Origin of the sequence: Terrabacter sp. NPDC000476, assembly GCF_040300125.1 — a bacterium.
Lineage (GTDB): Bacteria > Actinomycetota > Actinomycetes > Actinomycetales > Dermatophilaceae > Terrabacter.
This window is the reverse complement of record NZ_JBEPDF010000002.1, coordinates 278,202-390,411: the sequence shown is the minus strand read 5'-3', so window position 1 is coordinate 390,411 and position 112,210 is coordinate 278,202. Positions and strand designations below refer to the sequence as shown.

The 112,210-nt window shown below is 74.7% G+C and carries 106 protein-coding genes and 3 riboswitches (2 of these 109 only partly in view); of the genes, 51 read left to right on the top strand and 55 right to left on the bottom strand.

The window, feature by feature from the left end; all coding sequences use genetic code 11:
• Both ABT295_RS14265 and ABT295_RS14260 read right to left on the bottom strand, forming a co-directional pair.
• Positions 1 to 5,256: the 5' portion of an ATP-binding protein gene (locus ABT295_RS14265; protein WP_352395066.1), read on the bottom strand. It extends 285 nt beyond the left edge of the window; only the first 5,256 of its 5,541 coding nucleotides appear in the window; the start codon lies at positions 5,254 to 5,256; its stop codon lies beyond the left edge, outside the window.
• 88 nt (positions 5,257 to 5,344) lie between these two features.
• The gene (locus tag ABT295_RS14260) at positions 5,345 to 6,241 is read right to left on the bottom strand and encodes an aminoglycoside phosphotransferase family protein (protein WP_352395402.1); all 897 of its coding nucleotides are present in this window, start codon (positions 6,239 to 6,241) and stop codon (positions 5,345 to 5,347) included.
• 129 nt (positions 6,242 to 6,370) lie between these two features.
• Between ABT295_RS14260 and ABT295_RS14255 the strand changes: the two genes are divergently transcribed.
• The 3 genes from ABT295_RS14255 (at position 6,371) to ABT295_RS14245 (ending at position 8,365) form a co-directional block, all read left to right on the top strand.
• Complete coding sequence (locus ABT295_RS14255; protein ID WP_352395065.1) at positions 6,371 to 6,784, top strand: hypothetical protein; 414 nt, start codon at positions 6,371 to 6,373, stop codon at positions 6,782 to 6,784.
• Positions 6,785 to 6,962: 178 nt separating this feature from the next.
• A complete protein-coding gene (locus ABT295_RS14250) occupies positions 6,963 to 7,583 on the top strand; it encodes a thymidine kinase (RefSeq protein WP_352395064.1) in 621 nt (206 codons plus the stop codon).
• An 80-nt stretch (positions 7,584 to 7,663) separates the two neighbouring features.
• The gene (locus ABT295_RS14245; protein ID WP_352395063.1) at positions 7,664 to 8,365 is read left to right on the top strand and encodes an SDR family NAD(P)-dependent oxidoreductase; all 702 of its coding nucleotides are present in this window, start codon (positions 7,664 to 7,666) and stop codon (positions 8,363 to 8,365) included.
• Here the strand turns inward: ABT295_RS14245 and ABT295_RS14240 are convergent.
• Together ABT295_RS14240 and ABT295_RS14235 are read right to left on the bottom strand one after the other, a co-directional pair.
• Entirely contained in the window at positions 8,355 to 9,563 is a 1,209-nt protein-coding gene (locus tag ABT295_RS14240) for an MFS transporter (RefSeq protein WP_352395062.1), read from the bottom strand. The genes ABT295_RS14245 and ABT295_RS14240 overlap by 11 nt on opposite strands.
• 5 nt (positions 9,564 to 9,568) lie before the next feature.
• Positions 9,569 to 10,273, bottom strand: coding sequence for a cobalamin B12-binding domain-containing protein (locus ABT295_RS14235; protein WP_352395061.1), 705 nt, complete (start codon positions 10,271 to 10,273; stop codon positions 9,569 to 9,571).
• 137 nt (positions 10,274 to 10,410) lie between these two features.
• On the opposite strand from ABT295_RS14235, the gene ABT295_RS14230 reads away from it, so the two are divergent.
• Positions 10,411 to 11,370 (top strand): hypothetical protein, encoded by a 960-nt coding sequence (locus ABT295_RS14230; protein ID WP_352395060.1) that lies wholly within the window; start codon positions 10,411 to 10,413, stop codon positions 11,368 to 11,370.
• Here ABT295_RS14230 and ABT295_RS14225 read toward each other — a convergent pair.
• From ABT295_RS14225 to ABT295_RS14210, 4 genes are all read right to left on the bottom strand, one after another.
• Positions 11,367 to 11,642: a hypothetical protein gene (locus tag ABT295_RS14225; RefSeq protein WP_352395059.1), complete on the bottom strand. Its 276-nt coding sequence runs from the start codon at positions 11,640 to 11,642 to the stop codon at positions 11,367 to 11,369. The genes ABT295_RS14230 and ABT295_RS14225 overlap by 4 nt on opposite strands.
• Before the next feature lie 80 nt (positions 11,643 to 11,722).
• A complete protein-coding gene (locus ABT295_RS14220) occupies positions 11,723 to 12,736 on the bottom strand; it encodes an SMP-30/gluconolactonase/LRE family protein (RefSeq protein ID WP_352395058.1) in 1,014 nt (337 codons plus the stop codon).
• Between the two features lie 113 nt (positions 12,737 to 12,849).
• Complete coding sequence (locus ABT295_RS14215) at positions 12,850 to 13,467, bottom strand: hypothetical protein (RefSeq protein ID WP_352395057.1); 618 nt, start codon at positions 13,465 to 13,467, stop codon at positions 12,850 to 12,852.
• The gene (locus ABT295_RS14210; RefSeq protein WP_352395056.1) at positions 13,458 to 14,009 is read right to left on the bottom strand and encodes an RNA polymerase sigma factor; all 552 of its coding nucleotides are present in this window, start codon (positions 14,007 to 14,009) and stop codon (positions 13,458 to 13,460) included. The genes ABT295_RS14215 and ABT295_RS14210 overlap by 10 nt, the downstream gene beginning before the upstream one ends.
• Before the next feature lie 144 nt (positions 14,010 to 14,153).
• Between ABT295_RS14210 and ABT295_RS14205 the strand changes: the two genes are divergently transcribed.
• From ABT295_RS14205 to ABT295_RS14175, 7 genes are all read left to right on the top strand, one after another.
• On the top strand, positions 14,154 to 14,597 hold the full coding sequence (locus ABT295_RS14205) for an Asp23/Gls24 family envelope stress response protein (RefSeq protein ID WP_352395055.1): 444 nt from the start codon (positions 14,154 to 14,156) through the stop codon (positions 14,595 to 14,597).
• 5 nt (positions 14,598 to 14,602) lie between these two features.
• Entirely contained in the window at positions 14,603 to 14,953 is a 351-nt protein-coding gene (locus ABT295_RS14200) for a cation diffusion facilitator family transporter (protein WP_352395054.1), read from the top strand.
• Between the two features lie 67 nt (positions 14,954 to 15,020).
• Complete coding sequence (locus ABT295_RS14195) at positions 15,021 to 15,200, top strand: DUF2273 domain-containing protein (protein WP_345509143.1); 180 nt, start codon at positions 15,021 to 15,023, stop codon at positions 15,198 to 15,200.
• Positions 15,193 to 15,594, top strand: coding sequence for an Asp23/Gls24 family envelope stress response protein (locus ABT295_RS14190; protein ID WP_352395053.1), 402 nt, complete (start codon positions 15,193 to 15,195; stop codon positions 15,592 to 15,594). The genes ABT295_RS14195 and ABT295_RS14190 overlap by 8 nt, the downstream gene beginning before the upstream one ends.
• Positions 15,591 to 16,190, top strand: a complete 600-nt coding sequence (locus tag ABT295_RS14185; protein WP_352395052.1) for a DUF6286 domain-containing protein — start codon at positions 15,591 to 15,593, stop codon at positions 16,188 to 16,190. Before ABT295_RS14190 ends, ABT295_RS14185 begins: the two co-directional genes overlap by 4 nt.
• Positions 16,187 to 16,756: a hypothetical protein gene (locus tag ABT295_RS14180; RefSeq protein ID WP_352395051.1), complete on the top strand. Its 570-nt coding sequence runs from the start codon at positions 16,187 to 16,189 to the stop codon at positions 16,754 to 16,756. Before ABT295_RS14185 ends, ABT295_RS14180 begins: the two co-directional genes overlap by 4 nt.
• A gap of 86 nt (positions 16,757 to 16,842) precedes the next feature.
• Positions 16,843 to 17,016 (top strand): CsbD family protein, encoded by a 174-nt coding sequence (locus ABT295_RS14175; protein ID WP_352395050.1) that lies wholly within the window; start codon positions 16,843 to 16,845, stop codon positions 17,014 to 17,016.
• A 173-nt stretch (positions 17,017 to 17,189) separates the two neighbouring features.
• Here ABT295_RS14175 and ABT295_RS14170 read toward each other — a convergent pair whose 3' ends face one another.
• Positions 17,190 to 18,188: a peptidoglycan-binding protein gene (locus ABT295_RS14170; RefSeq protein WP_352395049.1), complete on the bottom strand. Its 999-nt coding sequence runs from the start codon at positions 18,186 to 18,188 to the stop codon at positions 17,190 to 17,192.
• A gap of 90 nt (positions 18,189 to 18,278) precedes the next feature.
• On the bottom strand, positions 18,279 to 19,253 hold the full coding sequence (locus tag ABT295_RS14165; protein ID WP_352395048.1) for an ArsR/SmtB family transcription factor: 975 nt from the start codon (positions 19,251 to 19,253) through the stop codon (positions 18,279 to 18,281).
• A 58-nt stretch (positions 19,254 to 19,311) separates the two neighbouring features.
• Between ABT295_RS14165 and ABT295_RS14160 the strand changes: the two genes are divergently transcribed.
• On the top strand, positions 19,312 to 20,520 hold the full coding sequence (locus tag ABT295_RS14160; RefSeq protein WP_352395047.1) for an MFS transporter: 1,209 nt from the start codon (positions 19,312 to 19,314) through the stop codon (positions 20,518 to 20,520).
• 7 nt (positions 20,521 to 20,527) lie between these two features.
• Here the strand turns inward: ABT295_RS14160 and ABT295_RS14155 are convergent, their stop codons facing one another.
• The 3 genes from ABT295_RS14155 to ABT295_RS14145 all read right to left on the bottom strand — a co-directional run bounded on the left by ABT295_RS14155 (position 20,528) and on the right by ABT295_RS14145 (position 24,556).
• Positions 20,528 to 23,593: a helix-turn-helix transcriptional regulator gene (locus tag ABT295_RS14155; RefSeq protein WP_352395046.1), complete on the bottom strand. Its 3,066-nt coding sequence runs from the start codon at positions 23,591 to 23,593 to the stop codon at positions 20,528 to 20,530.
• Positions 23,594 to 23,652: 59 nt separating this feature from the next.
• Positions 23,653 to 23,811 carry a hypothetical protein gene (locus ABT295_RS14150; RefSeq protein ID WP_352395045.1) on the bottom strand — a complete coding sequence of 53 codons (159 nt, stop codon included), beginning with the start codon at positions 23,809 to 23,811 and terminating at the stop codon, positions 23,653 to 23,655.
• A gap of 100 nt (positions 23,812 to 23,911) precedes the next feature.
• A complete protein-coding gene (locus ABT295_RS14145; protein ID WP_352395044.1) occupies positions 23,912 to 24,556 on the bottom strand; it encodes a LysE/ArgO family amino acid transporter in 645 nt (214 codons plus the stop codon).
• A gap of 69 nt (positions 24,557 to 24,625) precedes the next feature.
• Between ABT295_RS14145 and ABT295_RS14140 the strand changes: the two genes are divergently transcribed.
• On the top strand, positions 24,626 to 25,588 hold the full coding sequence (locus ABT295_RS14140) for a LysR family transcriptional regulator ArgP (protein ID WP_352395043.1): 963 nt from the start codon (positions 24,626 to 24,628) through the stop codon (positions 25,586 to 25,588).
• Here ABT295_RS14140 and ABT295_RS14135 read toward each other — a convergent pair.
• Together ABT295_RS14135 and ABT295_RS14130 are read right to left on the bottom strand one after the other, a co-directional pair.
• A complete protein-coding gene (locus ABT295_RS14135) occupies positions 25,470 to 25,931 on the bottom strand; it encodes a rhodanese-like domain-containing protein (RefSeq protein WP_352395042.1) in 462 nt (153 codons plus the stop codon). The two genes, ABT295_RS14140 and ABT295_RS14135, sit on opposite strands and share 119 nt — an antisense overlap.
• Entirely contained in the window at positions 25,928 to 26,425 is a 498-nt protein-coding gene (locus tag ABT295_RS14130) for a cysteine dioxygenase (RefSeq protein ID WP_352395041.1), read from the bottom strand. Before ABT295_RS14130 ends, ABT295_RS14135 begins: the two co-directional genes overlap by 4 nt.
• Before the next feature lie 216 nt (positions 26,426 to 26,641).
• Between ABT295_RS14130 and ABT295_RS14125 the strand changes: the two genes are divergently transcribed.
• Complete coding sequence (locus ABT295_RS14125) at positions 26,642 to 27,595, top strand: DMT family transporter (protein WP_352395040.1); 954 nt, start codon at positions 26,642 to 26,644, stop codon at positions 27,593 to 27,595.
• Positions 27,596 to 27,651: 56 nt separating this feature from the next.
• On the opposite strand, the gene ABT295_RS14120 is transcribed toward ABT295_RS14125, so the two are convergent.
• Positions 27,652 to 27,813: a hypothetical protein gene (locus ABT295_RS14120; protein WP_352395039.1), complete on the bottom strand. Its 162-nt coding sequence runs from the start codon at positions 27,811 to 27,813 to the stop codon at positions 27,652 to 27,654.
• A gap of 91 nt (positions 27,814 to 27,904) precedes the next feature.
• On the opposite strand from ABT295_RS14120, the gene ABT295_RS14115 reads away from it, so the two are divergent.
• A complete protein-coding gene (locus ABT295_RS14115; protein WP_352395038.1) occupies positions 27,905 to 28,867 on the top strand; it encodes a GlxA family transcriptional regulator in 963 nt (320 codons plus the stop codon).
• A gap of 65 nt (positions 28,868 to 28,932) precedes the next feature.
• On the opposite strand, the gene ABT295_RS14110 is transcribed toward ABT295_RS14115, so the two are convergent.
• The 6 genes from ABT295_RS14110 to ABT295_RS14085 are packed head-to-tail and all read right to left on the bottom strand — an operon-like array spanning position 28,933 to position 35,788.
• The gene (locus ABT295_RS14110; RefSeq protein WP_352395037.1) at positions 28,933 to 30,336 is read right to left on the bottom strand and encodes a tryptophan-rich sensory protein; all 1,404 of its coding nucleotides are present in this window, start codon (positions 30,334 to 30,336) and stop codon (positions 28,933 to 28,935) included.
• Positions 30,337 to 30,340: 4 nt separating this feature from the next.
• A complete protein-coding gene (locus ABT295_RS14105) occupies positions 30,341 to 31,060 on the bottom strand; it encodes a CPBP family intramembrane glutamic endopeptidase (protein WP_352395036.1) in 720 nt (239 codons plus the stop codon).
• A gap of 19 nt (positions 31,061 to 31,079) precedes the next feature.
• Positions 31,080 to 32,447 (bottom strand): cryptochrome/photolyase family protein, encoded by a 1,368-nt coding sequence (locus ABT295_RS14100; protein ID WP_352395035.1) that lies wholly within the window; start codon positions 32,445 to 32,447, stop codon positions 31,080 to 31,082.
• A 10-nt stretch (positions 32,448 to 32,457) separates the two neighbouring features.
• Positions 32,458 to 33,747: a class I SAM-dependent methyltransferase gene (locus tag ABT295_RS14095; RefSeq protein WP_352395034.1), complete on the bottom strand. Its 1,290-nt coding sequence runs from the start codon at positions 33,745 to 33,747 to the stop codon at positions 32,458 to 32,460.
• On the bottom strand, positions 33,744 to 34,499 hold the full coding sequence (locus ABT295_RS14090; RefSeq protein WP_352395033.1) for a DUF1365 domain-containing protein: 756 nt from the start codon (positions 34,497 to 34,499) through the stop codon (positions 33,744 to 33,746). Before ABT295_RS14090 ends, ABT295_RS14095 begins: the two co-directional genes overlap by 4 nt.
• Positions 34,496 to 35,788, bottom strand: a complete 1,293-nt coding sequence (locus ABT295_RS14085) for an NAD(P)/FAD-dependent oxidoreductase (protein WP_352395032.1) — start codon at positions 35,786 to 35,788, stop codon at positions 34,496 to 34,498. Before ABT295_RS14085 ends, ABT295_RS14090 begins: the two co-directional genes overlap by 4 nt.
• A 147-nt stretch (positions 35,789 to 35,935) precedes the next feature.
• Between ABT295_RS14085 and ABT295_RS14080 the strand changes: the two genes are divergently transcribed.
• From ABT295_RS14080 to ABT295_RS14055, 6 genes are read left to right on the top strand one after another with little or no spacing between them, the layout of a single operon-like run.
• Positions 35,936 to 36,379, top strand: coding sequence for an SRPBCC family protein (locus ABT295_RS14080; RefSeq protein ID WP_352395031.1), 444 nt, complete (start codon positions 35,936 to 35,938; stop codon positions 36,377 to 36,379).
• A 10-nt stretch (positions 36,380 to 36,389) separates the two neighbouring features.
• The gene (locus ABT295_RS14075; protein WP_352395030.1) at positions 36,390 to 37,346 is read left to right on the top strand and encodes a MerR family transcriptional regulator; all 957 of its coding nucleotides are present in this window, start codon (positions 36,390 to 36,392) and stop codon (positions 37,344 to 37,346) included.
• 2 nt (positions 37,347 to 37,348) lie between these two features.
• Positions 37,349 to 38,152, top strand: a complete 804-nt coding sequence (locus tag ABT295_RS14070; protein WP_352395029.1) for a cobalt-precorrin-6A reductase — start codon at positions 37,349 to 37,351, stop codon at positions 38,150 to 38,152.
• A 29-nt stretch (positions 38,153 to 38,181) separates the two neighbouring features.
• Entirely contained in the window at positions 38,182 to 39,966 is a 1,785-nt protein-coding gene (locus ABT295_RS14065) for a SulP family inorganic anion transporter (RefSeq protein WP_352395028.1), read from the top strand.
• 10 nt (positions 39,967 to 39,976) lie between these two features.
• Positions 39,977 to 40,363 (top strand): VOC family protein, encoded by a 387-nt coding sequence (locus ABT295_RS14060; protein WP_352395027.1) that lies wholly within the window; start codon positions 39,977 to 39,979, stop codon positions 40,361 to 40,363.
• Entirely contained in the window at positions 40,360 to 40,845 is a 486-nt protein-coding gene (locus tag ABT295_RS14055; RefSeq protein ID WP_352395026.1) for an MOSC domain-containing protein, read from the top strand. The genes ABT295_RS14060 and ABT295_RS14055 overlap by 4 nt, the downstream gene beginning before the upstream one ends.
• A gap of 31 nt (positions 40,846 to 40,876) precedes the next feature.
• Here ABT295_RS14055 and ABT295_RS14050 read toward each other — a convergent pair whose 3' ends face one another.
• The 7 genes from ABT295_RS14050 to ABT295_RS14020 form a co-directional block, all read right to left on the bottom strand.
• Positions 40,877 to 41,881, bottom strand: coding sequence for a cobalamin biosynthesis protein (locus ABT295_RS14050; RefSeq protein ID WP_352395025.1), 1,005 nt, complete (start codon positions 41,879 to 41,881; stop codon positions 40,877 to 40,879).
• Positions 41,878 to 42,882 (bottom strand): uroporphyrinogen-III C-methyltransferase, encoded by a 1,005-nt coding sequence (gene cobA, locus ABT295_RS14045; RefSeq protein ID WP_352395024.1) that lies wholly within the window; start codon positions 42,880 to 42,882, stop codon positions 41,878 to 41,880. Before cobA ends, ABT295_RS14050 begins: the two co-directional genes overlap by 4 nt.
• Positions 42,872 to 43,954 (bottom strand): Rv2231c family histidinol phosphate aminotransferase CobC, encoded by a 1,083-nt coding sequence (cobC, locus tag ABT295_RS14040; protein WP_352395023.1) that lies wholly within the window; start codon positions 43,952 to 43,954, stop codon positions 42,872 to 42,874. Before cobC ends, cobA begins: the two co-directional genes overlap by 11 nt.
• Complete coding sequence (locus ABT295_RS14035) at positions 43,951 to 45,420, bottom strand: cobyrinic acid a,c-diamide synthase CobB (protein ID WP_352395022.1); 1,470 nt, start codon at positions 45,418 to 45,420, stop codon at positions 43,951 to 43,953. Before ABT295_RS14035 ends, cobC begins: the two co-directional genes overlap by 4 nt.
• The gene (gene cobO / locus ABT295_RS14030) at positions 45,417 to 46,028 is read right to left on the bottom strand and encodes a cob(I)yrinic acid a,c-diamide adenosyltransferase (RefSeq protein WP_502991155.1); all 612 of its coding nucleotides are present in this window, start codon (positions 46,026 to 46,028) and stop codon (positions 45,417 to 45,419) included. Before cobO ends, ABT295_RS14035 begins: the two co-directional genes overlap by 4 nt.
• On the bottom strand, positions 46,028 to 48,202 hold the full coding sequence (locus ABT295_RS14025; RefSeq protein WP_352395021.1) for a VWA domain-containing protein: 2,175 nt from the start codon (positions 48,200 to 48,202) through the stop codon (positions 46,028 to 46,030). Before ABT295_RS14025 ends, cobO begins: the two co-directional genes overlap by 1 nt.
• Before the next feature lie 52 nt (positions 48,203 to 48,254).
• Positions 48,255 to 48,404, bottom strand: a riboswitch (cobalamin riboswitch).
• 5 nt (positions 48,405 to 48,409) lie between these two features.
• Entirely contained in the window at positions 48,410 to 49,159 is a 750-nt protein-coding gene (locus tag ABT295_RS14020; RefSeq protein ID WP_352395020.1) for a hypothetical protein, read from the bottom strand.
• Positions 49,160 to 49,320: 161 nt separating this feature from the next.
• On the opposite strand from ABT295_RS14020, the gene cbiE reads away from it, so the two are divergent.
• The 6 genes from cbiE (at position 49,321) to ABT295_RS13990 (ending at position 54,054) form a co-directional block, all read left to right on the top strand.
• Positions 49,321 to 50,535, top strand: coding sequence for a precorrin-6y C5,15-methyltransferase (decarboxylating) subunit CbiE (gene cbiE, locus ABT295_RS14015; RefSeq protein WP_352395019.1), 1,215 nt, complete (start codon positions 49,321 to 49,323; stop codon positions 50,533 to 50,535).
• Positions 50,532 to 51,296: a cobalt-precorrin-4/precorrin-4 C(11)-methyltransferase gene (locus ABT295_RS14010; RefSeq protein ID WP_352395018.1), complete on the top strand. Its 765-nt coding sequence runs from the start codon at positions 50,532 to 50,534 to the stop codon at positions 51,294 to 51,296. The genes cbiE and ABT295_RS14010 overlap by 4 nt, the downstream gene beginning before the upstream one ends.
• A gap of 58 nt (positions 51,297 to 51,354) precedes the next feature.
• A riboswitch (cobalamin riboswitch) is annotated at positions 51,355 to 51,550 on the top strand.
• A 30-nt stretch (positions 51,551 to 51,580) separates the two neighbouring features.
• Positions 51,581 to 51,790, top strand: coding sequence for a CbtB domain-containing protein (locus tag ABT295_RS14005; RefSeq protein ID WP_352395017.1), 210 nt, complete (start codon positions 51,581 to 51,583; stop codon positions 51,788 to 51,790).
• A gap of 1 nt (position 51,791) precedes the next feature.
• Positions 51,792 to 52,571: a CbtA family protein gene (locus tag ABT295_RS14000; RefSeq protein ID WP_352395016.1), complete on the top strand. Its 780-nt coding sequence runs from the start codon at positions 51,792 to 51,794 to the stop codon at positions 52,569 to 52,571.
• On the top strand, positions 52,568 to 52,963 hold the full coding sequence (locus tag ABT295_RS13995; protein WP_352395015.1) for a hypothetical protein: 396 nt from the start codon (positions 52,568 to 52,570) through the stop codon (positions 52,961 to 52,963). Before ABT295_RS14000 ends, ABT295_RS13995 begins: the two co-directional genes overlap by 4 nt.
• A 197-nt stretch (positions 52,964 to 53,160) precedes the next feature.
• Positions 53,161 to 54,054, top strand: coding sequence for a hypothetical protein (locus ABT295_RS13990; protein WP_352395014.1), 894 nt, complete (start codon positions 53,161 to 53,163; stop codon positions 54,052 to 54,054).
• Between the two features lie 40 nt (positions 54,055 to 54,094).
• Here ABT295_RS13990 and ABT295_RS13985 read toward each other — a convergent pair whose 3' ends face one another.
• From ABT295_RS13985 to ABT295_RS13970, 4 genes are read right to left on the bottom strand one after another with little or no spacing between them, the layout of a single operon-like run.
• A complete protein-coding gene (locus ABT295_RS13985; protein WP_352395013.1) occupies positions 54,095 to 54,562 on the bottom strand; it encodes a GNAT family N-acetyltransferase in 468 nt (155 codons plus the stop codon).
• Between the two features lie 55 nt (positions 54,563 to 54,617).
• Complete coding sequence (locus ABT295_RS13980; protein ID WP_352395012.1) at positions 54,618 to 56,147, bottom strand: precorrin-2 C(20)-methyltransferase; 1,530 nt, start codon at positions 56,145 to 56,147, stop codon at positions 54,618 to 54,620.
• Positions 56,144 to 56,818, bottom strand: a complete 675-nt coding sequence (locus ABT295_RS13975; RefSeq protein ID WP_352395011.1) for a precorrin-8X methylmutase — start codon at positions 56,816 to 56,818, stop codon at positions 56,144 to 56,146. Before ABT295_RS13975 ends, ABT295_RS13980 begins: the two co-directional genes overlap by 4 nt.
• A complete protein-coding gene (locus tag ABT295_RS13970) occupies positions 56,809 to 57,798 on the bottom strand; it encodes a 4Fe-4S domain-containing protein (protein WP_352395010.1) in 990 nt (329 codons plus the stop codon). The genes ABT295_RS13975 and ABT295_RS13970 overlap by 10 nt, the downstream gene beginning before the upstream one ends.
• A 247-nt stretch (positions 57,799 to 58,045) precedes the next feature.
• Positions 58,046 to 58,123: riboswitch (cobalamin riboswitch) on the top strand.
• 59 nt (positions 58,124 to 58,182) lie between these two features.
• On the opposite strand from ABT295_RS13970, the gene cobN reads away from it, so the two are divergent.
• Positions 58,183 to 61,836 (top strand): cobaltochelatase subunit CobN, encoded by a 3,654-nt coding sequence (gene cobN / locus ABT295_RS13965; RefSeq protein ID WP_352395009.1) that lies wholly within the window; start codon positions 58,183 to 58,185, stop codon positions 61,834 to 61,836.
• Here the strand turns inward: cobN and ABT295_RS13960 are convergent, their stop codons facing one another.
• Positions 61,837 to 62,448, bottom strand: a complete 612-nt coding sequence (locus ABT295_RS13960; protein WP_352395008.1) for a helix-turn-helix domain-containing protein — start codon at positions 62,446 to 62,448, stop codon at positions 61,837 to 61,839. It lies immediately after the preceding gene.
• 61 nt (positions 62,449 to 62,509) lie between these two features.
• Here ABT295_RS13960 and ABT295_RS13955 point away from each other — a divergent pair, with 61 nt between their 5' ends.
• Positions 62,510 to 63,088, top strand: a complete 579-nt coding sequence (locus ABT295_RS13955) for a dienelactone hydrolase family protein (protein ID WP_352395007.1) — start codon at positions 62,510 to 62,512, stop codon at positions 63,086 to 63,088.
• 45 nt (positions 63,089 to 63,133) lie between these two features.
• Here the strand turns inward: ABT295_RS13955 and cobF are convergent, their stop codons facing one another.
• The 3 genes from cobF to ABT295_RS13940 form a co-directional block, all read right to left on the bottom strand.
• The gene (gene cobF, locus ABT295_RS13950) at positions 63,134 to 64,510 is read right to left on the bottom strand and encodes a precorrin-6A synthase (deacetylating) (protein ID WP_352395006.1); all 1,377 of its coding nucleotides are present in this window, start codon (positions 64,508 to 64,510) and stop codon (positions 63,134 to 63,136) included.
• Positions 64,507 to 66,018 (bottom strand): cobyric acid synthase, encoded by a 1,512-nt coding sequence (locus ABT295_RS13945; protein WP_352395005.1) that lies wholly within the window; start codon positions 66,016 to 66,018, stop codon positions 64,507 to 64,509. Before ABT295_RS13945 ends, cobF begins: the two co-directional genes overlap by 4 nt.
• Positions 66,019 to 66,130: 112 nt before the next feature.
• Positions 66,131 to 66,862 carry a PadR family transcriptional regulator gene (locus tag ABT295_RS13940; RefSeq protein ID WP_352395004.1) on the bottom strand — a complete coding sequence of 244 codons (732 nt, stop codon included), beginning with the start codon at positions 66,860 to 66,862 and terminating at the stop codon, positions 66,131 to 66,133.
• Between the two features lie 291 nt (positions 66,863 to 67,153).
• Between ABT295_RS13940 and ABT295_RS13935 the strand changes: the two genes are divergently transcribed.
• Genes ABT295_RS13935 through ABT295_RS13920 form a run of 4 tightly spaced genes read left to right on the top strand, consistent with a single transcriptional unit; the run spans position 67,154 to position 70,898 of the window.
• Positions 67,154 to 67,687 (top strand): ATP-binding protein, encoded by a 534-nt coding sequence (locus ABT295_RS13935; RefSeq protein ID WP_352395003.1) that lies wholly within the window; start codon positions 67,154 to 67,156, stop codon positions 67,685 to 67,687.
• Between the two features lie 11 nt (positions 67,688 to 67,698).
• Positions 67,699 to 69,237 (top strand): LLM class flavin-dependent oxidoreductase, encoded by a 1,539-nt coding sequence (locus ABT295_RS13930; protein WP_352395002.1) that lies wholly within the window; start codon positions 67,699 to 67,701, stop codon positions 69,235 to 69,237.
• Between the two features lie 28 nt (positions 69,238 to 69,265).
• Positions 69,266 to 70,153, top strand: a complete 888-nt coding sequence (locus ABT295_RS13925; RefSeq protein ID WP_352395001.1) for a DUF5926 family protein — start codon at positions 69,266 to 69,268, stop codon at positions 70,151 to 70,153.
• A 13-nt stretch (positions 70,154 to 70,166) separates the two neighbouring features.
• Positions 70,167 to 70,898, top strand: a complete 732-nt coding sequence (locus ABT295_RS13920) for a glycosyltransferase family 2 protein (RefSeq protein ID WP_352395000.1) — start codon at positions 70,167 to 70,169, stop codon at positions 70,896 to 70,898.
• Between the two features lie 108 nt (positions 70,899 to 71,006).
• On the opposite strand, the gene ABT295_RS13915 is transcribed toward ABT295_RS13920, so the two are convergent.
• Positions 71,007 to 73,199 carry a hypothetical protein gene (locus ABT295_RS13915; RefSeq protein WP_352394999.1) on the bottom strand — a complete coding sequence of 731 codons (2,193 nt, stop codon included), beginning with the start codon at positions 73,197 to 73,199 and terminating at the stop codon, positions 71,007 to 71,009.
• A 96-nt stretch (positions 73,200 to 73,295) separates the two neighbouring features.
• On the opposite strand from ABT295_RS13915, the gene ABT295_RS13910 reads away from it, so the two are divergent.
• Together ABT295_RS13910 and pheA are read left to right on the top strand one after the other, a co-directional pair.
• Complete coding sequence (locus ABT295_RS13910; RefSeq protein WP_352394998.1) at positions 73,296 to 73,835, top strand: DUF4446 family protein; 540 nt, start codon at positions 73,296 to 73,298, stop codon at positions 73,833 to 73,835.
• Positions 73,832 to 74,779 carry a prephenate dehydratase gene (pheA, locus tag ABT295_RS13905; RefSeq protein ID WP_352394997.1) on the top strand — a complete coding sequence of 316 codons (948 nt, stop codon included), beginning with the start codon at positions 73,832 to 73,834 and terminating at the stop codon, positions 74,777 to 74,779. The genes ABT295_RS13910 and pheA overlap by 4 nt, the downstream gene beginning before the upstream one ends.
• A gap of 42 nt (positions 74,780 to 74,821) precedes the next feature.
• On the opposite strand, the gene ABT295_RS13900 is transcribed toward pheA, so the two are convergent.
• Positions 74,822 to 75,673, bottom strand: coding sequence for a peptidoglycan-binding domain-containing protein (locus ABT295_RS13900; RefSeq protein WP_352394996.1), 852 nt, complete (start codon positions 75,671 to 75,673; stop codon positions 74,822 to 74,824).
• Positions 75,674 to 76,112: 439 nt separating this feature from the next.
• Here ABT295_RS13900 and ABT295_RS13895 point away from each other — a divergent pair, with 439 nt between their 5' ends.
• From ABT295_RS13895 to ABT295_RS13880, 4 genes are all read left to right on the top strand, one after another.
• A complete protein-coding gene (locus tag ABT295_RS13895) occupies positions 76,113 to 77,639 on the top strand; it encodes a S8 family serine peptidase (RefSeq protein ID WP_352394995.1) in 1,527 nt (508 codons plus the stop codon).
• On the top strand, positions 77,636 to 78,217 hold the full coding sequence (locus ABT295_RS13890) for an RNA polymerase sigma factor (protein ID WP_352394994.1): 582 nt from the start codon (positions 77,636 to 77,638) through the stop codon (positions 78,215 to 78,217). Before ABT295_RS13895 ends, ABT295_RS13890 begins: the two co-directional genes overlap by 4 nt.
• Before the next feature lies 1 nt (position 78,218).
• Entirely contained in the window at positions 78,219 to 78,731 is a 513-nt protein-coding gene (locus ABT295_RS13885) for a hypothetical protein (RefSeq protein ID WP_352394993.1), read from the top strand.
• 116 nt (positions 78,732 to 78,847) lie between these two features.
• Positions 78,848 to 81,439: a CHAT domain-containing protein gene (locus ABT295_RS13880; RefSeq protein ID WP_352394992.1), complete on the top strand. Its 2,592-nt coding sequence runs from the start codon at positions 78,848 to 78,850 to the stop codon at positions 81,437 to 81,439.
• Positions 81,440 to 81,517: 78 nt separating this feature from the next.
• Here the strand turns inward: ABT295_RS13880 and ABT295_RS13875 are convergent, their stop codons facing one another.
• The 3 genes from ABT295_RS13875 to ABT295_RS13865 all read right to left on the bottom strand — a co-directional run bounded on the left by ABT295_RS13875 (position 81,518) and on the right by ABT295_RS13865 (position 84,650).
• The gene (locus ABT295_RS13875) at positions 81,518 to 82,702 is read right to left on the bottom strand and encodes a flavin-containing monooxygenase (RefSeq protein ID WP_352394991.1); all 1,185 of its coding nucleotides are present in this window, start codon (positions 82,700 to 82,702) and stop codon (positions 81,518 to 81,520) included.
• 9 nt (positions 82,703 to 82,711) lie between these two features.
• Positions 82,712 to 83,914: an amidohydrolase family protein gene (locus ABT295_RS13870; protein ID WP_352394990.1), complete on the bottom strand. Its 1,203-nt coding sequence runs from the start codon at positions 83,912 to 83,914 to the stop codon at positions 82,712 to 82,714.
• Between the two features lie 88 nt (positions 83,915 to 84,002).
• A complete protein-coding gene (locus ABT295_RS13865) occupies positions 84,003 to 84,650 on the bottom strand; it encodes a DUF2461 domain-containing protein (RefSeq protein WP_352394989.1) in 648 nt (215 codons plus the stop codon).
• Positions 84,651 to 84,766: 116 nt separating this feature from the next.
• Here ABT295_RS13865 and efeU point away from each other — a divergent pair, with 116 nt between their 5' ends.
• From efeU to efeB, 3 genes are read left to right on the top strand one after another with little or no spacing between them, the layout of a single operon-like run.
• On the top strand, positions 84,767 to 85,630 hold the full coding sequence (efeU, locus tag ABT295_RS13860; protein WP_352394988.1) for an iron uptake transporter permease EfeU: 864 nt from the start codon (positions 84,767 to 84,769) through the stop codon (positions 85,628 to 85,630).
• 46 nt (positions 85,631 to 85,676) lie between these two features.
• On the top strand, positions 85,677 to 86,840 hold the full coding sequence (gene efeO, locus ABT295_RS13855) for an iron uptake system protein EfeO (RefSeq protein ID WP_352394987.1): 1,164 nt from the start codon (positions 85,677 to 85,679) through the stop codon (positions 86,838 to 86,840).
• Positions 86,837 to 88,132, top strand: coding sequence for an iron uptake transporter deferrochelatase/peroxidase subunit (gene efeB / locus ABT295_RS13850; protein WP_352394986.1), 1,296 nt, complete (start codon positions 86,837 to 86,839; stop codon positions 88,130 to 88,132). Before efeO ends, efeB begins: the two co-directional genes overlap by 4 nt.
• Positions 88,133 to 88,135: 3 nt before the next feature.
• On the opposite strand, the gene ABT295_RS13845 is transcribed toward efeB, so the two are convergent.
• Both ABT295_RS13845 and ABT295_RS13840 read right to left on the bottom strand, forming a co-directional pair.
• Complete coding sequence (locus ABT295_RS13845; protein WP_352394985.1) at positions 88,136 to 89,347, bottom strand: hypothetical protein; 1,212 nt, start codon at positions 89,345 to 89,347, stop codon at positions 88,136 to 88,138.
• Between the two features lie 67 nt (positions 89,348 to 89,414).
• Positions 89,415 to 90,533 (bottom strand): diacylglycerol/lipid kinase family protein, encoded by a 1,119-nt coding sequence (locus ABT295_RS13840; RefSeq protein ID WP_352394984.1) that lies wholly within the window; start codon positions 90,531 to 90,533, stop codon positions 89,415 to 89,417.
• Between the two features lie 293 nt (positions 90,534 to 90,826).
• Between ABT295_RS13840 and ABT295_RS21170 the strand changes: the two genes are divergently transcribed.
• The 3 genes from ABT295_RS21170 to ABT295_RS13825 all read left to right on the top strand — a co-directional run bounded on the left by ABT295_RS21170 (position 90,827) and on the right by ABT295_RS13825 (position 92,726).
• Positions 90,827 to 91,171 carry a hypothetical protein gene (locus tag ABT295_RS21170; protein ID WP_502991154.1) on the top strand — a complete coding sequence of 115 codons (345 nt, stop codon included), beginning with the start codon at positions 90,827 to 90,829 and terminating at the stop codon, positions 91,169 to 91,171.
• Entirely contained in the window at positions 91,168 to 92,223 is a 1,056-nt protein-coding gene (locus tag ABT295_RS13830) for a Gfo/Idh/MocA family protein (protein WP_352394982.1), read from the top strand. Before ABT295_RS21170 ends, ABT295_RS13830 begins: the two co-directional genes overlap by 4 nt.
• 92 nt (positions 92,224 to 92,315) lie before the next feature.
• The gene (locus ABT295_RS13825; protein ID WP_352394981.1) at positions 92,316 to 92,726 is read left to right on the top strand and encodes a DUF2500 domain-containing protein; all 411 of its coding nucleotides are present in this window, start codon (positions 92,316 to 92,318) and stop codon (positions 92,724 to 92,726) included.
• Between the two features lie 63 nt (positions 92,727 to 92,789).
• Here the strand turns inward: ABT295_RS13825 and zwf are convergent, their stop codons facing one another.
• On the bottom strand, positions 92,790 to 94,223 hold the full coding sequence (zwf, locus tag ABT295_RS13820; RefSeq protein WP_352394980.1) for a glucose-6-phosphate dehydrogenase: 1,434 nt from the start codon (positions 94,221 to 94,223) through the stop codon (positions 92,790 to 92,792).
• Positions 94,224 to 94,321: 98 nt separating this feature from the next.
• Here zwf and ABT295_RS13815 point away from each other — a divergent pair, with 98 nt between their 5' ends.
• On the top strand, positions 94,322 to 94,585 hold the full coding sequence (locus ABT295_RS13815) for a GlsB/YeaQ/YmgE family stress response membrane protein (RefSeq protein WP_352394979.1): 264 nt from the start codon (positions 94,322 to 94,324) through the stop codon (positions 94,583 to 94,585).
• A gap of 76 nt (positions 94,586 to 94,661) precedes the next feature.
• Here the strand turns inward: ABT295_RS13815 and ABT295_RS13810 are convergent, their stop codons facing one another.
• The 3 genes from ABT295_RS13810 to ABT295_RS13800 all read right to left on the bottom strand — a co-directional run bounded on the left by ABT295_RS13810 (position 94,662) and on the right by ABT295_RS13800 (position 99,015).
• Positions 94,662 to 96,320, bottom strand: coding sequence for an ABC-F family ATP-binding cassette domain-containing protein (locus ABT295_RS13810; protein ID WP_352394978.1), 1,659 nt, complete (start codon positions 96,318 to 96,320; stop codon positions 94,662 to 94,664).
• Positions 96,321 to 97,024: 704 nt separating this feature from the next.
• Positions 97,025 to 97,744: a response regulator gene (locus ABT295_RS13805; protein WP_352394977.1), complete on the bottom strand. Its 720-nt coding sequence runs from the start codon at positions 97,742 to 97,744 to the stop codon at positions 97,025 to 97,027.
• Positions 97,741 to 99,015 carry a sensor histidine kinase gene (locus ABT295_RS13800; protein WP_352394976.1) on the bottom strand — a complete coding sequence of 425 codons (1,275 nt, stop codon included), beginning with the start codon at positions 99,013 to 99,015 and terminating at the stop codon, positions 97,741 to 97,743. The genes ABT295_RS13805 and ABT295_RS13800 overlap by 4 nt, the downstream gene beginning before the upstream one ends.
• Before the next feature lie 186 nt (positions 99,016 to 99,201).
• Between ABT295_RS13800 and ABT295_RS13795 the strand changes: the two genes are divergently transcribed.
• The 3 genes from ABT295_RS13795 (at position 99,202) to ABT295_RS13785 (ending at position 102,309) form a co-directional block, all read left to right on the top strand.
• Entirely contained in the window at positions 99,202 to 100,101 is a 900-nt protein-coding gene (locus ABT295_RS13795) for an ABC transporter ATP-binding protein (RefSeq protein ID WP_352394975.1), read from the top strand.
• Complete coding sequence (locus ABT295_RS13790; protein ID WP_352394974.1) at positions 100,098 to 100,958, top strand: ABC-2 transporter permease; 861 nt, start codon at positions 100,098 to 100,100, stop codon at positions 100,956 to 100,958. Before ABT295_RS13795 ends, ABT295_RS13790 begins: the two co-directional genes overlap by 4 nt.
• 262 nt (positions 100,959 to 101,220) lie before the next feature.
• Entirely contained in the window at positions 101,221 to 102,309 is a 1,089-nt protein-coding gene (locus ABT295_RS13785) for a ScyD/ScyE family protein (protein WP_352394973.1), read from the top strand.
• 98 nt (positions 102,310 to 102,407) lie between these two features.
• Here the strand turns inward: ABT295_RS13785 and ABT295_RS13780 are convergent, their stop codons facing one another.
• Positions 102,408 to 103,994, bottom strand: a complete 1,587-nt coding sequence (locus ABT295_RS13780) for a catalase (RefSeq protein ID WP_352394972.1) — start codon at positions 103,992 to 103,994, stop codon at positions 102,408 to 102,410.
• Between the two features lie 298 nt (positions 103,995 to 104,292).
• On the opposite strand from ABT295_RS13780, the gene serS reads away from it, so the two are divergent.
• A complete protein-coding gene (gene serS / locus ABT295_RS13775; protein ID WP_352394971.1) occupies positions 104,293 to 105,618 on the top strand; it encodes a serine--tRNA ligase in 1,326 nt (441 codons plus the stop codon).
• A 17-nt stretch (positions 105,619 to 105,635) separates the two neighbouring features.
• Here serS and ABT295_RS13770 read toward each other — a convergent pair whose 3' ends face one another.
• The 6 genes from ABT295_RS13770 to ABT295_RS13745 form a co-directional block, all read right to left on the bottom strand.
• Positions 105,636 to 106,661 (bottom strand): Gfo/Idh/MocA family protein, encoded by a 1,026-nt coding sequence (locus ABT295_RS13770; protein ID WP_352394970.1) that lies wholly within the window; start codon positions 106,659 to 106,661, stop codon positions 105,636 to 105,638.
• Positions 106,662 to 106,704: 43 nt separating this feature from the next.
• Positions 106,705 to 107,445 (bottom strand): GntR family transcriptional regulator, encoded by a 741-nt coding sequence (locus ABT295_RS13765; RefSeq protein ID WP_352394969.1) that lies wholly within the window; start codon positions 107,443 to 107,445, stop codon positions 106,705 to 106,707.
• A gap of 66 nt (positions 107,446 to 107,511) precedes the next feature.
• Positions 107,512 to 107,925 (bottom strand): universal stress protein, encoded by a 414-nt coding sequence (locus ABT295_RS13760; RefSeq protein WP_352394968.1) that lies wholly within the window; start codon positions 107,923 to 107,925, stop codon positions 107,512 to 107,514.
• A gap of 13 nt (positions 107,926 to 107,938) precedes the next feature.
• Positions 107,939 to 108,754 (bottom strand): ATP-binding cassette domain-containing protein, encoded by an 816-nt coding sequence (locus tag ABT295_RS13755; RefSeq protein ID WP_352394967.1) that lies wholly within the window; start codon positions 108,752 to 108,754, stop codon positions 107,939 to 107,941.
• 1 nt (position 108,755) lies between these two features.
• Positions 108,756 to 109,820: an ABC transporter permease gene (locus tag ABT295_RS13750; protein ID WP_352394966.1), complete on the bottom strand. Its 1,065-nt coding sequence runs from the start codon at positions 109,818 to 109,820 to the stop codon at positions 108,756 to 108,758.
• A gap of 72 nt (positions 109,821 to 109,892) precedes the next feature.
• Entirely contained in the window at positions 109,893 to 110,894 is a 1,002-nt protein-coding gene (locus tag ABT295_RS13745) for a substrate-binding domain-containing protein (protein ID WP_352394965.1), read from the bottom strand.
• A gap of 353 nt (positions 110,895 to 111,247) precedes the next feature.
• Between ABT295_RS13745 and ABT295_RS13740 the strand changes: the two genes are divergently transcribed.
• Positions 111,248 to 112,210 carry the 5' portion of a Gfo/Idh/MocA family protein gene (locus ABT295_RS13740; RefSeq protein ID WP_352394964.1) on the top strand. It continues 42 nt past the right edge of the window, so only the first 963 of its 1,005 coding nucleotides appear in the window; it begins with the start codon at positions 111,248 to 111,250; its stop codon lies off the right edge, out of view.

The following is a 112,210-nucleotide window of genomic DNA, read 5'->3' as shown; positions in this document are numbered from 1 at the left end:
GAAGACGACGGCCGCCGCCGGGGCGCCACCGAGCACCGACGCGAACGAGCCCTCGACGGCGAGCACCGTCATGCGCGGGTTGAGCGTCTTGCTGAAGACGACGAACGCGCCGCCGTGGTAGCGCGAGACGACGGTGAAGACGATCGGGCCCTCGAAGTTGACGATGGCCCGGCCGATCTCGGCGCCGTACTCCAGCTGCAGGTTGCGCATCGACTCCGGCGACCCGTCGAAGCCCGACAGGTTCGCGAGCACGACGAGGGGACGGTTGCCGCTCGCGGCGTTGATGGCGCGCGCGACCTTCTTGCTCGACCGCGGGAAGAGCGTGCCCGCCGTGTAGGTGTCGGGGCCGTCGGTGGGCGGGAAGCCGCGCCGCTGCACCGAGCGCGACTCGATGCCGACGAGGCTGACCGGGATGCCGCCGAGGTGCGCGTCGTGGACGACGGCCGTCTCTGCGTCGGCCATGCCCGCCCACCGCTCGAGGGGCGTGTGGTCCTGGTCGCTGACGGCCCGCATCACGGTGCGGATGTCGAAGGGCTTCTTGCGGTCGGGGTTCGTCAGCGAGCTGAAGATGTCGCCGACCGTCGTGAAGCCCGAGTCGGGCAGGTCGTGCGGGAAGAGCGTCACGTCGCGGTGCGACGGGTCGCTCGTCGGCACGCGGCGCGGGCCGGGCTCGCCGGGTGCGACGTAGGCGTGGTCGTAGTGCGCCATGAGGATGCCGCGGGCACCCGCGAGGTCCTGGGCCCAGTACTGCGCCTGGCCGTTCGGACCCATGACGCGGTCGTAGCCGCCGATGCCGAAGTTGTCCTCGGCCGAGACGCCGCCCGAGAAGTCGAGCGACTGCTTGCCGGTCAGCACCATGGCGCTGTCGGGCGTCATGACGAGGATGCCCTTGGTGTGCATGAGCATCGTCGCCTCGGCGTTCCAGTAGGGCTGGGCGCCGACGTTGATGCCGGCGACGACGACGTTGATCTCGCCGCCCGCCTGGGTGAACTCGATGATCCGCTTGAGGGCGCGGGCCACCCAGTCCATGTTCTCGGTGCCGGAGTCCATCGAGATGCGGGCGCCGGCCGAGAGGGAGTACCACTCGAGCGGCACCTGCATCCGCTCGGCGAGGTCGATGGCCGCGATGACGCGCGCGCACTCGGCCTCGGCGACCGAGCCGAGCGAGCGCAGCGGGTCGCCCGACAGCACGACGCGCGTGACGCCCTGGGGGTGACGGTCGGTCGGCGAGCTGACGACGGCCACGATGATGCCGGCCTTGTTGAGGCCCTGCGGACGGTCGACCGGCACGAGGGCGCCCGTGTCGTCGAGGTCGTGCTCGACGACGGTGCCGCCGGGGCCGGCGATCATCGACTGCAGCTCGTAGGGGTAGACGAGCCCGCGACGACGGGCCCGCACCACCTTGGAGGCGTAGTCGTCGAGCGGCTTGAGCGGCTCGGTGGGCGGGGCGCCGAGCGAGCCCGTGACGCCCGAGCCGGGCTGGTAGAAGAAGCGGCCCGCGATCGGGGCGGGGGCCTCACCGGGGGCGCCGGCCACCTGCGCCTGCACGAGCACCTCCTCGATGCCGGCGCCGGCCGTCACGGGGGCGATCTTGCCCTGCAGGGCCGTCAGCTGGCCGAGGTCGGCCTCGATGGTCGGCCAGATCTGCACCCAGACGTGGTTCATGTCGAGCTTCGAGCCCCGGGCGCCGCGGCTCGTGCGGACCCGGCGGATCGCCTCGAGGCAGTTCGCGATGGCGCGCTCGACGTGCGGCAGGCCGGTCACCTGGCCGGACTCGTCGCGCACGACGACGACCTGGCGCACCTGGGCGAGCGCGACGAGGCGCCGGTCCTCGGGGTTGTCGCGGGCCACGCACTCGTAGAGCAGCACGTCCTCAGGCGCCTCGAGGCGGGTGACCTCGAACGCGCTGAGGCGCCACAGGTTGAGCCGGCGCCCGACCATCGGGTGCACGCCGCGCACGAGCCGGTCCTCGACGAGCCTGCCGTCGACGGGGCGGAAGGTGAAGTAGCCGACGGGGCGACCGCCCCCGGCGCTGACCGCGACCGCGACGCGGCGCACGTCCTGCGCGAAGGGCAGCTGCTGCAGCAGGGCCGCGAGCCGGTCGCTCGCCTCGTCGGGCGCCTCCGGCTCCTCGGGCCAGCGCAGGTAGAGGTCGACGACCGACTGGTGGCCGTCCGGGCGGGCCCACACGTCGTTCGAGACGGCCGCGTCGAGCGGGCTGCCGGGGGCGAGCTCCGCGACGGCGCCGATCGTCGACGTCAGGTGGGTCGGCCGGTCGGCGAGCGTGTAGTCGGCCGTGGCGAAGGGGCGCCCACCCTCGGTGAAGGTGTGCAGGCCGTGCAGCTCGTGCTCGCGGTAGTGCCGCTTGATGAGCACCTCGAGCATCGGCTCGTGCTCCGGCAGCCGCTCCGGCGCGGCCTCGTGGAGGCGCTCGGCGAGGAACCGGACGATCTGCTCGGGGATCGCCGCGAGCTCGTCGATGCGGGCGGCGTGGTCGGCGGCGTCCGGCTCGGCCGCGAGGGAGGCGAGCTTGTCGCGCACGCCGGCGAGCACGCTCTCGCGCTCCTCGTCGACGAGGGGCTGGTCGAACCAGCGGAAGCGCACGCTGCGGGCGAGGTCGCCGATGACGGGAAAGCGCAGCTGGGTCGCCACGACGAGGCGGTCGAGCGTGTCGCGGGCCGCGGCGTCGAGGGGCGCGGCCGGGATGGGCTCGGCGAGCCAGCGCTGCAGCAGCGACGTGGCGAGCTGCACCTCGGGCGCCGAGCGCTGCTGGCCGAGGAAGATGCGGAAGACCGCCTCCTCGAGGTCGGGGGTGCGCTCGAAGTCGGGAACGCCGTAGTGGGCGAGCACCCGGGCAAGCTTGTCGCGGAAGTCCGCGGACAGCCCGGCGCGGTCGACGTCGAGGCTCTGCAGGTAGGAGTGGAAGTGCTCGCGCGGGCTGTGCACGAGCAGCTCCGTGTGCCGCTCCTCGGCGGCCGGCCGGTTGCGGCTCAGCTCGGCGACGTCGGTGAGCAGGGCGAGCACGCCGATCTCCTCGGCGAGCGGGATGGTGCCCTCGGCCGCGAGCTCGTCACGGGCCGCGAGGTAGGTCTCGAGCATCCGCCGGTCGCCGGCGGGGTCGCCGTCGAATCCGAGCACGCTCGCCGACAGGTCGGCGATGCCGCGCTCGACGCGCTCGCGGGTGCTCGCGCTGCGCGCGTCGGAGTCGGGCAGGTCGAGGTCGACGCTGCCGGCCTCGGCCGTGTCGGACGCCTCCTCCTCGTCGCCCGTCGGCTCGAGCCGCACGAGCGGGGCGCCGGTCTCGACCTGGCTGCCGACGGCGACGAGCAGCTCGCGCACCCGCGCCGCGAACGGGGCGGGCAGCACCGTCTCCATCTTCATCGACTCGAGCACGAGCACCGGGGAGCCCGCCGCGACCTCGTCGCCGACGGCGGCCGGGGTCGCGACGACGAGCGCCGGCGCGGGGGAGCGCACGACGCCGCCCTCGTCGCGCGAGACGCGGTGCGTGACGCCGTCGACCTCGACGAGGTGGACGGGCCCGTGCGTGGCCGTGACGAGGCGGTGCGCGCGGCCCTCGACGACGATGCGACCGGCATACGCGTCGATGCGGTCGAGCGCGGCGTCGACGACGTGCGGGTCACCGCCGTTGGCGATGGAGACCCGGTAGCGGTGCGAGGCCGTGCGGAGCACGACGACCTTGTACGCCGTGCCGCGCAGCTTGAGGTCGATCGCGCGGCCCACGCTGTGCTGCACCTGCGGCCGGCCGCCGCGGGCGGACTCGAGCAGCCGGGCGCGCTCGATGGCCTCGGCGTCCTCGTAGGCCTCGATGCCGGCGGCGACGAGCGCGACGCCGGAGTGGCGGTGGGAGACGAGGCGGCCCTCGCCGCGCACGCGGTCGATCCAGCCGGTGTCGGCGGAGCCGTCGATGACCTCGGGCTGGTCGAGCAGGTCGAGGATGAAGCTCTTGTTCGTCGCGCCGCCGTCGATGACGACGGTCGTCTCGGCCATCGCGCGGCGCAGGCGGGCGAGCGCCTCGTCGCGGTCGCGGCCGTGGGCGATGATCTTCGCGATCATCGAGTCGAAGTCCGCGGGAATCGAGTCCCCTTCTCCCACACCGGTGTCCACGCGGATGCCGGGGCCGGCGGGGAAGATGAGCAGGCTGATCCGACCGGGGCTCGGGGCGAAGTCGCGGTCCGGGTCCTCGGCGTTGAGGCGGGCCTCGACCGCGTGACCGCGCGGCGTGGGGCGGCCGTGCGGCAGGTCGTCGAGGCGGCCGCCGTTCGCGACGTGGATCTGCAGCTTGACGAGGTCGGTGTCGGTGACGACCTCGGTGATCGGGTGCTCGACCTGCAGGCGGGTGTTGACCTCGAGGAAGGCGAAGAAGCGGTCGCCCGGGTGGTAGAGGAACTCGACGGTGCCGGCGCCGGCGTAGCCGACCGCGACGGCGAGGCGTTCGGCGCTCGTGCGCACCTCGTCCTCCTGCTCGCGGGTCAGCACGGGCGAGGCGGACTCCTCGATCACCTTCTGGTTGCGGCGCTGCACGGAGCAGTCGCGCACGCCCACGGCCCAGGCGGTGCCCTGGCCGTCGGCGATGACCTGGACCTCGATGTGGCGCGCGCCCGTCACGAGCTTCTCGAGGAAGACGACGCCCGAGCCGAAGGCCCGCTCGGCCTCGTCGCGGGTGCGCTCGTAGGCGTCGGCGAGGTCGGCGTCGGAGTCGACGCGCCGGATGCCGCGCCCGCCGCCGCCGGCGGTCGCCTTGAGCATGAGGGGGTAGCCGATGCGCGCGGCGGCGGCCGTCGCGTCCTCGAGGGTGTCGACGCCGCCGCGGCTCCACGGCGCCACGGGCACGCCGACCTCCTCGGCGATGAGCTTGCTGCCGATCTTGTCGCCGAGCTTCGTCATCGCCTCGGCGCTCGGGCCGATGAAGGTGACGCCGATGCGGTCGCACAGCTCGGCGAAGGCGGGGTGCTCGGCGACGAAGCCCCACCCGACCCACGCCGCGTCGGCGCCGCTCTCCAGCAGGGCCCGCTCGAGGACGGCGTAGTCGAGGTAGGGCCGGGCGGATGCCGGCCCGAGGTCGTAGGCGTGGTCGCTCTCGCGCACGAACATCGCCCGGCGCTCGCCCTCGGTGTGCAGCGCGATCGTCTCGATGCGGTGCCCGTCCGGACCCGCTGCCGCATTGAGGTCGCGCACGGCGTGGATCAGACGCATCGCGGCCTCCCCGCGGTTCACGATGGCGATGCGCGAGATCATCGGAGCTCCTTCAGACGGGGGTGGTGTCGCACCCCGCAGCCTTCCACGCCAGCCCGGTGACCGGCGAGTAGACAGGCCTGAAGTCGCGTCAGGTCAGCGCGGCGACCACCGCACGCACCATCTGCCGGCCGTGCTCGGCCATCCGCGGGAAGGTGTGCCGGTAGTAGACGATGCCGGTGAGGGAGGGCGCGAGCGCCCAGCCGCAGGCGCGCAGCCAGGTCGCCTCGTCGGGCGCGAGGGCGTCGAGGTAGGCGCGCCGGGCCTCGCCGGTGAAGGTCCACAGCGCGGCGGTCACGTCGGGCGCCGGGTCGCCGACCCCGAGCGCGCCCCAGTCGATGACGGCCGCGAGGTGCCCGCCCTCGACGACGAGGTTTCCGGGCTGCAGGTCGCCGTGCAGCCAGACTGGTGGGCGGTGCCAGTCGGGGGCGGCCACGCAGAGGCCCCAGGCGCGCGCGGCGGCGTCGAGGTCGAGGCCGTCGTCGTGGTCGCGCAGCCGCTCGAGCGCCCGGCGCGCCCCCTCGTCGACGTGGCGCAGCGGCGTCCCCCGGTGGCCGGGCGGCTTCACCGGCCCGTCCGTGGGGTCGACCGCCTGCAGCGCCTTCACGAACGCGGCGAGCTCGCCCGCGAGGTTGACGTCGTCGGTGCCCAGCCGGGGCGGCGTGGTGCCCTCGACCCACGGGACGACCGACCACGCATACGGGAAGTCGGCGGTGGGCCGGCCGACGTGGGCAGGCATGGGCACCGTCACCGGCAGGTGCGGGGCGAGGCGCGGCAGCCAGCGCGCGTCGGAGGTGGCCTGGTGCTGCGCCCAGCCGATCTTCGGCATCCGCACCACGTGGGTCTCGCCGAGCCGGAAGAGGACGTTGTCGGTGCCCTCGACGTCGTCGGGCAGCGGGGTGACGGGCAGGTGCGCCCACCGCGGGCACTGCTCGGCGACGAGCCGCCCGACGAGCTCGGGCGTCGCGCGGACCTCGTCGTCATGCATCGGCACGGCGGCCACGCTAGGGCGGGGCCGCGCACGGGTCCAGCCGATTACGGCCGGGCGGGCGCCGCCGAGCCAGTACCCTCGCACCTGCATCGCGCCAGGACGGCGCGCCCATCACAGAGGGATCTCATGGACGAGAGCGACCCGACGCAGACCCAGGACCGGCAGCAGCCGTCCGCCACCCCGGACTCCCGGCCACCCACGGGGGCGGGTGTCGACTCACCGCTCTCGGGCCTCGAGGCCTCCCTCCGGCGACCGGTGAGCGTGGGGCTCGCCCTGGTGCTCCTGCTCGCCAACGTCATCGGCTGGGCCTGGTTCGTCAATCGCCAGGACGACCAGTTCGCCATGCTCGGCTCCCAGGTGGCGACGGTCGACGTCGGCGGCGCGACGGTGACGACCGACACCGACGCGTGCTGGCTCGTCGGCGCCTCCGCGAGGGCGGCCGGTCACGGCGACGCCTTCGTCGAGACGGTCAACGGCTCGGGCATCACGAGCGAGTGCGGTGCCGCCGCGATCCGCGGGGCCCAGGGCAACGGCCCCTGAGCCGGCACCGGTGCGGCGTTCCGCCAGAGATGCGGCTCTCCGCGCGGGGTGCATGGTGCATCGTGCATCCCTCGAGGAACGGCGCACCCCTGACGTCGCCGTGCACTCCCGCCGAGCACGGCGCACGGTGTTTCCCCGGTTTCGCCGGTGTCACCGCCGGCCGATAGCGTTCTGGCCCGTGACCACGATCGACGACGTCAGGCCGGCCGTCCGCACCGCCTCGGAGGTGTCGCTCGACGTCGTGCTCGGGCCGATGAAGTCGGGCAAGAGCCTCGCCCTCATCTCGCTCCTGTCGCCGCTGCAGTTCACGCGCGTCCGGCACCGCGTCTACCAGTCCGAGCGGCACGTGCGCGACACCGGCGTCACCTCGCGCAGCGGCGGTGAGCTCGCGACGACGAAGGTCGGGTCGCTGCACGGGGCCCTCGACGAGCAGCTCGACGTCGTGGCCGTCGACGAGGTGCACATGTTCGACCTCGACGACGTCGAGGTCGTCGAGCAGCTGCTCCGGCGCGGCACGCGCGTCGTCGTGGCCGGCATCGACCTCGACCACCGCGGCGAGCTCTTCGCGCCGGTGCGGGCCCTGCTCGAGCTCGGCCCCGACTCCGTCAGCTACCGCCGTGCGGTGTGCGACCAGTGCCGCGACTTCAGCGCCACGCACACCCAGGTGCTCCGGTCGGGCGAGCCGTTCCTCGAGAACCTCGGCGGCTCCGAGGCCCTGCCCGACGACGGCTCCTTCAGCTACGAGGCCCGCTGTCGCTCGTGCTTCGTCCGACCCACCAGCCGCCCCGGTCGCCCCTGACCACGAGGTCGGCGCGCTCCCACGGCCCGTCGGGCGGAGCGCCTCTTCCGGAGCCGCCGCGCGCGGGTGAGGATGGCGGCATGACCGACCTAGCCCAGGCCCACGTGCTCGTCGTCGGAGCGACCGGGGGGCTCGGCAGCGCCATCGCCCGGCGACTCGTCGGGGCCGGTGCCCGGCTGAGCCTCGCCGGGCGCGACGAGGCGCGGCTGCGCGCCCTCGCCGACGAGCTCGGCGACGCGGTGGTCGCCACGGTGGCCCGCGACCTGACGGTGCCCGACGGGCCGGCGGCCGTCGTGGAGGCCGCCACCGCGGCGGCGCCCCTGACCGGCGTCGTCAACGCGGCGGGAGTCGTGGCCTTCGGCGGGGTCGAGGACCTCGACGACGACACGCTCGACGAGGTGCTGCTGCTCGACCTCGTCGCCCCGATCCGGCTCGCCCGCGCGGCGCTCGGGGTCATCCCGCAGGGCGGCTTCCTCGCCCAGGTGAGCGCGGTCGTGGCCGAACGGGCCCTGCCGGGGATGGCGGCCTACAGCGCTGCGAAGGCCGGCCTCACCGCCTTCGACACCGCCCTGGCCGGTGAGCTGCGCCGGCGCGGCATCCGGGTGCTCGACGTGCGCCCGCCGCACACCGAGACCGGGCTCGCGTCGCGGCCCGTCGCGGGGCAGGCGCCCCGGCTGACCCGGGGCCTCGAGCCCGACGCCGTGGCGGCGCGGGTCGTGCAGGCGCTGGCCGCCGACGAGCGCGACCTCCCGTCGAGCGGCTTCGGCGACGTCAGCGGCTGACGACGCGCGTCCGGTCTCCGGGCAGCACGCTCAGCGCGACCACGAGGGCGGCGGCCGCGAGCGTCACGACCCCGGCCACGACCGCGCCCCACCCCCGGCCCGACCACGCGTAGCCGAGGAGCCAGCCGACGAGGGCCGAGCCGCTGTAGTAGAGCACGTTGTAGAGCGCCGTCGCCTGGGCCCGCCCGGTCGAGGCGCGCGCCCCGACCCACGCCGAGGCGGTGGCGTGCGCCGCGAAGAACCCGGCCGTCAGCACGAGCAGGCCGGCGACGACGAGCGCGAGGTGGCCCGAGAGGGTGAGCAGCGCGCCGGCCACCATCGTCAGCGTGCCGAGCGTGAGCACCCGGCGGCGACCGAGGCGCGGCACCCACCGACCGGTCAGGCGCGAGCTGACGGTGCCGGCGGCATACGCGGCGAAGATGAGCGAACCGACCGTGGCGGGCAGGCCGAACTCCGGGCCCTCGAGCCGGAAGGCGAGGTAGTTGTAGACGGCGACGAAGCCGCCCATGAGCAGGGCGCCCTGGGCGTAGAGCGCGAGGAGGGCGGGGTCGCGCAGGCTCGCCCGGATGCCGTCGGCGACGGTGCGCGCGGTGGCCGCGGCGCTCGGTCGGTAGCCCCGGGGGCGCGGCATGAGCCGGAGGAAGACGACCGAGGCGACGGCGCAGACCCCCGCCACGGTGAGCAGCGCCGGCCGCCAGCCGACGAGGCCCGCGAGCGGGCCGGCGATGAGCCGCCCGGCCGCCCCGCCGACGGTGGTGCCGGAGATGTAGGCCGCGGCCGCGGCGGCCGTGTGCTCGTCGTGCACCTCGTCGTGCAGGTAGGTGACGGCGAGCGCGGGCAGGCCCCCGAGCGCCATGCCCTCGACGAGCCGGAGGGCGAGGAGCACCTCGATGGTCGGTGCCAGGGCGACGAGCACGCCGAGCACGGTGGAGGCGACGATGGCGACCTGCATGGCGCGCAGCCGGCCCACCCGGTCGGCGACCCACGACCACGGCAGCACCGCGATCGCGACCCCGAGGGTGGCGAGCGAGACGGAGAGGGCCGCGTCGGCCGGGCTCACGCCGAGGCCGCGGGCCAGCGTCGGCAGCAGCCCCTGCGGCGAGTAGAGCTGGGCGAAGGTCGCGACGCCGGCGGCGCCGAGCCCGACGAGGATGCGGCGGTACTCCCGGCTCGCAGGGAGGTGACCGGTCCACGCCACGGCGCTCAGACCGCGGTCGACTCGTCGAGGTCCGGGTGGTCCGGGTGGTCCGGGTGCCCCAGGAGCCCCGGCGCGTCCACGCCGGCGTCCGCGTGCAGGCGGCGCGCGGCGGTCACCGGGTCGCCGACGAGGCGCTCGGCGTGGCACAGCGCGGCGACCTCGTCGGTGGCGCCCGGGGCCGCGAGGTGCACGGAGGTCGTCTCGGCCATCCGCCGCACCACGGGGGCATGGGCGGCGAAGGCCGTCGCACGGCGGGCCGAGAGCACGACGGCGTGGGGCCGGAGGGTGCGGCACGTGCGGGCGAGCTCGGCGGGCGGGGTGCTCGCGCCGAGGTAGCAGGTGCGCCAACCGAGGCGCGAGAGCACGATGCCGGTGGCCATGAGGCCGAACTCGTGCTGCTCCCCGGGCATGCAGGCGAGCACGACGAGCGGGCCTTCGGTGCGCTCGAGCGTCCCGAGCAGCACGCTGAGCCGCGACCGCAGCACGTTGCTCGCGAAGTGCTCCTGCGCGACCCCGATCGAGCCCGCCGACCAGCGCTCGCCGATCTCGCGCAGGTAGGGCAGCACGACCTGCGCGAGGGTCTCCTCGACGCCGAGCGTCTCGAACGCGTGGCCGAGCACGCGGTGCCCGCCGGTCTCGTCGAAGCTCTCCAGCGTCTGCTCGAGGCGGTCGATCGCGGCGCGGGGGCCGGCGGGAGCCGACGGCGTCATGAGCGGGCTCCTCGCGTCGCGCCCGGGATCGGGCGGGTCCCGCGTCCGAGCGCGCGCGCCATACCCGTTCTGCCCCGATCCCCACCGCACTCGGAGAATCCGGTTGGCGTCGCGTCCCCGGCGACGCAGGATGAGGTATGCCGCCCGCCGCGCCCGAGTGCCCGACCGCCGTCCTGGAGGTGGCGTGCGACGAGTCGGGCTCGGAGGGCGAGAAGCTCGTCCGCGGGAGTACCGACACCTTCGCGCACGCCAGCGTCGACGTGACGACGGCGACGGCGCTCGAGACGATCGACCGGGTGCGGGTGGAGGCCCGCTCGCCGGCCACGGAGGTCAAGGCCGGCGTCGTGCTGCGCCCGCAGAACCGCCGGCTGCTCGACTGGCTGCTCGGTCCCGAGGGCCCGCTGCTCGGGCGGGCGCACGTGCACCTCACCGACAAGGCCCTGCACCTCACGGGCCGCATGCTCGACCTGCTCGAGCCCTCGACCGACTCGCGCACGCGGCTGGCTCGGCAGGCCCTGCTGCTGCACCGGGGTGCCGCACGACGGCTCGGGCCGGCCGGGTGGGAGGCGGTGCTCGCCGACTTCAACGAGCTCGTGCGCGCCCGGTCGCTCGAGGAGGCGACGGCGAGCGCCCTCGCGTTGCGGAGCGGCCTGCACGAGGTGCGGGACCTGGCGCCCGGGCTCGCCGGGTCGGTGCCCACCGACGCCGACGGGCTGCTGGCGCTCGTGGCGCGGGGTCGCGGGGTGCTCGACCCCATCGTGCCGGCGCTCACCGAGGTGCTGCGCCACTGGGGCGCGAGCGGTCGGCCGCTCTGGGTGGTGCACGACGTGCAGGCGACGCTGACCGACGCGGCCATCCGCGCCGCCGTCGGGGCGAGCGCCGACGGCGGCGCCGACCGGCTCGAGGGCATCGCGTTCGTCGACTCCCAGGACGACCCGCGCGTGCAGCTGGCCGACTTCCTCGCCGGCGCGGCGCGGCGGATCGCCTCCCACGTGCTGGCGGGGGAGGCGGACCCGGGGCTCGTCGCGCTGATCGGCCCCTACGTCAGCCCGCGGTCGACGTGGCGCGGGAGCTGGCCGGTGGGCGACGCGGCCTAGAGGTCGTCCATCATCGCGACGCTGCAGGAGCCGGCGCGGGTCGGGACGGTGTGGGGCGCGGCGGTGTGGGGCGCGACGGCACGTGGCGTGGTGGCCCCCGGCAGGCGGGGTTCGGTGAGCGACGTCCGGACGGCCGGGACGACGGTCGAGGAGGCCCGGGGTGCGGCCGCCGCCGCGGAGCCGGCGGCGAGCGTGGAGAGCGCGACGAGGGTGGCCCCGACCCCGGCGACGAGCAGCCGCCGCGTGGTGGTCGGGCGGTGGTGGTCGGTCATCCACCCAGTGTGCGCGCACCGTGCCGCCGGGTCCATGCTCCCGTGCACCCGAGGTGCGGGGCCCGGCGGCACGAGCAGCCTCAGACCCGGCCGAGACGGGTGATGGCGAAGGGCGCCGTCGTCGGGTCGGGGATGCCGAAGCGGGCGTTGACGACCCAGAGCGCGCCCAGCGAGGCGGTCGCCGTGGAGGGCACGTCGAGCGTCGGGTCGGTGAGCGTCGCGACGTGGCGACCCCGCACGCGGCCGTCGTCGCAGCGCAGGGCCACGACGCTGACGTCCCGGGGGCCGCTGCCGCGCACGTTGTACGAGGTGTGGCCGACGAGCTCGAGCCCGTCGCCGCTCGTGATGGGTGGGCCGCCGGCGACGGGGATCCGGCGGGCCGCGCCGGTGCGGGCGTCGACCTGCCACAGGCCACCGACGCGGCTGTGGTTCAGGATGACGGGTCCGTGCGGCAGCACGCGGATCCCGTTGGCGTTGAACGTGTTCGGCGGGCTCGAGGGCCAGTCGCCGCCCAGGGGCACGAAGCGAGGCGCGGTGTGGGCCGGGCGGCCGTGCCGGTCGAGCCGCACGACCGTGAGGCGGTCGACCGAGGAGTCGGTGACCCACACGGCGTCGCGGGTGACGACGAGGTCGTTGAGGAAGCCGGCGCCCGGCACGACGACGTCACCGACGACCGCCCCGGTGCGGGCGTGGAGGGCCCAGACGTGCCCGACGGCCCCGACCGAGCCGACGGCCCACACGAGTCCGGTGCGGCGCACGTGGAAGAGACCCCGGAGCGAGCGGCCGGTCGCCGGTGCCAGCAGGGTGCGCACGCGGCCGCCGCGCAGGCTCCCCGTGACGACGCGGCCGTCGGCCACGGAGCCGACGTAGAAGGTGCCGTCGGGGCTCGAGGTGATCCCCTCGGGCTGCGTCCCCGTCGGGAGGTCGATGCGCTGGGGCAGACGGCCGTGGTGACGGTCGTGACCGGAGTCGCGGGTGGTGTCGTGGGCGGATGCGGTGGGTGCGCTGAGGGCGGTGACGGCGACGGCGGCGGCCGAGCCGAGGACGAGGCGACGCGAGGGGGTGCCGGTCGGCACACCGAGGTGAGTGTCCATGCCCCCATGCTGGTCCGGCCCCTGGGCAGAAAGACAGGGGTCGACGGTGAACCTTGGGCGCGCGCGCGACGTTGCGCCGTGGCCGCCGCCGGGCCCGCGCGCGGTCTGCGGCGTCAGATCCGGGGGTCCTCGCGGGTGACGTCGACGATCTCGACGTCGACCACCGCGTCGCGGGAGAGGCCGTCCGGTGGGGGGCCCAGCAGGTCGGTGAGGGTCTCGAGGGTGATCGCCCGGGCCTGCCCGGCCACGGCGTGGAGGTCGACGTCGAAGGCCGCCACGAGACCCACGTGCGCGCCACTGCACCGCACGACCCGATTGCCGTCGGGCGTGGTGTCCTCGTCGAGCAGGAGGTCGACGGCGCTCGGCTGGCACCGCGGCACGGCGGCCAGCGCGCGACGCAGCGCGTCGACGACGACGAGGTCGCTGATCCGCAGCCGGTCGCCGGCCACCTCACCGGCGGCCCCACCGGGCCCGACGGTGGGTGTGGCGGTGGGTGCGAGCGGGTCGGTGACCACCCAGGCCGCGTCGATCTCGACCCCGCGGCGTGTGGCGGAGCGGACGGCCTGGGTCACCCGCGCCGCGACGTCGAACCAGCCCGGGGCGGGGGTGGCTCGCATCTGCTCGGCGCCCCGGCGCACGAGGTCGGCGGCGCGCTGCTGCTCCTCCGCCGTGGCCGGTCGGCTCGCGGGCTCGGGCGTCGACGTGTCCTGCGGCCTGCCGTTCACCGCCATCTCACCATCCTCTCCGTCAGGTTGCGCCGCGCTCGGAAGATCGTGCCCCGGACGGCGTCGGGAGTCATCCCGAGCACCGTGGCCACCTCGGCCTGGCCGAGCCCTTCGACCTCGATGAGCACCCAGCAGGCCCGTTGCCGGTAGGGCAGCTCGTCGAGGGCTCGCTCCAAGGCCTCGACCAGCTCACGTTCGTGCGCCCGCTCGTCGGGCCCCGCGTCCGGGGACGCCATGGGCTCGAGCAGCTCGTCGTCGATGGGGACGGCACGGCGCCGTCGCCCCGAGTCGGCCACCTTACGGGCCGCGATGGCAAAGAGCCACGTCTTGACGCTCGCGCGACCGTCCCACCGGGCGAGACCGCGCCAGGCGGCGACGAACGTCTCCTGCACGACATCCTCCGCGTCGGCGGCGGTGGAGCACGAGCGGAGGGCGTAGCGGTGCAGGGCCGGGCCGTGGCGCTGGAGCAGCGTCTCGAAGGCGGCGCGGTCACCGAGGGCGGCGTCGCGGGCGAGGCTCGCGTCGCTGCGGTCGGCGAGGTCGGTCACGGAGAGCACGTACCCGCTCGGTCGCCGCGTCCGTTCGCTGCACCAGGACGGGTATGACGCAGGTCACAGTGACCGGAGCGTGCGGTTCTGCCGGGTCGGCGCGACTACACCTGTGACAGCACGAACACACGAAAGGCAGTGACCATGGCTGACACCAACGCCTCCCAGACCCGCACGGCTCCCTCGGACGCCTCCGGCTCGACGAGCCAGGGCCGCACGATCATCAGCGACACCGTCGTGTCGAAGATCGCCGGCATCGCGACCCGCGAGGTCTCGGGCGTGCACGACCTCGGTGGTGGCGCCGCCCGCGCCGTCGGCGCCCTGCGCGAGCGCATCCCCGGTGGCCGGGTCAACCAGAGCCAGGGCGTCGGCGTCGAGGTCGGCGAGACGCAGGCCGCCATCGACATCGACATCGTCGCGGAGTACGGCATCGCCATCGCCGACCTCGCGACCGACATCCGGCGCAACGTCATCTCCTCGGTCGAGCGGATGACCGGTCTCGACGTCGTCGAGGTCAACGTGACCGTCCACGACGTCTACCTCGACGAGGGCGACGACGCTCCCACCGAGGCCCCCCGGGTGCAGTGACACCCATGGGCGCAGTGCCGGCGGACGGCGGGGTCGGCTCGGACGACCAGGTCGGTCGTCCCGACCCCGCCGGGCTCGTCGACCGCATCGGCGAGGTGGTCCTCGCCGTTCAGGGCGTGACCGGCCTGCACGGCGGCCCGCTCGGTGCGGCCGCCACCTACCTGCCGGGACGCCGCGTCGTCGGCATCCGGCAGCGCGACGACCGCACCGAGGTCCACGTGACCGTCGGCAGCGGACGCCCGGTGCGGCAGGTGGCCGACGACGTGCGGCGCGCCGTGCGCTCCGTCGTCGACCTGCCCGTCCACGTCACCGTCGAGGACGTCACGCCGGATGCCCCCACGGACACCTCCCCGTGACGCGAACCGCCACGACGCGACCCGCCACCACGGCCCCTGACCACTCGAACTCCTGGAGATGAGACACATGACCACTTCGACCGTCGGCCTCCTCGCCGGCCTCCTGCTCGGAGTCGCCGGCGCCGCAGGCGGATTCACCGGTTTCCTGCTCGCCCTCGTGCTCGGCGGCGTCGGCTTCCTGCTCGGCGGCCAGCGCGACGGCGAGTTCGACCTCGGCCGCCTCCTGGGTGGGCGCGGCCGTGAATGACGCCGAACCCACCGAGCCCACCGAGCCCACAGCGCCGGCCGAGGCCGTCGACGCCGGTGCGCGCGGGACGCTCGTCCTGCGCGACCGGGCCGTCGAGCGCATCGTCGAGGCGGCCGTGCTCGAGGTCGACGGCGTGCTGCGGCACGCCGACACCCTGGAGAAGGTGACCGGGCGTTCGCTGCCGCGGGTCGAGGTCGTGGTCGCGGGCAACCGGGCCCGGGCCTCCGTCGAGATCGCCACCCGCTGGCCCGCATCGCTCGCCGACGTCGCCACCCGCACCAAGGACGGCGTCGCCCGGGCCCTGACCGAGCTCGCCGGCCTCACCGTCGACGCCGTCGACGTCCACGTCGCCCACCTGCCCACCGACATCCCCGAGAGGAGACGGGTCCAGTGACCGCAACACCACAGCAGTCCCCGGCCCGCACGCCCGGGCCGGACGGGACGCGCACCAGCGCTCCCACCGGGGCACCGGCTCCGACCGGAGCGCCCCCGGCCACCGGCTGGGCCGTGCTGCTCGGCCTGCTCGTCACGGCCGTCGGCGTGCTCCTGCTCCGCGACGCCGCCGTGCTGGCGGGCCTGCTCGACGGCAGCGCCGTCACGAGCACGCTCGTGGAGAAGCTGCGCAGCGTGCGACCGCAGGCGTGGTACGTGCCCGGCGGCGTCGTGCTCGCGCTCCTCGGTCTCTGGGTCGTCGTCGTGGCGGTGCGCCCGCGCCCGCGCCGCGACCTCGCCGTGGGCGACCGTTCCCTCGTGTGGCTCACCCCGTCGGCCGTCGCCGGCATCGCGCGCAGCGCGGCGTCGGGTGTCGACGGCGTCGTCGAGGCACGTGCCACCGCGACGCGCCGCACGGTGCGGGTGCTCGCCCGCACGACGAGCACCGATCCCGGCGTGGCCGCGGGCATCACCGAGGCCGTCGAGCACTCCCTGAGCGGGCTCTCCTCGACGCCGGCGGTCCGCGTCACGACCCGAGCGATCGGAGACCACTCATGACCCGCCGCACCGTCGCCGTCGACCGCACCCTCGTGCTTCTCGCCGGGCTGCTCCTGCTCGCCGCCGGCGTGCTCGGGCTGCTCTGGCGGCTGGGCACGCTCTCCGGGGCGCCCGACCGCTTCGTGCTCGCCGCCGGCGTGGCCGACGCGCCCAGCCAGGGCTGGTGGGCCTGGGCGCTCGCCGCCGCCGGCCTGCTCCTCGTCGGGCTCGGCCTCTGGTGGCTGCTCGCGCACCTCGCGCGGTCGCGCCCGAGCCGGCTGGGCCTGCCCGGCAGCTCACCGCAGGGGCGGCTCAGCTACGACGTCGGGGCGGTCGCCGACGCCGCCGCGCGCGCGCTCCGCACCCGGCCGGACGTCACGAGCGTGCGCTCGACGACGGCCTACGCCCAGGGCCGGCCCCTCGTCGACCTCAAGGCCACGACGTCGGCGCGCGCCGACGTGCGAAGCATCGAGCGAGCCGTGGCCGAGGTCGCGGAGCAGCTCGCCCGCGCCACCGACGACCGCGTCGGCCTGCGGGTCCGGGTCGTCGTCGGTCGCCGCGCCCCGGCGCCGAGCCGGGTCGCCTGACCCGCGTGGGGTCGCCCGACCCCGCGCACACCCCCACCAGACCCCGGCCGCCATCGCGGTCGGCACCACGAGAGAAGGAATGCACCATGGGTATCGCTGACAAGGCCAAGAACGCCGCCCAGGACCTCGCCGGCAAGGCCAAGGAGGCCATCGGCGACGCGACCGACAACGAGCGCCTCGAGGCCGAGGGCAAGAAGGACCAGACCGAGGCTTCCGCGCGCAAGGCCGGCGAGAACGTCAAGGACGCCTTCAAGAACTGAGCCGTTCACCGGACGCCGGGTGGCACCTGCCACCCGGACCGCGAACGACGTGTGCCGCCGAGCCTCGGCTCGGCGGCACACGTGCGTCTGCGCCAGGCGCCGGTCCAGAGGGGAGCGCCGGTCCGGAGGGGAGCGCCGGTCCGGAGGGGAGCGCCGGTCCGGAAGGGCCCGTCTCAGGCGGTCAGCTTCGCCCAGGTGCGCGGGCCGACGACGCCGTCGGCCGTCAGGCCCCGCGAGCGCTGGAAGGCCTGGGTCTTCGACGTCGTGACCGCGCCGAAGGCGCCGTCGGCGGTCAGCGTGTAGCCGCGGTGCGTCAGCAGCTTCTGGGCCGCCACGACGGCCTGGCCCGTGGAGCCGCGCCGGACGGTGACGACGAGCGCCGACCACGTCTTCGGGCCGACGACGCCGTCGGCGGCGAGGCCCCGGGACCGCTGGAAGGCGACGACCTTGCCCTGGGTCGTCGGGCCGAACGAGCCGTCGACGGTGAGGCTCTGGCCCCGCGCGCGGAGCAGGTGCTGGATCGCCGTGACCCGGAAGCCGCTCGCCCCGCGCTTGACGGTCGTCCAGGCGATCGGCGTGGGCGTCGGGGTGCCCCCGCCGCCCCCGATGCGCTTGGCGAGGGCTGCCAGGCGGGCGTCGCCCGGGCGCACGTTGATCTCGAAGTGCATCTCGTCCTTGCGGCCCGAGTAGTCGCCGCCCCACCGGACGACTCCGTTGCAGGAGGTGAGGATCGCGCGGATGTGCGAGCGCTGCGTCGCCGTGAACGTGCCCGACCTCCCGAGCGGGTGGCGCGGGGCGTTGAGGTCGATCGCCGTGCCGCTCGAGTGGTTCGACAGCGTCGTGCTGCCCGAGATCGGCCGGTAGCTGTGACCCCAGCACCAGCCCTTGACGAGGGCCTCGACCTCGTCGTCGAAGCGCCGGGCGACGTAGCCGAGGACGACGTGGACGTCGCCGCGCCGCACGCCTGCCGGGAAGGTCGCGGCACCGACCGAGAGGGTCGCGAGCGGCACCGTGGACGACGAGCCGGCCGGCCAGCCGTTCTGGGACGTCGCGGCCTGGGCGGCGCTGGAGGTGGCGGCGACGAGGCCACCGCCGAGGAGCAGGCCACCGGCGCCGCGGAGGAGAGTGCGGCGCCCGACGGCGGGAGTGGCGGTTTCGTGGAGCTCACACATGACGGACCCCTGGGTGTCGGTGGTGCGGTCGCGGTCGCGGTCCGCAGCACGGAGGCTAGGGGCGGTCGTCCGGTTCGTACATGGGGAGGACTACCCGGGCCCGTGCCCCGACCCCGAGGCGACGAGGGCGTCGCCGACGGCGGTGCGCCAGTAGAGCACCTCGCGCCCCGAGCGCCGGCGCAGCACGAGACCGGCCGCGAGCAGCACCTGCAGGTGGTCGCCGACCGACCCGACCGCGAGCCCCGTCGTCGCCGCGAGCCCGCTCGTGCTCGACGGCGACCCGATGGCGGTGAGGAGCCGCGCGCGGTTGCGGCCGACGAGTCGCGCGAGCCCGTCGGGGGCCCCGGCGTCGACGCGGGCCAGCGCTCCGGCGACGGGGTAGTAGACGGCATACCGCCTCGGCAGGAGCCAGCCCACCCAGCGGGCGCGGTGGTTGACGGGGACGAAGAAGAGGTCGGCGTCGTCGGGCAGCACCCGCGACGGCAGGTCGTAGTGGTTGATCCGCAGGTGACCGTCGCCGACCCACTCGCGGTCGCGGCCGAGGTCGTGCAGCACCGCGGCCCAGCCCTGGGTCGCGAGGCGCGAGGTACGGGCGACGACGTCCGCGTGCAGGATCCGCTCGCGCCGCGCCCAGTCGGTGGCGAGGACGTGCGTCCACACCCACTCGAGCAGGTCGGCGCCGTGCTCGGTCAGCCCGTCGGCGAGCAGCGCGTCGGGCAGTTCGCGCGTGGGGGAGCTCTCGGCGAGGCACTCGCGCATGACGTCGTCACCGAGGTCGCGCACGTCGTCCAGCTCCTCGGCGAAGGTGCGCCCGCCCGTGGCCGGCGGCAGGCACAGCCAGTCGGAGATCCACTGCGGCCGCCAGCTGTGGTCGAGCACGGCCCGCCGCACGGGGTGCTCGTCGAGCATCGTCCGGAACGCCTCGCCGTGCGCGGCGGCGAGCGCCCGCCCCTCGGGGTCGGACGGGCGCACGAGGTCGTTGAGCGCGCCGACCGTCTCGATGCGCGGGGAGATGACGAAACGGCTGCGCGCGAGCAGGTCCGCCGAGATCTGCCAGGTCCCCATGTTTCGCCTCCTGCCGAAACGTTAGCGCCCCTGGGTCCGGGTGGGTCAGGGTGACGCGGTGCAGACGTACCGCCAGCTGTTCGCCGTCCGGGAGTTCCGGGTCCTCTTCGTCGTCCAGTGCCTCAACATCGGGGCGTATGCCGTGGCGTCCCTCGCGCTCGGCACCATCACCTTCGCGGCCACCGGGTCGCCGGCCCTGACGGCGCTCGCCATGTTCGGCGCGCCGCTCATGCGCATCCTCGGCCAGTCGTTCCTCGGCTCGGGCTCGGACCTCGTCCGTCCCCGCACCGCGCTGCTGCTCGTCTTCACGACGACGATGGCCAGCGACCTCCTCCAGGCGATCCCCGGCCTCGCGTGGGGGTGGCGCTTCGCGCTGCTCGCGGTCGGCCCGCTCATCACCTCGGCCCTCGGCGGCAGCATGATGGCGCTCGTCTCCGACATCCTCCCGCCCGACGGCTTCATCCTCGGGCGCGCGACGATGAACGTCGCGGTCGGCGGCATGCAGATCGTCGGCTACGGCGTCGGCGGGCTGCTGCTCGTCGCCTTCACGACGACGCAGCTCTTCCTCGGCGCCGCCGCGGCCCTCCTCCTCGCCGTCGTGCTGCTCCGCCTCGGCCTGTCGGACCACCCACCACGCCACACCGGGGCCTCGGTGGTGCGCCGCACGCGTGAGGTGAACCGTGCCCTGCTCGGCTCGCGGGTCGTCCGGCCGCTCTACCTGACGATGTGGGTCCCCAACGGCCTGGTCGTCGGGTGCGAGGCACTGTTCGTGCCCTTCGCGGGCGAGCGCGCCGGCTACCTCTTCGCCGTCACGGCCGCCGGCATGCTGCTCGGCGACGTCGTCGTCGGCCGCTTCCTCCCCGTGGCGGTGCGCGACCGGCTCATCGGCCCGCTGCGCCTCCTCCTCGCCGTGCCCTACCTCGCCTTCTTCGCCGTCCCGTCGCTGCCGTGGGCCGCCGCGCTCGCCTTCGTCGCGTCCGTGGGCTACTCGGCGAGCCTGCCCCTGCAGGAACGGCTCGTGACGCACACCGACGCGCAGGCCCGGGGGCAGGCCTTCGGGCTGCAGGGCACGGGGCTCATGGTCGGGCAGGCGCTCGGGGCGCTCGTCGGCGGCACGGTGGCGAGCGCCCTCGGGGTCGGGCCGGTCGCGGCGGCGCAGGCGATGGGGGTCATGGCCGTCGCCTCGGTCGTCGCCTCGCTGGCGCTCACCCCCGGCCTGCGCCGGTCGCGCCCCCGGGCAGCGGTGCTCGGTGGCGCGACGGCCTGACGGGCCGTCACTCCGGCACGAGGCCCCGGCGCCGGGCGATGGCCGCGGCCTCCGTGCGGCCCGCGGCGCCGAGCTTGGCGAGCAGGTTGGAGACGTGGACGCTCACGGTCTTCGTGCTGATGAAGAGCTGCTTGCCGATCTGCCCGTTGGTGAGGCCACGCGCGAGCAGCCCGAGCACCTCCAGCTCGCGGGCGGTCAGCTCTCGGGTGGTCGGCTCGGTGGCGTCGCGCGTCGCGGAGCGTGCCGCCACCCGGCTCGCGGACCGACGCGGCACGGCGGCGTCGAGCTCGGCGAGGAGGGGCCGGGCGCCGAGCCGCTCCGCGACGGCGCGCGCGGCATCGGCCTCCTCGCGCGCCGCGTCGTCGTCGCCCAACGCGTGCAGCGCCGCTGCGAGCCGGGCCCGGGACCGGGCCGCCTCGAAGGCGTGGCCGTAGCCGTCGAAGGCGGCGACGCTGGCCCGCCACGCGTCGACGGCGGACGGCCCGTCGGGCGGGTCGTCGAGCTCGGTGGCCCGGCGCAGCCGCAGCGACTCGGCCTCGGCACGCAGCAGCCAGGCCCACGTCTCACGGCTCGAGTGCTCGAGATCGGCGGTGTCGGCGCGGTCGTCGGTCGGCCGGCTCGCCACCCCGGCGGCGGGGCGGAGCGCCGTGACGTGCCGGGCCCGCGACAGCAGCGTCGTGGTCAGCGCGGTCAGGCGCTCACGCGTGGCGGGTTCGGCGGCCAGGGCGGCCGAGGCCGCCTGCCCGCCGACGAGCGCGGCCAGGCGCACGACCGCGCGGTACTCGCCCCAGGCGGCGTCGAGCCGCGCGACGGCGTCGTCGACGAGGTCGACGAGCTCGTCGTGTCGACCGGCGTCGCCGAGCAGGTCGACGGCGGGCATGACGGTGACGACGACGGCGAGCCCGTCGTAGGGCCACCACCGCCGCAGCCGGCCGAGCAGGCCGGGCTCGAGCCTGTCGCCGCGTCCGGCCCGCACCTGCAGGAGGGCGCCGGTGAAGATCGTGCCGCCGGGCTCGGGAGCCCGGCCACGGTGCGCGCCGCCGGGCCCGCCGCCGAGTCCGCCGTCGAGGCCGACGTCGAGGCGACGCTCGGCCCCGTCCCAGTCGCCGAGCTCGTAGGCGGTGAGGCCGCCGAGCAGCCGGCACTCCTGACCCCACGGCGCCCACTCGCGGTTCAGCCGCCGCGCGTCCGCCGCTCCGGCGTCGAAGCGGGCGAGCGCCTCCGGGAGGTCGCCCCGCCGGTGCGCGAGGGAGGCGAGCTGGTGGCGGGCGCGCAGGCGCAGCGGGTCGTCCGGGTCGAGGCCGGTCAGGACGGTGCGCAGGTGGGACTCCACGGCGTCGAGGTCCTCCTGCACCTCGAGCACGCGGGCCTGGATCGTGCGGATGACCGCGAGCTGCCCCGAGAGGCCGAGGCGCTCGGCGAGGAGCGAGACCTCGTCGCCGACCGTCGACGCCTCGATCCACAGCCCGAGGTCGACGAGGGCCTGGAGGCGGGCCGAGAGCACGCGCACGCGCCGCTCGTCGGGCGTGTCCGGCGCGAGCAGCGCGAGGGCCTCGTCGGTGAGGGCGAGGGGGTCCATCGGCACGTCGAGACCGCGGCCGACATGGACGAGCGCGGCGAGCAGGTCGGCCCGCAGCCCCGGCGGCTGGGCCCGTCCCGGGTGGGCGAGGCGGTCGCGGAGCAGCTCCAGCGCGCGCACGGGGTCGCCCGCGACGGTGGCGGCCTCGGAGGCGCGCAACGTCACCTCGTCGCGCTGGTGGTCGTCGTCCTCCAGCCAGGTGAGCACCCGCTCGAGGTGCAGCAGGGCCTCCTGCGGGCCGCCGACCGCGAGGGCCGCCTCGGCGGCCGCCCGGCTCGCGCGCACCGCGGTCGCGAGGTCGCCGACGGCGGCCGCGTGCCGGGAGAGCTCCGACGCGGGCCCGAGCCCGGGGTGGTCGGCGAGGACGGCGGCATACGCCCGGTGCAGGCGCAGGCGCTCACCGGGCAGGAGGCCGTCGGCCACGGTCTCGCCGAGCAGGGCGTGGCGGAAGGTGTAGGCGGGCGGCCAGCGGGTCTCGAGCACGTGGTGCTCGACCGCCTCCGCGAGGCACGACTCGAGCACGTCGTCGGGCAGGTCGAGCACGCGGGAGAGCAGCTCGTGGCCGATGAACTGCCCGCCCTTGAGGGCGACCGCGCGGAGCACCCGCTGCGTGGTGTCGTCGAGCTGCTCGACGCGTGAGCGCAGCACGCGGCCCAGGCCGCCCGTCAGCGACTGCCCGGCGGCGGCGCTCGCGACGAGCTCCTCGGCGAAGAACGGGTTGCCCTCGGCGCGGCGGGCGATCTCGGCCGTGGTGACGGCGTCGGTGGGAGCGCCCTCGGTGACCGCGACCAGCTCGCGCACCGCGTCGTCGGGCAGCGGCCCGAGGTCGACGTGCTCGAGCCCGGCGATGCGCGCCCAGACGGCGAGGGTCTCGTGGAGGGGATGGCGACGGTGCAGGTCGTCGGACCGGTAGGTGACGACGAGGCCGACGGCCGTGGGGAACCCGCGCGTGAGCAGCAGCGTGATGAGGTCGCGCGAGGAGCGGTCGGCCCAGTGCACGTCCTCGACGACGACGAGCGTGGGCCGGACCGCGCCGACCGCCGCGAGCAGGGCGTGCACGGCCTCGGCGACCTGGCCGGGATCGGTGGAGCGACCGACGGGCTCGCCACCCCGCCGGGGCGCGTCGCGCAGGTCGGTGGGAGGCTGCGCCGGCCGGCCGGGCAGCAGGTGCGCGAGGCTGGGGTGGGTGTCGAGCACCCGCTCGACGACCTCGGGGTGGCTGGTGTCGACGGTGCCGACGAGCTCGACGAACGGCAGGTAGGCGAGCGCGCTGCCGGCCTGGCCGACGCAGTGCCCGACCGCCGTGAACCAGCCGGCCGCCGCGGCGTCCGCGAGCAGCTGCCCGGCGAGTCGCGACTTGCCGATGCCGGCGTCGCCGGAGAGCACGACGACGCCACCGGGTCGGCTCCCCTCGGTGGGGTGCAGCCCGATGACGTCGGCGAGGCGGCCGAGGTCGGTCTCGCGACCGACGAGCGGGCCGGTTCGGAGCGGCATACGCGGCATCATCGCGCACCCCGACGACAGCGGCCGGCCCGGCGGGGTGTCGGACCGCGTCACCGCGTGTGGGCGGGGTCGTTCTCCTGGCGGGAGACGCGCGCCAGGGTGCGGCGCATGATCTCGAGCGACGAGTCGCGGCGGGCCCGGTGGCGCAACGGGTAGCGGTGCTCGAGCTCGGCCCGGACGAGACGGTGGTCGAGGTGCAGGGCGGTCATGGTGGTTCCTTCGCTGGTGCCGGTCTGGACCTCTCCAGAGTCGGTCGCTGAGGTAGGCCGCCACATCGGGCGACCTCCCTATCCACCGCGGCCGGCTACCTCAGATCCCGGGCACCCGCGCGGGGGCTCCCGCCTGAGGCAGGCCACCCGGGCCCAGCACGAGGCCCGCGGCGATGGCGAACATCACGAGCGCGATCGCCACGTCGAGCACGCGCCAGGTGGCGGGTCGGGCGAAGAGCGGGGCGAGCAGCCGGGCGCCGTGGCCGAGCGCCGTGAACCAGACGAGGCTCGCCGCGGCCGCCCCGCCGGCGAACCACCACCGGCCGTCGCTGCCGTGCTGGTTCGCGAGGGAGCCGACGAGCAGCACCGTGTCGAGGTAGACGTGCGGGTTGAGCCAGGTCAGCGCGACGACCGTCGCGAGCACGCCGCCCCGCGACGGGAGGGCGCCGTCGGTGCCGAGGGCCACGGGGTGCCGGGCGCGGCGCAGGCACAGCAGCCCGTAGCCGACGAGGTATGCCGCGCCGACCCACCGCACGACGGTGAGCAGGGCGGGGTGCGCGGTGACGAGCCCGCCGACCCCGAGCACGCCGGCCGCGACGAGCAGGGCGTCGCTGAGCGCGCACACCGCGACGACGAGCCCGACGTGGTGGCGGGCGAGCCCGCTGCGCAGGACGTAGGCGTTCTGCGCCCCGATGGCGACGATGAGCGAGGCCATCGTGAGGAAGCCGGGCAGGAGGGAGGTCACGCCCCGACGGTAGGCCGCGGCGGCGATGCAGTGAAGCGAAGGATTCTTGGTCATCATTAGCATGGCTTCATGCGGCTGCAGACCGAGCACCTCGCCACCCTGCTGGCGATCGTCGACCTCGGCACGTTCGAGGCCGCCGCCCGGCACCTCCACGTCACGCCGTCGGCGGTGAGCCAGCGGGTCAAGGCCCTCGAGGCCGCCGTGGGCCAGGTGCTGGTCGTCCGGGCCGTGCCGTGCCGTGCGACGACCGCGGGTGAGGCGCTCGTGCGGCTGGGCCGCCAGCAGCTGCTGCTCGAGTCGGAGACCCTCGCCGTGCTGGCCCCGGCGCGGGGCGCGCGGGTCGACCTCCCCGTCGCCGTCAACGCCGACTCCGTGGAGGCCTGGTTCGCCGACGTGCTGCCGGTCGTGGCCGGGTGGGACGACGTGGTGCTGAGGGTGCACGTGGAGGACCAGGACCACTCGGCCCGGCTGCTGCGCTCGGGGGAGGTGCTCGGGGCCGTCACCTCGGACCCGACTCCCGTGCAGGGCTGCTCGACCGAGCCGCTCGTGACCCTGCGCTACCTGCCGACGGTGGTGCCCGCCCTGCTCGAGCGGCACCGGCGGGGACGCCGCGTCGACTGGGCGGCCCTGCCGGTCGTCCGGTTCAACGCCAAGGACGACATCCAGCAGCGCGTCCTCGACCGGCACGGGGTCGCCGAGCCGCCGCCGACGCACGAGGTGCCCGACGGCCACGGCTTCGCCACGGCCGTCCGCGCGGGCCTCGGCTGGGGCGCGCTGCTCGAGGCGCAGGCGGCCCCTGCCCTGGCGTCCGGCGAGCTCGTGCGCCTCGGCGCGCGCGACCACGTCGACGTCCCCCTCTACTGGCAGCGCTGGCGGCTCGCCTCCGAGCCCCTCGACCGGCTGAGCGCCGCGATCAGGACGGCGGCGGCGACGGTGGCGACGCCTGGCCGCCCGCCTGGCTCCGGTCGGTCGGCGCGCGCCGGTCGTCCTGCTCGCGCTGCCACGTCGACCACGCGGCATACCCCCCGATGACGTCGGTCGCGCGGTGGATGCCGAGCTCCTGCAGCGCCGCGGCCGCGAGGCTCGAGGTGTAGCCCTCCTGGCACAGCACGACGACCTCGAGGTCGTGGCTCGCGAAGGGCAGGGCAGCGCTGCTCGAGGGGTCGAGCCGCCACTCGAGGACGTTGCGCTCGATGACCGTCGCGAGGGGCAGCTCGCCCTCGGCCGCCCGCTGCGCGGCGGGGCGGATGTCGACGACGACGGCCCCCGCCGCGTGGGCGTCCGCCGCCTCCTGCGGGGTCAGCCGCCGGAGCCGGTCGCGCGCCTCGGCGAGCACGTCGTCGATGGTGCGGCGGGGGCGGACCGGCTCGCTCACCAGTCGACCCCGACCTCGGCCTGCTCCTCGACCTCGAGCACGCCACCGACGTCCCGGTAGTTCGTCATCGAGGTCAGCTTGGGGGCGTAGACGTGCAGGCTGACGGCGGGGTCGGAGCCGGCGTTCGTGACGCGGTGCAGGTGCCGGGTGCCGAAGCTGCGCTGGTCGCCGGGGGTCAGGAGCACTCCGGGACCCGTCGCGCGCCGCACGTCGTCGAGGTCGCGCGCCCTGCGGTAGCCCGCGACCTCCTCGGTCAGCACGCCCTGGAGCACGACGAACGAGCCGGCGCTGCCGCCGTGGTCGTGCCACGGCGTGCCCTGACCCGGCAGCCAGGTGAGCAGCCAGGCCTCGTGGTCGGCGTCGGCGTGCAGCCGCGCGTAGTAGCGGGTGATCGGGTCGAAGTCGACGAGGCCCTGCCAGAGGGAGCGCTGGCGGGCGAGGCGCCGGGCGGTCTGGGCGAGGTCGACGGTGGTGCGCTGCGTGCCGCGGGACATGGTGGGCCTTTCGGGAGGTGGCGGTGTGGTCGGGTCGGTGGCGCTCGGGAGGCGTCAGCGCCTGCCGGCGCCCCCGAGCGGGCGACAGTCCTCACCGGCCTCCGTGGCATAACCAGGTCTTTGCATGGTCCCAACGCTAACTTATGTTCGTGCCGAACGGCAAGGGTGATGGGGAAGGTGGGCGGTCGTGTCGGTGCCGGCCCCTAGGGTTCTCGCGTGAGCGTGCGTCCCGACAGTGCCGATTCCGGAGCGGCCGCTGCCTCCGGCTCCGAGGATGCCCCGAGCCCGGCGGTCCGGGGTTCGCGGCGCGGCGCGGGGCTCGTCCTCGGCGCGGTCGCCGTCACGCTGCTGCTCTGGGCGTCGGCGTTCGTGGCGATCCGCCACCTCGGTCGCGACGTGCCGCCCGGCGCGCTCTCGCTCGGGCGGCTCCTCGTCGCGTCGGTGGCGCTGGGCGTGCTCGTCTTCCGCCGCCCGCGCACCTGGCCCGCGCGCCGCGACTGGCCGCTCCTGCTGCTCTGCGGCGTGGGCTGGTTCGGCGTGTACAACCTGGCCCTCAACGAGGCCGAACGCCGCATCGACGCCGGCACGTCGGCGCTGCTCGTGCAGATCGGACCGATCCTCGTGGCCCTGCTCGCCACCGTGTTCCTCGGCGAGCGGATGAGTCGCTGGCTGCTGCTCGGCATGGCCGTCGGCTTCGGCGGGGTGGTCGTCATCGCCCAGGGCTTCGCGTCGGGCGAGGAGGGCGACCCGGTGGGCGTGTGGCTGGCCGTGCTCGCCGCCGTCACGTATGCCGTCGGCGTCCTCGCGCAGAAGCCGCTCCTCGGCCGGCTGCCGGGCCCCGAGGTCACCTGGCTCGCGTGCGTCATCGGTGCCGTCGTGTGCCTGCCGTGGTCGGGCGAGCTCGTCGACGTCGTGCGCACCGCCGACGCCGCGACGCTCGGCTGGATCGCCTACCTCGGCGTGTTCCCGACGGCCATCGCGTTCTCGACGTGGGCCTACGTGCTCGCCCGCAGCGATGCCGGCCGACTGACCCTGACGACGTTCCTCGTGCCGTTCCTCGCGACGCTCATCGCATGGGCGCTGCTCGGCGAGGTGCCGCCGCCGCTGACCTTCGTCGGTGGGGCGCTCTGCATCGCCGGGGTGCTGCTGACACGGCGCCGGGCGAGGTAGCCGGGGTCGGGCGGGGTCGGGCGGGGTCAGGTGGGGTCGCGCGGGATCAGGTGGGGTCAGTGGGCGATCGGGGCGTCGTGCAGCACGCGCTCGAGGTCGCGGTCGACCTCGGCGTCCGCGCCGAACGGGGCCCGGGGGAGGCGGAAGGTCTTGCGGTGGTGCGGTTCCAGGGCCGCGACGACGAGTCCGACGAGGATGAGGAAGACGATGATGTCCATGGCAGAAAGTCTGCGCTCATCGTGATGCTGCCACGAGTGGCAGAACTGTCGATGCTCGACAAGATCCTGCCAAGAGTGCGACCCTGACCCCATGCTGCGCACCGTTGCCGTCGTCGCCGAGGAGCCCGTCGCCACCTTCGAGCTCGGCGTGCTCTGCGAGGTCTTCGGCGTCGACCGCACCGACGACGGGGTGCCGCCCTTCGACTTCCGGGTGTGCTCGACGCGGCCGGGCGAGGTGCTGCGCACGACCACCGGCATGGGCGTGGTGGCGCCGCTGCCGCTCGAGGCCGCGCGCGGCGTCGACCTCGTCGCGATCCCCGGCGGCGCGGCCGACGGGCCGTACCACCCGGCCGTGCTCGAGCTGCTGCGCGACACCGTCGCGGCCGGCGGTCGGGTGCTCTCGGTCTGCTCGGGCGCCTTCCAGCTCGCCGCGGCCGGCCTGCTCGACGGGCGCGAGTGCACGACGCACTGGCGGCACGCCGCGCAGCTCGCCGCCGAGAACCCGGGGGCGCGCGTCGACCTCGACGTGCTCTACGTCGAGGACGGCCCGGTGCTGACGAGCGCGGGCACGGCCGCCGGCATCGACGCCTGCCTGCACCTCGTGCGCTCCGAGCTCGGCTCGGACGTGGCCACGCGGATCGCCCGCCGCATGGTCGTGCCGCCGCACCGGTCCGGCGGCCAGCGCCAGTTCGTCGAGACGCCGCTGCCCACCGAGCCGTGCGAGGGGCTGCAGGACCTCCTCGAGTGGGTCTCCGAGCGCCTGGACGAGGAGCACTCGATCCCGTCGCTCGCCCGGCGGGCCGCCCTCTCGGAACGCACCTTCGCGCGCCGGTTCGCCGCCGAGGTCGGCACGACGCCCCACCGGTGGCTGACGAGCCAACGGGTGCTGCGCGCCCGCCACCTGCTCGAGTCGACCGACCTCGACGTCGAACGCATCGCGCACGCGAGCGGGTTCGCGACCGCCGCCGTGCTCCGGCACCACTTCTCGCGCGAGATCGGCGTGCCGCCGGTCACCTACCGGCGCGCCTTCGCGCACGAGCCCGGCGCCGGGTGAGCGGCTCGGGTCGATGGCGCGCTCTACCCCTGTCTCGGTTCGGCGCTAGAGAGTCGTAGAGGAGGTCAGCGACGGGGGTTGCGCCGGGCGATGGCGGCCGAGAGCACGGTCGCGAACCCGCACCACGCCGCGTACGGCGAGAGGGCGACGCCCGACCCGCGACTCACCCGGCCCGCGCGGCGGGCGAGGTCGGCCGAGCTCGCCGTGAGCAGGGCGGCCTCGGCCGCGGCCACCCACGGGCGGCGCGAGCGCCAGAACAGCCAGCTCCACGCGGCGTTGAGGGCGAGGTTGGTGCCGAAGGCCTTGAGGTAGGCCTGGCGCCCGGCGGCGTCACCGTCCTTGTCGAGCGCGTTCAGCACGGTGGCCGAGCTCGCCGCGATGTCGGTGTAGAGCACGCTCCACACGAGCGGGAACGCGATCGCCGGCGGCTGCCAGTCGGGCAGGTCGAGGGAGCGGTACCAGTTCGAGTCGGGCTTGGTCGCGAGCGAGCCGACGACCACGGTCGCCGCGGTCGCCGCGCCGGCGAGCGCGAGGTTGCGCATCACGGTGTCGGGCCGGGCCGTGCGCATGGCCGAGCGGACCGCGGTGTCGAAGTCGGTGTAGCCGCCCGGCACGTCGACGTAGCGCTCGATGTCGCGCTCCTTGGCGACGACCTCGTGCACGAGGCTGCCGACGAGCGGCTTCGCGAGTCCGGCCGAGATCGGCGTGACGAGCCCCACCCAGTGGCTGGCGAGGCGTGGCGTCAGCACGGGCACCGTGACGACGACCGGGCGGCGGCGGCCCGTGGCGTCGGAGAACCGCGCGATCATCTCGCGGTACGTGAGCACCTCCGGACCGCCGATGTCGAAGGTGCGGTTGACCTCGGCCGGCAGGCTGCCGGCGCCGACGAGCAGCGTCACGACGTCGTCGATCGCGATCGGCTGGATCTGGTTGTCGAGCCACTTCGGCGCGACCATCGCCGGCAGGCGCGTCGTGAGGTAGCGCAGCATGTCGAACGACGCGGAGCCGTCGCCGAGCACGACGGCGGCCTGCAGCACGGCGGTCGGCACGCCGGAGTCGAGCAGGATGCGGCCGACCTCGACGCGCGAGGCGAGGTGCGGCGAGAGCACCTCGTCGTCGGGGTGGAGGCCGCCGAGGTAGACGATGCGCGAGACGCCGCCGGCGCGGGCCGCCTCGGAGAAGATCGTCGCCGCCTCGCGGTCGCGCTCGGCGAAGTCGGGCTTGTCGTCCATCGAGTGCACGAGGTACCACGCGGCGTCGACGCCGTCGAGCGCCCGCCGCATGTCGTCGGCGGACGAGACGTCGCCCTCGACCACCTCGACGCGGTCGTGCCACGGCCGGTCGTCCATCGAGCTGCGGTGCCGGGTCAGCACGCGCACGGTCCAGCCCTCGTCGAGCAGGCGCGGCACGACCTGCCCCCCGATGTAGCCGGAGGCGCCGGTCACGAGGGCGGTGCGGGAGGAGGTCATGAGGTCACCTGGTCAGTTGGAGGACGGGGGGCAGGAGCACGAGCATCCCGGTCGACCACACGACGTGCGTGATGATCGGGCCGAGGAAACCGCCGGTGACCCGGCGCTGGAGCGCCGTGACGAGGCCGATGACGGCCGCCGCGAGGACGAGCAGCGGGATGCCGCTGCCCACCGTGGTGAGGGCGTAGAGCACCGTCGTCAGGGTGACCTGGTGGCGGGGGAGCGCGGCGTACAGGGCGCCGCGGAAGTAGATCTCCTCGACGACGCCGTTGACGAAGGTGATGACGAGCACGGCGGCGAAGGCGCCGAACCGCGCGTGGTCGAGCAGCTGGTCGACGGGCTCGCGCAGCACCGGGATGCGCGCCACGACGAGCGCGCCGACGAGGAAGAGCAGCAGGAGCAGGCCGCCGAGCACGAGCGACTGCACGATCGGCCGGGCCTGCTCACCGCGTCGCGTGTGGCCCATCCCCGCGTGGAGGGGCCCCGAGACGAGGGCCCCGACGAGCCAGACCGCGGCGAGCGCGATCGTCGCGACGTAGAAGAGCGGGTCGCCCGGGGTGATCCGCAGCGCCCAGCCGAGCACCGCCGTGCCGACGACGAAGGTGACGGCCACGACGACCTGACGCCGGCGGAAGACCGCCGGGCTGTCGCGGTGGTCGCGCTGGACCTTCTCGATGAGCGCCGCGTTGACGAACGCGCGCAGCTCGGCGACGGGGCCCCGCATCTGTGCTCTCCTCCGGTCGCTAGCGTCGGGCCCGCTCGTAGCGCGCCAGGGTCTCCTTGCGCTCGTCGTCGTGGTCGACGATGGGCTGGGGATAGTCCTTGTCGTACCCGTTGTCGTGCTTCCACGGCTCGTGCGCGGCCGCGCCGCCCAGGTGGCGCAGCTCCGGCACCCAGCGCCGCACGTACTCCCCGTCGGGGTCGAACTTGCGGCCCTGGGTGACCGGGTTGAAGACGCGGAAGTAGGGCGACGCGTCGGTGCCGGTGCCGGCCACCCACTGCCAGCCGTGGTTGTTGCTGGCGATGTCGCCGTCGACGAGGTGGTCGAGGAAGTGCTGGGCACCGACGGGCCACCACACGTGGAGGTCCTTGGTGAGGAAGCTGGCCGTGATCATCCGCACCCGGTTGTGCATCCAGCCCTCCTCGAGCAGCTGGCGCATGCCGGCGTCGACGATCGGGTAGCCGGTGCGGCCCTCGCGCCACGCATCGACGAGCCGGTCGGTCTCGGCGCCGGAGTCGTAGGGCAGCCTCGCGAGCTCCGGGCGCAGGTCGTGCCACGCGGACCGGGGGTTGTGGTGCAGCACGTCGGCGTAGAAGTCCCGCCACGCGAGCTCGGTGGAGTAGGTGCCGGCGCCCTTCGAGCGGGCACCGCGAGCCGCGATGTCGGCGAGCATCGTGCGCGGGTGGATCTCGCCGTACTTGAGCGGCGCCGACATGCGGCTCGTCGTGTCGAGGTCGGGCCGGTCGCGCTCGTCGCCGTAGGTGTCGAGCCCGTCGTCGAGGAACGCCTCCCACCGCGTGCGCGCGGCGGCCTCGCCGGCCTCGAGCCGGACGCCGTCGGGCAGCACGGGCAGGTCGTCGGACGCCACGCGCGGGCGGGCCCAGGCGATGCGCGCGGGCCGCTCGGCGGGGGCGGGCCAGCCGTGCTGGCGCCAGGCCCGGGAGAACGGGGTGAAGACCTTGTAGGGCGCACCCGAGCCGTTGAGGACGATGCCCGGCCCGACGGCATACGGCGTGCCGGTCGCGACGAGCTCGCGGTCGTCGTCGGCGAGCACCCGCTCCACGGCCCTGTCGCGCGCGGCGCCGAACGGCGTCGTCTCGCGGGTCACGTGCACCTGCCGGGCGCCGACCTGCCGGGCGAGGCGGGGGATCACGTCGACGGGGTCGCCGCGGCGCACGACGAGCGCGTCACGCGTGTCGGCCGCGAGCGAGCGCAGCGACGCCACGAGCCGCTGCGAGCGCGGCACGGCGGTGTCGAGCAGCCGCGGGTCGACGACGAACACGGGGAGCACCTCGTCGGCGGACCCCAGTGCGGCGAGCAGGGCCGGGTGGTCGTGCAGGCGCAGGTCGCGCCGGAACCACAGGATCGCCGTCGTCCGCTCGCTCGCCATGTGTCGCCTCCTAGGCAGGGACCGTCGTGCCCGCCCGCTCGAACCGGATCTGTGCCACATCGAGGTACCCGGTCGCGAAGCCCGCCTCGCAGTAGGCGAGGTAGAACTCCCACTTGCGCCGGAACGTCTCGTCGAAGCCGAGGGCGTGCACCTCGGGCCAGCGGTCGAGGAACGTCTCGCGCCAGCGGCGCAGGGTCTCGGCGTAGTCGGCCCCGAAGGCGTCGACGCCGGTCATCCGCAGCGAGGTCGCGCCGTCGGTCGTGCCGCTGATCGCCTCGAGGCTGGGGATGAGGCCGCCGGGGAAGATGTGCTTCTGGATCCACCCGTACGAGTGCTTCGTCGCGAGCAGCCGCTCGTGCGACATGAGGATGGCCTGCACGGCGGCCACGCCGCCCGGTGCCAGCCGCTCGTCGATGGTGCGGAAGTAGGTCTCCCAGTACTCCTCGCCCACGGCCTCGATCATCTCGACGCTGACGACGGCGTCGTACTCGCCGTCGACCTCCCGGTAGTCCTGGATGCGGATGTCGACGGTGTCGGCGAAGCCCGCGTCGGCGACGCGCTGCCGGGCGAGCGCGGCCTGCTCCTTGGAGAGCGTGACGCTCGTGACCGTCGCGCCACGGCGGGCCGCCTCGAGGGCGAGCGTGCCCCAGCCGGTGCCGATCTCGAGGACGCGGGTGTCCTGGCCGACCTTGGCCATGTCGAGGATGGCGTGCACCTTGCGCAGCTGGGCGTCCTCGAACGACTGGGTGCGGAGCGGCTGGTCCGGGTCGAACAGGGCCGAGCTGTAGCTCATCGTCTCGTCGAGGAAGGTGGCGAAGAGGTCGTTGCTGAGGTCGTAGTGCGCCTCGATGTTGCGGCGTGACCCGAGGAGCGAGTTGTTCTGGATGGCGGGGATGCGCCGGTCGACGAAGCCGCGCAGGCGCAGCCAGCCGGCCGGCACCGCGGTCGTCATCCGCTCGGCGAAGGGCACGAGCAGGTCGGCGAGGTCGGTGCCGTCGGCGGCCTTCCAGTCGCCGGCCATGTAGGCCTCCCCGATGCCGATCTTCGGGTGGTGCGCGAGCCGCTCGAAGAGGGCCGTGGGGCGCACGATCGTGAGGGCCGGGCGGTCGGGGCGACGGGTGCCGCCGTCGAGGAGCGAGCCGTCGGGCAGCACGACGTCGACCGGCACCCGCTTGGCGACCTGGGCCAGGATGCTGCGGGCGAGGCGGGCGCGCACGCAGAGCACGCGCAGGCTCGGGCGGCGCAGGCAGATCGGCTGCGCCATCGACAGCGTGGGTGACACGGGGGACTGGGCGGTCATCGGACGGCCTCCTCAGGGTGGCGGGGGCGGGGCATCACGGGCAGGCGGCGCAGCCACAGACGGATGCCGTGGGCCCGGATGAGGGTCGTCACGCGCTGCGTCATGAGGCCGTGCCGCCGCACGAGTCGGAACAGGGTACGGCTCGTCGCGGGCACGGGCGTGCCGCGGGTGGCGGCGGAGAGGATGCGCTCGCCGTCGCGGTCGAGGGCGACGGACACCGCGACGGTGTCCTCGTCGAGGACGAGGCGGACGGCATACTCCCCCCGGGTGTCGTTGAACGGGGAGACGTAGAACGCCTTGCCGACCGTCGCGGTGCCGTCGTCGTGCACGTCGAGCAGGTAGGCGTGGCGCTCGCCGTACGTGTTGTGCACCTCGAAGACGACGGCGACGAGCGTGTCGTCGGGGCGCAGGCACCAGAACACGCTGAGCGGGTCGAAGGTGTGGCCGAGCACGCGCGCGTTAGCGAGCATGAGCACGCGGTCCTCGGGCGAGAGCGTGACGTCGCGCGCGGCGAGGAACCGCTCGACGTCGCCGCGCAGCCCACCACCGCGGCGGGCGCCGTCGAGGTGGTCGCGGGCGTCGAAGCGGGCGAGGGCCCGGGCGGGCCACGGCAGCCGGGGCAGGTCGTCGACGTCGACGAGCCACTGGTAGTGCCCGTACGTGAAGCTGTGGTGGAGCGGGGTGCGGCGCGCGTGCGCCACCGTGCCGTCGACGAGGGCCGGCACGGGCGGCGGCGTGAGCCGGACGGTCACCAGCGCACCCCGAGCGACTGCGCCGCCTCGACGCCCGAGCGGCAGCCGTCCTCGTGGAAGCCCCAGCCGAGGTGGGCCCCCGCGAAGGCGAGGCGCTCGCCGCCGGCCTCGCGCAGCCGGCCGGCGGCCTCGACGGCCTCCCGGGTGAAGATCGGGTGGTCGTAGGTCATGCGCGCCGTGACGAGCGACTCGTCGACGATCCCCTCGGGGTTGAGCGTGACGACGTGGTCGTCGGCGTCGGTGATGCCGTGCAGCCGGTTCATCCAGTAGCTGACCGTGACGTCGGGGGCCGGGGCGTCGCAGGCCGTCATCCGGTAGTTCCACGAGGCCTTGGCCTGCTGCGGCCGGGGCAGCACGGAGGAGTCGCGGTGCAGCCACGTCGTGTTGCGCGAGTAGCCGATGGCGCCGAGGTCGCGCTTCTCGTCGGGCGTCGCGTCGGCGAGCAGGGCGAGGGCGGAGTCGGCGTGCGTCGCGACGACGGCGCGGTCGAAGGTGGCCGTCTGGCCGTCGCGGACGAGCACGTCCACGCCGTCGTCGTGCCGCGTCACGGCGGTGACGGGGCTGTCGCGGCGGACGTCGGGCAGGCGCTCGACGAGGCGGTCGACGTAGGTGGCCGAGCCGCCGGTCACGGTGCGCCACGTGGGTGAGCCGGTGACGGTGAGCATGCCGTGGTGGTCGAGGAAGCGGAAGAGGTGTCGCGCGGGGTAGACGGACGCGTCGAGGTCGCCGCACGACCACACGCAGGCGACGAGCGGGATGGCGAAGTGCCGCACGAAGTAGTCGGAGAAGCCCTGCGCGGCGAGGAACTCGCCCCACGTCGGGTCCTGCGACTCGTCGAGCAGCAGCGCCTGGGCGGCCTTGTGGAAGCGCGGCACCTCGGTGAGCATCCGGACGAAACGGGGGTCGGCGAGGCGGCGCTTCTGGGCGAACATGCCCTTGGGGCCGCGCCCGCCGGCATACGAGAGCCCGCAGCCGCCGCACGTGATGCTCATGCTCATCTCGGTGGCCTGCGTGGGCACGTCGAGCTCGCGGAAGAGGCGCAGCAGGTGCGGGTAGGTGCGCTCGTTGTGGACGATGAACCCGCTGTCGATGCGCAGCGACCCGTCCCGGCCGGCGACGTCGTGGGTGTGCGCGTGGCCACCGAGGCGCGTGTCGGCCTCGTAGAGGGTGACGTCGTGCGTCGCGCTCAGCACGTGCGCGGCGGTGAGGCCGGAGATGCCGGCGCCGATGACGGCGGCCGTGGGACGGCTACCTGCCGGGGTGGGTACGGGTCGGTCGGATCGAGTCACCGAGGCCTCCTGCTGTTGGGTCCCGAGTGGTTCGGCGTGGCGCCCCGACCGGATTGGAACGGGACCGCAACCGGCGCCGCTGCGTTGTCCATCCCTCGGCCACACCGTAAGGTGGCTGTCAAAGGTCTGTCAAAGGTTGGAGAAGGCATGGACGTCGAGCGCAGCGTGACGGTGCAGCAGCCCGTGGACCGGGTCTTCGCCTACCTCAGTGACTTCACGAACACGACCGAGTGGGACCCCGGAACCGTACACACCGAACGCGTCGCGGGCGAGGGCGGTGTCGGCACGCGCTACCGCAACACCTCCCGTTTCCTCGGTCGCGAGACCGAGCTCGACTACCTCGTGACCGAGAGCGTGCCCGGCGAGCGCTTCGCCCTCCGCGGCGAGAACGCCACCGTCGTCGCGCACGACACCATGACCTTCGTGCGCACCCTCGAGGGCGGCACCGAGGGCACCACCGTCACCTACCGCGCCGACTTCGAGTTCAAGGGCGTCGCCCGGCTCGTCGCGCCCCTCCTCGCGCCCGCCTTCAAGAAGCTGGGCGACGAGGCGGAGCAGGGCATGCGGCAGGCCCTCAGCAGACTGTCCTAGGGGAGCGTCCGTGTACACGATCAAGCGAGCCGCCGAGCTGACCGGCATCAGCGTCGCCACCCTGCGAGCCTGGGAGCGGCGCTACGGCGTCGTGCACCCGCAGCGCTCCGACGGCGGCTACCGCCTCTACGGCCCCGAGGACGTGCGCGCCCTCGCCATCATGAACTCGCTCGTCGGCAGCGGCTGGTCGGCGCGGGAGGCCGCCGCCGAGACCCTCCGTCGTCTCTCGGGCCGCGACGCCGGTGGTCCGGACGCCGAGCGCGAGTCGGCCGGCGCGTCGCGCGGCGCCGGGCGTGCCGACGGCCGGCGGGGACAGGTGGCGCCGCTGCGCGGCGGTGGGCGCTACCAGTCCGAGGACGCCGAGGCGTTCATCCGGGCCGCCGAGCGCCTCGACTCCGCCTCGGCGACGGCCGTGCTCGACGCCCGGTTCGCCCTCGGCACCTTCGAGCACGTCGTCGACGACTGGCTCATGCCCACCCTCGGCCTCGTCGGCGAGGAGTGGGCGCACGGGCGCCTCACCGTCGCCGGAGAGCACCTCGTGTCGTATGCCGTGCAGCGTCGTCTCGCGGCCGCCTACGAGGCCGCGGCCGGCCGGGCCGACGGCCCCACCCTGCTCATCGGGCTGCCCCCGGGCGCCCGCCACGAGCTCGGCCTGCTCGCCTTCGCCGTCGCCGCGCGGCGGGCCGGCTTCGCCACCGTCTACGTAGGGGCCGACCTGCCCGCCGAGGAGTGGGTGCGCGCCATCGAGGCCCGCCGGGCGGCCGGCATCGTCATGGCCGTGCCCCGCAACATCGACATCACCGCCGCGAGCGACATCGTCGACACCGTCTCGCGCACCCACCCCGAGGTCGTCATCGGCCTCGGCGGCAGCCAGCAGAACGAGATCGAGGGCAACTGCATCCACCTCGGCCACTCGATCACCGTCGCCGTCGGCGAGATGACCCGCCGCCTGCGGATGTCCGCCTGAGCGTGCGGGTCCTCGTCCTCGGGGGCACCGGTGAGGCCCGGGCGCTCGCCGCGCGCCTCGTCGCGGGCGGTGCCGACGTCGTGACGAGCCTCGCCGGGCGGGTCAGCGCCCCGGCCCTGCCCGTCGGTGGGCTCCGGGTCGGCGGGTTCGGCGGCGTCGACGGGCTGGCCCGGCACCTCGACGAGGCGGGCTACGACGTCGTCGTCGACGCCACCCACCCCTTCGCCGCGACGATCAGCGGCAACGCCGTGGCCGCCTGCGCCCGGACCGGCACGCCGGTGCTGCGCCTGCACCGGCCGGGCTGGTCGGAGCACCCGCTCGCCGGCGGCTTCACGTGGGTCGACGACGTCTCCGCCGCGCGGGCGGCGGCCGAGCGGCTGGGCACGCGGCCGTTCCTCACGACGGGGCGCCAGCAGCTCGAGGTCTTCGCCGCGTGGGACGAGCGCTACGTGCTGGCCCGGGTCGTCGACCCGCCCGACTGGGCAGTGCCGGCCTCGTGGGAGGTGCTGCGGGCCCGCGGCCCCTACCCGTACGCCGCCGAGCACGCCCTGCTCGCGGACCGCCGCATCGACGTGCTCGTCACCAAGGACTCCGGCGGCGCGCTCACCGAGGCCAAGCTGGCGGCCGCCCGCGACCTCGGCGTGCCCGTCGTCGTCGTGCGCCGGCCCCCGCTGCCGCAGGGGGTGCGGGTCGTGACCACCGTCGAGGCGGCGGTGCAGGTGCTCGAGGACGTCGGCGTGCCCGGGCCGCCCGGGCCGCCCGGGGCGTCTGGTCCGCCGGGGGCGGTCGACGGGAAACCCGCCTGACGGCATCCGTCCTCGCGTAGTTTCGTCGCGTGACGGCAGGCGCGCGCGACGGGGCGCTGTGGGAGCGGCTGCTCCCCGGGGTAGCCGTGCTGCGCCGCTACGACCGGGTGTGGCTGCGCGGCGACGTGCTCGGCGGCATCACGGTGACCGCGTACCTCGTGCCGCAGGTGCTCGCCTACGCGGAGGTCGCCGGGCTTCCGGCCGTCACCGGGCTGTGGGCGGTCGGGCCGGGGCTGCTCGTCTACGCCCTGCTCGGCTCGTCGCGGCAGCTGTCGGTGGGCCCCGAGTCGACGACGGCTCTGATGACGGCGGCCGGCGTCGGGGCGCTCGTCACCGCCGCCGGCGGCGCGGTGGCGCGCGAGGAGATGGCGGCCCTGCTCGCCGTCGCCGTCGGGGTGCTGTGCCTGGCCGGCTACGTGCTCCGGCTCGGCTTCCTCGCCGAGCTGCTCTCCAAGCCGGTCCTCGTCGGCTACATGGCCGGGATCGCGGCGCTCATGGTGGTGAGCCAGATCGGCAAGGTCATGGGCATCCGGGTCGAGGGCGACTCCTTCGTGCAGGAGGTGAGGTATGCCGCGACGCACCTGGGCGACACCCACCTGCCGACGCTCGTGCTCGCGCTCGCCGTCCTGGCCGTGCTCGTCGTCTTCCACCGCACGGCCCCGACGTGGCCCGGCCCGCTCCTCGCCATGCTCGGCGCGACCGTCGTCGTGGCCGCCTTCGGGCTCGCCGACCGTGCGGGGCTGCAGCTCGTCGGCGCCGTGCCGGAGGGGCTGCCCGCCGTGCGGCTGCCCGACGTGCGCGACGCCGACGTGTGGGCGCTGCTGCCGGCCGCCCTCGGCATCGCCGTCGTCGCCTACTCCGACAACGTGCTGACCGGACGGGCGTTCGGCGCGCGTCACCGCGAGAGCATCGAGAGCAACCAGGAGCTGCTCGCCCTCGGCGGCGCGAACGTCGCCGCCGGCGTGCTCCAGGGCTTCCCGATCAGCTCGAGCGGCAGCCGCACCGTCATCGCCGACGCCATGGGCGCGCGCACCCAGCTGCACTCCCTCGTCTCCCTGGTGCTCGTCGTCGCGACCCTGCTGTGGCTCGGCCCGGTCATCGGCGCCTTCCCGACCGCGGCGCTCGGGGCCGTCGTCGTCTTCGCCGCGATCCGGCTCGTCGACGTCGCCGAGCTGCGGCGGATCGCCGCCTTCCGCCGGAGCGAGCTCGTGCTCGCGCTCTCGACGACCGCCGCCGTGCTCCTCTTCGGCGTGCTGCCCGGCATCGGGGCGGCCATCGCGCTGTCGGTGCTCGACCTGCTCCGGCGCATCGTGCACCCGCACGACGGCGTGCTCGGCTACGTGCCCGACGTCGCCGGCATGCACGACATCGACGACCACCCGGACGCCGTGCAGGTGCCGGGGCTCGTCGTCTACCGCTACGACTCGCCCCTCTTCTTCGCCAACGCCGACGACTTCGCGAAGCGCGCGCTCGCGGTCGTCGACGCCGCGTCGACGCACGAGCGGGTGGAGTGGTTCCTGCTCAACGCCGAGGCGAACACCGAGGTCGACCTCACCGCCGTCGACGCCCTCGAGACGCTGCGCGGCACGCTCGAGCGCCGCGGGATCGTCGTCGCGATGGCGCGGGTCAAGGAGGACCTCCGGCGCTCGCTCGAGGCCGGCGGGCTCGTCGAGCGCATCGGGCCCGGCCGCATCTTCCCGACGCTCCCGACCGCCGTGGCCGCGTATGCCGAGTGGTACCGCGGGCAGCACGGCCACCCGCCGCCCGGGCTGCGCATCCCACCCGTGCCCGCGCAGCCGGAGACGGACGCCTAGCCTTGCGGGCATGCACCTCGACCTCGTGACCGTCGTCGTCGACGACTACGACAGCGCGATCGCCTTCTACACCGACGTGCTCGGCTTCGAGCTGGCCGTGGACGCCCCGTCGACGACGACCGCCGGCCGCCCCAAGCGCTGGGTCGTCGTGCGGCCGCCCGGTGGCGGCACCGGCCTGCTGCTCGCCCGCGCGGACGGCGCGGCCCAGGAGGCCGTCGTCGGCGAGCAGTGGGCCGGACGCGTCGGGCTGTTCCTCCGGGTCGACGACTTCGAGGGCACGATGGCGCGCCTGCGTGCCGCCGGCGCCGAGATCGTGCGGCCGCCGCGCGAGGAGCCCTACGGCTGGGTGGCCGTCTTCCGCGACGTCGCCGGCAACCGCTGGGACCTGCTCTCGTGAGCCCGACCGTCGTCTCGATCCACGTGGCCAAGGGCCGCCGGCTGCCGACGCGGTCGGTGCCGAGCGTCGAGGCCGAGGCCGGCGCGGGCCTCGTCGGTGACCGCTACCACGGCAGCCGGCACCGGCACGTGACGATCCAGTCGCTGCCCGACCTCGAGGCGGCCGCCGCCGACCTCGGTCGTCCCGTCGACCCGGGCCTGACCCGCCGCAACCTGACGATCTCGGGCGGCGACGTGCCGACGAGGCCGGGTGCACGCATCCGGGTCGGCGACGTCGAGCTCGAGGTCGTGCGCATCGCCGCGCCGTGCCGGCTGCTCGACGACACCCTCGGCGCGGGCGCCGCGCGCGCCCTGCACGCCCGTGCCGGCACGGTCTTCCGGCTGCTGACGTCCGGCACGATCACCGTCGGCGACGACGTGGACCTAGCCCCCCACCCCACCCCAGCCTCCACCCCAGCCTCCACCCCAGCCCCCACCCCCTGACCACCGTCGAGAGGCCAGTTCTCGTGGGTCCTCACCCGTCGAGAGGCCACCCGTCGTGGGTCGGTGACCGTCGAGAGGCCGCCCTTCGTGGGTCGGTGCGGGTCGAGGTGACGGCGGCGACGGCCGTGGCGGTCACGACCGACACGGCGAGCGAGCCGGCCGAGACCCGGTGCGCCAACCGGCGGGCGGGCGCGATGTCGGATGCAGCGGCCGCCTCGCCCTCGCCCAGGGACCCGCGGTCCTCGACCCGGCCCTCGTAGGTGTTGCGGCCGCCGAGCCGCACGCCGAGCACCCCGGCGAAGGCGGCCTCGACGACGCCGCCGTTGGGGCTCGGGTGGGCTGGGGCGTCGCGCCGGACCGCGGTCCACCCGGCACGTGCGCGGGTCGCCGACGGCGCGCACGCGAGCGCGAGCGCGCCGGCGACCCGGGCCGGCACCCAGTTCGCGACGTCGTCGAGTCGCGCGGCAGCCCAGCCGAACTCGCGGTAGCGCTCGTTGCGGTGCCCGACCATCGCGTCGAGCGTGTTGACGGCGCGGTAGGCGAGGAGGCCCGGTATGCCGAGGAGACCGCCCCAGAGCAGCGGTGCCACGACGGCGTCGGAGGTGTTCTCGGCGACGGACTCGATGCAGGCCCGCGCGACCTCGTCGGCGCCGAGCCGTGACGTGTCCCGCCCGACGAGGTTGCCCACCTGCCGCCGGGCCGCCCCGAGGTCGCCGGCGCGCAGGTAGGCGTCGACGGCCGACGCCTCGCGCAGGAGCGACCGTCCGCCGAGCACGGCCCAGGTCGCGGCGGCGGTGGCGAGCGTGTGCGTCGTCGCCCGACCCCGCGTCGCGCGCTCCGCGGCGAGGCCCGCGACGGCAGTGGCAGTGACGAGGAGCGTCACGTGAACCGCGCCGCGGGGGCGGCTGACGGCATACGTCCTCCTCTCGAGGAGGGTTGCGGCAGAACCGAACCCGGCGACGGGATGCCATCGCCGGGGGTCACCCGCGAGCTGGTCGGCGCACCACCCCAGGGCGAGCCCCGCCGCACGGCTCATGCGAGGACGTCGAGGGCGGCGACGTCGCCGATGACGACGACGGCGGGGGCCCCGAGGCCCTCGGCGCGCGCGACGGCGTCGATCTGCGACAGCGGTGCCCGCACGGTGCGCATGCTCGGCAGCCCGGCGTCCGCCACGACGGCCGCGGGGGTCGTGGGTGCCAGGCCCTCGCCGACGAGCGTCGCGGCGACCGCACCCAGGGTCGCGACCCCCATGAGCACGACGACGGTCGTGCGGCTGCGGGCGATGGCGCCCCAGTCGAGGGTGCTCCGCGGGTCGCCCGGCGGGACGTGGGCGCTGACGACGGTGAACCCCTGGACGAGGGTGCGGTGCGTCACGGGGATGCCCGCCAGGGCGGGCGCCGCGATGCTCGAGGAGATGCCGGGGATGACGGCGACCGGGATGCCGCGCGCCGCGCACGCCTCGGCCTCCTCGCCACCGCGACCGAAGACGAAGTTGTCGCCGCCCTTGAACCGCAGCACGTTCCGCCCGGCGAGGGCGTGCTCGACGAGCAGCTCGTTGATGCGCTCCTGCGGCGTGAACTCGCCCCGGGGGATCTTGCCGACGTCGACGACCTCGACGTCGGCGCGCGCGTGCCGCAGGGCGCTGAGCGGGGCGAGCCGGTCGTGGACGATGACGTCGGCGACCCGGATCGCCTCGATGCCGGCGACGGTGAGCAGCGAGGGGTCGCCGAGCCCGCCCCCGAGCAGGGTGACGGTCCCGACGGTGCGGGAGCCGGGGCCGTCGGCCGCTGTCGGTGCGGGCCTCCCCGACGGGTCGCCGCGGAGGACGACGTCGAAGGCGGCCGGGTCGGCCTGTGCGTCGAGCGCGACGAGGCCCCGCTCGGCGAGGTCGCGCAGCGACGTGGGCAGCGTTCCCGCCGGCACGGCCATCGTGACGCGCGCGCCGTCGTCGAGGAGGGCGCGCACCGTCGCCACCGTGTGCGGGTGCACCCGCACGAGGAGGACGGACAGTCCGGCGAAGCTCAGCTCAGGCGACACGGCGCCGTCTCCTCAGGTCGTCGAGGGCCGTCGCGACGGCACGGGAGGTCTCGGGGTCACGGACGGCGAGGCGGACCCACGTGGGGCCCAGCCCGGGGAAGGTCTCGCCCCGGCGCACGGCGAAGCCGAGGCGGACGAGGTCCGCCCGCACGGACGCCGGCCCGATGGGGCTCGTGTCGACGAGCACGAACGGAGCCGCGGACGGCGCCGCCGTCGCGAGGCCGACGTCGGCCAGCTCGCGCACGAGCACCGTGCGGTGGCGCGCGAACGTCGCGGCCGCCGCCTCGGCCTCGGCGACGGCACGCGCCGAGAGGCAGGCGACCGTCGCGGCGACGGCCGGGCCCGACACCGACCAGGGCGGCTGCACCGTGCGCAGGGCCGCGACGAGCTCTGGGTCGCCGACGACGTAGCCGGCCCGCAGCCCGGCGAGGCCCCACGTCTTGGTCAGCGAGCGGACGACGAGCAGGCCCGTGAGGTCGCCGCCGACGAGCGACTCCGGCTCGCCCGGCACGGCGTCCATGAAGGCCTCGTCGACGACGACGACGCGCCGCGGCCGGCTCAGGGCCCGGAGGTCCGCTGCGGGGTGGAGCACGCCGGTGGGGTTGGTCGGGTTGCCGACGACGACGAGGTCGACTCCACCGTGCTCGCCCGCCGCCGCGAAGGTGGTGGGGTCGAGCCGGAAGCCGTCGGCGGCGTCGAGGACGACGCGGTCGACGGGGCGCCCGGCCGCCCGCAGCGCGGCCTCCGGCTCGGTGAACTGGGGGTGCACGACGGCAGGCCGAGCGCCCGCGACGGCGCGCGCGACGAGCGTGAACGCCTCGGCGCCACCGGCCGTCGGCAGCACGCACGCCGGGTCGACCTGGTGCCGGGCCGCGATCGCCTCGACCGCCGGCGCGGTGTCGGGGTAGCGGCCGAGGTCGTGCAGCGAGGCCGTGATCGCGTCGGCGACCCACCCGGGTGGGGCGGGCAGCCGGACGTTGACCGCGAGGTCGACGAGCCCGGGGGCCACGTCGCGGTCGCCGTGGTGCTGCAGGTCGACGTGCGGGTGCGGGCGCCCTGCCCCGCCGCTCACGACGCCCTCCGGCGCGCCGGGGACGTGCCGGCATACGCGTGCACGCCCGAGGCGAAGCGCGCGGCGAGCCACGGGTGCCCGGCCCAGTGCGTGTGCAGGTAGGACGCGTGGAGCGTGGCCCGCCCGGTGCCGGCGGGGTCGAGCGCGAAGCCGTCGGGGCGGCCGTCGAGCAGCCAGGCGGGGCTGCCGGGGGCGGGCGCGTCCACGGTCGTGCGGTGGAACTCGTGCCCCGTCACCCGGCCGCCGGCGGGCGCCAGCAGGGAGTCCACCGGGGCGACGGCCGTGCGGTAGCCGAGGGTGAGGCGCGGACCCATGCGCGCCTCCGCCGGCACGGCGCCGACCATGGGGTGGCCGTCGACGGCCTCGGCGAGGTAGAGCAGTCCGGCGCACTCGGCGACCGTCGGCAGGCCGCCGCGCACCGCGCGCAGCACGTCGCGGCGCAGCGGCTCGTTCGCGGCGAGGTCGGCGGCGTGCACCTCGGGGAAGCCGCCGCCGAGGTAGAGGCCGGCGGCGCCCTCGGGCAGGGCGCGGTCGCGCACCGGGTCGACGACGACCGGCTCGAGTCCGGCCGCACGGAGCAGCTCGTCGGTCTCGGCGTAGCGGAAGGTAAAGGCGCGCCCGCCCGCCACGGCGACGACCGGCGCGTCGGCACGGGAACCGGGCGCCGCCGACCGGTGGCCCGGGGCGGGCGACGAGGCCGGGACGGCGGGGACGCCCGCGCCCTCGAGGGCGAGCACCGGGTCCCAGGCGTCTCCCGGCAGGTCGGGCGCCGAGCGGGCGATCGCGAGCACCGCGTCGAGGTCGACGTGCTCGGCGACGCGCGCCGCGAGGCGCTCGAGGGTGGCCGCGGCCTCCTCGCGCTCCGCAGCGGGCACGAGGCCCAGGTGGCGCGACGGGGTCTCGATGCCGGCATCGCGCGGGAGCACGCCGAGCACCGCCACCCCGGTGGCCTCGAGCGCCGAGCGCACCTCGCGGGTGTGGCGCGGCGAGGCCGCCTTGTTGAGCACGACCCCGGCGACGCGCACCCCCGGCTCGAAGGTCGCGAGGCCGTGCACGACGGCGGCCGCGGTGCGCGTCGTGTGGCTCACGTCGACGGTGAGCACGACGGGCGACCGCGTCAGCGTGGCGACGTGGGCGGTCGAGGCCTCGCCCTCACCGCCGACCCGCCCGTCGAAGAGGCCCATGACGCCCTCGACGACGGCGACGTCGGTGTGGCCGTGGGCAGCCGCACCGTGCAGCAGCAGGGGCACGACGCGGTCGGCCCCGCAGAGGAAGGGGTCGAGGTTGCGCCCGGGGCGTCCCGTCGCGAGCGAGTGGTAGCCGGGGTCGATGTAGTCGGGCCCCACCTTGGCGCCCGCGACGGCGAGCCCGCGTGCCCGCAGCGCGGCCATCAACCCCGTCGCGACGGTCGTCTTGCCGTGGCCCGAGCCGGGGGCGGCGACGACGAGGCGCGGCAGGGCGGTCACCACTCGATCCCCCGTTGGCCCTTCTGGCCGGCGTCGAAGGGGTGCTTGACCTTGCGCATCTCGGTGACGAGGTCGGCGAGCTCGAGCAGCGCCTCGGGGCAGCGCCGCCCGGTGATGACGACGTGCTGGTGGCCCGGGCGGTCGCGGAGCGTCTCGACGACGTCGTCCACGTCGACCCAGCCCCAGGCCATCGGGTAGGTGAACTCGTCGAGCACGTAGACGCCGTGCGTCTCCGCGGCGAGCCGGCGCTTGATCTCGGCCCAGCCCTCGCGCGCCGCGAGGGCGTGGTCGTCGTCGGTGCCCTCCTTGCGGCTCCACGACCAGCCGGCACCCATCTTGTGCCACTCCATCGGGCCGCCGCGCCCCGTCTCGCGGTGCAGCTCGCCGAGGGTCTCGACGGCCGTCTGCTCGCCGATGCGCCACTTGGCGCTCTTGACGAACTGGAACACGCCGACCGACCAGCCCTGGTTCCAGCCGCGCAGCGCCAGCCCGAAGGCGGCCGTCGACTTCCCCTTGCCGTCGCCCGTGTGCACGACGAGCAACGGGCGGTTGCGCCGCTGGCGCGTGGTGAGGCCGTCGTCGGGCACGGCGCCCGGCTGGCCGCGCATCAGGCCGCCCGTCCCGTCGCCGCGCGGGTGGCGCCGACGATCGCCGAGGCCGCGAGCTCGTCGACCGGGAGGTGCTCGGCCCCCAGCTGCTCCGCGAGCCGCGCGGCCAGGCCCATCCGGAAGCGGCCCGACTCGCAGTCGAGCACGACGGACTCGACGCCCTCGTGCCGCAGGTGGGCGGCCACCCGGGCCGCGCGGGCGAGCGCGTCGGGTCCGCTCGTCGCACGCCCGTCCGTCACGACGACGAGGAGGGCGCGCCGGCTCGGGTCGCGCAGGCGCTCGATCCGCACCGTCTCGTATGCCGTCGCGAGCCCCTCCGCGAGCGGTGTGCGCCCGCCGTGGGGCAGTCCCTGGAGCCGCCGCGCGGCGACCTCGACCGACCCGGTCGGCGGCAGCGCCAGCTCCGCGCCCGAGCCGCGGAAGGTGACGAGCCCGACCTTGTCGCGGCGCCGGTACGCGTCGAGCAGCAGCGACAGCACGGCGGCCGTGACCGCCTCGAGGCGCTTGCGGGCGGCCATCGACCCCGAGGCGTCGACGCAGAGCAGCACGAGGTTCGCCTCGCGGCCCTGCAGCACCGAGCGGCGCAGGTCGCGGCCGGTCACGCGCAGCCGCTCGGGCGTGCCACCCGTGGAGCCGTGGACGCCCCGCGAGGCGGCCGCACGGATCGTGGCGGGCAGGTGCACCGGGCCGGTGCGCGCGCTCGTCGAGCCCACCCGACGGCCGGTCGTCGTCAGGGCCGTCGACCGGCGGCCCGCCTCACCATGGCCGGTTCCCTTGGCGCGCAGCAGACGTGCCGCGTAGGGCTGGGCCGGCGGGGCCGCGATGTCGTCGGTGCCGGACCCGTTCCGGGGAGCCGGGCCGGCCGTGGCCGTCGCGTCCGCGGGGTCCGTGGTGCCGGAGGCGCTCGTGGGTTCCGCCGGGTCGGCCTCGGCGGATCTCGAGGTGTCGTCGAGCCGCCCCGCGGGCTGCGGCTCGCGCGCGTGCCCGTCGTCGGCCCTGCTCCCGGCCCCGCCGGCGGTGGGTGCGGCGTCCGGCTCGTGGCCGTCGTCCGGGCCCTGCTCCGGGCCCTCGTCGCCGGGGTCGGTGCCCGGAGCAGGGCTGCGGTCGGGGTCCGGGTCGGGTTCGTCGTCGCCGAGCAGCTCGTCGAGGAGGGCCTCGTCGAGCCCGGGGGAGTCGAAGGGGTTGCGCCGCCGGCGGTGCGGCAGTGCGAGCCGCGCGGCCGCACGCACGTCGGCGAGCGTCACGTGCGTGCGCCCGGCCCACGCCGCGTGGGCGACGGCCGCCCGTGCGGTGACGATGTCGGCGCGCAGGCCGTCGACCTCGAAGCCCGCGCAGACCGTGGCCACGCGGGCGAGCACGGCGTCGGTGAGGCGCACCTGCCGGACGCGGGACCGGGCGTCGTCGATGCGTGCGCGCAGGGCCTGCTGGTCGTCGTGGAACGTGGCCGTGAACGCGGTGGGGTCGGCGTCGAAGGCGAGCCGGCGGCGTACGACCTCGGCACGCGGGCCGGGATCGCGGGGAGCGGCGACCTCGACGGTGAGCCCGAAGCGGTCGAGCAGCTGCGGGCGCAGCTCTCCCTCCTCGGGATTCATCGTGCCGACGAGCACGACCCGCGCCGGGTGCGCGACGGAGACCCCGTCGCGCTCGACCGTGTTGCGGCCCATGGCCGCGGCGTCGAGGAGCAGGTCGACGAGGTGGTCGTGCAGCAGGTTGACCTCGTCGACGTAGAGGATGCCCCGGTTCGCGGCGGCGAGCAGCCCTGGCTGATAGGCGGTTTCGCCCCGCGCAAGGGCCCTTTCGAGGTCGAGCGAGCCGACGACGCGGTCCTCGGTCGCGCCGATGGGCAGCTCGACGAGGCGCGCCGGCCGGGTGTGCGCCGGCGCATCGGCGTCGTGGGGGCCGTCCGGGCAGGCGGCGGTGTCGCCCGGCGCGCAGCCGAAGCGGCACGCCGTGACCACGGACTGGTGGGGGAGCACGGCCGCGAGCCCTCGCACCATCGTCGACTTGGCGGTGCCCTTCTCGCCGCGGACGAGCACGCCGCCCACCTCGGGCGACACCGCCGTCAGGACGAGGGCGAGGGCCAGGTCGTCGGCGCCGACGACGGCCGTGAAGGGGAAGTGGTCGCTCGACCCGGTCGGAGCCGGGGTCGGGGGTGCGTTCGAACCGTCGCGCATGGCGAGCCTCCTGCGGGTGCCTCGCCCGCGTCGGTGGACCGGCCGCGCCCGGCGGGCACGACCAGCGACGGGAGATGTCCTGGCTTCCCCCGACCGGGTGGTCGGCGGTTCACAGTGGCGGGACCGCTCCGGATTCGCACCGGATTCCTCTCCGCGTCGCCAGCGGCAGTCTGCCACGTCGCCCGGCGTGCTGCAGGAGTGGTGGGGTCAGCCACCAGCCGCGACGACGGTCGCGAGGTCGCGCTGCAGGTCGGCCGACGTGGTCGGCGTCAGGCGCACGTCGCGCTCGACCGCCTCGGCCCGCAGCAGGCCGGCTCCGGTGTCGAGCCAGGCGACGTGTTGCGCGAGCGTCTGGTCGCCGGTGGCGAGGGCGACGTCGACGGTCGCCAGTCGCCAGCGGCCCGCGCGCACACGATCCTGCGCGACGGGCCACGGGCCCAAAGCGTCGGCGAGCGCCCGGCCCGCGGCGCGGCGCAGGTCGGGGCGGTGCGACGCGAGCTCCTCGAGCAGCACGTCGGGCACCGTGACCGTGGCCGACGCGAGCTCCGGTGCCGCCGCGAGCGAGACCCACGCGGCCAGCGTCCCGGGCAGCTGCGTGGCGTGCGACGGGCCCAGGTCGAAGGTGCTGTCGCCGCGGTCGGTGAGCACCGCCACCGCGGTCGCGCCCAGCCAGGCGTGGTGCAGGCGCACGCCCTCGTCGTCACCCACGACGACCTGGACCGAGCCCCACGACGCCGTCACGCCGGTGAGGGTCTCGCGCAGCCGGGGGTGCGGGCGGCCGTCGACGAGGACCCCGCCGGCCACGAGCCTCGCGACCGCGTCGCCCGGGGTCGAGCCCCCACCGGTGGGCGGGCGCGTGGGCTGCTGGGCGGTGCGCTCGGCGTGCTCGACGAGCACGCGGAAGGCCTCGACGTCGAGGCGCAGGTGCCCGGTCTCCGGGTCGAACGTCACACTCATGTCGGCTTTCCTCCCCTCGAGCCCGGACGCGCGTCACCGTCGTCCCCCGACGACGGCCGATGCCCATGATGGAGCCCATCGCCGCCGAATGGAGCAAAACGGGCAAATCGAACAGCCGTCGCGGTCGCGCTAGGGTCGCCGCTGTGATCGAGGTGGTGGGTGTGGGCGCTTCCGGGCTCGACTCCCTGGCCCCCGAGGCCCTCCGGGTGCTCGAGGCGGCCGAGGTCGTGGTCGGGGCCGAGCGGCACCTCGGCATGCTCGCCGCGCGACGTGGCCGTCGCCGCCTCGTGCCGTGGCCGTCGCCACTCGTGCCGGGGTTGCGCCGCACGCTCGAGGAGGCCGGCCCGGGCCGCGTCGTCGTGCTCGCGAGCGGTGACCCGCTCGTGTCGGGCATCGGGTCGACGCTCGTGCGCGAGCTCGGCGAGCAGGCCGTCCGCATCCACCCCGGCGTGTCGTCGGTGGCACTCGCCCGAGCCCGGATGCGTTGGGCTGCAGAGGATTCCGATGTCGTGACGCTGGTGGGCCGCGACGCCGACCTGCTGCGACGCCACCTCGCGCCCGGGGCCCGACTCGTCGTGCTCACCTCCGGCGCCGACGCGCCCGCCCGCGTCGCCGGCCTGCTCGTCGAGGAGGGGTATGCCGACAGCCACCTCACCGTGCTCGGCGACCTCGGCTCGCCGGACGAGAGCCGCGCCGACGGCGTCGCCGCGTCGTGGGACGGTCGTCCGGTCGCCCGGCTCCACCTCGTCTGCGTGCGCTGCGACGCCACGCCGTCGCGACGGCCGAGGTCGCTCGTGCCGGGCCTGCCGGAGTCGGCGTTCGAGCACGACGGCCAGCTGACCAAGCGGATCGTGCGGGCGGCCGCGCTCGCCCACCTCGCGCCGCAGCCCGGCGACGTCCTGTGGGACCTCGGCGCGGGCGCCGGGTCGGTCGGCATCGAGTTCGCCCGGGCGCACCCGCGCAACGAGGTGCACGCCGTCGAGCGCGACCCGGGCCGCGCCGAACGCATCCGGCGCAACGCCCGACGGCTCGGCGTGCCCGGCCTGCACGTCGTCGAGGCCGCGTCGGCCGACGCCGTGGCCGCGCTGCCCCGGCCCGACGCCGTCTTCGTCGGTGGGGGCGCGACGCGCCAGCTGCTCGACGCGTGCTGGAGCGCCCTCTCACCGGGTGGCCGCCTCGTCGTGCACGGCGTGACCGTCGAGACCGAGCTGCTGCTGCACGAGGCGCGCACGCGACTCGGCGGCTCGGTGAGCCGGATCGGTGTCGAGGACCTCGAGCCGATCGGCCGCCTGCACGGCTGGAAGCCGGCCCGGCCGATCGTCCAGTGGAGCGTCGAACGCCCTGTCCCCACACGAGATCCGGAGGTCGTCCCGTGACGGTCCACTTCATCGGCGCCGGCCCGGGTGCGGCCGACCTGCTCACCGTGCGCGCCGTGCGGCTCATCGCCGCCGCGCCCGTGTGCCTCTACGCCGGCACCTACATCGGTGCCGAGGTGCTCGCGCACTGCCCCGAGGGGGCCGAGCTCGTCGACACGCAGCGGCTCGACCTCGACGCGATCACGGCCCACTGCCTGCGCGCCCACGAGGCCGGCCAGGACGTGGCGCGCCTGTGCTCCGGCGACCCCTCGCTCTACTCCGCCGTGGCCGAGCAGACGCGCCGGCTCGACCGGCTGGGTGTGCCCTGGGACGTGACCCCGGGCGTGCCGGCCTACGCGGCGGCGGCGGCCCTCGTCGGCCGCGAGCTCACCGTGCCCGAGGTCGCCCAGTCGGTGGTGCTGACCCGGGTGCACCGCGACTCCACGGCGATGCCGTCCACGGAGTCGCTCGCGCACTTCGCGCGGTCCCGGGCGACGCTCGTGCTGCACCTCGCGATCCGCCACACCCGGTCGCTCGCCGCGTCGCTCGTCGGCGACTACGGCGCCGAGTGCCCGGTGGTCGTCGTGGCCGACGCGGAGCGGCCGAGCCAGCTCGTCCTGCGCGGCACCCTGACCGACATCGCCGACCAGGTCGAGGCCGCGGACCTGCGGCAGGCCGCCGTCATCCTCGTCGGGAGGGCGCTCGGTGCCCGCGACCACGACGACTTCGCCGAGTCGCACCTCTATGGCACGCGTATCTCAGGTGGACGCGAAAACGGCTGAGCCGCATACGAACTCGCGCTCTCGCCGAGGTCCCCATGGCGCGTGGCGAGCGGGTGTGTCAGGATGCGGGTGCCGCAGTGCACGGGAAGTCGGTGTGATTCCGACGTGGTCCTCGCCACTGTGACCAGGGAGCAAGTCCCCGACACCGCCACTGGCGACCTCGGGCCGGCACACGCCGGCGCACGGTCGCTGGGAAGGCTGGGGAGGCGTGACGATCTGGAAGCCAGGAGACCGGCTGCGGCGCGATCTGTCCACGAGGCATGGAAAGAAAGGGTCACTCTGCCATGACCACTGCTGCATCCGTCGTCCCCTCCAGCCGGTCCGGCGCGTCGATCCAGGTCCCCGCGTGGGCCTGGCTGCTGCTCGCCGTCGCCGTCTTCGCCGTCTACGTCGTCACGCAGGAGAACGGGGCGCTGCTCAGCGCTCCCGCTGCGGAGATGCTCCACGAGCTGACGCACGACGCGCGTCACGCTCTCGGCGTCCCCTGCCACTGAGGTGGGGCCGAGCTTCGGCTCCGTGCTGCGGCGCGGGGTCTGTGCCGGCGTGCTCGCCGGCCTCGCGGCCGCCGTCACGATCTGGCTCGTCGTCGAGCCCGTCATCCGTCGGGCCCTCGTCGTCGAGGACCTGCGCTCGGTGCACGGCGGCTCGTCCGCACCGGCGCACGGCGGGGGTGAGCCGCTCGTCTCCCGCACGGCGCAGGTCGTGGGCGGCGCCGCCACGTCGGTGCTCGTCGGCCTCGCGGTCGGTGTCGTCTTCGCCGTGGTCTTCGCCCGGGTGAGGGGCCGGCTCCCCGGCGGCAACGACGTCGGCCGATCCCTCGGCCTCGCCGCCGTCGGGTTCGCCTCGGTGAGCCTCCTGCCCGCCCTCAAGATCCCGGCGAACCCGCCTGCCGTGGGCGACCCGCAGACCGTCGGGCGGCGCACGCTGCTCTACGCCGTCGTGCTCCTGCTGGGCGTCGCGATCGCCCTCGTCGTGCCGGCGCTGGACCGTGCCCTGGCCCGGCGTGGGGTGTCGCGACCGACGCGCTCCGCGCTCGACGTCGTGGCCGCGGTCGCCCTCGTCATGGTCGTCCTCGTCGCCGTGCCGGGCTCGCCGGACGCCGTGCCGGCCGACGTTCCTGCGGCCCTGCTCTGGGACTTCCGCGTCGCCTCGCTCGCGCAGCTCGCGACCCTGTGGCTGACGCTCGGTCTCGCCTTCGGGCTCCTCGTCGAGCGGCTCGACCGGAGGGGGAGGGTGCCCGAGCGCGACGGCGACGTCGCCGTCGGGCCCGCGTGACGGCATACGTCGGCGGGGCCGGGTCGGACCGGTGCCTCGTGCGGGTCTGTCGGGACTGCTGCTGCGGCACGGAGTCGAAGCACCCGGGTGTCGACCACGACGGGCTGCTCGCCCGGCTGGAGGCAGCGGTCGCCGGCCACGCCCGGGTGATGCGCAGCGGCTGCCTGCTCGCCTGCGACGAGTCCAACGTCGTCGTCGTGACGCCGTCGCCCTCCGGTCGCCGCGCCGGGGGGCGGCCGGTGTGGGTGCGCGGAGTGCTCGACGACGCCATCGTCGACGCCGTCGCCGCGTGGGTCGTGCGTGGCGGGCCGGGCATCGCCGAGACCCCCGGCGCGGTGACGGAGGCGTCCTTCGCGCCGAGCGGGCTCGCCACGACGTGGGCGACCGTCTGACCGGGGAGCGCGGAAGGTCGGACCCCGCCCAGGGGCACCGACCTTCCGCGGTCCGGCCGTGAGGGGCGGCAGCCGCGCACCGGCGATGGTCGGATTAGTACCTTCGTCCGGGTTTCGACTAGTACCCCGGTTCCGCTTGGCTCGTCGTGACGCACCCGACCGGGTGCCTCACGACGAACCCATGGAAGGGACCACCCATGCGCACCACGACTCGGGGACTGCGGCGCGGAGGCGCCGCCCTCGCCGCCGGCACCCTGCTCGGCCTCAGCCTCACCGGCACCGCCGTCGCCAAGGGCGGCGAGCCGGGCGACGACGGCGGCCCCGCGGCCGCGGGCGGCACCGGCAACTACTCCGTCACCGTCAACGGCACGACGTACGACCCGGCCCCCGGCAAGGACGCGAAGGTGTCGGGCGCGCGGGTGCAGGGCGTCGTCACGGTGCGCGGCGTGCACACGACCTTCACCATCGACCCGGCCACCCTCGGCGTCTACGACTACACCCTGACCGGTGCGCCCTCCGCGGAGCGCATGGTGACGAGCCCGACGGTCGTCTTCGCGAGCAAGGTGCCGACGCTCTCCCCGGCGCAGCGGGCCACGCCGGTGCTCGACCTGCAGGTGCGGGACGACGCGCTCGTCGCCACGTTCCGCACGGCCGGCGGCAAGCTCAAGGTGCAGGCCAAGGACGCGCCCCAGGGCGGCATCTTCCAGATGGAGCCCGAGTACGGCACGCCGGTCACCCTGACGCACCGGCTCGGCCCGACGCTCTTCTACTTCGTCAACCCGTTCACCGGAAAGGTCAACTTCGGCAACGGGGTCGACGCCGTGTCGTCGGCGCAGAGCCCGAGCGGCGCGCACGAGATGCTGCTCGGCAAGGACAGCCCGCAGGTGGCGACGAAGACCTCGCAGACCGGCACGGAGACCACGTGGACGGTGACCTCCGGCGGCCGGATGGGCGGCGTGCTCGGCGAGGACGCCGTCGAGCTGAGCCAGGGCGCGACGAACTGCACGAAGGACTGCCAGGCGCAGAACCAGGTCCGCGGCTCGCTGCCGGTGCCCCCGGACCCGACGAACCCGACGCCGATCGGCGGCTGACCGCGCAGGGGCGAGGGGGAGGATGGAGCTGCGGCGCGCGTCAGCGCCGCAGCTCCATCCGGTGCTCCGGCGGCTCGTCGTCGGGCCAGTCGTCGGGCACGCCGCGGTCGACGAAGCCGGCGCGCGCGTAGGCCGCACGGGCCCGGTCGTTGTCGTGCCGGACCATGAGGCACGTGCCCCGGCCCTGCTCGTCGGCCCAGGCGGCGACCGCGTCGATGAGCGCTCGGGCGACGCCCGTGCCGCGCACCTCCGGTGCCACCCACATCGAGATCAGCTCGACCCATCGCTCGCCCTCGGGGGAGCCGCTCGCCACGCCGACGACGGCCTCCCCGTCGGTCGCGACGAGGGTGAGCGGCACGTCGGTGAGGCGGGCCCGCCAGCGCTCCTCGGGCGCGTCGACCCAGTCCTCGTGCCGCGAACCGAAGGCGGCGGGCGAGTCGGACAGCGACCGGAGCCGCACCTCGCGGAACGTCTCCCAGTCGTCCGGCCCGATCCGTGTCAGCTGCATCGGGCGAACCTAGCAAGCCGCCCCCGCCTGGTGACGGGGATGAGGCGCGGCCCGCTCAGCGGACGAACCTCGGCGTCCAGACCTGCCCGGCCTCCGTGACGCGGGTGCCGGAGGCGCAGACCACGACGAGGCACAGCATGTCGATCGTGGTGGGATCCAGCTCGCGCAGCGTCGTCACGAGCAGCGACTCCTCGGCCCGGCCGACGTCACGGCCCACGACGACGACGGTGTCGGCGTCGCGCTCCTCGAGGAACACCTCACGGGCCCGGGCGACCTGCTCGGTGCGGCTGCGCGAGGCGGGGTTGTAGAGCGCGACGACGAGGTCCGCGGCCGCTGCCGCGCGCAGCCGGCGCTCCACGACCTCCCACGGCTTGAGCCGGTCCGAGAGCGAGAGGATCGCGAAGTCGCCCCCGAGCGGTGCGCCGGCCCGGGCCGCGACGGCCTGGGCGGCGGTGACCCCCGGCAGCACGCGCACGGTCACGTCGCCGTAGCCGTGGATGTCCGCGGCCTCGAACACGGCGGAGGCCATGCCGAAGACGCCGGCGTCGCCACCGGACACGACGGCGACCCGCTCACCCGCGCGCGCCAGCTCGAGCGCGTGGCGGGCCCGGTCGACCTCGACGGTGTTGCCCGACGCGTGACGGGTCAGGCCCTCGCGCTGCGGCACGCGGTTGACGTAGGGCGCGTAGCCGACGACGTGGTCGACCTCGGCCAGGGCCTCGGACACCTCGGGCGTGAGCCAGCGGTCGGGACCCGGCCCGAGCCCGACGACGACCACCTCGCCGCGCGACATACCTGATGGGTCCGTATGCGGCACAGACGTTTCCGCAGCAGGCGACGTCAGCGCACGGCCGGCTGCGTCGGCTCGCAGGTCGTTGCCGGGGACGACGACCATCGACATGTAGGGCACGGTCGCCGCGTCGACGTCGGCGACGGGGAGCACACGCTCCGCGTCGGAGCTGGCGCGCTCGACGTAGCGCGCCTCGTCGAGGCGACCCGCCTGGCGCAGCGCCTCGCGCACGTTCTCGAAGGTGCGGCCGAGCTTCATGACGACCGCGGCCTCGGTGTCGGCGAGGCGCCGGGCGAGCTCGGGCACGGGCAGCGTGCCGGGCAGGATCGTCAGCACGTCCTCGTGCCGGCAGAGGCCGGTGGCGACGGCGGCGGCCGACCCGCTCACGGAGGTGACCCCGGGCACCACGGCGGTGTCGTAGCGGTGGGCGAGGCGGTCGTGGAGGTACATGAAGGTGCCGTAGAAGAGCGGATCGCCCTCGGCGAGCACGACGACGTCGCGACCCGCGTCGAGGTGGGCCGCGAGCCGCTCGGCCGACGCGTCGTAGAAGTCGGCCATGAGGCCGTGGTAGCCGAGCGGGTGGTCGGTCGACCCGGTCGTCACGGGGTAGGCGAGCAGCTCCTCGACGACGCCGTCGCGGACGTACCCGGCGGCGATGCGGCGGGCGATCGAGTCGCCCCGCGGCCCGCTGTGGAAGGCGACGACGTCGGCCGCACCGATGAGCCGGGCCGCCTTGACGGTGACGAGCTCGGGATCGCCGGGGCCGACGCCGACCCCGCGCAGCGTGCCGGTCACAGCTCCTCCTCGCGGGCCAGGGCGTTGACGGCCGAGGCGGCGAGGGCCGACCCGCCGCGGCGTCCGTGCACGACGAGCCACGGGATGTCGAAGGGGTTGCCGGCGAGCGCGACCTTCGACTCGGCCGACCCGATGAACCCGACGGGGATGCCGACGATCGCGGCCGGCCGGGGACCGCCGTCGGCGATCGACTCGAGCAGGTGGAAGAGCGCCGTCGGGGCGTTGCCGATGGCGACGACCGCGCCCTCGGTGCGATCTCCCCAGAGCGACACGGCGGCTGCGGATCGTGTGGTGCCCCAACGCCGCGCGAGCTCCGGCACACGCTCGTCGCGAAGCGTGCAGACGACATCGTTGTCGCGGGGGAGTCGCGCCCGGGTGATGCCGCTCGCGATCATGTGCGCGTCGGTGAGGATCGGCGCGCCGTTGCGGAGGGCGGTGCGGGCGGCGGTGACGAGGCGCGGGTGCACGGCGATCTGCTCCGTGAGGTCGACGTCGCCGCTCGCGTGCACCATGCGGACCGCGACGACGCGGGCGTCCTGGGGCAGGTGGTCGAGGCGCGCCTCCGCGCGGATCGTCGCGAACGACCGGCGGTAGATCTCCGCGCCGTCCGTCACGTACTCGTAGCGCCGTGTCGGCGGTCGTGCCGACTCGGTCGTCGTCCTCAGGTCCATGGTCCTTCCACCCTCCGAGATCCGTCCTTCGCCGACTGGGCGGCCAGCTGCTGCAGCGCGGCGTCGAGCGACGTGGGCTCGAGCACGTCGACGTATGCCGTCTCCGGCGTCCCACAGCGTCGCTCGCACCCGCTGACGTGCACGGGGAGGTGACTGTCGGGCAGCACCGGCGCCAGCTCGCGGGCCATGGCGCGCGTGTCGAGGGCCGAGCGCGCGCAGCCCGGCAGCCCGGTGCAGGCGTGCAGCCTCGCCCACGGTGAGTCTCGGCGCGTCACGAGCCCGGACGCCTCGAGGTCGGGCAGCGCTGAGGCCGCGCCCTCCATGACGAGGGAGCGCCACGGGGTGACCCGGACGCTCTCGACGTGACGGCCGAGGGCGGTCACGTGGTCGGGTCGCAGGAGGCCGAGCGGCACGGCCACGGCGGCATGGGCGCCGACCGCGCCGAGGGGGTGTGTCGGGTCGGGGAGGACCGGTATCCGTGCTGTGGCGCGCCCACCGATCGGGGCGTCGAGATCGTCGACGTGCCAGATGGATTCGTCACCGGCGGCGCGACCGACGAACTCCCGGGCCAGGCCCAGGATCGTGGGCACGACCTCGTCGAGCCGCACCTCCCAGCCGTGCTCCGACCGGCCGGCCCGGACGACCCCGCGACCCGGTCCTGTCGCGACGAACGAGAGGTCGGCGGGCGTGCCGATGACGTCGCCACGCCCGTCGTCGAGGACGAAGAGGAAGCGGCCCCCGAGGCGGCCCAGGTCGGGCTCGGCGCAGACGGCCGCGTCGAGCGCGTCCACGACGGGTCGCAGATCGGCGTGTCCGGCGTCGTCGAGCCCCGAGAGCGGCGACGCGACGACGTTGCGCACGAGCTCGTGGGTCGCCGACGGGACGAGGCCCGTGGCGCGGATCGCGTCCCGCGCCGGGGGCGTCAGGGGGTCGGGCAGGCCGCGCACCTGCAACGCGCCGCGCGAGGTCAGCTGGATCATCGGATCGCTCTGTCCTGCAACGACATCGAGCAGTCCTGTCAAGGACTGCACCGGCACCGGCCGGCCCGCGGGACGCAGCCGCACGATGGACCCGTCGACCGCCGCGAAGGGTCGGCTCACGCCCGGGCAGGCGTCGCCTGCCCGTCGCGCTCGGGTCGTCGGGGCGGTCACGCGGCACAGGATAGGCCCGGACCTCGCGTCGTCAAGGCGCCCGTCTCGGGCTATGGTGGGCCCAGCGTCGTCGACCCAGGAACCCGGTGAGAATCCGGGACGGTCCCGCCACTGTGAGCCGCCACCCCACCGGGTGGCGGTGAGTCAGGAACTGCCGACGGCGCTTCGTTTCCTTTCGACCGCGGGGCGTGGACACCCCGCCGAGGAGTTCCAGTGACGCGCATCGCGCTGCTCTCGACGTCTGACACCGACCTGCTCTGCGCCCGGGGCAGCGGTGCCGACTACCTGCTCGCCAACCCCTCTCGGCCCGGCCACACCTCGATGGCCGAGGCGATCGAGGCCGCCGACGTCGTCGTGGCGCGCATCCTCGGCGGCCCCCAGGACCTGTGCGAGGGGTTCCGACGCATCCGGGGCACCGGCAAGCCCTTCGTCGTGCTCGGCGGCGAGCAGACCCCGCACGCCGCCCTGATGGAGCTCTCGACCGTCGCCCCCGGCGTCGTCGCCGAGGCCCACCGCTACCTCGCCGAGGGCGGGGCGACGAACCTGCGTGAGCTGCACGCCTTCCTCGGCGACACGCTCCTCATGACCGGCGAGGGCTTCGCGCCGCCCGTCACGCTGCCGACGTGGGGCGTGCTCGAGCGGCCCGCGCCCGAGCCGACCGCCGACGGCGCCCCGCGTCCCCGCGTCGGGATCCTCTTCTACCGGGCCCAGTTCGCGGCCGAGAACACGGCCTACGTCCACGCCCTCGCCGACGCCGTCGACGCGGCCGGCGGGAGCGGCGCGCCGGTGCACGTGTCGTCGCTGCGCGACGCGCCGGCCGACCTGCTCGAGCACCTCACGACCTACGACGTGCTCGTCACGACCGTGCTGGCAGCGGGCGGGACCAGGCCGGGCACCGCGAGCGCCGGCGAGGACGACGAGGCCTGGGACGTGCAGGCCCTCGCCGCCCTCGACGTGCCGATCATCCAGGGGCTCTGCCTGACGTGGGGTCGCGACCAGTGGGAGGCGAGCGACGACGGCATGAGCCCGCTCGACGTCGCGACCCAGGTCGCGGTGCCGGAGTTCGACGGGCGCATCATCGGGAACGCGTTCTCGTTCAAGGAGACCGACGCCGACGGCCTGCCCCACTACGTCGCCGACACCGAGCGCTGCGCCCGCCTCGCGCGGCTCGCCGTCAACCACGCGCGCCTGCGCAGCACCCCACCGGCCGAGCGCCGCATCGCGATCGTCCTGTCGGCATACCCCTCGAAGCACTCCCGCATCGGCAACGCCGTCGGCCTCGACACCCCCGTCTCGATCGTCCGGCTGCTCCGCGCCATGCGCGACGCGGGCTACGACCTCGGCGACCCGGGTGACATCCCCGGCACCGGACCGCTCGAACCCGTCGACGGCGAGACCCCCGACACGACCGCGGGCAACGCCCTCATCCACGCCCTCATCGAGGCCGGTGGCCAGGACGAGGACTGGCTGACGCAGGAGCAGCTGACCGGCCAGCCGGTGCGCATCCCCGCCGCGCGCTACCGCGAGCACTTCGACACGCTCCCGGCGGCCCTGCGCGACGCCGTGACGACCCACTGGGGCGAGGCCCCCGGCGAGGTGTTCGTCGACCGCCACACCGACGCCGAGGGCGAGCTCGTCGCGGCGAGCCTCCGCGCCGGCAACGTCGTCGTGCTCGTGCAGCCGCCGCGCGGCTTCGGCGAGAACCCGATCGCGATCTACCACGACCCCGACCTGCCGCCGACGCACCACTACCTCGCCGTCTACGACTGGCTCGCACGGGACTTCGGCGCCCATGCCGTCGTCCACATGGGCAAGCACGGCAACCTCGAGTGGCTCCCGGGCAAGAACCTCGCGCTCTCCGCGGCCTGCGGGCCCGACGCGACGATCGGATCGGTCCCGCTCGTCTACCCCTTCCTCGTCAACGACCCCGGCGAGGGCAGCCAGGCCAAGCGCCGCGCCCACGCGACGATCGTCGACCACCTCGTGCCGCCGATGGCCCGCGCCGAGTCCTACGGCGACATCGCCCGGCTCGAGCAGCTCCTCGACGAGTACGGCAACGTCTCGGTCATGGACCCGGCCAAGGCGCCGGCCCTGCGTGCCGAGATCTGGACCCTCATCCAGGCCGCGCAGATGCACCACGACCTCGGCCTGACCGACCGCCCCGACGACGACGCCTTCGACGAGTTCGTCATGCACGTCGACGGCTGGCTCTGCGAGGTCAAGGACGTCCAGATCCGCGACGGCCTCCACATCCTTGGCGAGGCCCCCACGGGGGAGGGCCTCGTCAACCTCGTGCTCGCGATCCTGCGGGCCAATCAGGTCTTCGCCGGCGCCGTCGGCGCGGTGCCCGGTCTGCGGACGGCGCTCGGGCTGAGTGAGGGGCAGTCCGAGCGCACGTCCGTGGATGCCGTGGAGGAGCGGGCGGCGGCGCTCGTCGCCGCCGTCGCCGAGGCCGGCTGGGACGAGGCCGCCGTCCCGCGTGTCGTGCGCGAGCAGCTCGGGGCGGACCCGCACGCCGACACCGAGGGCGTATGCCGTTCGCTGGCCTTCGCGTGCCGCGAGGTCGTCCCGCGCCTGCGGGCCACGACGGGCGAGGTCGACGCGGTGCTGCACGCGCTCGACGGCGGCTATGTGCCGGCCGGGCCCTCGGGATCGCCGCTGCGCGGTCTCGTCAACGTGCTGCCGACCGGCCGCAACTTCTACTCCGTCGACCCCAAGGCGATCCCGAGCCGGCTCGCCTGGGAGACGGGCCAGCGGCTCGCCGACGACCTGCTCGCCCGGCACCGCGCCGACACCGGCGAGTGGCCGCGCTCGGTCGGCCTCTCGGTCTGGGGCACGTCGGCCATGCGGACCTCCGGCGACGACATCGCCGAGGTGCTCGCCCTCCTCGGCGTGCGCCCCCGGTGGGACGAGATGTCGCGCCGCGTCGTCGGGCTCGACGTCGTGCCGCTCGACGAGCTCGGCCACCCGCGCATCGACGTCACGGTCCGCATCTCCGGCTTCTTCCGCGACGCCTTCCCGCACGTCATCGCCATGCTCGACGACGCCGTGCGGCTCGTCGCCGACCTCGACGAGGGCCCCGAGGAGAACTACCTCCGCGCGCACGTCGCCGGAGACCTCGCCGACCACGGCGACGCCCGACGCGCGACGACCCGCATCTTCGGCAGCAAGCCCGGCTCCTACGGCGCGGGCATCCTCCCGCTCATCGAGTCGGGCAGCTGGCGTTCGGACGAGGACCTCGCGGAGGTCTACGCCACGTGGGGCGGCTTCGCCTACGGGCGCGAGCTGGACGGCATACCTGCTCGGGCCGACATGGAGCGCACCTACGCGCGGATGGACGTCGCCGCCAAGAACATCGACACGCGCGAGCACGACATCGCCGACAGCGACGACTACTTCCAGTACCACGGCGGCATGGTCGCGACGGTGCGCGCGCTGACGGGTCGCGAGCCCAGGGCCTACGTCGGCGACTCGACGACGCCGGACGCGGTGCGCACCCGGACGCTGACGGAGGAGACCGCCCGCGTCTTCCGTGCCCGCGTCGTCAACCCCCGGTGGATCGCGGCGATGCGGCGGCACGGCTACAAGGGGGCGTTCGAGCTCGCCGCGACCGTCGACTACCTCTTCGGGTTCGACGCCACCGCAGGCGTCGTTCCCGACTGGATGTACGAGCAGCTCGCGCAGACGTACGTGCTCGACAAGGAGAACCGCGACTTCCTCCAGCACGCGAACCCGTGGGCGCTGCACGGCATGGTCGAGCGGCTGCACGAGGCCGTCGACCGCGGGCTCTGGGCCGAGCCCGACCCGCAGCTGCTCGCCGACCTCCAGCAGGTCTACCTCGACGTCGAGGGCGACCTCGAGGACTGATCAGCCCTCGGCGTCGGTCCCGACGTCATCGGCGTCGGTGTCGCGCGGCTCGGGGAGCACCGGCTGGTCGGTGGGGTAGAGGCCGACGGCGAGGCCGTAGACGGTGTCGCCGGAGCGGGGCAGGGCGGTGAACTCGCGCACGAGCCCCTCGACGCGGCGCCAGAACTCCGACGCGCTCTCCCTCGGGATGCGCGCGTGCCGGAGCGTCGACCAGAGCGTGTCGTCCTCGTGCGCGGGCACCGACTCCGCGGCGCCGACGGACAGGCCGTTGACGCAGACGGGCACCGTCGGGTCGCCGGGGTGGCGGGCGATCGCGATGGTGATGGTGCGTCCGGTGCGGCCGTAGTAGCGCTCGTCGATGGCGCGCACGCGCCGGGTGCGCACGACCTGCAGCATGCCGGCGTCGACGAGCACGCCGACGTGGTGCGCGACGGTGCTCTTCGGCCGCCCGACGGCGGCGGCGAGCTCGGCCACGGTGGCCGCGCGCTCGAGCACGAGGTCGAGCAACGACGAACGGAGCGGGTCGGCGATGGCGCGCAGCTGGGCAGGCGTCGTCAGCTCCACCGTGTCGGGGAGCTCGTAGTCCGGGAGCCGCGGGGTATTGATCGACATTGTTGGATCAGTCTAGATTGTTGGATCAGCAGCAGGGACACTCTCGAGCACAGGAGCAAGCATGGCCGACGTCCTCCTCCTCCACCACGCCCAGGGCCAGACCCCGGGGTTCCTCGCCTTCGCCGACGCCCTGCGCGCGGCCGGCCACACCGTGCACACCCCCGACCTCTACGGCGGCGAGAGCTTCGCGACCCTCGACGAAGGGATGGCCAAGGCCCGGTCGATCGGCTTCGCCGCCCTGCAGGAGCAGGGGGTCGCCGCGGCCGAGGGCCTGCCCGACGCGACGGTGTATGCCGGGTTCTCCCTCGGCGTGATGGCCGCCCAGCGCCTCGCGCAGACCCGCCCCGGCGCCGCCGGGGCCGTGCTGCTCGACTCCGCGATCCCCCTGGGCGAGTTCGCCGCCGACTGGCCGGCCGGCGTCCCACTCCAGGTGCACGGCGGTGAGGCCGACGAGTTCTTCATGGACGAGGGTGACGTCGACGCCGCGCGCGAGATCGTGGCGGCCGCCGGGGACGGCGGCGAGCTCTTCACGTATGCCGGCTGCGGCCACCTCTTCGCCGACGCCAGCTCGCAGGCCTTCGACGCCGCGGCCGCCGCCCTCGTGCAGCAGCGGGTGCTCGACCTCCTCGCGCGCGTCTAGCCCGAGCGGAGCCCGCGTGCGCGGGCCTGCTGCGCAGCGGGTGGCTCAGCGCGGGGAGTCCGGCGCGAGACCGTCGCGGGTCATGGCGTAGTAGATCTCGTCGGAGCGCGTGCCGTCGGGGTTGGGCAGCCGCTGTCGCAGGCGCCCCTCGGCCGTGAACCCGGCGCGGGCGGCGGCCCTGCCCGAGGCGACGTTGTCGGCCTTGTGGCCGAGCTCGAGCCGGTCGACGCCGGCCTCCTCGAAGGCCCACCGGGCGACCAGGCGCAGCGCGCGCGTCGTGAAGCCGCGCCCGCGGAACTGCGGCAGCACACCGTAGCCGACGAGGCCGAGCCCGGGCGGCCCCATCCGCATGACGCCGATGACCCCGGCACCCTCCCCGGTCGCGGTGTCGACCATGACGAAGCGCGCCGCGCGGCCGAGGCGCCACTCCCGGGGCGCTCGCGCGGCCCGCAGGCGAGCCTCGTCGTCGGTGAGCGGACGGCCGACGAAGTCCCAGCGCAGCGACTCCTCGTTGTTGTGCTCGTCGCGCAGCACGGTCCAGTCGGCAGCGACGAGTGGCCGCACCGTCACGACACCGTCGGTGAGCGGCCCGATCGCGGGGAAGCCGCCGGGCGCCGGGTCGGCCGACGCGCCACCGGGTGGCCGCAGCAGGTAGGTGTCCATGACCCAGCCGTGCCGCTCCCGGGCCTCGGCCCGCACCCGTCGCACCTCTCCGACGACGTCGGCGAGGCGCCCCCGGACCAGCAGCTCGTCGGGCGTGCCGAGGTAGGCGCCCCAGAAGAGCTCGAGGTCGGGGAACGCGTCGGCGAGGTCGGCGCAGGCGAGGCGTCCGTCGAGCATGACGACGACGTCGCCGAGCGCCGGGTCGTACTCGTCGACGAGGCGACGGCCGGTCGTGACGTGGATCGGTGCGCCGATGCGGTTGAGCGGGATGCGGTGCCGGGCAGCCAGCAGCTGCGGTGCGCTGATGCCCGCGATCACGTCGTGCTCGACCGCGAGTCCCCTTGTCGCCCAGTGCTCCACGAGGGCGTCGACGATCCGGATCGTCGAGTCGTAGAACGCCGGGTCGCCCCACACGAGGAAGCCGACCGTCGTCTCGTCGGGCGGCAGGGCCTCGATGACGTCCGCGTAGGCCGCCACCCGGGCGGCGTGCCAGTCACGCACCCCGCGGCCGTATGCCGTGTCGTCGCGTTCGGCGTCCGGGCCCCGTCGGGGGTCGGCCACCTCGACGAACCGGTAGGCGTGGTCGGCCGGGATGAGCGCGTCGCAGACGGCCTGACGGGCCGCGACGAGGTCAGCGGTGGCCTCGCCCTTGTCGGCGACGAGGAAGACGTCGACGGTGGAGAGCGCGCGGGCGGCCTCGCCCGTGACGTGCGTCGGGTCGCCCATCCCGATGCCGATGACACGGATGGTTCGGATCATGACGGGTCTCCCATCCGGGTCAGCGCGAGGAGCGCGTCGAGGTCGACGTGCTGCTCGAGCGCGTCGGCCAGCGTGTCGAGCATCTGCTCGCGGCGCTCCGCGAAGCCGGCGGCGCCGTCCCGGGGCTGCCACTCCGACCCGGCTGCTGCAGCGACCTCGGCGAGCCAGGCGCGGCGGAAGCCGTCGCTCTCGAGGGCGCCGTGCCACATCGTGCCCCAGACCGCGCCGACCTGCCACCCGTCGAGGAACGGTTGTGCCGCAACGGGATCCGCCGCACTCGAGACGTGACTCGCGATGCCGTGGTGGATCTCGTAGGCGGTGTCGACAACGTGACCCGCCCAGGCGCCCTCGGGACGGGCGAGCACCTTGGCCTCGCCGAACTCGACCCGCACGGGCAGGTGGCCGAGACCCTGCACGCGGCCGACCCGACCCTCGACGTCGTCGTCGATCTCGTGCCCGAGCATCTGGTAGCCGCCGCAGACGCCGAGCACCGGGCGACCTGCCGCGACGCGGGCGGCAACGACGTCGGCGAGGCCCCGCTCGCGCAGCCACTCGAGATCGCCTGCGGTGGAACGGGATCCGGGCAGCACGAGCAGATCGGCCGACTCGGCGACGGCGGGGTCGACGGTGACGAGCAGGTCGACCCCGGGCTCGGCCGCCAGGGCGTCGACGTCCGTGGCGTTCGAGATGCGCGGCAGCCGGACGACGGCGACCTTGAGCCGGTCGCGCGAGGTGGCCGAGAGGGCGGTCGAGGCGCGCCAGTGCCCCACCTCGAGCGTGTCCTCGCTGTCGAGCCACACGTCGAGCAGCCAGGGGATGACGCCGTGGAACGGCACCCCGGTGCGTTCGGTGATCGTATCGAGGCCCGGCTCGAGGACCGCCACGTCACCGCGGAACTTGTTGATGACGAAGGACTTCAGCAGCGCGCGGTCCTCCTCGTCGAGCAGCGCCCAGGTGCCGTAGAGGGCGGCGAGGATGCCGCCCCGGTCGATGTCGCCCACGACGACGACCGGGAGTCCGAACTCGCGGGCCAGGCCCATGTTGACGTAGTCGCCCGCGCGCAGGTTGACCTCGGCGGGCGACCCGGCGCCCTCGCAGACGACGAGGTCGTAGGACTCGTCGAGCTCGCGGTAGGCCGCGAAGGCCGCGTCGCGCAGGTGGCCGCGCCCGGCGGCATACTGCCCCGCCTCGAGCGTGCCGGCGGGCTCGCCGCGCACGACGATGAACGACCGCCGGTCGGTGCCCGGCTTGAGCAGCACCGGGTTCATCGCGGTCGTCGGCTCGACGCGGGCGGCGACCGCCTGCAGCCACTGGGCACGCCCGATCTCGCCGCCGTCGAGGCAGACCATGGAGTTGTTCGACATGTTCTGGGCCTTGAACGGCGCGACGCGCAGGCCCCGGCGCACGAACGCGCGGCACAGGCCCGCCACGACGACCGACTTGCCGGCGTCGGACGACGTGCCCGCGACGAGGAGGCCCGATGGTCCGCAGCGGCCGGTCTGGTTCACCACCTCATCCTGCCCGATGCGCGGGCGACGTCGCCGGGGCGGTCCTCCGCTGCTGTGACGCACCCCGAGCGCGACTGACGCGCTCGGGGTCCGTCGGATCCGCTCGGCTGGTCTACTCGGGGTCGCCGTCGGCGAGCAGGCGGTAGAGCTTGCGCCGGGTCTCGGTCAGCACCTCCGCCGCCTCGGCCCGCTGCTGCGAGGTGCCGGTCGTGACGATCTGCCACATGCCGCCCATGACCTGGCCGACGAGCGGCATGAGGTCGTCGCCGCGGGAGGTCCGCGGCGCCTCCTCCCCGTCGCTCGCCTCCTCGAACGGGCGCCAGGTGGCCGCCATCTCCTCCGCGTTCTCCTCGACGTACGCGCGCCCGGCGTCGGTGAGGCGCAGCAGTCGCCGGCCCTCGACGTCGCGGCCCTCGACGAGCCCTTCGTCCTCGAGCTGCTGCACGGTCGGGTAGACCGAGCCGGGGCTCGGCTTCCAGGCCCCGCCTGTGCGCTCGGAGATCTGCTGGATGAGCTGGTAGCCGTTCATCTCGTCGCCCGCGAGGACGTCGAGGATGGCCGACCGCACGTCGCCGCGGCGCGCGCGGGGCCCGCGGCGCGGGCCGAACTCCGGGCCGAGGCCCGGACCGCCGAAGTGGCGCACGAGGTCCGCCACCCACGGCGGCGGGCCGGGGCGACCACGGCCGCCGCGCCCGTGCGGCCCACCGGGCCGCCCACCGGGACCGCCGCCCGGACCGCCCGGCCAGGCGCCGAACCCGGGGCCCTCGCCCCGGCCCGGACCCCAGCCGCCGCCCCAGCCGCCGTCCCAGCCCGACTCCCGTCTGGTGCTGTGGTGTGTGTGCATCGTGGTCTCCTTTCCGAGACGACTCGAACAGTCGCGATATGTTGACGATATATCGCGAGCAGTCGTCCGGCAAGACGTCCCCGTGCAGGAGGCGGACGGGTGGGTACGTGTGGGGGGCACGGGTCGGGCGCCGCCGGTCGACCCCGTCTCTACGGTTCGGGCTAGAGCGTCGTAGAGGCGGTCAGACCGGCGGGTCGTGACCGGATCGCGACGCGGGCGTCGTTGAGGTGGCGCCCAGGTTTGGCTAGCGTGCCCCGAACGGGGGACGACGGCCCATGAGGAGGCCTAGGCATGGCGAGCAGTCAGGGGAGCGGGTCCGAGGTCGGTGCCGCGCGCCGCGCGGCGGCGACGACGTCGGGGGCCGCCACGCGAACCCCGCGCGGCGACACCACGGGCGTCCCGCCCACGCCACCGGCGGGGGAGAAGCGCACCGTCCGCATCCAGTGGGCACCCGCGGCCGCGCCACGGATCCGCAAGGCGCTCGTCGAGGACCTGCTGGCGCGTGAGCTGCCGGCCGAGGTGGTCGACGAGGCCGAGATCGTCGTGAGCGAGCTCGTGGCCAACGCCATCCGGCACGCCAAGCCCCTCGCGGACGGCGCCATCCGCATCCACTGGAAGGTCAAGAACAACGTCGTCGAGGTCGAGGTCTCCGACGGGGGCGGCCCGACCGTGCCGCGTCCCGCACCCCCGACCACGTGGGCCCCGGGCGGTCGCGGCCTGCGCATCGTCCGGTCGCTCGCGCACGAGTGGGGCGTCATCGAGGAGTCGCACGGCAGGACGGTCTGGGCCTCGCTCGGCGGGCCCTCACGCCGCCGCTCGCACTGACCCCGAGCGCCGTGGTCCCCGAGGCGCCGACCCCCGAGCCGGTGCTCCCCGACCCCGTGCTCCCCGACCCCGTGCTCCCCGACCTCGTGCTCCCCGACCCGGTGCTCATCGTCCTCGTCGGGGCGTCCGGCTCGGGCAAGTCGACGTGGGCCGCATCGCGGTTCCGCGCCGCCGAGGTCGTCTCGTCCGACACCCTGCGAGGGCTGGTCGGCAGCGGGCCGCACGACCTCGACGCCTCCCCGGACGCCTTCACGCTGCTCGAGCACATCGTGCAGGCGCGGCTCGCACGCACCCTGACGACCGTCGTCGACACGCTCGGCACCGACCCGACGCGCCGCCGGCGCTGGCTCGACCTCGCCCGCGGCGCAGGCCTCCCCGCCGTCGTCGTCGTGCTCGACACCCCTGCGGCCGTGTGCCGCTCGCGCAACGCCGCGCGCGAGCGGGCCGTCCCCGCGCGTGTGCTCACGAGCCAGCTGGCGTCCGTCACCGGCACCGTCCCGGCCCTCGCCGACGAGGGCTGGGACCACGTGCACCACGTCCGGCCCGACGCCGACGCCGATGCCGCGCCACCCGCTCCTGCCCGGGCCGGCACGACCCCGCGGGCCGAGGGCCCGGACCTGCAGGGGTTGCGCGGCGTCGTGCTCCAGCTCTCCCGCTTCCCGGCCGACGGCGCGCTGCTCCCGTGGGTCACACAGATGGCCCTGGCCGCGGAGGCGGCCGGCCTCGCCGGTCTCGCACTCATGGACCACCTCGTGCAGATCCCGCAGGTCGGTCGGGCGTGGGACCCGATCCCCGAGCCGTGGGTGACGTTGGGGTCGCTCGCCGCCGTGACCACCCGGCTGCAGCTCGGCACGCTCGTCACGCCGATCACCTTCCGCGCCCCGGGCGTCACCGCCAAGGCCGCCGCCACCCTCTCGGCCCTCTCGGGCGGCCGCTCCTTCGTCGGGCTCGGAGCGGGCTGGTGGGACCGCGAGCACGCGGCATACGGCCTCGCGTTCCCGGGCGCGCGCGAGCGGCTCGACGCGCTCGAGGCCGGCATCGAGACGATGCGGGCGCTCTGGGCCCCCGGCACGAAGCCGTATGCCGGACGCCTCGTCTCGCTGCCCGAGACGACCTGCTACCCCCGGCCGGTCGGCTCGATGCCGGTGCTCGTCGGTGGCTCGGGGGAGCGCACGCTGCGGATCGCCGCGACGCTCGGCGACGGGTGCAACGTGCCCTCCGACGAGGCCGGCCTCGCGCGGCTCGACCGCTACCTCGAGCTCGTGCGGGAGCACGGTCGCGACCCCGGCGAGGTGCACGCGACGGTGCTCGACCTGCCGGTGGTCGGGCGCGACCGCGACGACGCGTGGGCGCGCGTGGAGCGGCACCGCGGACGCACGCCCACCGCTGCCTTCGCCGCCCGGCACCACGCCGGCACGCCGGCCGAGCACCGCGAGCGCCTCGCGCGCCTGGCCGGGCGCGGCGTCACGACGGCCTTCGTGGCGCCCGTGGGGCTCGCGACCCCCGAGGACGTGCTGGCCCTCGCGCCGCTCGCGACCGCGTTCGGCTGACCCGCCGCCCGGCACTAGGGTGGCGCGCATGGGTAAGGCATCACGTCGTCCGCGCAGCGAGCGCGCTGACCGTTCCGCACGTCCGCTCCCGGCCCCGTTCGTGGCCCGGCCCTTCGAGGGCCTGCCGAACGAGACCGACTGGGTCGCGATGCGCGAGATCGTGCCGGCCGCCACCGCGACGGTGCGCCTTGCCGCCGACCGCGCCCCCGAGGGTGCCCCCGCCGAGGTGACGATCGCGACGGTGCTGCCCCTCGCCTGGCCGGGTCTGCACCGTGAGACCGGCGAGGTGCTCGTCGGCATCCAGTCCGGCAACGCGAGCGGCGACACGAGCCGCGACATCGCCTCCGCCATCGCCCTCGCCGCCGCGGCCGAGCCCGGCTCGCCCGTCACGGCCCTCCCGGTCGCCACCGCGGACAGCCCGCGCCTGCAGGACCTGCTCGACCCCGACGCGCCCTTCGAGGTGAAGCTGCACGAGGGCTTCGACTTCTGGGTCGCCGACGCCGACCTCGACGCCGAGGGCAAGGAGTCGCTCGACCGGGCGAACGAGTCGGCCATCCCGACCGTGAAGCTCGACGCCGCTCCGTCGGTGTTCTGGTGCCGCATCGGCGAGCGCACCTACGTGCGCTGGGTGCTGCCCTTCGACGAGGACGCGGCCACGAACGCGCTCGCCCGCCTGCACGCGGCCGGCGAGAGCCACCTCGGCGGCGACGGCCGGCTGCTCGGCTGCTTCCGCTCGAGCGGCCTGCTCATCCCCGTCTGGGAGGTCGACCCGCAGGCCGACGCCGCCGACTTCGAGGAGGCGGTCGCGGCGATGCGGACGAGGATCGATGCGGCGGCCGCCACGACCGAGCCGCTCACCGCGGCCGAGCGGGGCGCCCGGGCCGGGCTCACGAACCGCCAGGTCACCCTGCGCTGACCCCCCGCCCACGATGACGACGCCCACGCCCGCCGTTGCCGTCGTCATCCCTGCCAAGGACGAGGCGGCCCGGATCGCCGCGACGATCCGCGGCGTCCGCACGATCCCCGGCGTGGCGACCGTCGTCGTCGTCGACGACGGGTCGAGCGACGGCACCGCGACGGTCGCGGCGCGTGAGGGCGCGGAGGTCGTGCGGCTTGCGCGCAACCACGGCAAGGCCGACGCCATGATGAGCGGCCTCGGTCGGGTCACCGGCCTCCAGCGCGTCGGGCGGCTCGCCCGCGACGCGGCGGTGCTCTTCGCCGACGCCGACCTCGAGTCGTCGGCGGGCGCCGTCGGGGCGCTCGTCGGCCCCGTGCACCGCGGCGAGGCCGATCTCACCATCGCGATCCTGCCCACGCAGCGCGGCAGCGCCGGCGGTCACGGCCTCGTCGTCGGGCTCGCCCGCACCGGCATCGAGGAGCTCACCGGCTGGACGCCGACGCAGCCGCTGTCGGGCATGCGGTGCCTCTCGCCGGCGGCCGTCGAGGCCGCCACCCCGTTCGCCCGCGGGTGGGGCGTCGAGGTCGGCATGACGGTCGACGTGCTCGGCGCCGGCCTGACGATCCTCGAGGTGCCCTGCGACCTGCACCACCGGGTGACCGGCAGCGACTGGCGCTCGCAGGTGCACCGGGCCGCGCAGTACCGCGACGTGGCGCTCGCGCTCGGCGTGCGCCGCCTCCGTCGCCGCCTCGGCCCCGGCTGACCCACCCCACCCCCCCGCAACACACCGAGAAAGACGCAACCCACCGGCATCCGATCCGGGTGGGTTGCATCTTCCTCGGTGTGTTGCGGGGGAGGAGCCGGGGGGGACTCAGAGGTGGTGGCGGTCGCGGCGGCGGCGCACCGGCGCGCGGCGGGCCTCGATGGCGAGGAAGTGCATGACCGCCGAGGTCACGAGCGGCACGGTGAAGAGCGCGGCGACGGGCGGGATGGCGGCGCCCGAGTCGTTCGTCAGGAAGCCGAGCACGGCCATCAGGATGACGGCGAGCAGGCCACGGTGCAGCAGCGGCGCCTCCTCGAGCAGGCGGCGCAGCGGCTCGGTGCCGAGCCGGCCCGGTCGCGCGACGACGATGCCGACGACGACCATGAGGCCGACGACGACGACGAGCAGCACAGGCAGGTGGACGGCGAGCACGACGTTGGCCCAGAGCTTGCGTGAGACGACGTCCCACGCCCCGCCGTCGATGACCGTCTGGAGGAAGCGCCCGGGGTGCGAGCGCTCGGCCTCGGGGCGGCGCCAGTCGAGGTAGCAGACGAGCCCGACGACGAGCCCGGCCGCGAGGGCGATGATCCCGACGTTGCGCACCGAGGTGCGCCACCCCATGACGCCCATGAGCAGGAAGCCGAGCGCAGGCACGAGGGCGATGGGCCCACCGAAGTCGGCGCCCCACGCGGGCAGGACGTCGACGGCGAGCGCCGCGCCGCCCACGACGACGACCGCGGCGACGGCGAGCCGCGGGGCGTCGCGGCGCACCAGGGCGTGCGCGAGGGCGGCGCAGAGCAGCAGCACGGCGGCGGCATACACCGCGAAGGCGACGTTGCCCATGCCGTAGAAGCGGCCGCCCACGAGCGGCTGGAGGCCGAAGATCGAGGAGATCTGCAGCGCCGAACCGGTGACGACGTCGACGCCGATGACGCCCGCGGTGACGGCCGACATGGCCGCGAGCGGGCCGAGCGCCGACGTGTTCCACGGGCCCTGGAGGCAGACCACCGTCAGCACGGCGCTAAGGACGAGGACGAGGGCGAGCAGCAGCAGGACGAGCACCGGCGTCGTCGTCGAGGCCCGCCACCACGGCACGAGGTTCGCGAGGAACGTCGCGGCGGGCATGGCCGCCGAGCCCATCCCGACGAGCCGGACGAGGCGCAGCACCCGGGCGCGCGTCATCCGGTGGTCCCACGGCCGCGCGCGCCGCAGCACGAGCCAGAGGCCGCCCATGACGAGCAGGGTGGCGCCGAGCCAGACGACGAGGAAGGGCGCGACGATGCGGTGCATCGCGTCGGCGAGCGTGTCGACGTCGGTGAGCGACGTCAGCTTGGCGGCGGCCGTCGACTCGCTGTTGTTGGCCGCCGGCACGACGCTGAGGGCGCGCCCGCCGATGGCCGCGACGGGGGCGACGCCACCGCGCTGGAGGATCGTGGCGGTGACGTCGGAGAGCTGGGCGACGCCGACGAGGCGCGTCGAGGCCGACGCGAGCAGGCCCGGCGCGTAGTGCGGCCCGGTCGCGGCGAGCAGCCGCAGCCGCTCCTGGCGGTCGCGGTCGGCGAGGCCGACGACGAGCAGGTCGGCGCCGTTGGGCATCGCGTCGAGCACGATGTCGAGGCGGCGCTCGATGCCGGCGACCCGCTCCCGGTGGCGCACCGGGTCGGGGTCGGTCGTCTCGATGCCGCCGACGTCGACGATGCTGACCGGGCACTGGGCGAGGTCGGAGGTCAGGGTCGTCGCCTGGAACGGCGCGTACCGGGCGACCCTGCCGTCGGACGTCGCGGCCGCGAGGGCGCCGCCGGGGCCGACGGCCTGCAGGCAGCTCGGGCCCGCGGCGAAGCTGTCGCCGAGCAGTCCCAGGCGGGCCCGGAACTCGGCCTCGCGCGAGGCGGTCGCGAGGGCGTCGTGGCCGTCGACGGTGAAGCCCGACGTGGCGTCGCCGAGCACGGAGGGCAGGGGAGCGCACTCCGGCCGCGCCTCGCTCGACTCGGGCCCGGCGGCCTCACCGGCGGAGACCGTGGCCCAGCCGTCCGTGGGGCACGTCGTGAGCCGCAGGCCCTTGACCGACACCGACGCGGCCGCGCCGTCGCGGAGCAGGCCCCAGAGCGTGGGGGTGTCCTTCGCCGACACGTCGTCCCACGAGAGGCCGCCGAGGCCGACGACGACGAGCGACTCACCCGGCTGCGGCTCGGCGGTCGGCGGCACCGGGACGGTCGTGCGGTTGGCGTAGGCGAGCGTGAGTCCGGCCACGAGCGCGACGAGCAGGACGACGAGCGTCTTGACGGGGTGGTGGCGGATCACGCATGAAGCGTACAAACCGGGTCTGTCCGTGGGGTTGCCGGCCACGGGGTGGAACCGGGCGGTGGTGACCCCCTCCCGAGGCTAGGGTGGGCGACCGTGGACGACTCGACGCTGACGACCGTGGCCATCGCCGCCGTCGTCGTCGCGCTGCTTGCCCTCGCGGTGGCGGTCGGTGCGCAGCTGCGCCTGGCCCGGGTGCGCCGTGACTTCGCCGTCCTCGGCGACGACGGCGTCACCGACATCGCGCGGGTCGCAGCCACGCAGAACCACCGGATCGACCGGCTCGGCGCCGAGCTCGCGCGGCTGCGCGCGAGCCTCGAGAGCACCGAGGAGGACGTGCGCCAGAGCCTGCGCAACGTCGCCGTCGTGCGGTACGACGCCTTCGGCGACATGGGTGGCCGGCTGTCCTTCTCCGCGGCCGTCGTCGACGACCTCGGCGACGGCATCGTGCTCAGCTCGATCCACGCCCGCGGGGAGTCGCGCACCTACGCCAAGGGCGTCGTGGGCGGCCGCTCGAGCATCACGCTGACCCCCGAGGAGCAGCAGGCGCTCGTCTCGGCCACGAAGGGCGAGAGCGGCACAGCCCGGGCGGACCGCGGGGGCGCCTCGCCCGAGCGGGCGAAGGACGCGTCGTGACCCCGCCCCGCAGCCCCGACGAGCTGCAGCGCTTCGGCTACCTCGGCCCGCGCGGCACGTTCACCCAGATGGCCCTCGACGCGTGGGACGGGGCGAAGGGTGGTAGGCACCTGCCCTACGGGTCGGTCGACGCGGCGCTCGCGGCGCTGCGGGCCGGCGAGATCGACGCGGCCATGGTGCCCATCGAGAACTCCGTCGAGGGCGGTGTGTCCGCGACGCTCGACTCCCTCGCGACCGGCGACCCGCTCGTCGTGCTCGGCGAGGTGCTCGTGCCGATCACCTTCGTGCTCTGCGCCCGCCCCGGGGTCGCCCTCGAGCAGGTGCGCAGCGTCGGCACCCACTCGCACGCGTGGGCGCAGGTGCGCGGCTGGATGGGCGAGCACCTGCCGGATGCCGTCTACGTGCCGACGCTCTCGACCGCCGCGAGCGCGGCCGCGCTCGGGGCGCCCGGTGACGTCATGTTCGACGCCGGGGTCTGCGCGCCGGTCGCCGCGCGCAACGAGGGGCTCGACGTGCTCGCCGAGGGGATCGGCGACAACGCCTCCGCGGTGACGCGCTTCGTCCTCGTCTCGCGGCCGGGCACGCTGCCCGAGCCCACCGGTGCCGACAAGACCACGGTCGTGCTCTTCCAGAAGGACGACCACGCCGGTGGCCTGCTCGAGCTGCTCGAGCAGTTCGCCGTGCGCGGGGTCAACCTGACCCGGCTCGAGTCCCGCCCCACCGGTGAGGCCATGGGGTCCTACTGCTTCTCGATCGACGTCGAGGGCCACGTGCTCGACGCGCGGGTCGGCGAGACCCTGATGGGCCTGCGCCGCGTGTGCGCCGAGGTGCGCTTCCTCGGCTCCTACCCGCGCGCCGACAGGGCCCGCCCGACGGTGCGACCGGGCACGGCCGACGCGGACTTCGACACCGCCCGGGCCTGGCTCGAGCAGCTGCGCGCCTGAGACGGCGCCGGCCGCGCCGGGCGGTCGGCACCACCTGGCCGGTCAGCCGATCGTCGCGCCCATCTTGAGCAGGAAGAGCGTCTCCTCGCCGACGACGCCGTCGGCCCCGATGCGGTTGGCGTCCTGCAGCCGCTCCACGGCGCGCTTCGTGGCCGCTCCGAAGACCCCGTCGACGGTGACGGTCGCCCCGGCGGCGCGCAGCGCGCGCTGCAGGGTGGTCACGTCCGCGCCCGTGGCTCCCTGCTCCAGGGTCGCGGTGCCGAGCGACCGCGAGATGAGCAGCACCCACGTGCCGGAGTCGATGCGTCCGGGCTTGGGCGCCGGGCCCTCGTAGGTCGCCTCGACCCGCTTGACGGCCGCCCGCGTCCGGTCACCGTAGACGCCGTCGACGGCGACCGGCCCGTAGTCCGCGTCGTTGAGGAAGCACTGGAGCGCCCGCACGGCCGGTCCGTTCGCCCCCGGCGCGAGGACGGGGTATGCCGTCAGCGTCCGCTCGCACGAACCGGCCACCGAGCCGGGGTCCGCCGGCGCCGTGGTCGCGGTGGTCGCCGACGGCGTGGGGGGCGTGGGGGCCGGGGTGGGCGCCACGGTGGCCGGGGTGCTCGGCGGGGGCGTGGTCGCGCTGGGCGTGGGGCGGGTCGGGGTCAGCGGGTCGGCCGACTCCGTCGGCACGGGCCGGGGGTCGTTCGGGGCCGTGGTCTCCGGGCCGACCGCAGACGCGGTCACGGACGGCGTCGCACCGGCCGGCGTGCTCGGGGTCGAGCTGCTGCAGGCGCCGAGGGCCAGGGCGGCCGCCAGCGCGAGCGCGACGCCCGTGCGGGCGTGCCCCGTCCCCGTGCTCCGGGCGCCGTCCGTCGTGCGTGCGCGTGCTGTCCGTCGTGCCGGCCGTGCCATGGAGCTCCCCGTCGTCGTGTCGCCCGCCCCCCGTGGGCGTTTCGAGAAGTATGCGACCCCGTGACCGGGTGAGGCGAGCGCGACGCGGCGTGCCGGCATACCGGCTCGGCAACGATCGCGACGAGGCGCCGGTGGGCGGGGACGGGGGCGCCGGTGCCTCCCGCACCGACGCCCCACGCACCGGCGGCGGCCCCCCGCCACCTACCGGTCTCCCTGCACGGTCCTCGGGCCGGCTGCCCCTCCACAGCCCCCTGGTGCAGCCCGACGACCACGTCCCCCTGCGAGAGAGAGTCGCGAGCGGGCAGCCTGATACATCCCGGATCGAGCTGTTTCGGGTGGGTCGATGTATCAGGAAAACGAGTACGCGCACTCAGTCCGGTGACAGGGTCTTTTCACACGGGGCGAACCGCCCCGGAGAGCCCGCACAGGAGGAACGTCGATGTCAGAGTCGGGTCCCGACACCCCCGGTCGCCCCGAGCGGCCGCCGGTCCGCGCGCTCGACCCCGCCACGGCGCTGCGGTTGACCGACGGCGCGGCGCCGCTGCCCGCGCTCTACCTCTCCGACCGGCTGCTGCTGCGGACGGTCCGGGGGCGGCCGCGCGGTCTCGGCGACCTCCGCGAGGCGCTCGGCCGGCTGGAGCTCGACTTCGACGTCACGCCGCGGGCCGACGGCAGCCCGCGCGACCCCGAGGCCCCCTCGTGGGGCACGAGCATCACGCTGCGGTCCACGCGCTCGCCCATCGACCCCGTCGACGCCTGGAGCGTGCTGCAGCGGCTGCGCGAGTCGCGCGACCCGGTCGCGGAGGCGCTCAGCCTCGAGCACGTGCTCCGCCCGGCCGACGGCTACTGGGGCGGCGTGGGCGGCTACTGGGGCGGGGTCGGCGGCTACTGGGGTGGCGTGGGTGGCTACTGGGGTGGCGTCGGCGGCTCGGCGCTGCAGGAGTACGCCGTGCCCGGCCGCGGCGGACGGATGCCGGTCGCGCTCGCGCTGCCCGACCCCGCGCTGCGTGCGCGACCGCTCGACCGCTTCCCCGTCGTCGTCGTGCCCGACACGGCCGTCGCCGACCACCCGTGGTTCGGGCCCACCTCGCGGGTGGTGCGGATGGAGCTGCGCGAGGGTGAGCTCGTGCCGCTGCTCACGGCGGGCGGTTCGGGCTCGACGGGCTCGGCGGGGTCGGGCGCGAGCCCGGCGCCGAGCGAGCCGGTGGGCCTGCTGCAGGGGCACGCGACGTTCATCGCCGGGCTCGTGCGGCAGGTCTGCCCCGAGGCGACCATCCTGTCGATCCGGGTCATGGGCGACGACGGCGTCGTCGACGAGAGCTACCTGCTCGACGTGCTGCAGGCGCTGCTCGACCGGCACGTGCACGGCCAGGAGCACGACCCCTCCGAGGTCGTCGACGTGCTCAACCTCTCGCTCGGCTACTACGCCGAGGACCGCACCTACACCTCCGGCCCGGTCGCCGACCTGCTCGACCGCTTCGCCGAGCGCGGGGTGCTCGTCGCGGCCGGCGTCGGCAACGACGGCACGAGCGCGCCGTTCGTGCCCGCGGCGCTCGCGGCCGAGCCGCCCCGGCGGGTCACCGCAAGGTCGGTGCCGCCGCTGGCGAGCGTCGGGGCCACCAACCCCGACGGCACGAGCGTCGCCCTCTTCTCCAACACCCTCCCGCTCGTCAGCGCCGTGCGAGCCGGCGCGTCCGTCGTCAGCACCCTGCCGCTGACGAACGGCATGGGCCAGCCGTCGTCGCAGGTCACCACCGACGGCGCCGTGCGGTGCACCGTCGACCCCGACGACTACACCGGCGGCTTCGGGGTGTGGAGCGGCACGTCGTTCTCCACCCCCGTCTTCGCCGCGGAGCTCGCCGCGACGCTCGTCGACGAGGGCGACCTCACCGACGTCTCGGCCCCCGCCATGCGCAAGCGGGCGATCCGGGCCCTGCGCACCTGCATCGGAAGGACGAAGCCATGACACCGACCCCGACGGCCTCCGACGGCCTGGGCACCCTCGCCGGCCGCGCCTTCGCGGCCTACCGGGAGGGCGAGCGCGAGCGACTCTCCGAGCTCGTCGACCTCGTGACCCCCGTGCTGTGGAACGCGGCCCGCTCGCAGGGCGGCTCGCCCGCCTCGTGCGAGGACGCCATCCAGACGGCGTTCCTGCAGCTCGTCGACCGCGCCGACTCGATCCACGAGCCGGCCGCGGTGCTCGGCTGGCTCGTCGTCGTCGTCAAGCGCGAGGTGTGGCGCATCGGCCGCGGCGCGCGCCGCGAGATCGGCGTCGAGGAGGTGCCGGAGGCGCCGGCCCAGCAGCTCGGCCCCGAGGCCCAGGCGGTCCTCACCGAGCGCCAGCGCGTGCTGTGGAAGCACGTGTCGACGCTGTCGCCGCGGTGCCAGGAGCTGCTCCGCGTCATCGCGTTCGCCGACCGGCCCGACTACGCCGCGATCGCGCAGGCGCTCGGCATGCCGGTCGGCAGCATCGGCCCGACCCGCGGCCGGTGCCTCCAGAAGCTGAGGACGACCCTCGGCTCCGACCCCGGATGGGCGGCCTGACATGTCTTCTCACACCGACGCCCTCGACGACCGCGACCTCGCCAACCTCGCGCACGTGCGGGACCTCTTCGCGCACGCCGACCCGGTGCCCGGCGAGCTCGCCGAGCGGGTGAAGTTCGAGATCACGGTGCGGGCGCTGCACGCCGAGGTCGCCGAGCTGATGGACTCCGCCCTGCTCACGACGCGCGGTGCGGAGGCCGAGGCCGGGGTCGGGCAGGGGGTGGAGCCGACGCCGACCGACTCGGTGACCTTCACGGCCGCCTCGGTCAGCCTCATGGTCTCGGCCGGTCCCAGCGAGGCCGCGGACGGCGACCTCGTGCGGGTCGACGGCTGGGTGACCACCCCGGGTGCGCAGATCGAGGCGGTGACCTCCGGCGGGAGCTCTGTCGTGATTTCGGATGCGCACGGCCGGTTCGTTCTGGATGATCTACCCCATGGGCCGGTGCACTTCGTCGTGACCGACCCCGACGACAAGGACGTGCGTCCGGTCATCACCCCGACGATCCAGATCTGAGACCCGGGCCCGGGTTCGTGCGGGAGCGGGTGGCCGGCGCCTGAGGGAAGGCCGGCGGGACCATCGATCTGCTCGAGAGCGCCCGCACCCTGCGCGAGCAGGGCGCCGCAGCCAACGTGGCGGGACGCCCGGCCGAGGCGGCCCGGCAGCTCGCGGCCGCCCTCGACCAGATCGACCGCGCGGGGGGCGCCCGGCCCACGGTGGCGGCGCTCGAGCTGCGCTGCAAGACCCTCATCACGCTGGCGCTGACCGAGTTCATGCTCGAGGGCCTCGAGCCCGCCCGGCTGCGCCTGGCCGAGGCCGAGGAGGTCGTCGACGCGCTGGGTGACGACGCCCTGCGAGCGCGCCTCGACTACCAGCGGGCCAACCTGCACGGGCGGGTCGGCGACCTCGCGTCGGCGTGGGCCGGCCTCGAGGGCGCGGTGCGCCGGCTCGACGCCTTCACCGAGCAGGAGCAGTGCTCGGTCCACCTGAGCCGCGGCATGCTCGCCTTCGAGCTGCTGCGCCCGCAGGAGGCGCTCGACTCCTTCAGCGAGGCCGCGCGTCTCGCGCGCGACCTCGGTGCGCGCGAGCAGGAGTTCATGGCGCGGCACAACGAGGGGTATGCCGCCTACCTGCTCGGCGACGTGCCGCGCTCGCTCGCCGACATGGCCGATGCGGAGGAGGTCGAGGCCGACGTCTGGAAGGGCCCGGCTCGCCTCGACCGGGCGCGCGTGCTCCTCGAGGCGGGGCTCGTCAAGGAGGCGGTCGAGGCCCTCGACGCCGGCCTCGCGTCGCTGACGGGCGAGGGGCACGACCAGATCCGGGCCGAGTTCGACCTCGAGCTCGCCAGGGCCAACCGGCTGCTCGGGCGCCTTGACCTCGCAGCGGCTGCGGCAGCGGCGGCGCGGCAGGCCTACGCGCGCCTCGGGGCGACGGCCTGGGAGGCCAAGGCGGTGCTCGTCGGGCTGCTCGTCGACCTCGACCGGGAGCGCCGGGCGAGCCGGGACCCCGAGGCGGTGGCCCCGTCGGCGCTCACGGCCGCGTCGACGGCCGCGTCGACGGCCGCGTCGACGGCTGCGGCGACGGCCGACGCGCTCGTCGACACGGCCACCGAGCTCGGCGACCCGGAGCTCGCCGACGCGGCGCGGGTCGTCGCCGCGCAGGCCCTGCTGCTCGCCGGCGACGCGGCCGCCGCCAACACCCGCCTGCTCAGCCTGGAACGGGTCTCCACCGGATCGCTCTCCGACGAGCTCGACGCGGCCGCGGTCACGGCGATGACGCTCGTGGCGACCGGTGAGGCGGCACCCGCCCGGCGCATCCTCGCGCGCGCGTCGCGCCGGCTCGCCGCCGGCCAGGAGGGCAGCGCGAGCCTCGACCTGCGCACGGCCCGGGCGGTGCACGGCGCCCGCCTCGCCGAGCTCGACCTCGAGCTCGCCGTGCCACGCGGGAGCGCGGCGGTGCTCGAGGCGCTCGAGCGCTGGCGCAGCGCCACCGACCGGCTGCCCTCGCTCGGGCGGCCCGACGACGAGCGCCTCGCCCGGCTCACCGAGGCGTTGCGGGCGGTGCGCGCCCAGGCGCGCGGCGAGGCCGACCCGGCCCAGCTGCGCGAGCTCGACGAGCACGCCGCACGCCTCGAGCGCCAGATCCGCGACCGCGACTGGGCGCTCAGCCGCAGCGGCGCGGCCTCGCGGGCCGTGCCCGTGCGCGTGCGCGAGGCGCGCGACCAGCTGCTCCGGCTCGACCGCGACCTCGTCTGGTTCTTCCGCCACCGCGGACGCATCGGCGCCGTCGGGGTGGTCGGTGGCCGGGCGCACCTGCGTGACCTCATGCCCGCCGACCGGGCGGCCGAGCTCGCGCACCGCGTGCGGGCCGACCTGCGCGCGGCCGCCACGCACCACCTCGGCCCGCTGGCCGGCGCCGTGTGGTCGTCGTTGCGCAGCAGCGCGACCGAGCTCGACGACTCGCTGCTCCGGCCGTGGCGCACCGACCGGGGGCTCGTGCTCGTCGCCTCGCCGGAGCTGACGGCCCTGCCGTGGGCGCTGCTGCCGTCGATGGGCGGACGCCCCTTCACGAGCGCCCTGTCGCTCACGTCGTTCGCCCGCCGGGCGGCGGGGCGCGACGTCGCGGCGGACGCGCCGGCGGACGCGCCGGCGGACGCGCCGGCGGACGTGCCGGTGGACGTGCCGGTGGACGTGCACGTCAGCGTGGGTCCGTCGGTGCCGCGCGCCGCCGCGGAGGGGCGCGCCATCGTGCGCACGTGGGGGGCGACGGCGCGGCTCGCCGAGCCCTCCCGCCGGGGCGAGCTCGTGGCGGCCCTGGCGCGGCCCGGCATCGTCCACGTCGCCGCGCACGGCACCCACCAGCCCGAGTCGCCCCTCTTCTCCTCGCTCCAGCTGCACGACGGCCCGGTCTTCGCCCACGAGCTGCAGCCGACCGGTGTGCGCGCCGACCACGTCGTGCTGTCGGCGTGCGACGTCGGCCTCGCGTCGGCCCGGCCCGGCCACGAGTCGCTCGGCCTCGCCCTCTCGCTGCTCTCGCTCGGCGCGCGCTCGGTGGTCGCGGCCGTCGCGCCGGTGCCCGACGACGTCGCCGCGGCCGCGATGACGCGCCACCACGCGCTGCTCGCGACCGGCGTGCCGAGCGACGAGGCGCTCGCGCGGGCGGTCGCGGAGACGGAGGGTGTCGCGGCCGCCTTCCTCGGCCTCGGGGGCCAGCACCGGCCCTGAGCCCGACCCCGGCCCGACGCCCCGTCTGCCCGCGGACGTCAGGACAGGTCAGCGGACGTCAGCGGACGTCAGGAGTGGTCACGGGGTGGCGGCGCGGAGCCGGCGCATCTCCCCGCGCTTGCGCAGGGCCATCGCGAGGGCGATCCGGCGGGCGTCGATCGAGATCTCACGGAGCATGCCGGAGATGGGGTTGGTGTAGCCGACGTACCAGAGGCCCCGGGCCCCACGCGCCGTGCGGCCGCCGCTCTCGACGGGCCGGCCGCGCTCGTCGAGCACGCCCAGGTGCCCGACGAGCGGCTCGAGACCCTGGCCCCAGCCGGTGGCGAGCACGACGAGGTCGGGGGTGATCCGTGACCCGTCGGCCAGCACGACGGCGTCGCCATCGAACGCGCGCAGTGCCGCGACGGGCTCGACCGCACCGCGGCGGATCGCGTCGACGATCCCGACGTCCTGCACGGGGATCGCGTTGTCCCGCTCGACCCGGGTGAGCAGGCCGGTGTCGGGCCGCGGCAGGCCCTGGGCCGAGAGGTCGGGCACCTGGAGCCGTTCCACGACCGCGGCCGCGCGGTCGACGAAGGCGGCGGGCAGCCGCCGCACGGCGATCCCGGTGTACTGCGCGGCATACGGCCCGGTGTTGCGGCGCAGGATGTGCGGCACGGTGCGCACCGCGAGGCGCACCCGACCCGCGCCGTGCTCGACGAGGTCGACCGCGAGCTCGGTGCCGGTGTTGCCGGTGCCGACGACGAGCACGTCGCGGCCGGCGTGTGCGGCGCCGTTGCGGTAGTGCCGGGCGAGCACGACCTCGCCGGCGTAGTCCGCCAGCCCGGGCACGTCGGGCTCGCGCGGGGTGTGGTTGAAGCCCGTGGCCACGACGGCGTAGGGCGCCGTGAGGCTCGTGCCGTCCTCGAGGGTCAGCGTCCACGACCGCCCGTCGGGCGTCGGGTCGACCCGGCTGACGCCGGTGCGCAGCCGGACGTCGAGGGCGTGGTGGTCGGCGTAGAGCTCGAGGTAGCGCACGACGTCGTCGCGGGCCACCCACCGGCCCATCTCGCGTGGGATCGCGAGGCCCGGCAGGCCCGACAGCTCGCGGGGCGTGTGCAGGTGCAGCCGGTCGTAGTGCGCCCGCCACGAGCTGCCGACGCCGTCATTGCGCTCGAGCACGACGGCGTGCAGGCCGCGCCGCTGCAGGGCGGCCGCCGTCGCGAGCCCGGCGGGGCCGGCCCCGATGATGTGGGCGTCGACAGGTCGGTTCGCTCGGGTCACGCGGCGAATCTAGTCCGCCGGCGTCCGGGTCGGCGGTCCTTCGAGCACGTCGACCCCGTGGTGGAGCACCCGCACCGGGCGCAGCAGCGCCTCGACGTCCTCGTCGACCCGGCCCCGCACGACGAGGACGTCGGCGGGGGAGCCCGCTCGCAGCCGGCCCGCGCGGTCGGCGATCCCCAGGGCGTCGGAGGCCAGCCCGGTCACCATGGCGAGGGCTCGTCCGGTGGGCAGGCCGAGCTCCGCGACGAGCTGGGTGACCCCCTGCACGAGCACGTCGTGCGGCTTCGGTGGTCCGATGCCGGCGTCGGTGGAGAGGAAGCACCGGGCGCCGCTCGCGAGCAGGCCCCGCACGTGGTCGAGGATGGCCGGCATCCGGGCGGCGATGGCCGGCGGCAGCGGGCCGGGCGCCGCGCCGCCGGTCAGCGACAGCGGCGTGCCGGAGCGGACGAGGCGCTCCACGAGCTCCGGGTCCCGCGCGATGCCCTCGGCCGACATGAAGGTCGCGTGCTCGATGGTGTCGACGCCCGCCTCCAGCGCCGCGGCGATCCCGCCGGTGCCGTGCGCGTGGGCGGCGACGGGCAGCCCGAGCTCGTGCGCCGTGCGCACCAGTGACCGCACCGCCCCGGCGTCGAGCTGCGACTCGTGCGGCAGCGACCCGGGCGTCACGTTGCCCCCGGTCACCATCACCTTGACGACGTCGGCGCCCGCCGCGGCGAGCCGGGTCACTGCGGCCCGCAGCTCGGTCTCGTCGGCGCACTCGCCGCCGAGGAACCAGCAGTGCCCACCGGGAGTCGTCAGGGCCGGCCCGGCGGCGAGGACGTCGGGACCGGCCGCCGGGTCTCGCGCCAGCTCGTCGCGCAGGGCGAGGGTCACGAGGTCACGGCCCCCGAGGTCGCGCACCGTCGTGATGCCGGCGGCGAGCGCCCGCCGCGCGTTCGCGTGGCCCCGCGCGAGCAGGGCGTCGTCGTCCGCGGCCTCGTGCCAGGCCAGGGGCGCGGGCGAGCAGTCCCACGTCAGGTGCTGGTGACCGTCGACGAGCCCGGGCAGGATCGTCGCGTCGCCGAGGTCGTCGACCCGGACGTCGCCCGGGTGCTTCCGGCGCGGCCCGACCTCGACGATCCGCCGGCCGTCGACGACGACGTCGGTGCCGCCACCGCGGTCCGGGACGAACCGGTCGCCGTCGAACACCCGTCGGGCCCGCAGCACGTGCACGGCCTGCTCCCTTCGCCACTCCTCGCTCCGATGGTCCCGCCGCGAGCCGCGTCGCGCGGGCGTTTCCGCCCGACCGGGCCGGTGCTGCTCAGTCGGCGCCGACGTGCTCGCTGACCCACTCGTGGAGCGGGCGCACGGTGCGCCACGTGTCGCGCACCCGGTCCAGCGCCTCGGTCGTGGCGAGCCAGTCCGGCGCGCCGTGGTCGCGCACGACCATGAGCTCCTTGTGGCGCAACGTCTCGATGCGCGGGTGGTCGGCGGTGTACCCCCGCGGTGTCGTGCGGACCCGCTCGCCGAGCTGCTCGAAGCCCTCGGCATCGAGGGCCGTGAGGACGCGTTCGAGCGTCGTGCCGCTCGCCGGCGCGTCGACGGCGGCGCGGAATCGCTGCGTCGTCGCGGGGCTCGCGGCCCGGAACCCGCCCCCGGCCCGCAGCCCGTCGGCGCTGACCTGCACGTAGTAGCCGAGCACCGTCCCCGTCCCGACGAGCGCGCCCTGGTGGGTCTTGTACGGCGACTTGTCGGCGCTGAAGCGCACGTCGCGGTTGGGTCGGAAGAGCTTCGCCGGCCCGAACTCGTCCTCGAGCGCGTCGAGCAGGGCGAGCATCGGCTCGCGGACGTCACGGTCGTAGGCCGCCTTGTGGGCGAGCCACCAGTCACGCGAGTTGTGCTCCTCGAGCTCGGCGTAGAAGGACAGGGCGCCGGGCGGGAAACCGGCGAAGGGGTTCGGCGGGCTCATGTGGTGACTCTGACACCGGCACCGGGTTGTTAGGCAAGCCTTGCCTGTGCTTTCCTGAATTCCGTCACGTCGCTGTGGCGTAATTGCTGGGAACATCCTGAGAGAGAGGGCACGCCGTGCTCGCGAGCAACGCGCTCATCGGACTCCGTGAGGGGCTCGAGGCCGCCCTGGTGGTCGTCATCCTCGTCGCCTTCCTCGTCAAGTCCGACCGCCGCTGGGCGCTGCGCCACGTGTGGACCGGTGTCGCCGTCGCCGTGGCCCTCTCCGTCGCGCTCGGCGCGCTGCTCACCTACGGCACGAAGCAGCTGACCTTCGAGGCCCAGGAGCTCATCGGCGGCAGCGCCTCGATCCTCGCCGTCGGCTTCGTCACGGTCATGGTCTTCTGGATGAAGACCGCCTCGCGCACCATCTCGGGCGAGCTCAAGGGCAAGCTCGACCGCGCCCTCGACCTCGGCCCGTTCGCGATCGCCCTCGTCGCGTTCCTCGGCGTCGGCCGGGAGGGCCTCGAGACCGCGATCTTCTTCTACGCGACGACCGAGGCCGCCGGCGCGGGCAACAACCAGCCGCTCATCGGCTGGGTCGTCGGGCTCGCCGGCGCCGTCGTGCTCGGGTGGCTCATCTACCGCGGCGCCGTGCGGATCAACCTCGCGGTGTTCTTCCGCTGGACCGGCATCCTGCTCGTGGTCGTCGCGGCCGGCATCCTCGCCTACGGCATCCACGACCTGCAGGAGGCGCGCTTCCTGCCCGGCCTCACGACCCTGGCCTTCGACGTCAGCGCCACCGTCGACCCGGGCAGCTGGTACGCCACCCTGCTCAAGGGCATCTTCAACTTCACGCCCGCAACGACGCTGCTCCAGGCGGTCGCGTGGGCGCTCTACGTCGCCGTCGTGCTGACCCTCTTCCTGCGCCCGGCCCGCCCCACCCCGACGAGGCCCGCCGCCGCGCCCCCGGCCGGCTCGCGCCCGACCGTCGCCGCCTGACGCGCGGCACCCCTTCTCGCACCGAAGCACCTCAGGAGACCTCGCCATGCCCCGCCCTGCCCTGCCCCGCACCGTCCTGCCGCTCGCCCTGACGCTCGTCGCCGGCCTCGGGCTCGGCGCCTGCACCGACAAGCCCGCCGCCACCGCGGGCTCCACCGCCGCCGGCAGCGCCGGCGGCCCGATCACCGTCGAGGCCACCGACACCGCCTGCACGCTGAGCGCCACGACGGCCAAGGCCGGCACCGTCACCTTCCAGGTGAACAACACCGGCACCAAGGTCAACGAGTTCTACCTCTACGCCGAGGGTGACCGCATCGTCTCCGAGGTCGAGAACATCACCCCGGGCCTGACGCGCGAGCTCAAGGTCGAGATCACCGAGCCCGGCACGCTGACGACCGCGTGCAAGCCGGGGATGGTCGGCGACGGCATCCGGGCGCCGTTCACCGTGACCGGCACTGCCGCCAAGGGCAGCACCGACGCCAAGGTCGCCAAGGCCATCGCGGACTACAGGGCGTTCGTCGCCTCCGAGGCCGACGAGCTCGTCGAGGACACCGAGGGCTTCGTCGCCGCGGTCAAGGCCGGCGACGTCGCCAGGGCGAAGTCGCTCTACGCGAAGGCGCGCCACCCGTGGGAGGCCATCGAGCCCGTCGCCGAGAGCTTCGGCGACCTCGACCCCAAGATCGACGGCCGTGAGGACGTCATCGCCGACGGCATGGAGTTCACCGGCTACCACCGCCTCGAGAAGGACCTCTGGAAGGACGGCCTCCAGAAGGACTCCGGCGCCATCGCCGACCGCCTCCTCGCCGACGTCACCGAGATCGCCGCGAAGAGCAAGACGGTCGAGCCGACCGCCCTGTCCATCGCGAACGGGGCCAAGGCCCTGCTCGACGAGGTCGCGACCGGCAAGATCACCGGCGAGGAGGAGCGCTACTCGCACACCGACCTCTGGGACTTCGACGGCAACCTCGAGGGCTCGCGCCAGGCGCTCGCCGCGCTGCGCCCGGTCGTCGCCGAGCGCGACCCCGCGCTGCAGAAGGCCCTCGACGCCCGCTTCACCGAGCTCTCGAGCCTGCTGGCGAAGCACCGGGACGGCGCCGACTACGTCAGCTACACGGCCCTCACCGACGCCGACATCAAGGCGCTGACGGTCTCCCTCGACGCGCTCTCGGAGCAGGTGTCGAAGGTGCCCGGAGTCGTGGAGGCCACGTGACCGAGGGGAGCCTGAGCCGGCGCCGGCTGCTCGGCGCATCGGGCACGGCTGCCGTCGCCGGCGTCGTGGCCGGTGCCGGAACGGTGTATGCCGTGTCGCGCGGTGACGACGCCGGCGCGGCAGGCGGCGCGTCGACCGGCGCGTCGACCGTGCCCGCGCTCGACGCGTCCGTCCCGTTCCGCGGCGAGCACCAGGCCGGCATCGTCACGCCCGCGCAGGACCGCCTGCACTTCGTCGCGCTCGACGTGGTGACGAAGGATCGCGAGCAGCTGCGGGCGCTCCTCGAGGAGTGGACGCGAGCGGCCGAGCGGATGACCGCCGGCGCGGAGGCGGCACCCGGCGGCCTCGTCGGCGGCGGCCCCAACCGCGCGCCCGAGGACACGGGTGAGGCCTACGGGCTGCCGGCATCCGGCCTCACCGTCACCATCGGCTACGGCCCCTCGCTCTTCGACGACCGGTTCGGCCTCGCGTCGAAGCGGCCGGCCGCCCTGCGCGAGCTCCCCGCCTTCACCGGCGACCAGCTCGACCCGCGCCGCACCGGCGGCGACCTCTGCATCCAGGCGTGCGCGAACGACCCGCAGGTCGCGGTGCACGCGGTGCGCAACCTCGTGCGGCTCGGCTTCGGTGTCGTGGCCGTGCGGTGGTCGCAGCTCGGCTTCGGCCGCACGTCGTCGACCTCGACCGCGCAGGCCACCCCGCGGAACATGTTCGGCTTCAAGGACGGAACCAACAACCTCAAGGCCGAGGAGCCCGAGGGCCTCGCGCAGCACGTGTGGGTGGCGCCCGACGACGAGACCGGTGGCGGCGCGTGGATGGCCGGCGGCTCCTACCTCGTCGCCCGCCGCATCCGCATGCACGTCGAGGTGTGGGACCGGACGAGCCTGCAGGAGCAGGAGGACGTCATCGGTCGCGACAAGAAGGAGGGCGCGCCGCTCGGCGCCACCCGGGAGTTCGACACCCCCGACTTCGCGCGGAAGGGGCCGGACGGCGCGCCCGCGATCCCGGTGACCGCCCACGTGCGCCTCGCCCATGAGAGCCACCTCGGCGGCATCCGCCTGCTGCGCCGGGGCTACAACTTCACCGACGGCTCCGACGGCGTCGGGCACCTCGACGCCGGCCTCTTCTTCCTCGCCTACATGCGCGACCCCGGGCGGCAGTTCGTGCCGATGCAGCGCGCGCTCGCCAAGGCAGACGGGCTGAACGAGTACATCGAGCACAACGGCTCGGCCGTCTTCGCCTGCCCGCCCGGCCTGGCCGACGGGGAGCACTGGGGGCAGGCGCTGTTCGCCTGACCCTCAGCCGGTACCGATGCGCCCGGCGATGATGCTCGTGACGACGACCGACGTGATGGTCACGGTCGCGAAGCCGGCGATGATCATCTTCGGCAGGATCGCGTGCTCGATGGCCGCGACCTCCTCGGGCGTCTCGCCGGCGGCCTTGGCGGCCTCCTGCGACAGGATCATCGTGCCGGGGAAGCCGAAGAGCGACGTGAGCCCGATGGAGACCGACATCGGCACGCTGTAGCCGAGCAGCCGGCCCACGAGCGCCGAGGCCCCGGCGATGCCGGCCACCCCGAAGACGAAGGCGAGCAGCAGCGGCAGGGCGAGGGCGCCGACGTCCGCCGGCTGCACGGTGGCGAGCGGGCCGAAGACGAGGATCATGATCGCGAGCATCATGAGGCCGAACGCGTCGATGCCCGAGAGCATCGCCGGCTTGAAGATGCCGGCCGTGCGCAGCCCGATGCCGAAGAGCAGGGCCACGACGAAGGTGTTGAGGATGCCGTCGGTGAGGTGGTTGACGCCGAGGCTGGCGAGCACGACGAGGCCGACGACGAAGAGGGTGCCGGGCGTCGTGCGCAGGGCGGCGGGCAGCCTCGAGGTCTCCGCCGCCGCCGCCGACTCCTCCACCTCCACCGGCGCGAGGTTGCCCGCGCGGAACTCACCCCGGAGGCGGGTCGCCTCGCGCCGCAGCAGGATCGAGGTGAGCGGGAAGCCGACGAGGCCCTGCAGCGCGGCGATGAGCACGGGGAAGACGGCGATGCTCGTCAGGCCCACGCCGAGGGCCGCCTCCTGGACGATGAGGACCGAGATGGTGCCGCCGCTCAGGGCGCCGGTGCCGGCGACGACGAAGTCGAGGGCCTGCGCGTAGCCGTCCTCGGCCGCGCCGCTGATCCGGTCGCCGAAGAGCAGCCCGGCGACGAGGAGCATGACCCCGATGCCCACGACGGTGGCGACGCCGATGACGAACGTCTTCCACTGCGCCTTGAACTCGTCGAGGCTGATCATCGTGCCGAGGTGGACGATGATGAAGCCCACGACGACCCCTGCCAGCCCCAGCAGCGACGAGCTCGCGAGGAGGTCCTCGGGGAAGACGTCGGTGAGGAAGCCGACGAGGAAGATGATCGAGGCGACGAAGAGCGACGAGAGCAGCGACTTCGTCCTCTTCGCCACGAGGTCGCTGACCGTCCACACGAGCATGACGATGACGAACGCCAGAACCGGGTTCATGCCGCCCAGCCTCGCGCAGCCCCCCGGGCGGCGCGTCATCCCCACAGGGTGACTCGGCAGGCTCCGGTCAGGTGAGGCTGACCCGCACCGTCAGGGTGCCCGGGCGCACGCGCGCGCTCACCTCGGTGGCCTCGCCGATGACGTTGCCGTCGATCTGCACCGGCACCGGGCGGTCGGTGCGCACGCGGACCTCCTTGCACACCTTGTGGTCGAGCGTCGGGTGGCCCTTGCGCTGCCGCGTCGCGACGCGCGTCGCGACCGGCACCCAGCCGACGACGCCGCGCGGCGAGGCGATGACGGCGTCGAGCTGCCCGTCGTCGACGCGGGCGTTCGGCATGAGCACGAGCCCGCCGAGCAGGCGTCCGCAGTTGCCGATGACGACCATCCGGGCTCGGCGACGGAACTCGAGGTCGTCGTCGACCTTGACGCCGATGCGGAACTCGGGCGACACGAGGTGCTTGAGGCCCGAGACCATGTACGCCGGCCAGCCGACCTTGGCCTTGAGGTTCTCGTTCGTGCCCGCCATGATCTGCGCGTCCATCCCGATGCCGCTCATGACGAGGAAGTGGTGCGTCTCGGGCACGTCGCCCGCGTCGCCCGCGCCGTCGGCCGCGTCACCGGTCGGGACCGCGCCGACGACGAGCTCGCCGACGTCGATGCGCCGGTTGCGACCCGTCAGCGCGACCGCGACGGCCGACTCGAGCGCGACCGGCAGGTCGAGGTTGCGGGCCAGCAGGTTGCCGGTGCCGGCGGGGAGGATGCCGAGCGGGGTCTCCGTGCCGACGAGGGCGCTCGCGACGTTGCGCACCGTGCCGTCGCCGCCGAGGGTGCAGACGACGTCGACGCCGTCCCGCACCGCCTGCGCGGCCTGGCCCTGGCCCGGGTCCTCGACCGTCGTCTCGTAGAAGAGCGGCTCGCCCCACCCGTTCGCGACGCACGTCCCCGAGATGCGGGCGCGCACCGCGGGCAGGTCGGCGAACTTCGTCGGGTTGATGACGACGCCGGCGCGCTTGACCGGCACCGGGGTCTCGTCGTCGCCGTTGCGGAAGTGCGCGCGCGGTGGGCGCGGGCGGCGGCGCAGCGTCGCCGCCGACTCCGGCGCGACGCGGGTCAGGACCACCCCTCCGACGACCAGCGCCAGCACGACGAGGCCGGCGATGATCCACGGCAGGTAGTCCTTGAGCACGAAGACATACGGTATCGCCCGCCTGCGCCCTCCCCGAACCCGCGCCGTCGGGCCGGCGCCGCCGCCCTGCGCCACCGCCCTACGCTGGGCGCATGACCGAGCCCACCGACCCCGGGCCCTCGACCCCCGACGCCGCCGACTGGACGTGGGTGCTGCGGCGGCCCTGCCCCGACTGCGGCTTCGACGCCGACGCGCTCGCGGTGGAGCAGGTGCCGGCGTTCCTGCGCGACGCCGGCCGCAGGTATGCCGTCCGGCTCGACCGCGACGACGCGCGCACCCGCCCCGCCCCCGGCGTGTGGTCGCCGCTCGAGTACGCGTGCCACGTGCGCGACGTCTGCGACGTCATGCGGGGCCGGCTCGGGCAGGTGCTCGCCGGCGGCGGCGACACCGTGCACTTCGCCGACTGGGACCAGGACGCGACGGCGCTCGAGCGGCAGTACTGGCGGGCCGACCCCGAGGTCGTGGCGCGCGAGGTCGTCGCGGCGTGCGACGCGGCGGCGGCGGCATACGGCCTGCCGGAGGGTACGCAGTGGGCGTGGCCCGCCCGGCGCAGCAACGGCTCGGCGTTCACGGCCCGCACGCTCGCCCTCTACTTCGCCCACGACATCCGCCACCACCTCCGGGACGTGACCGCATGACCCTGCCCATCGACGTGCCGCTCCGGCTGCCCGACGCCCGCACCCCCGACCCGCACGACGCGCCGCCGATCCGCTGGGGCGTGCTCGCGCCCGGTGGCATCGCGCGCACCTTCGCCGACGCGGTCGCCGTCGGCACCGCGTCGTCGGTCGTCGCGGTCGGGTCGCGCAGCCGCGAGCGGGCCCAGGACTTCGCCGACGAGTTCGCGATCCCGCGCGCCCACGGGTCCTACGAGGAGCTCGTCGCCGACGACGAGGTCGACGCCGTCTACGTCGCCTCGCCGCACTCCGAGCACCGCGACCACGCCCTCCTCGCGATCGGCGCCGGCAAGCCGGTGCTCGTCGAGAAGGCCTTCACCCGCAACGCCGCCGAGGCGCGCGAGGTGCTCGACGCCGCTTCGGCAAAGGGCGTGCTCGTCGTCGAGGCGATGTGGAGCCGGTTCCTGCCGCACTACGACGTCGTGCGCCACGTCGTCGAGACCGGCCTCGTCGGCGAGCTCGTCGCCGTCTTCGCCGACCACGGGCAGCGCCTCTTCCCCGACGGCCCGGCCCGGCTCTCGCAGCCCGAGCTCGCCGGCGGCGCGCTGCTCGACCTCGGCGTCTATCCCGTGTCGTTCGCCGACCTCGTGCTCGGTGCGCCGACGTCGGTCTCGGCCACGGGCACGCTCACCGACCTCGGCGTCGACGCGACGTCGACCGTCACGGTCACGGGTGCCGGGGGTGCGCACGGCGTGCTGTCGTGCACGATGTCGGGCGTCACGCCCTGCACCGCCGTCGTCGCCGGCACCGAGGCGCGCCTCGAGCTGTCCGGCTCCTTCTACGGCGCCGGCTCGACGATCCGGCTCGTCGACCGCTCGAACGCGGTCGTCGACGAGCGGGTGGGCGGGCTGCCGGAGGACGTGCGGGGCTTCTCCTACGAGGCCGCCGAGTTCGCCCGCTGCCTCGTCGCCGGCGAGACGGAGTCGCCGCTCGTGCCGCACGCCACCACGGTGCGCGTCATGGAGACCATGGACGCCGTCCGTCGCCAGGTGGGGGTCGTCTACCCCGGCGAGTGACGGCCGCCGAGGCCGTGCGGCGATGCAACCGATCGGGCGGGTCGGGCAGTCATACTGCTGCCACCACCCACCACTGAGACCCAGGGGCCCGCATGATCAGTGACGAGTTCGGATCCTTCGACCAGCTGGCATCGGGTCCGCCGACGATCTTCCTCGTCTTCTTCGGGCTCATCGCGACGACCGTCGTGGCGATCTTCGCCTTCACGATCGTCAAGGGCGTGGCGCAGTGGCGCTCGAACCAGTCGGCGCCGCTGCGCAGCACCGAGGCGCTCGTCGTGTCGCGGCGCACCGACGTGACCCGACGCAGCCACGAGGGCGCGTCGACCTCGTCGAGCACGTCGTACTTCGTCACCTTCGAGGAGCCGTCGGGCGAGCGGCGCGAGCTGCGGGTCTCCGGCCCGGACTACGGCCTGTTCGCCGAGGGCGACCGCGGGCACCTCATGCACCAGGGCACCCGCTACAAGGGCTTCACCCGCCAGGAGGCGGTCAGCGACGGCCGTTGAGCGGGCGGGTGCGGGCCCGCCCGCCCGCGCCGGACGGCATACGGCCCCGGCCCGGTGGGCTTTTCAGGCGCCGCTCGCGTTGGGGTCGCGCCACCGACGCTCGAAGGGCAGCCGCCACGTGAAGGGCGCGACGAGCTGGTGGATCTGGTTCGGGCCCCACGTGCCCGGGTCGTAGGGGCGCACGATCGGCGGGTTGTCGAGCAGCGGCTGGCTGATCTCCCAGAGGCGCTCGATGCCCTCGGCCGACGTGAAGAGGGTGCGGTCACCGCGCGCGGCGTCGTAGATGAGCCGCTCGTAGGCCTCGAGCACGGCGCCCGCCCAGTGCGTCTCCTGCATGGAGAACTGCATCGAGAGCTTGTCGAGCTTCATGCCGGGGCCGGGGCGCTTGCCGTAGAACGACAACGACATCCGGGCCTTGTCGGCGAGGTCGAAGGTGAGGTGGTCCGGCCCGTTGTCGCCGACACCCGAGCCGGCGGGGAACATCGAGCGTGGCGGCTCCTTGAAGGCGATCGAGATGATGCGGGCGCCCTCGGCGAGGCGCTTGCCGGTGCGCAGGTAGAAGGGGACCCCGGCCCAGCGCCAGTTGTCGACGTAGCACTTGAGCGCGACGAAGGTCTCGGTCTGGCTCTCCGGCGTGACGCCCGGCACGTCGCGGTAGCCGACGTACTGGCCGCGCACGACGTCGTGCGGCTCGATCGGCGACATCGAGCGGAAGACCTTGTTCTTCTCCTCGCTGATCGCGTGCGGTTCGAGGGCCGTCGGCGGCTCCATCGCGGTGAAGGCGAGCACCTGGAAGAGGTGCGTCACGACCATGTCGCGGTAGGCGCCGGTGCTCTCGTAGAAGTCGGCGCGCTGGGCGAGCCCGAGCGTCTCCGGCACGTCGATCTGGACGTGGTCGATGTGGTTGCGGTGCCAGATCGGCTCGAAGAGACCGTTCGCGAAGCGGAACGCGAGGATGTTCTGCGCGGCCTCCTTGCCGAGGAAGTGGTCGATGCGGAAGATCTGCTCCTCGTCGAAGACCTCGTGCAGCTCGGCGTTGAGCGCGCGGGCGCTCGCGAGGTCGGTGCCGAAGGGCTTCTCCATGATGATGCGGCTGCGCTCGACGAGCCCGGCCTCGGCGAGCTGGTGCACGACGGCGAGGGCGGCCTTGGGCGGCACCGAGAGGTAGTGCAGACGCCACGCGTCCGGGCCGAGGATCGCCTCGGACTCGTCGACCGCGGCCCGGATGCCCTGCGGCCCAAGGCTGCCCGGCACCCAGTGGATGCGGTCGGCGAACTCGCGCAGGTCGTCGTCGGTGACGTCGTGGCTCGAGTGCTCACGGATCGAGGCGAAGACGAGCTCGATGAACTCGTCGCGGCTCAGCTCGTCGAGCGAGGTCGCGACGACCCGCAGCCCCTCGAGCAGCTGCGACTCGTGCAGGTGCAGCATCCCGGGCAGCAGCTTGCGCTTGGCGAGGTCTCCGGTGGCGCCGAAGAGGACGACGGTGGTGGCGGGCATGGGTCCAGCGTGGCGCAGATCGGGCGTCCGCGGGAGGTGCGCCACCCCGCTCCTGCGATTGGGCGGCGCCGGCGAGCCGCGAGCCCTACGCTCGGAGCATGCTCATTCTCGGCATGATCCTCTTCGGCATGCTCGTCGGCGCGGCCGCCCAGCTCATCCTGGGCCGTGAGGGCAGGAGCATCGACTGGACGATGGCGATCGTCGCCGGCCTCGTCGGCTCGTTCGTCGGTGGCCTCCTCTCGAGCCTCCTCGCGGGCGACGGCATCGCGCTGCGCCCCAGCGGCATCATCGGCTCGATCGTCGGCGCCGTCATCGTGACGGGTGTGTGGCGCTGGAGCCGCACCCGCAGCGTCACCCGCTGACAGGGCCCAGACGTCGGGCTGGGGTCCCCTGGACGCGATCACCGGCGCGATGGTGCCCGCGGCGACTCGCCCCGTGTCAGAGGGCCTGGACCCGCACGCGTCCGCGAGCGACCGTCCACCGGTGGGTGAGGCGTATGCCGTCGAGCAGGCTCTCGTCGTGGCTGACGACGAGCACGGTGCCACCGAAGGCCGCCACGGCCGCCTCGAGCTGCTCGATGGCGTCGACGTCGAGGTGGTTCGTCGGCTCGTCGAGCACGAGGAGGTTGACCTCACGGCCCTGGAAGAGCGCCATGAGCGCACGCGTGCGCTCGCCCATCGACAGGCTCCTCGCGGGGCGAGCCACGTGGTCGGAGCCGAGCCCGAACTTCGCGAGCAGCGTGCGCACGTCGGCGACCGGCCACTCCCTCGCGGTCTTCGGGTGGGGTCCGAGCTCGCGGCGCACGACGTCGAGCACCGTCGCGTCGTCGTCGAGCAGGTGCCGGCGCTGGTCGATGACGCCGACCTCCACGCGCGTGCCGAGAGCCTGCCGGCCGGACTGGAGCGGCAGGTCGCCGAGCAGCGCCGCGAGCAGGGTGGTCTTGCCCGAGCCGTTGTCGCCGACGAGGGCGATCCGGTCGCCCCGGCCGACGGCGAGGCTCACCGGGCCGAGCCGGAAGCCCTGCCGCTCGACGACCGCCTCGGAGAGGGTCGCGACGAGGTCGGCCGACGGGCGCCCCTCGGTGATGGCGTAGCGCAGCTGCCACTCCTTAAGGGGCTGCTCCACGGCGTCGAGCCGCTCGGCCGCACGTTCGAGCCGGCCGCCCTTGGCCGCCTGGCGGTCGGCACGCGCCTTGTGCTTCTCGCGGATGTGCTTGTCGGGCTCCTTCCCGGCGGCGACGTTGCGCCGGCCCCGGTCTGCCCAGTCGTGGCGCTGGCGTGACTGCGCCAGCAGCGAGTCGCGCTCGGCGGCATACCCCTCGTACGCCTCCCAGGCGTGCGCGCGGGCGAGGCGGCGCTGCTCGACGAAGGCGCTCCAGCCGCCGGTGTAGTGGCCGATGCGCTGCTGCTTCACGTCGAGCTCGACGACGCTCGTGGCGACCGCGTCGAGGAAGGCGCGGTCGTGGCTCGCGATGAGGATCGGGCCCTCGTGCGCCGTGACGAAGTCGGCGACGAGGGTGAGGCCGCGGGCGTCGAGGTCGTTGGTGGGCTCGTCGAGCAGGAGCACGTCGTACTGGCTGAGCAGCACCGCGACGAGGCAGGCGCGAGCGGCCTGCCCGCCCGAGAGCGTCCCGAGCGGCCGGTCCGGCGAGACGGTGAGCCCGACGCGCGCCGCCACCTCGGGCAGGCGCTCGTCGAGGTCGGCCGCGCCGAGGGCCAGCCACCGCTCGAGGGCCGCGGCGTAGCGGTCCTCGCTGCCGTCGGCACCGGCTGCGATCGCGGCCGACGCCGCTTCGAGCTCGGTGTCGGCCGCGGCGACGCCCGTGCGGCGACGGGCATACGTCAGCAACGTCTCCGCGGGGTCGGGCACGACCTGCGGCAGCCAGCCGATCGTGGCGTCGCCAGGCGCGAGGCGGATCGTCCCGGCGTCGACGGGCAGCTCGCCGGCGACGGTGCGCATGAGCGTCGACTTGCCGGAGCCGTTCGGGCCGACGACGGCCACGACGTCACCGTCGGCGAGGGTTAGGTCGAGGCCGGAGAAGAGGGTGCGTGCGCCGAAGGCGACGTCGACACCGGAGAGGGTGAGGGTCGTGGACATGGGAGTTCCTGGGTGCTCGGCAGGGCCCCGGCACTGGCACCGGACGGTCGTCGACGGGGGCAGTGCGCGGGCGGGCTCGGGGCGTCAGGAGATCCACACGGGAGCGACCGTATGCGCACGCAGCCACACCCGTCCACCGACTTTCCCGGCGGGCGGGCGACGGGCGGCGGCTGGGACTGCGCCGGGGCACGATTGTGGCCGGCATACGGGCTGGTGGGCGGCTGGAAGTGCGCCAGGGCGCACGTGTGGCGGGGGTTCGGGTCGCCGAGCGGCTGGAACTGCGCCAGGGCGCGGTTGCGGCCGGCGGCTGGAAGTGCGCCGGGGCGCGGTTGTGGCCGGCATACGGGCTGGTGGGCGGCTGGAAGTGCGCCGGGGCGCACGTGTGGCGGGGGTTCGGGTCGCCGAGCGGCTGGAACTGCGCCCGGGCGCGGTTGCGTCCGGCATACGGGCGGGTGGGCGGCCGGAACTGCGCCGGTGCGCGGTTGTGGCCGGCATACGGGCTGGTGGGCGGCTGGAAGTGCGCCGGGGCGCACGTGTGGCGGGGGTTTGGGTCGGCGGGCGGCTGGGAGTGCGCCGGGGCGCGGTTGCGGCCGGCATACGGGCGGGTGGGCGGCGGGAAGTGCGCCGGGGCGCGGTTGTGGCCGGCATACGGGCGGGTGGGCGGCGGGAAGTGCGCCGGGGCGCGGTTGTGGCGGGCGGGCGGGTCAGGTGAGGCCGGCGTCGTGGACGGTGATGGCGATCTGGACGCGGTTGTCGGCGCCGAGCTTGTCGAGCACGCGGGAGACGTGCGCCTTGACCGTCGGCACGGAGAGGTGCAGCTCGCGGGAGATGTCGGCGTTGGACAGGCCGCGGCCGATCGCGAGGGCGACCTCGTGCTCGCGCTCGGTGAGGGCCGCGAGCCGGGTCGAGGCGTCACCGCGCCGCACGTCGGCACCGTCGCCCGGCCCCGACCCGCCCGCCGGCCCGGCCACGTGCGCGATGAGCGTGGCCGTGACGCTCGGGGAGAGGATCGGCTCACCGGCGGCGACGAGCCGCACCGCCTCGACGAGGCGTCGGGGCTCGGTGTCCTTGAGCAGGAAGCCGTGCGCCCCGGCGCGGAGGGCCTGCACGACCATGTCGTCCGCGTCGAACGTCGTCAGCACGATGACCCGCAGCTCGCGGCCGCGGGCGGCGCGCACCGCCCGGGCGGCCGGGGTCATGAGGGCGCGGGTCGTCTCGAGCCCGTCGCGCCGCGGCATGCGGATGTCCATGAGCACGACGTCGGGCTCGTGGGCGTCGACGACGCGCTCGCCCTCGAGGCCGTCCGCCGCCTCCGCGACGACCTCCAGGTCGGGGGCGCCGCCGAGGATCATCCGCAGCCCCGCCCGCACCAGCGCGTCGTCGTCGACGAGCACGACGCGCGTGCGCCCCTGGTCCCCGCTCATCCGGACCACGGTAGCCGGGCCCTGACGACGAAGTCGCCCGCCCGGTCGGGGCCGTAGGTCAGCTCCCCGCCCGCGAGCACGGCCCGCTCGGTGAGGCCGAGCAGCCCGAGCCCCGCACCCGTGGCGACGAGCCCGGCCCGTCGGTCCGCCCCGCCGGTCGCCCCGACGTCGTCGACCGTGCTCGACGCCCGGCCGGCCGGCACGGGGTTGCGCACGACGACGCGCACGGCGTGGTCGGTCGAGCCCTGCTCCGGAGCGGTCGTCACGACCACCCGCACGAGGGCGCCCGGCGCGTGCTTGCGGGCGTTCGTCAGGCACTCCTGCACGATCCGGTATGCGTTGCGCGAGACCTGGTCGGGCACCCCGTCGAGCGCCCCGGAGCGTTCGAGCAGCACCCGCTCGCCCGCCGTCGTCGCATCGGCGACGAGGCCGTCGAGGTCGCACAGCGTCGGCTGGGGCGGCTGCGGGAGCGACGACGAGCCGTTCGTGCCAGTCGGGTCGCCCGGCACGTCGCGGAGCACGCCGAGCACCGCCCGCAGCTCGGTGAGCGCCCGGTTGGCGCTGTCGCGGACGATCTCCGCGGTCGCGGCGACCTCGGCCGGGGTGAGGTCGGTGCGGTAGGTGAGCGCCCCGGAATGCATGGCCACCAACGAGATCCGGTGGGCGAGCACGTCGTGCATCTCGCGCGCGATGCGGGCCCGCTCGGCGAGCTGCGCCTGCACGACACGCATCGCCTGCTCGCGCTCGGCGGTCAGCGCGCGCTCGTGCAGCGACGCGACGAAGGCCCGGCGCTCGCCGACGGCCCAGCCGATGGCGACGCTGACGGCGTAGCTGAGCGCGCCGATGACGACGTTGGTCAGGGTCACCGCCTCGGGCTCGGTCGGGTAGACGACGGCGTGCACCCAGCCGGCCGCCATCCAGAACGGCGCGACGAGCGCGAGCTCGCGCCACCGGCGCCGGGTGGCGAGCGAGACGAGCGCCACGACCGACGCGCCGATCCCGACCGACGAGCAGCCCGAGACGACCGTCGTCACGAGGGCGACGAGCAGCGGCCACCGGCGGCGCCACAGCAGCAGCACCGTCAGCGCGATGCCGACCGCGAGGTCGACGAGCAGCCAGTCCTTGCCGAACCGGGGGTCGATGCCGAGGTCGTCGAGCTGCACCTGCACGGAGGCCCAGATCGCGAGGCCGAAGAGGAGCGCGACGCCGAGCCGCCACGTCTCGCCCCAGACGTGGCCGGACCGGGTGCGGGCGATGCGGGGCAGGGGCACCGGCACAGCGTAGGTGCGCCGGAGGGGCGAGGGCATCCGACCAAGGTCGCGGACCGGGCGCCGGGGGAGGGGCGACCCTGAGCGTGCACCCTGACTCCGGTCAGGGTCGTCTACGACCAAGGTAGGGGTCCGAATCAGGCTTGTGACGGATGTGCGGGGGTGGGCCGGGCCGACAGGCTGGGGCCCATGATCACAGTGGAACGACTCACCAGGCGTTACGGCCCGTTCACGGCCCTCGACGACGTCTCGTTCGAGGTGAAGCCCGGGCTCGTCACCGGCTTCCTCGGGCCGAACGGGGCCGGCAAGACGACGGCGATGCGCATCATGGCGGGTCTCACCCCCGCCACCTCGGGACGCGCGACGGTGCTCGGCAAGCCGTATGCCGCCCTGCCGAACCCGGGCCGCCACGTCGGCCTCCTCCTCGACGCCTCCGCGCAGCACGCCGGCCGCACCGGCCGCGAGGTGCTGACGCTGGGCGCCATCCTCATGGGCGTCGGCAAGCCCCGCGTCGACGAGATGCTCGAGCTCGTCGGCCTCACCGAAAAGGAGGCGAACCGGCGGGTGCGCAACTACTCGCTCGGCATGCGCCAGCGGCTCGGCATCGCGCACGCGCTCCTCGGCGACCCCGAGGTGCTCATCCTCGACGAGCCGGCCAACGGCCTCGACCCGGCGGGCATCCGCTGGATGCGCGACCTGCTCCGCGGCTACGCCGACGAGGGCGGCACGGTGCTGCTCAGCTCGCACCTACTCAACGAGATTGAGCGCGTCGCGGACGAGATCATCGTCATCGGCCACGGCAGGATCGTGGCGCAGGGCACGAAGGACGAGCTCCTCGCCGGCGCCGGCACGTTCACCCGGTCGACCGACGACGAGGCGCTCATGGGCGCCCTCGCCGAGCAGTCGATCGTCGCCGAGCGCACCCCGACCGGCGGCCTGCAGGTCGACGCCGAGCCGATCGTCGTCGGTCGCGTCGCCCTGGCGGCGCAGGTCGTCCTGACCGAGCTGCGCGGCGCCGACAGCCGGGGTCTCGAGGAGATGTTCCTCGACCTCACGGCCGACGCCGCCCGAGAGGGGGTGGCGGCATGAGCACCGCACCCACGACCACGACGGCCGGCGCCGCGCGCCCGGCCCCCGTCTCGAAGTCCGCCGAGTCGGCGCTGCCCGCCACCGCGAAGGTACCGAGCCGCATCCGGGGCGAGCGCCCCACGGGCAGGGTGCCCTTCGGGCGCCTCGTGCACGTCGAGCTGCGCAAGATGCTCGACACCCGAGCCGGCCGCTGGCTGCTCATCGGCATCGCCGTGATCATCGCGGTCGCACTGACGATCATGTTCTTCGACAACGGTGGCGACCACCCGTACGGGCTCTACCTCCAGGCGACGACGATGCCGATGGCGCTCATCCTCCCGGTCGTCGGCATCCTCGCCGTCACCTCGGAGTGGAGCCAGCGCACCGCCCTCGTCACCTTCGGCCTCGAGCCCCGCCGCCCGCGCGTGGCGTGGTCGAAGACCGTGGCCGCCCTGCTCATCGGCGTGGCGGCGTTCGCCCTGTCGCTCGTGCTCGCCGGCATCGCGCACCAGTCGGCCATCACCTTCCGTGGCATCCCCGCCGACTGGTCGGTGGAGGGTCTCGTCCTGCTCGGGGCGGGCGCCTACGTGCTGCTCGGGATGGCCCAGGGCCTCGCCTTCGGCATGCTGCTGAAGAACACCCCGGCCGCCATCGTGCTCTTCTTCGTGCTGCCGACCGCGTGGTCGATCCTCGGCGCGATGGTGTCGTGGCTGCAGGACGCCGCCGTCTGGCTCGACCTCAACCAGACGATGAACCCCCTCTTCGAGGGCTCGCTCACGGGCGAGCAGTGGGCCCACCTGGGCACGTCGGTCGCGGCGTGGGTCGTCGCGCCGCTCGCCGTCGGCATCTGGCGCCTCACGCGCGCCGAGGTCAAGTAGCGCCTGGACCACCGGACGAGCGGCCCCTCCACGTGGTGACCCCACGGGGAGGGGCCGCTGCACGTCATCCCGGCGCGTCATTCCGGCGCGTCATTCCGGCGCGACCGGCCGCCGAGCGCGAATCGGGACACTCCGGCCAGTTGCCGGGAACCGGTGACCCTGCGGCGACGCCGGTCCTACCGTGGCTGGGTCGGGGGATGACCGAACAGGGAAGTCCATGATCACGAGAACAGTGCTCCGTCGCCTTGCCGGAGTCGGTGTCGTGGCAGTGGCCGCAGGCTCCGCGGGAGTCTCCTCCGTCGCTGCCCATGAGCGCCCGACGCCGACCCACGCACCGGAGGTCGTCGCCTCCGGTCTCAACGCGCCTCGCCAGCTGGCCTTCAGCCCGGGCGGCGCGCTCTACGTCGCCGAGGCCGGCACCACGGGAACCTCGGGGTGCCAGCCGAGTCCCCTCGACCCCGCCGTGCAGGCCTGCGTCGGGCTGACCGGCTCGGTCGCCCGCATCGGCCACGCGGGCCGGGTCACCCGGGTCGTCACCGGCCTGCCGTCCGCCGGCACCCCCTCGGAGCCGCTCGGCCCCGCCGACCTCGTCTTCACCGGCACGCACCGCTTCGCCCTGACGATCGGGCTCGGGGGTGACCCGGCGTACCGGACCGGCTTCGGCCCCCAGGGATCCCGTCTCGGCACGCTCGTCCAGGTCGACCTGAGGTCGGGCCACCACCGCGCCCCGCGGGTGACGAAGCTCGCCGACCTCACCGGCTACGAGGCGCGGGTCAACCCCGACGGCACCGACGTCGACAGCAACCCGGTCGGGCTGGCCCGCTCACGTGGCGGGTTCGTCTACGCCGACGCGGGCGCGAACGCCGTCAACTCGACCCGGCACGGCGGTTCGACCGTCGCGGTGCTCGCCCCGGTGCCGACGACGCAGCCGTCGCCCGTCGGCCCTCCCGGGTTCCCCGCGGACGCCGTGCCCACCGACGTCGTCAAGGGCCCGGACGGCGCCTGGTACGTCTCCCAGCTCGTCGGCTTCCCGTTCGAGAAGGGCGCCTCGACGATCTGGCGCGTCGTGCCGGGGCACGCGCCGACGGCATACGCCACCGGACTGACGAACGTCACGTCGCTCGCCTTCGACCACCACGGGCGGCTCTACGCGGTCGAGATCGCCGCGGACGGGCTGCTGTCCGGCCCGATCGGCGCCCTTGTGCGGGTGCGGCCGGGGTCGACCGCGCCGGAGGTCGTCGCCGGCGGCCTGTTCGCGCCGTACGGGCTCGCGCTGCGCGGCCACCACGCGTACGTGACGACCCACAGCACCGAGCCCGGTGCGGGGCAGGTCGTCAAGATCGACCTCTGAGGCCGCGGCCTCGGGTCGGACGTCGCCGACGCGGGTCGGGTGGCCACTTCCGGGGGGAATGGCCACCCGACCCGCGGGTGTCGGCTCACGCGCGGGCGTCAGCTCGACGCGTGGGTCTTGCTCTCGACGACCGGGTCCTCGACGACCTTGGCGTCGTCGGCGTCGCCACCGGGGTTCGGGGCCCCGAGACCGGCCCGCACGAGCTCCTCGATCTGCTTGCCCGTGTCGGGGTCGACGTTCTTCCAGTAGTCGAAGGCCCGCTCGAGCACGGGCGACTTCACGCCGCCGAGGAGGTGGCCGGCGACGGTCTCGACGAACGCCTCGCGCTGCGCGTCGTCCCACACGTCGCGCACGAGCTGCCCGGCCTGGCCGAAGTCGTCGTCGTCCTCGCGCAGCGTGTAGGCCTGGCGCACCATGGCGCCGTCGGTCTCCCAACCCTCCTCGACCTCGCCGACCTCGTCGGCGTAGCCTCGGCCCTCGCTGTTCGGCGCGTAGACCGGGGCGTCGCCCCGGTGGTCGTACGCCATCGGCCCGTCCTGCGTGTACGTGTTGAGGTCCTCGACGCGCGGGCGGTTGACCGGCAGCTGGAGGTAGTTCGGGCCGATGCGGTAGCGGTGCGTGTCGCTGTAGGCGAAGACCCGGCCGAGCAGCATCTTGTCCGGCGAGAAGCCGATGCCCGGGACCGTGGCGGACGGCTCGAAGGCCGCCTGCTCGATCTGGGCGAAGAAGTTGTCGGGGTTGCGGTTCAGCGTCATCGTGCCGACCTCGATGAGCGGGTAGTCGCTGTGCGGCCACACCTTCGTCAGGTCGAACGGGTTGAGGTGGTAGGTCTTCGCGTCCTCGTAGGGCATCGCCTGGATCGAGAGGGTCCAGCTCGGGAAGTCGCCCGCGTCGATGGCCTCGTAGAGGTCGCGGCGGTGGTGGTCGGCGTCCTGGCCCGCGATGCGCTCGGCCTCCACGCCGGTCAGGCCCTCGACGCCCTGGTTGCTGTGGAAGTGGTACTTGACCCAGTGCTTCTCGCCGGCCTCGTTGATCCAGAGGAAGGTGTGGCTGCCGTAGCCGTTCATGTGGCGGAACGTCTTCGGGATGCCGCGGTCGCCCATGAGGTAGGTGACCTGGTGGGCCGACTCCGGGTTGAGGCTCCAGAAGTCCCACTGCATGTGGTTGTCGCGTAGGCCGGAGCCGCCGCGACGCTTCTGGCTGCGGATGAAGTGCGGGAACTTCATCGTGTCGCGGATGAAGAACACGGGCGTGTTGTTGCCGACGAGGTCGTAGTTGCCCTCGGTCGTGTAGAACTTCAGCGCGAAGCCGCGGGGGTCGCGCCACGTGTCGGGGCTGCCCTGCTCGCCGGCCACGGTCGAGAAGCGCGCGAGCATCTCGGTCGTGACGCCCGGCTGGAAGAGCGCCGCCTTCGTGTACGCCGTCACGTCCTTCGTGGTCTCGAAGGTGCCGAAGGCGCCCGAGCCCTTCGCGTGCACGTTGCGCTCCGGGATGCGCTCGCGGTTGAAGTGCGCCATCTGGTTGAGGAAGTGGTGGTCGTGCAGCAGGATCGGGCCGTCGGGGCCGACGGTCAGCGAGTTGCGGTCACTGGGTGCCGGCGCCCCGTTGTCGGTGTGCGACCCGAGCTGCGCCTCCGCACTCGGGGCGGTCTCGATCGACTCGCGGGACTGGGTGCGCTCGGTCATGTCTGCTCCTTCACGATCTGGGTAATGGCCATACCCACTCCACGCCGATCGCCTGGGAGCAGGCGGGGAGTCGGGCGTGGCGCCCGTTCGCGTGCTCGTCGCCGCCGTCTGCCTCGTGCGGTGGCCGCAGGGCTGTCGGCCTGCACGAGCGCCGGCGGGACGACGGTCCCCGCCCCACCCACCGGTGGCGTGTCGTCCACCCCGGTCGACCCGAGTCCGCCCGCCGAGGTCGTCGTGCCGGCCGGCCGGGTCGGATCTCGGTCGTGGCCGCCGCGCCCGCGCCGATAGGCTGGCCCGCGTGATCGACATCAAGCTCGTGCGCGACGAACCCGACCGGGTGCGCGCCTCGCAACAGGCCCGTGGTGAGGACCCGGGGATCGTGGACGCGATCCTCGCTGCCGACGAGCGGCGTCGGTCGTCCCTCGGTGAGTTCGAGGCGCTGCGCGCCGAGCAGAAGACCGTGAGCAAGTCGGTCGGCGCCGCGATGGGCGCGTTCCAGAAGGCGAAGAAGGCCGGCGACCCCGAGGCCGAGCACCTCGAGAGGGCGGCCCACGAGGCGCGCACGCACGCCGCCCGGCTGAGCGAGCAGGTCAAGGCCCTCGAGGCGACGGCCGGCGAGGCCGACGCCGAGCTCGACGTGCTCCTGCGCAGGGTCGGAAACGTCATCATCGACGGCGTGCCGGTCGGCGGCGAGGACGACTACGTCGTGCTCGAGACCGTCGGCACCCCACGCGACTTCGCGGCCGAGGGCTTCGAGCCGCTCGACCACCTCGCGCTCGGCGAGAGGCTCGGCGCCATCGACATGGAGCGCGGCGCGAAGGTCGGGGGCGCGCGCTTCTACTACCTCACCGGCGTCGGGGCGCTGCTCGAGCTCGCGCTGCTCAACATGGCCATGGCGCAGGCGACGGCAGCAGGTTTCACGCCGATGATCACCCCGACGCTCGCGCGCGCCGACGTCATGGTGGGCGCCGGCTTCATGGACGCGCACGCCGAGGAGGTCTACCGCCTCGAGGCCGACGACCTCTACCTCACCGGCACGTCGGAGGTCGCGCTCGCCGGGTTCCACGCGGACGAGATCATCGACCTGTCGGCCGGGCCGAAGCGGTATGCCGGCTGGTCGGCCTGCTACCGCCGCGAGGCCGGGTCGCACGGCAAGGACACCCGCGGCATCATCCGCGTGCACCAGTTCCACAAGGTCGAGATGTTCAGCTACTGCCGTCCCGAGGACGCCGAGGCCGAGCACCAGCGGCTGCTCGCGTGGGAGCGCGAGATGCTCGCCAAGATCGAGGTGCCCTACCGCGTCATCGACACGGCCGCCGGCGACCTCGGTGGTCCGGCCGCCCGCAAGTTCGACTGCGAGGCGTGGGTGCCGACGCAGGGGAAGTTCCGCGAGCTGACCTCGACGTCGAACTGCACGACGTTCCAGGCGCGCCGGCTGAACACCCGCGAGCGCGACCCGAACGGCTCGGGCACCCGTGCCGTCGCGACGCTCAACGGCACGCTCGGCACGACCCGCTGGCTCGTCGCGATCCTCGAGAACCACCAGCAGCCCGACGGCTCGGTGCGCGTGCCCGAGGCGCTGCGCCCCTTCCTCGGCATGGACGTCCTGACGCCCCTCGCCTGAGTCGCGGCGGGGCCGGGTCATCCCAGCGCGCTCGTGACCTCGTCGAGGACGGCCAGGTTCGCCACGGCGGCGGCCGCAGGGCGGAGCGGGGACTCGAGCAGGCCCTCGCCGACGCAGCGGGCGACCTCGAGGGCGGAGTGGAACAGGGCGCCGTGGCCGATCGGCTCGGGGTCGGTCCACGTCACGGAGCGTGACCCGTCGGCCGACGTGACGACGACGTCGCCGGGCACGAAGAACGGCCCGGGCAGCGTCAGCGTGGCCGCCGTGCCGGCGACGGTCGCGGCCGTGGGTGTCCGCGTGAGCAGCGTCGAGTGCAGCACGCTCGTCGCGTCGCCGGCGTGGGTCAGCAGCATGGCGGCCTGGCCGTTGACGCCCGACGGCGCCGTCTGGCCGGTCGCCACGACGCGCGTGGCCGGGCCCAGCACCCACGTCGCCAGCGTCGTCACGTAGGTGCCGAGGTCGAGGAGCGAGCCGCCCGCCATGGCGGGGTCGAGGATGCGGTGCGGGGGAGCGAAGTGCTCGCCGTGGTCGGCCAGGACGGTTCGGACGTCACCGATCAGCCCCTCGTCGAGGACCTGGCGCACGACGTCGAGGCGCGGCAGGAAGAGGGTCCACATCGCCTCCATGCAGAAGACGCCGGCGGCCGCGGCCGCGCTCGAGATCGACTGCGCCTCGGCGGCGCCCAGTCCCAACGGCTTCTCGACGAGCACGTGCTTGCCCGCCTCGATCGCGAGCAGGGCGCCCGCCAGGTGGAGGTGGTGGGGTGTCGCCACGTGGACGACGTCCACCTCGGGGTCGGCCACGAGGGCCTCGGCGGAGGCATGGGCCCGCTCGATGCCCGCCGAGGCGGCGAACGCGTCGGCCGAGGCCTGGCTGCGTGACCCGACGGCCACGACGCGCTGCGTGGTCGAGGCGTGGAGCGAGGCGACGAAGCGCGAGGCGATCCACCCGGTGCCGAGCACGCCCCAGCGCAGGGCCGGCACGGTCGAGGGCAGGGGACGGCGGGGCGCCGGGAGGGCGTGGGGCAGCGAAGGGGTCGACACGGCATACCTTCTCGGGGTCGGGCGCCGTGGCGGGGCGGCGCGGTCAGCGCTCGTCGAGCATGACCTCGATCGAGTAGTCCTGGGCGCGGTAGCAGTGGTCGCCGTACTCGACGGGTCCACCGACCGCGTCGAAGGCGGTGCGCGACATCGTCAGCACCGGCTGCGAGGGCGTCAGGGAGAGGTGCTTGCGCTCGGCGCTCGAGGGCGGGCGGGCCCCGATGCGCTGGTGGGCGACGACCGGCTTGCCGCCGCGCGCCCGGAGCAGGGCGTAGAGGCCGTCGCGCTCGAGGTCCTCGCGACCGAGGTCGGAGTAGGCCGGCGGCAGCCAGTTGCGCAGGATGGCGAGCGGGCGGTCGCCGTCGAGGCGGAGGCGGACGAGGTGGAGCAGCGGCGTGTCGACCGGCAGCCCGAGCGCGGTGGCCGCGACCTCGTCGGTCGTCACCTCGTGGGTCAGCACGACGGTGCGGGGGTCGCCCGAGCCGTCGCGACGCAGGTCGTCGTAGAGGCTCGTCAGCTCGGCCCGGCGGTGGATCTGCCGGCCGGCCACCGTGGTGCCGAGTCCCCGCCGGCGCAGCAGCAGGCCCTGCCCGACGAGCTCCTGGATCGCACGCCGGACCGTGGGCCGCGAGAGGCCCAGCCGGTCGGCCATGGCCACCTCGTTCTCGAATGCGTCACCCGGCTGGAGCTGGCCGTTCGCGATCGCCGCGCTCAGCTGCTCGGCCAGCTGGTGGTAGAGCGGGACCGGGGTCTCCCGGTCGATGCGGACGTCAACGGGGTTGGCCATGGCCGCAGACTAGCGAGGACGGACGAGGTGGTGCGAATGTGCTCATGTCAGGACAGTTGCAGGTGATCACCTCGGGCTCTTGACGACGAGCACCGGCACGTCGGCGTCGAGGATGACGTTCTGCGCGACGCTGCCGAGGAACGCCTTGCCCATCGGCGAGCGGCGGCGTGCCCCGATGACGAGCAGGTCGGGCCCGAGGTCGCGCACCGTGCCGAGCAGCGCCTCGGACACGTCGGCGATGTCGTGCCCGCCGGCGACGAGCCGCACGTCCCAGCGCACGTCCGGCAGGGCCGTAACGGAGAGGGCCCTCTCGACGGCGTCGGCGATGCCGACCCGGTTCGCCTCGGCGATGTCGTTGTCGAGCGAGTCGACGACGTGGATGACGACGAGGTCGGTGTCCCGGTAGGCGGCCTGCCGGGCTCCCTCCTCGAGGGCGAGCGCGCCCGAGCTGCGGGTGTGGTGGGCGACCGCGACGCTCATGACCTGCCCCCGCTCACTTCTGCAGCTCGTGCGAGAGCTCGGTCAACTCGTCCCCGCCGGCCATCTGCCGGGTCAGCTCGTCGAGGCCGACGTCGGCGCGCTTCCTGTCGAGCACCGCCTGGCCGAGCTTGAGGATGACGAAGTGGTTGCCGACGAGGTAGGCGTGGTGCGGGTTGTGGGTGATGAAGACCACCCCGAGCCCCGCGTCGCGGGCGGCGGCCGTGTACTTGAGCACGACGCCGGACTGCTTGACGCCGAGGGCGGCCGTCGGCTCGTCGAGGATGAGCACGCGCGCACCGAAGTAGACGGCGCGGGCGATGGCGACGCACTGGCGCTGGCCGCCCGACAGGGTGCCGATCGGCTGGTTGATGTCCTTGACGACGACGCCCATCTTGCGCAGCTCCTCGTCGGCGATGCGCTTCATGTCGGCGATGCGCAGGGTGGCGAACGGTCCCTTGCCGCTCGTCAGCTCCGAGCCGAGGAAGAAGTTGCGCCACACCTCCATGAGCGAGACGACGGCGAGGTCCTGGTAGACGGTGGCGATGCCGTGGTCGAGCGACTCGCGCGGCGAGCCGAACGAGACCTCCTTGCCGTCGACCTTCATGGTGCCCTCGTTGTGGGGGTGCAGGCCCGCCATGATCTTGATGAGCGTCGACTTGCCGGCTCCGTTGTCGCCCAGGACGCAGGTCACCTCGCCCGCCCGGACCGTGAGGTTGATGCCCTTGAGGGCGCGGATCGCGCCGTACGTCTTGCCGACGTCCGTCATCTCGATGAGCGGCTCGCCCGAGCTGAGGTCGGGGTCCGCGTGGTCGGCGAGGGTGTCGGTCATGTCAACCCACCTTTCGGGCGGTCGAGAGCTTCTTGACGTAGAGGTTGACCATCACGGCGAGCAGGAGCATGACGCCGAGGAAGGCGCGGAACCAGTTGGGGTCCCAGCCGGCGTAGACGATGCAGAGGCTCGTCATGCCGAAGATGAAGGCGCCGATGGCGACGCCGATGGCGTTGCCGAAGCCACCGGTGAGCAGGGTGCCGCCCACGACCGCCGCGATGATGTAGAGGAACTCGTTGCCGATGCCGTTGCCGGCCTGGAGGGTGTCGAACTTGTAGAGCGTGTGCATGCCGACGAACCAGCCGAGGAACGACACGGCCATGAAGAGGCCGATCTTCACCTTGCGCACGGGCACACCGACGGCGCGGGCCGAGTCGGCGTTGCCACCGACGGCGTAGATCCAGTTGCCGATGCGCGTGCGCTGGAGGATGAAGGCGGACAGGGCGACGAAGAGGAACCACCAGAGCACGGTGATCTCGACCGTCACGCTGCCGACCTTGAAGCTGGAGGCGAAGATCGCGTCGAGCGTCTTGTAGCCGTCCATCTGGTTGATGTTGGGTGTCGACACCGAGCCGGTCACGAGCTTCGTCACGCCGAGGTTCGCGCCCTGCAGCACGAAGAAGGTGCCGAGCGTGATGAGGAAGCTCGGTATGCCGGTCCGCACGACGAGGTAGCCGTTGAGGAAGCCGATGGCGAGGCTGAAGACGAGGGAGAGCACCGCCCCGACGACGAGGTTGATGCCGAGCTGGTAGCAGAACATCGCGTTGACGAGTCCGGCCGTCGTGACGATGACGCCGGCCGAGAGGTCGAACTCGCCGCCGATCATGAGCATGCCGACCGCGACGGCGACGATGCCGATCGTCGAGGACTGGTAGAGCACGGTGAAGAAGGAGGCGGGCGACCGGAAGGCCGGGGCGACCACGAGGAAGAAGATGAAGATGACGATCGCGGCGACGAGGGCCCCGACCTCGGGGCGGGCGAGCAGGCGGTTCGACCAGCCGAGCGTGACCCGGTTCGACGCCTCGGCGGGAGCCGCCGAGGGGGGAGTCTTGAGGTCTTGACTCATGAGTGAGCTCCGATCCGTGGTGCAGATGCGGGGAGGCGGCCGGCCTCGGGCGAGGCCGACCGCCTCGTCGGGTCAGCGGGTGTTGTTCTTCGCGAAGGGCAGGATCTGGTCGATGTTCGACGCGTCGACGAACGAGGGGCCGGTCAGCACCGGCTTGCCTCCGCCGATGTCGTTGCCGTTCTTCTTGTTGAGGTAGAGCGCCTGGATGGCCAGGTAGCCCTGGACGTAGGGCTGCTGGTCGATCGAGAACTCGATCTTCTTGTCCTTGATGGCCTGCGCCGCGTCGACGTTGAGGTCGAAGGTGACGAGCTTGGCCTTGCTGCCGGCCGCGTCCATCGCCTTGAGGGCGTCGAGGGCGATCGGGGCGCCGAGCGTCACGATGTAGTCGATCGAGCTGTCCTGGGCGAGCTTGGCCTGCAGGGCCGAGACGACGGACGGGTCGTCGGCTCCGTTGACCTGGATGTTCTCGGTGGCGGGCAGCCCCGACTTAACGCCGGCGCAGCGGGCCTCGAGGGCGACGGAGCCGGAGGCCTGGATGACGCAGAGCGCCTTCTTGCCGCCCGCCTCGGCGATCCGCTTGCCGGCCGTCGTGCCGGCGAGGTTCTCGTCGGAGCCGAAGTACATCTTCGCGCCGACCTGGGCGTACTGGTCGATGCCGGAGTTGAAGGCGACCGTGGGGATGCCGGCGTCGTTCGCGCTCTTGACCGCCCCGGCCAGGGCGTCGGGCGTGGCGAGCGTCGTGGCGATGCCGTCGACCTTGGAGTCGACCGCGTTCTGGATGAGGGTCGCCTGCTTGGCCGGGTCGGGGTCGTTGGAGTACTTGAGGGTGATGCCGTTGTTCTTCGCGGCCTGCTGCGCACCGGCCTTGATCTTGTCCCAGAAGGTGTCGCCGGGCGTCTCGTGGGTCACCATGGCGAACGTGTAGCCGGAGTTGTCGCCGGCGCCACCCCCTCCGCCACCGGTGGAGCTCGTGGCGGGGGCGCCGCCACTGCTGCAGGCCGACAGCGCGAGTGCCGCGGCCGTGGCCACGCCGGCTGCGACGGTCAGGCTCTTGCGAGTCCGAGTCGGAGTCATCGTTGATTCCTTTCGTAGCGTCGCGTGGCCCGGTCGCCGGAGCGGTGCGACGTCCTGTGACGGCGGATCCCGTCGGTGTCGAGGTGAGCCGGCCCGGCGCGGGCGCCCGAGGGGGAGCTGCGAGGCCGTGGAGGGTGGGCCCGGAGGCCGTGGCGTCTGCGGAGATCTCGTGAGCCCGGTCGCTGACGGCCGGACGTTGGCAGGATGCTCCCAGTCCTTGCGTCATGTCAAGACATTGATCAAACATCAGAATGTTCTGACATATGCTTGACAGGGCACGGTGCCCGGCACGACGATCGTGGCGTCGGGTGACCACCACGCACCCACCCGTCCACCCACCCGAAGGAGTGTGCATGCGCATCGGACTGGCCGGAGTCGGCCGCATCGGGGCGTTCCACGCCGAGACGCTGCGTGACCTCCCCGACGTCGACGAGGTGGTCGTGAGCGACCTCGACGCGAGCGCGGCGCGGGCCGTGGCCGAGCGGCTGGGCGTCGCCCACGCGGCGTCACCCTCGGAGATGCTCGCCGAGGGTGTCGACGGGTTCGTCATCGCGACCGCGACCCCCGGCCATGGACCGCTGCTGCGCCTCGGCCTCGAGGCGGGCGTGCCGACCTTCTGCGAGAAGCCGGTCGCGGCCTCGCTCGACGAGACGATGGACCTCGCGAAGCTCGTCAGCACCTCCAGCACCCCGGTGCACGTGGGCTTCCAGCGCCGCTTCGACCGGGGGTACCAGCGCGCTCGCCAGGCGGTCGCGGACCGCGAGCTCGGGTTCGTCCACGGCATCCGCGCGCAGACCCACGACCAGGCCCCGCCGCACGCCGACTACATCCCGACGAGCGGCGGCCTCTTCCGTGACTGCTCGATCCACGACTTCGACATCATCCGCTTCGTCACCGGTCGCGAGGTGGCCTCGGTCTACGCCACCGGTGCCAACAAGGGCGCCGCCTTCTTCTCCGAGGCCGGCGACGTCGACACGGCCGCGGCGGTGCTGACGCTCGACGACGGCATCCTCGTCTCGCTGTCGGCGACGCGCTACAACGGCGGCGGGCACGACGTGCGGATGGAGGTGCTCGGCAGCGAGGGCACGATCGGGGTCGGCTACGACGACTCGCTCGCCCTGGTCTCGGCCGAGCCGGGGGCCACCTACCCGGCCGGCCCGCAGCACTGGTCGTTCATGGAGCGCTTCCTGCCGGCCTACCGCGCCGAGCTGACCGCCTTCGCGGCCGTCGCCCGCGGCGAGCTCGCCTCACCGTGCACGGTCGACGACGCCCTCCAGGCCTTCCGTGTCGCCGAGGCCTGCGAGCTCTCGCGCCGT

Coding starts and splice junctions, on each gene's coding strand:
- ABT295_RS14260 (WP_352395402.1), bottom strand. CDS start 6,241: ATGCATGACGACGAGGTCCGCGCGACGCCCGAGCTCGTCGGGCGGCTC.
- ABT295_RS14255 (WP_352395065.1), top strand. CDS start 6,371: ATGGACGAGAGCGACCCGACGCAGACCCAGGACCGGCAGCAGCCGTCC.
- ABT295_RS14245 (WP_352395063.1), top strand. CDS start 7,664: ATGACCGACCTAGCCCAGGCCCACGTGCTCGTCGTCGGAGCGACCGGG.
- ABT295_RS14235 (WP_352395061.1), bottom strand. CDS start 10,273: ATGACGCCGTCGGCTCCCGCCGGCCCCCGCGCCGCGATCGACCGCCTC.
- ABT295_RS14230 (WP_352395060.1), top strand. CDS start 10,411: ATGCCGCCCGCCGCGCCCGAGTGCCCGACCGCCGTCCTGGAGGTGGCG.
- ABT295_RS14225 (WP_352395059.1), bottom strand. CDS start 11,642: ATGACCGACCACCACCGCCCGACCACCACGCGGCGGCTGCTCGTCGCC.
- ABT295_RS14220 (WP_352395058.1), bottom strand. CDS start 12,736: ATGGACACTCACCTCGGTGTGCCGACCGGCACCCCCTCGCGTCGCCTC.
- ABT295_RS14215 (WP_352395057.1), bottom strand. CDS start 13,467: ATGGCGGTGAACGGCAGGCCGCAGGACACGTCGACGCCCGAGCCCGCG.
- ABT295_RS14205 (WP_352395055.1), top strand. CDS start 14,154: ATGGCTGACACCAACGCCTCCCAGACCCGCACGGCTCCCTCGGACGCC.
- ABT295_RS14200 (WP_352395054.1), top strand. CDS start 14,603: ATGGGCGCAGTGCCGGCGGACGGCGGGGTCGGCTCGGACGACCAGGTC.
- ABT295_RS14195 (WP_345509143.1), top strand. CDS start 15,021: ATGACCACTTCGACCGTCGGCCTCCTCGCCGGCCTCCTGCTCGGAGTC.
- ABT295_RS14180 (WP_352395051.1), top strand. CDS start 16,187: ATGACCCGCCGCACCGTCGCCGTCGACCGCACCCTCGTGCTTCTCGCC.
- ABT295_RS14175 (WP_352395050.1), top strand. CDS start 16,843: ATGGGTATCGCTGACAAGGCCAAGAACGCCGCCCAGGACCTCGCCGGC.
- ABT295_RS14170 (WP_352395049.1), bottom strand. CDS start 18,188: ATGTGTGAGCTCCACGAAACCGCCACTCCCGCCGTCGGGCGCCGCACT.
- ABT295_RS14165 (WP_352395048.1), bottom strand. CDS start 19,253: ATGGGGACCTGGCAGATCTCGGCGGACCTGCTCGCGCGCAGCCGTTTC.
- ABT295_RS14155 (WP_352395046.1), bottom strand. CDS start 23,593: ATGCCGCTCCGAACCGGCCCGCTCGTCGGTCGCGAGACCGACCTCGGC.
- ABT295_RS14150 (WP_352395045.1), bottom strand. CDS start 23,811: ATGACCGCCCTGCACCTCGACCACCGTCTCGTCCGGGCCGAGCTCGAG.
- ABT295_RS14140 (WP_352395043.1), top strand. CDS start 24,626: ATGCGGCTGCAGACCGAGCACCTCGCCACCCTGCTGGCGATCGTCGAC.
- ABT295_RS14130 (WP_352395041.1), bottom strand. CDS start 26,425: ATGTCCCGCGGCACGCAGCGCACCACCGTCGACCTCGCCCAGACCGCC.
- ABT295_RS14120 (WP_352395039.1), bottom strand. CDS start 27,813: ATGGACATCATCGTCTTCCTCATCCTCGTCGGACTCGTCGTCGCGGCC.
- ABT295_RS14115 (WP_352395038.1), top strand. CDS start 27,905: ATGCTGCGCACCGTTGCCGTCGTCGCCGAGGAGCCCGTCGCCACCTTC.
- ABT295_RS14110 (WP_352395037.1), bottom strand. CDS start 30,336: ATGACCTCCTCCCGCACCGCCCTCGTGACCGGCGCCTCCGGCTACATC.
- ABT295_RS14105 (WP_352395036.1), bottom strand. CDS start 31,060: ATGCGGGGCCCCGTCGCCGAGCTGCGCGCGTTCGTCAACGCGGCGCTC.
- ABT295_RS14100 (WP_352395035.1), bottom strand. CDS start 32,447: ATGGCGAGCGAGCGGACGACGGCGATCCTGTGGTTCCGGCGCGACCTG.
- ABT295_RS14095 (WP_352395034.1), bottom strand. CDS start 33,747: ATGACCGCCCAGTCCCCCGTGTCACCCACGCTGTCGATGGCGCAGCCG.
- ABT295_RS14080 (WP_352395031.1), top strand. CDS start 35,936: ATGGACGTCGAGCGCAGCGTGACGGTGCAGCAGCCCGTGGACCGGGTC.
- ABT295_RS14060 (WP_352395027.1), top strand. CDS start 39,977: ATGCACCTCGACCTCGTGACCGTCGTCGTCGACGACTACGACAGCGCG.
- ABT295_RS14050 (WP_352395025.1), bottom strand. CDS start 41,881: ATGAGCCGTGCGGCGGGGCTCGCCCTGGGGTGGTGCGCCGACCAGCTC.
- cobO (WP_502991155.1), bottom strand. CDS start 46,028: ATGCGCGGCCAGCCGGGCGCCGTGCCCGACGACGGCCTCACCACGCGC.
- ABT295_RS14025 (WP_352395021.1), bottom strand. CDS start 48,202: ATGCGCGACGGTTCGAACGCACCCCCGACCCCGGCTCCGACCGGGTCG.
- ABT295_RS14020 (WP_352395020.1), bottom strand. CDS start 49,159: ATGAGTGTGACGTTCGACCCGGAGACCGGGCACCTGCGCCTCGACGTC.
- ABT295_RS14005 (WP_352395017.1), top strand. CDS start 51,581: ATGACCACTGCTGCATCCGTCGTCCCCTCCAGCCGGTCCGGCGCGTCG.
- ABT295_RS13990 (WP_352395014.1), top strand. CDS start 53,161: ATGCGCACCACGACTCGGGGACTGCGGCGCGGAGGCGCCGCCCTCGCC.
- ABT295_RS13985 (WP_352395013.1), bottom strand. CDS start 54,562: ATGCAGCTGACACGGATCGGGCCGGACGACTGGGAGACGTTCCGCGAG.
- ABT295_RS13975 (WP_352395011.1), bottom strand. CDS start 56,818: ATGGACCTGAGGACGACGACCGAGTCGGCACGACCGCCGACACGGCGC.
- ABT295_RS13970 (WP_352395010.1), bottom strand. CDS start 57,798: ATGATCCAGCTGACCTCGCGCGGCGCGTTGCAGGTGCGCGGCCTGCCC.
- ABT295_RS13960 (WP_352395008.1), bottom strand. CDS start 62,448: ATGTCGATCAATACCCCGCGGCTCCCGGACTACGAGCTCCCCGACACG.
- ABT295_RS13955 (WP_352395007.1), top strand. CDS start 62,510: ATGGCCGACGTCCTCCTCCTCCACCACGCCCAGGGCCAGACCCCGGGG.
- cobF (WP_352395006.1), bottom strand. CDS start 64,510: ATGATCCGAACCATCCGTGTCATCGGCATCGGGATGGGCGACCCGACG.
- ABT295_RS13940 (WP_352395004.1), bottom strand. CDS start 66,862: ATGCACACACACCACAGCACCAGACGGGAGTCGGGCTGGGACGGCGGC.
- ABT295_RS13935 (WP_352395003.1), top strand. CDS start 67,154: ATGGCGAGCAGTCAGGGGAGCGGGTCCGAGGTCGGTGCCGCGCGCCGC.
- ABT295_RS13925 (WP_352395001.1), top strand. CDS start 69,266: ATGGGTAAGGCATCACGTCGTCCGCGCAGCGAGCGCGCTGACCGTTCC.
- ABT295_RS13920 (WP_352395000.1), top strand. CDS start 70,167: ATGACGACGCCCACGCCCGCCGTTGCCGTCGTCATCCCTGCCAAGGAC.
- ABT295_RS13900 (WP_352394996.1), bottom strand. CDS start 75,673: ATGGCACGGCCGGCACGACGGACAGCACGCGCACGCACGACGGACGGC.
- ABT295_RS13895 (WP_352394995.1), top strand. CDS start 76,113: ATGTCAGAGTCGGGTCCCGACACCCCCGGTCGCCCCGAGCGGCCGCCG.
- ABT295_RS13890 (WP_352394994.1), top strand. CDS start 77,636: ATGACACCGACCCCGACGGCCTCCGACGGCCTGGGCACCCTCGCCGGC.
- ABT295_RS13885 (WP_352394993.1), top strand. CDS start 78,219: ATGTCTTCTCACACCGACGCCCTCGACGACCGCGACCTCGCCAACCTC.
- ABT295_RS13865 (WP_352394989.1), bottom strand. CDS start 84,650: ATGAGCCCGCCGAACCCCTTCGCCGGTTTCCCGCCCGGCGCCCTGTCC.
- efeO (WP_352394987.1), top strand. CDS start 85,677: ATGCCCCGCCCTGCCCTGCCCCGCACCGTCCTGCCGCTCGCCCTGACG.
- ABT295_RS13845 (WP_352394985.1), bottom strand. CDS start 89,347: ATGAACCCGGTTCTGGCGTTCGTCATCGTCATGCTCGTGTGGACGGTC.
- ABT295_RS13830 (WP_352394982.1), top strand. CDS start 91,168: ATGACCCTGCCCATCGACGTGCCGCTCCGGCTGCCCGACGCCCGCACC.
- ABT295_RS13825 (WP_352394981.1), top strand. CDS start 92,316: ATGATCAGTGACGAGTTCGGATCCTTCGACCAGCTGGCATCGGGTCCG.
- zwf (WP_352394980.1), bottom strand. CDS start 94,223: ATGCCCGCCACCACCGTCGTCCTCTTCGGCGCCACCGGAGACCTCGCC.
- ABT295_RS13815 (WP_352394979.1), top strand. CDS start 94,322: ATGCTCATTCTCGGCATGATCCTCTTCGGCATGCTCGTCGGCGCGGCC.
- ABT295_RS13810 (WP_352394978.1), bottom strand. CDS start 96,320: ATGTCCACGACCCTCACCCTCTCCGGTGTCGACGTCGCCTTCGGCGCA.
- ABT295_RS13805 (WP_352394977.1), bottom strand. CDS start 97,744: ATGAGCGGGGACCAGGGGCGCACGCGCGTCGTGCTCGTCGACGACGAC.
- ABT295_RS13795 (WP_352394975.1), top strand. CDS start 99,202: ATGATCACAGTGGAACGACTCACCAGGCGTTACGGCCCGTTCACGGCC.
- ABT295_RS13790 (WP_352394974.1), top strand. CDS start 100,098: ATGAGCACCGCACCCACGACCACGACGGCCGGCGCCGCGCGCCCGGCC.
- ABT295_RS13780 (WP_352394972.1), bottom strand. CDS start 103,994: ATGACCGAGCGCACCCAGTCCCGCGAGTCGATCGAGACCGCCCCGAGT.
- ABT295_RS13765 (WP_352394969.1), bottom strand. CDS start 107,445: ATGGCCAACCCCGTTGACGTCCGCATCGACCGGGAGACCCCGGTCCCG.
- ABT295_RS13760 (WP_352394968.1), bottom strand. CDS start 107,925: ATGAGCGTCGCGGTCGCCCACCACACCCGCAGCTCGGGCGCGCTCGCC.
- ABT295_RS13755 (WP_352394967.1), bottom strand. CDS start 108,754: ATGACCGACACCCTCGCCGACCACGCGGACCCCGACCTCAGCTCGGGC.
- ABT295_RS13750 (WP_352394966.1), bottom strand. CDS start 109,820: ATGAGTCAAGACCTCAAGACTCCCCCCTCGGCGGCTCCCGCCGAGGCG.
- ABT295_RS13745 (WP_352394965.1), bottom strand. CDS start 110,894: ATGACTCCGACTCGGACTCGCAAGAGCCTGACCGTCGCAGCCGGCGTG.